At 63.2% G+C, this 115,343-nt stretch carries 103 protein-coding genes and 2 pseudogenes (1 of these 105 only partly in view); 37 read left to right on the top strand and 68 right to left on the bottom strand.

The window, feature by feature from the left end:
* Nucleotides 1-82: the end of an ATP-binding protein gene (locus E1748_RS11030; protein ID WP_166653541.1), read on the top strand. 3,167 nt of this gene lie to the left of the window's left edge; only the last 82 of its 3,249 coding nucleotides appear in the window; its start codon lies off the left edge, out of view; its stop codon occupies nt 80-82.
* 24 nt (nt 83-106) lie between these two features.
* On the opposite strand, the gene E1748_RS11025 is transcribed toward E1748_RS11030, so the two are convergent.
* Nucleotides 107-1,018: a LysR family transcriptional regulator gene (locus tag E1748_RS11025; protein WP_133647114.1), complete on the bottom strand. Its 912-nt coding sequence runs from the start codon at nt 1,016-1,018 to the stop codon at nt 107-109.
* A gap of 117 nt (nt 1,019-1,135) precedes the next feature.
* On the opposite strand from E1748_RS11025, the gene E1748_RS11020 reads away from it, so the two are divergent.
* From E1748_RS11020 to E1748_RS11010, 3 genes are all read left to right on the top strand, one after another.
* A complete protein-coding gene (locus tag E1748_RS11020) occupies nt 1,136-2,302 on the top strand; it encodes a mandelate racemase/muconate lactonizing enzyme family protein (RefSeq protein WP_133647113.1) in 1,167 nt (388 codons plus the stop codon).
* Nucleotides 2,303-2,464: 162 nt separating this feature from the next.
* On the top strand, nt 2,465-3,796 hold the full coding sequence (gene dctA / locus E1748_RS11015) for a C4-dicarboxylate transporter DctA (RefSeq protein WP_133647112.1): 1,332 nt from the start codon (nt 2,465-2,467) through the stop codon (nt 3,794-3,796).
* A 150-nt stretch (nt 3,797-3,946) separates the two neighbouring features.
* Entirely contained in the window at nt 3,947-5,512 is a 1,566-nt protein-coding gene (locus tag E1748_RS11010; RefSeq protein WP_133647111.1) for a methyl-accepting chemotaxis protein, read from the top strand.
* Nucleotides 5,513-5,532: 20 nt separating this feature from the next.
* Here E1748_RS11010 and E1748_RS11005 read toward each other — a convergent pair whose 3' ends face one another.
* From E1748_RS11005 to E1748_RS10935, 15 genes are all read right to left on the bottom strand, one after another.
* The gene (locus E1748_RS11005) at nt 5,533-6,213 is read right to left on the bottom strand and encodes a GntR family transcriptional regulator (RefSeq protein ID WP_133647110.1); all 681 of its coding nucleotides are present in this window, start codon (nt 6,211-6,213) and stop codon (nt 5,533-5,535) included.
* Between the two features lie 101 nt (nt 6,214-6,314).
* On the bottom strand, nt 6,315-7,085 hold the full coding sequence (locus tag E1748_RS11000; protein WP_133647109.1) for a carboxymuconolactone decarboxylase family protein: 771 nt from the start codon (nt 7,083-7,085) through the stop codon (nt 6,315-6,317).
* A gap of 34 nt (nt 7,086-7,119) precedes the next feature.
* Nucleotides 7,120-7,518, bottom strand: a complete 399-nt coding sequence (locus E1748_RS10995; protein WP_133647108.1) for a cupin domain-containing protein — start codon at nt 7,516-7,518, stop codon at nt 7,120-7,122.
* A gap of 25 nt (nt 7,519-7,543) precedes the next feature.
* Nucleotides 7,544-8,467: an NAD(P)-dependent oxidoreductase gene (locus E1748_RS10990; protein WP_276324042.1), complete on the bottom strand. Its 924-nt coding sequence runs from the start codon at nt 8,465-8,467 to the stop codon at nt 7,544-7,546.
* Between the two features lie 7 nt (nt 8,468-8,474).
* A complete protein-coding gene (locus tag E1748_RS10985) occupies nt 8,475-9,821 on the bottom strand; it encodes an MFS transporter (protein WP_133647106.1) in 1,347 nt (448 codons plus the stop codon).
* A gap of 80 nt (nt 9,822-9,901) precedes the next feature.
* Nucleotides 9,902-10,300 (bottom strand): carboxymuconolactone decarboxylase family protein, encoded by a 399-nt coding sequence (locus E1748_RS10980; RefSeq protein ID WP_133647337.1) that lies wholly within the window; start codon nt 10,298-10,300, stop codon nt 9,902-9,904.
* Nucleotides 10,301-10,433: 133 nt separating this feature from the next.
* Nucleotides 10,434-11,864 carry an aldehyde dehydrogenase family protein gene (locus E1748_RS10975; RefSeq protein WP_133647336.1) on the bottom strand — a complete coding sequence of 477 codons (1,431 nt, stop codon included), beginning with the start codon at nt 11,862-11,864 and terminating at the stop codon, nt 10,434-10,436.
* Nucleotides 11,865-11,884: 20 nt separating this feature from the next.
* Nucleotides 11,885-12,778 carry an NAD(P)-dependent oxidoreductase gene (locus E1748_RS10970; protein ID WP_420819299.1) on the bottom strand — a complete coding sequence of 298 codons (894 nt, stop codon included), beginning with the start codon at nt 12,776-12,778 and terminating at the stop codon, nt 11,885-11,887.
* A gap of 28 nt (nt 12,779-12,806) precedes the next feature.
* The gene (locus E1748_RS10965; protein ID WP_133647104.1) at nt 12,807-13,133 is read right to left on the bottom strand and encodes an NIPSNAP family protein; all 327 of its coding nucleotides are present in this window, start codon (nt 13,131-13,133) and stop codon (nt 12,807-12,809) included.
* 61 nt (nt 13,134-13,194) lie between these two features.
* On the bottom strand, nt 13,195-14,094 hold the full coding sequence (locus tag E1748_RS10960) for an NAD(P)-dependent oxidoreductase (protein ID WP_133647103.1): 900 nt from the start codon (nt 14,092-14,094) through the stop codon (nt 13,195-13,197).
* A 17-nt stretch (nt 14,095-14,111) separates the two neighbouring features.
* Complete coding sequence (locus E1748_RS10955; RefSeq protein ID WP_133647102.1) at nt 14,112-15,518, bottom strand: MmgE/PrpD family protein; 1,407 nt, start codon at nt 15,516-15,518, stop codon at nt 14,112-14,114.
* Nucleotides 15,508-16,293 carry an SDR family oxidoreductase gene (locus E1748_RS10950; RefSeq protein WP_133647101.1) on the bottom strand — a complete coding sequence of 262 codons (786 nt, stop codon included), beginning with the start codon at nt 16,291-16,293 and terminating at the stop codon, nt 15,508-15,510. Before E1748_RS10950 ends, E1748_RS10955 begins: the two co-directional genes overlap by 11 nt.
* Nucleotides 16,294-16,306: 13 nt before the next feature.
* Entirely contained in the window at nt 16,307-17,107 is an 801-nt protein-coding gene (locus tag E1748_RS10945) for an N-acyl homoserine lactonase family protein (protein ID WP_133647100.1), read from the bottom strand.
* Between the two features lie 42 nt (nt 17,108-17,149).
* Nucleotides 17,150-18,559: an MFS transporter gene (locus E1748_RS10940; RefSeq protein ID WP_133647099.1), complete on the bottom strand. Its 1,410-nt coding sequence runs from the start codon at nt 18,557-18,559 to the stop codon at nt 17,150-17,152.
* A gap of 132 nt (nt 18,560-18,691) precedes the next feature.
* Entirely contained in the window at nt 18,692-19,630 is a 939-nt protein-coding gene (locus tag E1748_RS10935; RefSeq protein WP_133647098.1) for a LysR family transcriptional regulator, read from the bottom strand.
* A gap of 134 nt (nt 19,631-19,764) precedes the next feature.
* On the opposite strand from E1748_RS10935, the gene E1748_RS10930 reads away from it, so the two are divergent.
* On the top strand, nt 19,765-20,784 hold the full coding sequence (locus tag E1748_RS10930; RefSeq protein ID WP_133647097.1) for a 4-hydroxythreonine-4-phosphate dehydrogenase PdxA: 1,020 nt from the start codon (nt 19,765-19,767) through the stop codon (nt 20,782-20,784).
* 109 nt (nt 20,785-20,893) lie between these two features.
* Complete coding sequence (locus E1748_RS10925; RefSeq protein WP_133647096.1) at nt 20,894-22,204, top strand: cation:dicarboxylate symporter family transporter; 1,311 nt, start codon at nt 20,894-20,896, stop codon at nt 22,202-22,204.
* 192 nt (nt 22,205-22,396) lie between these two features.
* On the opposite strand, the gene E1748_RS10920 is transcribed toward E1748_RS10925, so the two are convergent.
* Complete coding sequence (locus E1748_RS10920; RefSeq protein WP_133647095.1) at nt 22,397-24,355, bottom strand: acid phosphatase; 1,959 nt, start codon at nt 24,353-24,355, stop codon at nt 22,397-22,399.
* Nucleotides 24,356-24,844: 489 nt separating this feature from the next.
* Between E1748_RS10920 and E1748_RS10915 the strand changes: the two genes are divergently transcribed.
* Nucleotides 24,845-25,522 (top strand): DUF2167 domain-containing protein, encoded by a 678-nt coding sequence (locus E1748_RS10915; RefSeq protein ID WP_166653539.1) that lies wholly within the window; start codon nt 24,845-24,847, stop codon nt 25,520-25,522.
* Between the two features lie 83 nt (nt 25,523-25,605).
* Here E1748_RS10915 and E1748_RS10910 read toward each other — a convergent pair whose 3' ends face one another.
* The 4 genes and pseudogenes from E1748_RS10910 to E1748_RS10895 all read right to left on the bottom strand — a co-directional run.
* A complete protein-coding gene (locus tag E1748_RS10910) occupies nt 25,606-26,421 on the bottom strand; it encodes an ATP-binding cassette domain-containing protein (protein ID WP_133647093.1) in 816 nt (271 codons plus the stop codon).
* The gene (locus tag E1748_RS10905) at nt 26,421-27,434 is read right to left on the bottom strand and encodes an ABC transporter permease (RefSeq protein ID WP_133647092.1); all 1,014 of its coding nucleotides are present in this window, start codon (nt 27,432-27,434) and stop codon (nt 26,421-26,423) included. The genes E1748_RS10910 and E1748_RS10905 overlap by 1 nt, the downstream gene beginning before the upstream one ends.
* Nucleotides 27,431-28,540, bottom strand: a complete 1,110-nt coding sequence (locus tag E1748_RS10900) for a sugar ABC transporter substrate-binding protein (protein ID WP_133647091.1) — start codon at nt 28,538-28,540, stop codon at nt 27,431-27,433. Before E1748_RS10900 ends, E1748_RS10905 begins: the two co-directional genes overlap by 4 nt.
* Nucleotides 28,541-28,947: 407 nt before the next feature.
* Nucleotides 28,948-29,086, bottom strand: a pseudogene (locus E1748_RS10895) (porin); the annotation flags it as partial.
* A 151-nt stretch (nt 29,087-29,237) separates the two neighbouring features.
* Here E1748_RS10895 and E1748_RS10890 point away from each other — a divergent pair.
* Both E1748_RS10890 and E1748_RS10885 read left to right on the top strand, forming a co-directional pair.
* Nucleotides 29,238-29,960, top strand: coding sequence for a helix-turn-helix transcriptional regulator (locus E1748_RS10890; RefSeq protein ID WP_133647090.1), 723 nt, complete (start codon nt 29,238-29,240; stop codon nt 29,958-29,960).
* Between the two features lie 33 nt (nt 29,961-29,993).
* Nucleotides 29,994-30,368, top strand: a complete 375-nt coding sequence (locus tag E1748_RS10885) for a VOC family protein (protein ID WP_133647089.1) — start codon at nt 29,994-29,996, stop codon at nt 30,366-30,368.
* 70 nt (nt 30,369-30,438) lie between these two features.
* Here E1748_RS10885 and E1748_RS10880 read toward each other — a convergent pair whose 3' ends face one another.
* Nucleotides 30,439-31,365 (bottom strand): LysR family transcriptional regulator, encoded by a 927-nt coding sequence (locus E1748_RS10880; protein ID WP_133647088.1) that lies wholly within the window; start codon nt 31,363-31,365, stop codon nt 30,439-30,441.
* Nucleotides 31,366-31,508: 143 nt separating this feature from the next.
* Between E1748_RS10880 and E1748_RS10875 the strand changes: the two genes are divergently transcribed.
* The gene (locus E1748_RS10875; protein WP_133647087.1) at nt 31,509-32,903 is read left to right on the top strand and encodes an MFS transporter; all 1,395 of its coding nucleotides are present in this window, start codon (nt 31,509-31,511) and stop codon (nt 32,901-32,903) included.
* Between the two features lie 187 nt (nt 32,904-33,090).
* Here the strand turns inward: E1748_RS10875 and E1748_RS10870 are convergent, their stop codons facing one another.
* The 7 genes from E1748_RS10870 to garD form a co-directional block, all read right to left on the bottom strand.
* Nucleotides 33,091-34,296 carry a porin gene (locus E1748_RS10870; protein ID WP_133647086.1) on the bottom strand — a complete coding sequence of 402 codons (1,206 nt, stop codon included), beginning with the start codon at nt 34,294-34,296 and terminating at the stop codon, nt 33,091-33,093.
* 133 nt (nt 34,297-34,429) lie between these two features.
* Nucleotides 34,430-35,782 (bottom strand): TRAP transporter large permease, encoded by a 1,353-nt coding sequence (locus E1748_RS10865; protein ID WP_133647085.1) that lies wholly within the window; start codon nt 35,780-35,782, stop codon nt 34,430-34,432.
* Between the two features lie 7 nt (nt 35,783-35,789).
* A complete protein-coding gene (locus E1748_RS10860; RefSeq protein WP_133647084.1) occupies nt 35,790-36,269 on the bottom strand; it encodes a TRAP transporter small permease in 480 nt (159 codons plus the stop codon).
* A 104-nt stretch (nt 36,270-36,373) separates the two neighbouring features.
* Complete coding sequence (locus tag E1748_RS10855; RefSeq protein ID WP_133647083.1) at nt 36,374-37,375, bottom strand: TRAP transporter substrate-binding protein; 1,002 nt, start codon at nt 37,373-37,375, stop codon at nt 36,374-36,376.
* A gap of 597 nt (nt 37,376-37,972) precedes the next feature.
* Nucleotides 37,973-38,908, bottom strand: coding sequence for an SMP-30/gluconolactonase/LRE family protein (locus tag E1748_RS10850; protein WP_420819298.1), 936 nt, complete (start codon nt 38,906-38,908; stop codon nt 37,973-37,975).
* The gene (locus tag E1748_RS10845) at nt 38,905-39,756 is read right to left on the bottom strand and encodes an NAD-dependent epimerase/dehydratase family protein (RefSeq protein WP_133647082.1); all 852 of its coding nucleotides are present in this window, start codon (nt 39,754-39,756) and stop codon (nt 38,905-38,907) included. The genes E1748_RS10850 and E1748_RS10845 overlap by 4 nt, the downstream gene beginning before the upstream one ends.
* A 162-nt stretch (nt 39,757-39,918) precedes the next feature.
* On the bottom strand, nt 39,919-41,508 hold the full coding sequence (garD, locus tag E1748_RS10840; RefSeq protein ID WP_133647081.1) for a galactarate dehydratase: 1,590 nt from the start codon (nt 41,506-41,508) through the stop codon (nt 39,919-39,921).
* A 248-nt stretch (nt 41,509-41,756) separates the two neighbouring features.
* Between garD and kdgD the strand changes: the two genes are divergently transcribed.
* The 5 genes from kdgD to E1748_RS10815 all read left to right on the top strand — a co-directional run bounded on the left by kdgD (nt 41,757) and on the right by E1748_RS10815 (nt 47,006).
* A complete protein-coding gene (gene kdgD, locus E1748_RS10835) occupies nt 41,757-42,674 on the top strand; it encodes a 5-dehydro-4-deoxyglucarate dehydratase (protein WP_133647080.1) in 918 nt (305 codons plus the stop codon).
* A 241-nt stretch (nt 42,675-42,915) separates the two neighbouring features.
* A complete protein-coding gene (locus E1748_RS10830; RefSeq protein ID WP_133647079.1) occupies nt 42,916-44,271 on the top strand; it encodes an MFS transporter in 1,356 nt (451 codons plus the stop codon).
* Nucleotides 44,272-44,464: 193 nt separating this feature from the next.
* On the top strand, nt 44,465-45,211 hold the full coding sequence (locus tag E1748_RS10825) for a glucose 1-dehydrogenase (protein ID WP_133647078.1): 747 nt from the start codon (nt 44,465-44,467) through the stop codon (nt 45,209-45,211).
* Between the two features lie 347 nt (nt 45,212-45,558).
* On the top strand, nt 45,559-46,113 hold the full coding sequence (locus tag E1748_RS10820; protein WP_133647077.1) for a carboxymuconolactone decarboxylase family protein: 555 nt from the start codon (nt 45,559-45,561) through the stop codon (nt 46,111-46,113).
* 44 nt (nt 46,114-46,157) lie between these two features.
* Nucleotides 46,158-47,006, top strand: coding sequence for a helix-turn-helix domain-containing protein (locus tag E1748_RS10815; protein ID WP_133647076.1), 849 nt, complete (start codon nt 46,158-46,160; stop codon nt 47,004-47,006).
* Between the two features lie 21 nt (nt 47,007-47,027).
* Here E1748_RS10815 and E1748_RS10810 read toward each other — a convergent pair whose 3' ends face one another.
* A complete protein-coding gene (locus E1748_RS10810; RefSeq protein WP_133647075.1) occupies nt 47,028-47,993 on the bottom strand; it encodes a hypothetical protein in 966 nt (321 codons plus the stop codon).
* Nucleotides 47,994-48,356: 363 nt separating this feature from the next.
* Here E1748_RS10810 and E1748_RS10805 point away from each other — a divergent pair, with 363 nt between their 5' ends.
* The 4 genes from E1748_RS10805 to E1748_RS10790 all read left to right on the top strand — a co-directional run bounded on the left by E1748_RS10805 (nt 48,357) and on the right by E1748_RS10790 (nt 51,316).
* A complete protein-coding gene (locus E1748_RS10805) occupies nt 48,357-48,662 on the top strand; it encodes an ArsR/SmtB family transcription factor (RefSeq protein WP_133647074.1) in 306 nt (101 codons plus the stop codon).
* Between the two features lie 98 nt (nt 48,663-48,760).
* Entirely contained in the window at nt 48,761-49,822 is a 1,062-nt protein-coding gene (locus E1748_RS10800) for an alkene reductase (protein ID WP_133647073.1), read from the top strand.
* A 194-nt stretch (nt 49,823-50,016) separates the two neighbouring features.
* Nucleotides 50,017-50,658 (top strand): VTT domain-containing protein, encoded by a 642-nt coding sequence (locus E1748_RS10795; protein ID WP_133647072.1) that lies wholly within the window; start codon nt 50,017-50,019, stop codon nt 50,656-50,658.
* A gap of 46 nt (nt 50,659-50,704) precedes the next feature.
* The gene (locus tag E1748_RS10790) at nt 50,705-51,316 is read left to right on the top strand and encodes a LysE family translocator (protein WP_133647071.1); all 612 of its coding nucleotides are present in this window, start codon (nt 50,705-50,707) and stop codon (nt 51,314-51,316) included.
* A gap of 2 nt (nt 51,317-51,318) precedes the next feature.
* Here the strand turns inward: E1748_RS10790 and E1748_RS10785 are convergent, their stop codons facing one another.
* A complete protein-coding gene (locus E1748_RS10785) occupies nt 51,319-52,332 on the bottom strand; it encodes an ROK family protein (protein ID WP_133647070.1) in 1,014 nt (337 codons plus the stop codon).
* 42 nt (nt 52,333-52,374) lie between these two features.
* Nucleotides 52,375-53,841 carry an APC family permease gene (locus E1748_RS10780; protein WP_133647069.1) on the bottom strand — a complete coding sequence of 489 codons (1,467 nt, stop codon included), beginning with the start codon at nt 53,839-53,841 and terminating at the stop codon, nt 52,375-52,377.
* Nucleotides 53,842-54,103: 262 nt separating this feature from the next.
* On the opposite strand from E1748_RS10780, the gene E1748_RS10775 reads away from it, so the two are divergent.
* Nucleotides 54,104-55,327 carry an ROK family transcriptional regulator gene (locus E1748_RS10775; RefSeq protein ID WP_133647068.1) on the top strand — a complete coding sequence of 408 codons (1,224 nt, stop codon included), beginning with the start codon at nt 54,104-54,106 and terminating at the stop codon, nt 55,325-55,327.
* Here the strand turns inward: E1748_RS10775 and E1748_RS10770 are convergent.
* From E1748_RS10770 to E1748_RS10705, 14 genes are all read right to left on the bottom strand, one after another.
* The gene (locus E1748_RS10770) at nt 55,321-55,815 is read right to left on the bottom strand and encodes an SRPBCC domain-containing protein (RefSeq protein WP_133647067.1); all 495 of its coding nucleotides are present in this window, start codon (nt 55,813-55,815) and stop codon (nt 55,321-55,323) included. The two genes, E1748_RS10775 and E1748_RS10770, sit on opposite strands and share 7 nt — an antisense overlap.
* Nucleotides 55,812-56,216, bottom strand: coding sequence for an ArsR/SmtB family transcription factor (locus tag E1748_RS10765; protein WP_133647066.1), 405 nt, complete (start codon nt 56,214-56,216; stop codon nt 55,812-55,814). The genes E1748_RS10770 and E1748_RS10765 overlap by 4 nt, the downstream gene beginning before the upstream one ends.
* 3 nt (nt 56,217-56,219) lie before the next feature.
* Nucleotides 56,220-56,681 carry a VOC family protein gene (locus E1748_RS10760; RefSeq protein ID WP_133647065.1) on the bottom strand — a complete coding sequence of 154 codons (462 nt, stop codon included), beginning with the start codon at nt 56,679-56,681 and terminating at the stop codon, nt 56,220-56,222.
* A 128-nt stretch (nt 56,682-56,809) separates the two neighbouring features.
* Entirely contained in the window at nt 56,810-57,931 is a 1,122-nt protein-coding gene (locus E1748_RS10755; protein ID WP_133647064.1) for a YncE family protein, read from the bottom strand.
* 289 nt (nt 57,932-58,220) lie between these two features.
* Nucleotides 58,221-59,045, bottom strand: coding sequence for an ABC transporter permease (locus tag E1748_RS10750; protein WP_133647063.1), 825 nt, complete (start codon nt 59,043-59,045; stop codon nt 58,221-58,223).
* Between the two features lies 1 nt (nt 59,046).
* Nucleotides 59,047-60,381 carry an ABC transporter permease gene (locus tag E1748_RS10745; protein ID WP_133647062.1) on the bottom strand — a complete coding sequence of 445 codons (1,335 nt, stop codon included), beginning with the start codon at nt 60,379-60,381 and terminating at the stop codon, nt 59,047-59,049.
* A 15-nt stretch (nt 60,382-60,396) separates the two neighbouring features.
* Nucleotides 60,397-61,437 carry an ABC transporter substrate-binding protein gene (locus E1748_RS10740; RefSeq protein WP_133647061.1) on the bottom strand — a complete coding sequence of 347 codons (1,041 nt, stop codon included), beginning with the start codon at nt 61,435-61,437 and terminating at the stop codon, nt 60,397-60,399.
* 30 nt (nt 61,438-61,467) lie between these two features.
* Nucleotides 61,468-62,577, bottom strand: coding sequence for an ABC transporter ATP-binding protein (locus E1748_RS10735; protein ID WP_133647060.1), 1,110 nt, complete (start codon nt 62,575-62,577; stop codon nt 61,468-61,470).
* Nucleotides 62,578-62,609: 32 nt separating this feature from the next.
* Nucleotides 62,610-63,674: a 3-isopropylmalate dehydrogenase gene (gene leuB / locus E1748_RS10730; protein ID WP_133647059.1), complete on the bottom strand. Its 1,065-nt coding sequence runs from the start codon at nt 63,672-63,674 to the stop codon at nt 62,610-62,612.
* Nucleotides 63,671-64,312, bottom strand: coding sequence for a 3-isopropylmalate dehydratase small subunit (gene leuD / locus E1748_RS10725; protein ID WP_133647058.1), 642 nt, complete (start codon nt 64,310-64,312; stop codon nt 63,671-63,673). The genes leuB and leuD overlap by 4 nt, the downstream gene beginning before the upstream one ends.
* Nucleotides 64,290-65,729, bottom strand: a complete 1,440-nt coding sequence (gene leuC / locus E1748_RS10720; RefSeq protein ID WP_338119583.1) for a 3-isopropylmalate dehydratase large subunit — start codon at nt 65,727-65,729, stop codon at nt 64,290-64,292. Before leuC ends, leuD begins: the two co-directional genes overlap by 23 nt.
* Nucleotides 65,730-65,898: 169 nt before the next feature.
* Nucleotides 65,899-66,864: a LysR family transcriptional regulator gene (locus E1748_RS10715; protein WP_133647056.1), complete on the bottom strand. Its 966-nt coding sequence runs from the start codon at nt 66,862-66,864 to the stop codon at nt 65,899-65,901.
* Nucleotides 66,865-67,006: 142 nt separating this feature from the next.
* The gene (locus E1748_RS10710) at nt 67,007-67,837 is read right to left on the bottom strand and encodes a class I SAM-dependent methyltransferase (protein WP_133647055.1); all 831 of its coding nucleotides are present in this window, start codon (nt 67,835-67,837) and stop codon (nt 67,007-67,009) included.
* A 35-nt stretch (nt 67,838-67,872) separates the two neighbouring features.
* Nucleotides 67,873-69,081, bottom strand: a complete 1,209-nt coding sequence (locus E1748_RS10705; protein WP_133647054.1) for an MFS transporter — start codon at nt 69,079-69,081, stop codon at nt 67,873-67,875.
* 441 nt (nt 69,082-69,522) lie between these two features.
* Between E1748_RS10705 and E1748_RS10700 the strand changes: the two genes are divergently transcribed.
* Nucleotides 69,523-69,753 (top strand): hypothetical protein, encoded by a 231-nt coding sequence (locus E1748_RS10700; protein ID WP_240766452.1) that lies wholly within the window; start codon nt 69,523-69,525, stop codon nt 69,751-69,753.
* 108 nt (nt 69,754-69,861) lie between these two features.
* Here E1748_RS10700 and E1748_RS10695 read toward each other — a convergent pair whose 3' ends face one another.
* From E1748_RS10695 to E1748_RS10670, 6 genes are all read right to left on the bottom strand, one after another.
* Nucleotides 69,862-70,587, bottom strand: a complete 726-nt coding sequence (locus E1748_RS10695; protein ID WP_133647052.1) for an OmpA family protein — start codon at nt 70,585-70,587, stop codon at nt 69,862-69,864.
* A 69-nt stretch (nt 70,588-70,656) separates the two neighbouring features.
* Nucleotides 70,657-74,946, bottom strand: coding sequence for a YadA-like family protein (locus E1748_RS10690; RefSeq protein ID WP_133647051.1), 4,290 nt, complete (start codon nt 74,944-74,946; stop codon nt 70,657-70,659).
* A 1,263-nt stretch (nt 74,947-76,209) separates the two neighbouring features.
* Nucleotides 76,210-76,854 carry a TetR family transcriptional regulator gene (locus E1748_RS10685; protein ID WP_133647050.1) on the bottom strand — a complete coding sequence of 215 codons (645 nt, stop codon included), beginning with the start codon at nt 76,852-76,854 and terminating at the stop codon, nt 76,210-76,212.
* Between the two features lie 136 nt (nt 76,855-76,990).
* Nucleotides 76,991-80,248, bottom strand: a complete 3,258-nt coding sequence (locus E1748_RS10680; protein WP_133647049.1) for an efflux RND transporter permease subunit — start codon at nt 80,246-80,248, stop codon at nt 76,991-76,993.
* A gap of 12 nt (nt 80,249-80,260) precedes the next feature.
* Nucleotides 80,261-81,490 (bottom strand): efflux RND transporter periplasmic adaptor subunit, encoded by a 1,230-nt coding sequence (locus tag E1748_RS10675; protein WP_133647048.1) that lies wholly within the window; start codon nt 81,488-81,490, stop codon nt 80,261-80,263.
* Between the two features lie 195 nt (nt 81,491-81,685).
* Nucleotides 81,686-83,266: an efflux transporter outer membrane subunit gene (locus E1748_RS10670; protein ID WP_133647047.1), complete on the bottom strand. Its 1,581-nt coding sequence runs from the start codon at nt 83,264-83,266 to the stop codon at nt 81,686-81,688.
* Nucleotides 83,267-83,424: 158 nt separating this feature from the next.
* Between E1748_RS10670 and E1748_RS10665 the strand changes: the two genes are divergently transcribed.
* The gene (locus E1748_RS10665) at nt 83,425-84,045 is read left to right on the top strand and encodes a TetR/AcrR family transcriptional regulator (RefSeq protein ID WP_240766445.1); all 621 of its coding nucleotides are present in this window, start codon (nt 83,425-83,427) and stop codon (nt 84,043-84,045) included.
* Between the two features lie 131 nt (nt 84,046-84,176).
* On the opposite strand, the gene E1748_RS10660 is transcribed toward E1748_RS10665, so the two are convergent.
* Nucleotides 84,177-86,420 (bottom strand): hypothetical protein, encoded by a 2,244-nt coding sequence (locus tag E1748_RS10660; protein ID WP_133647045.1) that lies wholly within the window; start codon nt 86,418-86,420, stop codon nt 84,177-84,179.
* A gap of 432 nt (nt 86,421-86,852) precedes the next feature.
* Here E1748_RS10660 and E1748_RS10655 point away from each other — a divergent pair, with 432 nt between their 5' ends.
* The gene (locus tag E1748_RS10655; RefSeq protein WP_133647044.1) at nt 86,853-87,659 is read left to right on the top strand and encodes an alpha/beta fold hydrolase; all 807 of its coding nucleotides are present in this window, start codon (nt 86,853-86,855) and stop codon (nt 87,657-87,659) included.
* Nucleotides 87,660-87,702: 43 nt separating this feature from the next.
* Here the strand turns inward: E1748_RS10655 and E1748_RS10650 are convergent, their stop codons facing one another.
* The 3 genes from E1748_RS10650 to E1748_RS10640 form a co-directional block, all read right to left on the bottom strand.
* Nucleotides 87,703-88,176, bottom strand: coding sequence for a hypothetical protein (locus tag E1748_RS10650; protein ID WP_133647043.1), 474 nt, complete (start codon nt 88,174-88,176; stop codon nt 87,703-87,705).
* On the bottom strand, nt 88,173-88,574 hold the full coding sequence (locus tag E1748_RS10645; protein WP_205965220.1) for a hypothetical protein: 402 nt from the start codon (nt 88,572-88,574) through the stop codon (nt 88,173-88,175). The genes E1748_RS10650 and E1748_RS10645 overlap by 4 nt, the downstream gene beginning before the upstream one ends.
* 176 nt (nt 88,575-88,750) lie before the next feature.
* Nucleotides 88,751-89,482, bottom strand: a complete 732-nt coding sequence (locus tag E1748_RS10640; protein WP_133647042.1) for a PA3715 family protein — start codon at nt 89,480-89,482, stop codon at nt 88,751-88,753.
* 164 nt (nt 89,483-89,646) lie between these two features.
* On the opposite strand from E1748_RS10640, the gene E1748_RS10635 reads away from it, so the two are divergent.
* Nucleotides 89,647-90,549, top strand: a complete 903-nt coding sequence (locus E1748_RS10635) for a metal-dependent hydrolase (RefSeq protein WP_133647041.1) — start codon at nt 89,647-89,649, stop codon at nt 90,547-90,549.
* Nucleotides 90,550-90,566: 17 nt separating this feature from the next.
* On the opposite strand, the gene E1748_RS10630 is transcribed toward E1748_RS10635, so the two are convergent.
* Nucleotides 90,567-91,043, bottom strand: a complete 477-nt coding sequence (locus E1748_RS10630) for a hypothetical protein (protein WP_133647040.1) — start codon at nt 91,041-91,043, stop codon at nt 90,567-90,569.
* A gap of 786 nt (nt 91,044-91,829) precedes the next feature.
* Here E1748_RS10630 and E1748_RS10625 point away from each other — a divergent pair.
* Together E1748_RS10625 and E1748_RS10620 are read left to right on the top strand one after the other, a co-directional pair.
* A complete protein-coding gene (locus tag E1748_RS10625) occupies nt 91,830-94,292 on the top strand; it encodes a penicillin acylase family protein (protein WP_133647039.1) in 2,463 nt (820 codons plus the stop codon).
* A 173-nt stretch (nt 94,293-94,465) separates the two neighbouring features.
* A complete protein-coding gene (locus E1748_RS10620) occupies nt 94,466-96,148 on the top strand; it encodes an alkaline phosphatase family protein (RefSeq protein WP_133647038.1) in 1,683 nt (560 codons plus the stop codon).
* Between the two features lie 77 nt (nt 96,149-96,225).
* On the opposite strand, the gene E1748_RS10615 is transcribed toward E1748_RS10620, so the two are convergent.
* Entirely contained in the window at nt 96,226-96,477 is a 252-nt protein-coding gene (locus tag E1748_RS10615; RefSeq protein WP_133647037.1) for a hypothetical protein, read from the bottom strand.
* Between the two features lie 111 nt (nt 96,478-96,588).
* Here E1748_RS10615 and E1748_RS10610 point away from each other — a divergent pair, with 111 nt between their 5' ends.
* The gene (locus tag E1748_RS10610; protein WP_133647036.1) at nt 96,589-97,407 is read left to right on the top strand and encodes an AraC family transcriptional regulator; all 819 of its coding nucleotides are present in this window, start codon (nt 96,589-96,591) and stop codon (nt 97,405-97,407) included.
* 72 nt (nt 97,408-97,479) lie between these two features.
* Here the strand turns inward: E1748_RS10610 and E1748_RS10605 are convergent, their stop codons facing one another.
* From E1748_RS10605 to E1748_RS32080, 6 genes and pseudogenes are all read right to left on the bottom strand, one after another.
* Nucleotides 97,480-99,468, bottom strand: a complete 1,989-nt coding sequence (locus E1748_RS10605; protein ID WP_240766443.1) for a family 2A encapsulin nanocompartment cargo protein cysteine desulfurase — start codon at nt 99,466-99,468, stop codon at nt 97,480-97,482.
* Between the two features lie 4 nt (nt 99,469-99,472).
* On the bottom strand, nt 99,473-100,405 hold the full coding sequence (locus E1748_RS10600) for a family 2A encapsulin nanocompartment shell protein (protein ID WP_133647034.1): 933 nt from the start codon (nt 100,403-100,405) through the stop codon (nt 99,473-99,475).
* 96 nt (nt 100,406-100,501) lie between these two features.
* On the bottom strand, nt 100,502-100,822 hold the full coding sequence (locus E1748_RS10595) for a helix-turn-helix domain-containing protein (protein ID WP_166653538.1): 321 nt from the start codon (nt 100,820-100,822) through the stop codon (nt 100,502-100,504).
* Nucleotides 100,819-101,784, bottom strand: coding sequence for a serine O-acetyltransferase EpsC (gene epsC / locus E1748_RS10590; protein WP_133647033.1), 966 nt, complete (start codon nt 101,782-101,784; stop codon nt 100,819-100,821). The genes E1748_RS10595 and epsC overlap by 4 nt, the downstream gene beginning before the upstream one ends.
* 47 nt (nt 101,785-101,831) lie before the next feature.
* Nucleotides 101,832-102,299 (bottom strand): rhodanese-like domain-containing protein, encoded by a 468-nt coding sequence (locus E1748_RS10585; protein ID WP_133647032.1) that lies wholly within the window; start codon nt 102,297-102,299, stop codon nt 101,832-101,834.
* Between the two features lie 196 nt (nt 102,300-102,495).
* Nucleotides 102,496-102,591 (bottom strand): annotated as a pseudogene (locus tag E1748_RS32080) (ABC transporter permease); the annotation flags it as partial.
* On the opposite strand from E1748_RS32080, the gene E1748_RS10580 reads away from it, so the two are divergent.
* Nucleotides 102,563-102,796, top strand: a complete 234-nt coding sequence (locus E1748_RS10580) for a hypothetical protein (protein WP_240766442.1) — start codon at nt 102,563-102,565, stop codon at nt 102,794-102,796. The pseudogene E1748_RS32080 and the gene E1748_RS10580 overlap by 29 nt on opposite strands.
* Before the next feature lie 172 nt (nt 102,797-102,968).
* The gene (locus tag E1748_RS10575) at nt 102,969-103,382 is read left to right on the top strand and encodes a DUF2000 domain-containing protein (protein ID WP_133647031.1); all 414 of its coding nucleotides are present in this window, start codon (nt 102,969-102,971) and stop codon (nt 103,380-103,382) included.
* Between the two features lie 16 nt (nt 103,383-103,398).
* On the opposite strand, the gene E1748_RS10570 is transcribed toward E1748_RS10575, so the two are convergent.
* Nucleotides 103,399-103,953: an Lrp/AsnC family transcriptional regulator gene (locus tag E1748_RS10570; RefSeq protein WP_133647030.1), complete on the bottom strand. Its 555-nt coding sequence runs from the start codon at nt 103,951-103,953 to the stop codon at nt 103,399-103,401.
* 233 nt (nt 103,954-104,186) lie between these two features.
* Here E1748_RS10570 and E1748_RS10565 point away from each other — a divergent pair, with 233 nt between their 5' ends.
* Entirely contained in the window at nt 104,187-105,101 is a 915-nt protein-coding gene (locus E1748_RS10565) for a glutamate/aspartate ABC transporter substrate-binding protein (RefSeq protein WP_133647029.1), read from the top strand.
* A gap of 10 nt (nt 105,102-105,111) precedes the next feature.
* Here E1748_RS10565 and ftrA read toward each other — a convergent pair whose 3' ends face one another.
* A complete protein-coding gene (gene ftrA, locus E1748_RS10560) occupies nt 105,112-106,074 on the bottom strand; it encodes a transcriptional regulator FtrA (RefSeq protein WP_133647028.1) in 963 nt (320 codons plus the stop codon).
* Nucleotides 106,075-106,169: 95 nt separating this feature from the next.
* On the opposite strand from ftrA, the gene E1748_RS10555 reads away from it, so the two are divergent.
* The gene (locus E1748_RS10555) at nt 106,170-106,589 is read left to right on the top strand and encodes a rhodanese-like domain-containing protein (protein WP_133647027.1); all 420 of its coding nucleotides are present in this window, start codon (nt 106,170-106,172) and stop codon (nt 106,587-106,589) included.
* Nucleotides 106,590-106,593: 4 nt separating this feature from the next.
* Here the strand turns inward: E1748_RS10555 and dapA are convergent, their stop codons facing one another.
* Nucleotides 106,594-107,451, bottom strand: a complete 858-nt coding sequence (gene dapA, locus E1748_RS10550; RefSeq protein ID WP_133647026.1) for a 4-hydroxy-tetrahydrodipicolinate synthase — start codon at nt 107,449-107,451, stop codon at nt 106,594-106,596.
* Nucleotides 107,452-107,833: 382 nt separating this feature from the next.
* Between dapA and E1748_RS10545 the strand changes: the two genes are divergently transcribed.
* The gene (locus E1748_RS10545; protein ID WP_133647025.1) at nt 107,834-109,126 is read left to right on the top strand and encodes an aspartate carbamoyltransferase; all 1,293 of its coding nucleotides are present in this window, start codon (nt 107,834-107,836) and stop codon (nt 109,124-109,126) included.
* Nucleotides 109,127-109,138: 12 nt separating this feature from the next.
* Entirely contained in the window at nt 109,139-109,285 is a 147-nt protein-coding gene (locus E1748_RS32075; RefSeq protein ID WP_420819317.1) for an STY0301 family protein, read from the top strand.
* A gap of 112 nt (nt 109,286-109,397) precedes the next feature.
* Here E1748_RS32075 and E1748_RS10540 read toward each other — a convergent pair whose 3' ends face one another.
* The gene (locus E1748_RS10540) at nt 109,398-110,156 is read right to left on the bottom strand and encodes a substrate-binding domain-containing protein (protein ID WP_205965242.1); all 759 of its coding nucleotides are present in this window, start codon (nt 110,154-110,156) and stop codon (nt 109,398-109,400) included.
* A 457-nt stretch (nt 110,157-110,613) separates the two neighbouring features.
* Between E1748_RS10540 and E1748_RS10535 the strand changes: the two genes are divergently transcribed.
* The 4 genes from E1748_RS10535 (at nt 110,614) to E1748_RS10520 (ending at nt 115,338) form a co-directional block, all read left to right on the top strand.
* Nucleotides 110,614-111,351 carry a 2Fe-2S iron-sulfur cluster-binding protein gene (locus tag E1748_RS10535; protein WP_133647024.1) on the top strand — a complete coding sequence of 246 codons (738 nt, stop codon included), beginning with the start codon at nt 110,614-110,616 and terminating at the stop codon, nt 111,349-111,351.
* A gap of 10 nt (nt 111,352-111,361) precedes the next feature.
* Complete coding sequence (locus E1748_RS10530) at nt 111,362-112,363, top strand: FAD binding domain-containing protein (protein WP_133647023.1); 1,002 nt, start codon at nt 111,362-111,364, stop codon at nt 112,361-112,363.
* Nucleotides 112,360-114,588 (top strand): xanthine dehydrogenase family protein molybdopterin-binding subunit, encoded by a 2,229-nt coding sequence (locus E1748_RS10525; RefSeq protein ID WP_133647022.1) that lies wholly within the window; start codon nt 112,360-112,362, stop codon nt 114,586-114,588. The genes E1748_RS10530 and E1748_RS10525 overlap by 4 nt, the downstream gene beginning before the upstream one ends.
* 147 nt (nt 114,589-114,735) lie before the next feature.
* Nucleotides 114,736-115,338 carry a nucleotidyltransferase family protein gene (locus E1748_RS10520; RefSeq protein ID WP_133647021.1) on the top strand — a complete coding sequence of 201 codons (603 nt, stop codon included), beginning with the start codon at nt 114,736-114,738 and terminating at the stop codon, nt 115,336-115,338.
* Nucleotides 115,339-115,343 lie beyond the last annotated feature (5 nt).

Raw genomic sequence — 115,343 nt, 5'->3', positions numbered from 1 at the left:
GCGCGACGATGCACTCTCGGCAACAGAAACGCTCGTCGAAGCAGCAATCGCCCGCTGTACCGCAGGAATCGAAAGCCGCTGACCGCGCATCGCGCGACAGTTGCGTTCAGTTTCGCGCGCTTGTCTGCGGCTCGAAATGCTCGACCAGAAAATCGATAAACGCACGCGTTCGCGCAGGCTGATTCTGCCGCGTCGGATAGTAGACGAACAGATCCGCATCGGGCAGCACGAAATCCGGCAGTACGACCTTCAACCGGCCGCTCTTCAGATACTTCACGAGATCCCACTCCGAGCGAATGAGAATGCCGTGCCCATCGAGCGCCCAGCCGAGCACGATGTCGCCGTCGTTGCTCGACAGATTGCCGTGCACTTTCACGGCCTCGCTGTGCTGGTCCCGCACGAAACGCCAGATGCCGTACGCGTCGTCGTTCTGTCGATGGACGATGCAGCGATGGCTCGCGAGATCGGCGGCATTCGACGGCGTGCCATGACGTTCGAGATACGCCGGCGACGCGCACAGAAAACGCCGGTTCGACATGATGCGGCGCGCGTTGAGCCGCTGGTCCGGTAATTCGCCGAAGCGGATCGCGACGTCGAAGCCGTGCTCGACCAGATCGATCGGCCGGTCCGTCACTTCGAACTGAACCTCCACATCCGGGAAACGCTTCGCGAACTTCGACACGAGCGGCGCGATCGTCGTGCGTCCGAAGCCGAGCGTCGCGTTCACGCGCAGCAGCCCGCGCGGCGACGCGCGACTGCTCGATACCGCGTCCTCCATCTCCCGCACCTGCGCGAGGATACGCGTCGCGTGCTCCAGGTAGGTCTCGCCTTCGGGCGTCAGGCTGACCGTGCGCGTCGTCCGGTTGACGAGCCGCACACCGAGCTTTTCTTCCATCTGCGCGAGCCGGCGCGTCGCGGCGGGCGGCGTCAGATCGAGCGCACGCGCAGCCGCCGACAGACTCTCGTAGCGAGCCAGCAGCACGAAAAAAGCGAAATCGGACGTGACGTCAGTTTTCACAAAAAATGAAATCTCTAGTGAATCCGGCTGAATTCTAACGCGTCCTTCACGACGTAATCTGGTGGCCTCTTATCGTTTTGATGCGCACCCGTCGCGCAGCCGTCCAGAGGAACAGAAATGAAGATTGTCGAAATCCGGGAAAAAACCGTACCGATCAGCTCGTCGATCCGCAACGCGTATATCGACTTCAGCAAGATGACGTTGAGTCTCGTCGCCGTGGTCACCGACGTGATCCGCGACGGCAAGCCGGTGATCGGCTACGGCTTCAACTCGAACGGCCGCTATGGTCAAGGCACGCTGATGCGCGAGCGTTTCATTCCGCGCGTGCTCGCCGCCGATCCCGCATCGCTCGTCGACGACAGCGGCGACAACCTCGATCCGCACAAGATCTGGGCGACGATGTTCAGCAACGAAAAGCCCGGCGGTCACGGCGAGCGTTCGGTCGCGATCGGCACGATCGACATGGCGATCTGGGACGCGGTCGCGAAGATCGCCGGCAAGCCGCTGTTCCAGCTGCTCGCGGATCGTTACGGCAACGGCGTGCCGGACCGCAAGGTGTTCGTCTACGCGGCGGGCGGCTACTACTACCCCGGTCAGGACATGGGCAAGCTGCAGGACGAAATGCGCAGCTATCTGGACCGCGGCTATACGGTCGTGAAGAAGAAGATCGGCGGCGCGTCGCTCGACGACGACCTGCGCCGCATCGACGCGATCATGGAAGTGCTGCAGGACGGCCAGAAACTCGCCGTCGATGCGAACGGCCGCTTCGATCTCGACACCGCGATCCAGTACGCGAAGGCGCTGTCGCAGTACGACCTGTTCTGGTACGAGGAACCGGGCGATCCGCTCGACTTCGAACTGCAGGCCGCGCTGCGCAACTACTACGACAAGCCGATGGCCACCGGCGAGGATCTGTTCTCGATGCAGGACGCGCGCAACCTGATCCGCTACGGCGGCATGCGCCCGGATCGCGACTGGCTGCAATTCGATTGCGCGCTCAGCTACGGGCTCGTCGAATACCTGCGCACGCTCGACATGCTGCATCAGCACGGCTGGTCGCGCACGCGCTGCATTCCGCACGGCGGGCATCAGATGTCGCTGAATATCGCGGCGGGTTTGGGGCTCGGCGGTAATGAGTCGTACCCGGATCTGTTCCAGCCGTTTGGTGGGTTCCCCGATGGCGTCAAGGTCGAGAACGGGACCATCACGATGCCGGATTTGCCGGGTATCGGGTTTGAGGGGAAGAGCGATCTGTATGCGGAGATGCGGAAGATTGCGGAGTGAGAGGTTGATGTAGCGAATGCGCACGCAGGGAGGCTGGGGCCCGGGTAAGAGCTAAAGCGCCGACTGGGGCCGACTGCCGGAGTACGGCGCTGAAGCGCCAACTCCGGCATGGGATCGGAGTAAGCGCTAAAGCGCTAACTCCGATCGACAGGAGACACTCGTATGCAACAGATCAAAAGAACCCTCTCGAAACTCTACGTCCAGGTGCTAATCGGCATCGTCATAGGCGTAATCGTAGGCCACGTAAGCCCGGAATTCGGCGCGCAGATGAAGCCGCTCGGCGACATCTTCATCAAGCTGATCCGGATGCTGCTCGCGCCGATCATCTTCGCGTCGGTGGTGGTCGGCATCGCGCGAATGAACGACATTCACGAGGCCGGCCGCGTCGGCATCAAGGCGCTCTTCTACTTCGAAGTCGTGTCGACGTTCGCGCTCGTGATCGGGCTCCTCGTCGTCAATCTGCTGAAGCCCGGCGCCGGGATGAACATCGATCCCGCGCACATCGACGGCTCCGCGATCGCGAGCTACACGCACATTGCGAAAGAGCACGGGATGCTCGATTTCTTCATGAACATCGTGCCGTCGACGGTGGTCGGCGCGTTCGCGAACGGCAACATGCTCGCGGTGATTTTCTTCTCGGTGCTGTTCGCGATCGCGCTCGCGCAGCTCGGCAAACGCACTGCCCCGCTCGTCGACATGCTCGACATGTTCCTGCAGGGGATGTTCGGTGTCGTGCGGATCGTGATGCACGTCGCGCCGATCGGCGCATTCGGCGGCATTGCGTTCACCGTGGGACGCTACGGCATCGGCACGCTGAAATCGTTCGGCGAATTGATGTTCTGCGTGTACCTGACGTCGATCGTATTCATCGTGATCGTGCTCGGCGCGATCATGAAACTCTGCGGGCTGTCGCTCTGGAAGTTCCTGCGCTACATCAAGGATGAAATCCTGATCACGTTCGGCACCGCGTCGACCGAAGCGGTGTTGCCGCAGATGCTCGTGAAGCTCGAACAGCTCGGCTGCCGGCGCTCGGTCGTCGGCATGGTGCTGCCCACGGGCTACACGTTCAACGCGGACGGCACGTCGATCTACCTGACGATGGCCGCCATCTTCGTCGCGCAGGCGATGAACATTCCGCTGACCATCTGGGACCAGCTGCTCGTGCTCGGTGTGTTGCTGCTGACGTCGAAGGGATCGGCCGGCGTCGCGGGCGCGGGGTTCGTCGCACTGGCCGCGACGCTCGCATCGATGCACCGGATTCCGGTGTCCGGACTCGTGCTGCTGCTCGGCGTCGACCGCTTTCTGAACGAGGCGCGCGCCGTCACCAACCTGATCGGCAACGGCGTCGCGACGCTCGCGGTGGCCCGCTGGGAAGGCGCACTAGACCGCACAACAGCGAAAGCCATCCTGGACGGCACGCTGCAACCGGCGGCGCTCGAACAGGCGAATGTGGGCCACGGCGCACTCGATACCGCACAGGCACATCCGCACTGACGCGGGCGCGTCGGCACACGGAATTTCTTCGTCGAAACACTCAAGTCGGGCAGCTGAAATGCCGTTATCAGCAGGGGCAACCCAGCGGCAAATCACCTGCCCGCACGTTCTCGCGCGGCAGGGTTTTTATCACCACCGACCCGCCCCGACATGTTCTCACGCCTCTCCATTTCTGCCCGCCTGCGCGCCACCATGGTCCTGCTCGGCGCGCTGATCGTCGCAATCGGCCTGCTCGCGCAGTTCGACATGCACAACTCGAGCAACGAGCTCGACTACGCGTATTCCAACCAGCTGTCGTCGTCGATTGCGGTCGGCAAGGCGAACCTGAACCTGACGATCGTACGCACCACGCTCGATCGCGTGCTGCTGCATCCGGAAGCGTCCGGCACACAACAACTGATCGACAAGGCTCAGAGCTACCTCGATATCTCGGACCGCGCGTGGCACGACTACAGCACGCAGCAGCACGAACCCGAAGAACAACCGCTCGCAGACGCCGTCACTGCCGCACGCACCGCACTCGTGCAGCAGGCCATCGTACCGATGATGGACGCGCTGAAACGCGGCGACCACGCCACCGCCGATGACCTCGTGATGAAAAGTGTGCCCGCATTGTCGGTTGCACTCACGAAAAGTTCGGATGCGCTCGCCGCATGGAAGATGGACAGCGGGCAGCACGCGTTCAACGCGGCACAGCAGCGCTTTCACACGCTACGTATCGTCGCGGGCGTGCTGATCGCGATCGGGCTCGCCGCCTGCGTCGCATGCGCGCTCGGACTGCATCGTTCGATCTCGGCACCGCTCGCGAACGTGCTCGATCATCTGCGGCGCATCGCATCTGGCGATCTGACCGGCCAGCTCAACGCGCACGTCGCGCACGATTCGCGCTCGCAGGATGAAATGGGCAAGCTGGTCGATGGACTGAAGACGATGCAGGGCAGCCTCACGCAAACCGTGCGCAACGTGATGCACAGTTCCGAGTCGATCGTCACCGCGACGCGGCAGATCGCCGCCGGCAACGACGACCTGTCGCAACGCACCGAGGAACAGGCCGCATCGTTGCAGCAGACCGCCGCGAGCATGGCGCAACTCACATCGACGGTGAAGCAGAACGCCGATCACGCACGTGAAGCGCAAACGCTGACCGGCAACGCAAACGACATCGCCGTGCGCGGCGCGACGGTGGTCGGCAATGTCGTCGATACGATGGGTGAGATCGATCGCAGCTCGCAGAAGATCGCGGACATCACCGGCGTGATCGAAAGCATTGCATTCCAGACCAACATCCTCGCGCTGAACGCGGCCGTCGAAGCGGCGCGCGCAGGCGATCAGGGGCGCGGCTTCGCGGTCGTCGCGGGCGAGGTGCGTTCGCTCGCGCAACGCGCGGGCGTCGCGGCGCGCGAGATCAAGGAACTGATCGGCGACTCGGTGGAACGGGTCAACACGGGCGCGCGTCTCGTCGGTACCGCAGGCGAAACGATGGAGGAGATCCGTCAGGCGATCTCTCACGTCACCGCGATCATGAACGAGATCGCGGCCGCATCGGACGAACAGCGCGACGGGATCGAGCAGGTCAATCGCGCGGTGTCGCAGATGGATCAGGTGTCGCAGCAGAACGCCGCGCTGGTCGAAGAAGCTGCGGCTGCAGCGGCCGCGCTCGATGGGCAGGCGAATTCGCTGCGGCAGGCGGTGGCGGTGTTCAGGGTGTCGGCGTAACTATCGCAGGAAGATGCAACTTAAGCCGCATCCTCTTCCGACTGATCCAGCATCCGCATCGCCGCCTTCTCCGCATTCGCAACGTGCAGGCTCGCAGCCTCGCGAGCCGCGTCGCTGTCGCGGGCCTTCAATGCCTTGTGCAGCTTGTCGATTTCGCGCAGGCTGGTCGGCAGACGGTCGGGATGCATCAACGATGTCGCGCGCAGCAGGTTCACGCGCGAATAGAGACTGGTCAGCACTTCCTTGACGAGCGAGTTGCCGCAGTTGTCGAGCAGCACGTCGTATAGCTCGGTCTTCGCCTGCAGCACACCGGCCTGATTCTGCGCGGTCGCTTCCGCGCGCAGTTTCTTCGCGGCCTGGCCGAACTGTTCGATCGCCGGCTCGCTCGCGACCCGCGCGAACTCCTGCGCCGCGAACCCTTCCAGCAGTCCGCGCAACGCGTACAGTTCGTGCGCGTCTTCCTTCGACATGATCGCGACCACCGGCCCCTTGTGCGGCACGTTGCGCACAAGCTTCTCCGCCTCCAGGCGACGCAGCGCCTCACGCACCGACGTGCGGCTCACGCCGAGCGATTCGCACAGCTCGCGCTCGACGAGCCGTTCACCCGGCGCGTAGTGCCCGGTCATGATCGCCTGCCGCAACACGTTCTCGACCCGGTGACGCAGCGTCTCAGGTCGCACGAGGCCCAGATCTTCCGACATTATTGTATTCCCGTCAGACAATAGTTCATCCGGATGATACAAGAATCCATCGGCGCTGACGACCGTCGCACCGCCGACACGCGGCCGTGCTAAACGCCATGCTACACACCGCGCATCACCGCCGCGCGATCGAGCGCGGCTTCGACGAGCGGCGCCGCCTCGATTGCACCGTGAATACCGAGCGTGCTGGCGATCTCGAGCACTTCCATGATCTCGCCGGCGGTCGCGCCGTAACGCAGCGCGTTGCGCATGTGCAGCTTCAAACCCGGCACGTACAGATGCGTCGCGGCCGCATCGAACGCGCAGTACATCAGCTCCTTGACCTTCGGCTCGAGCACGCCCTTGCGCCACGGCACCGATGAAAACTCGACGTAACCGTCGAACATATCCGGGTCCAGTTCGAGCAGCCCTTCCCACGACGCATGCCAGTAACCACGGTTCTCGATGAAGCGCTGCTTCGATGCTTCGCGACGCGCATCGAGCGGTTCTGCTTCGTTACGCAACCCTTCTTCCTGCAGCACTTCGAGCAGCACCGGCACACCGACGTTAGCCGCATGGATGCCGACGGTGCTCGCGAGTTCGAGCACCTCGACCAGTTCCTCGCGGGTCGCGCCGAACGACACCGCCGCGCCGAGATGCTGCCGCACGCCAGGCAGATACAGATGTGTGGCCGCCGCGCACACCGTGATCGCGACGAACGCCTTGACCTTGTCGTCCAGATGATTGTGCTTCCACGACACGCCGGAAAACTGCAGGTACGCGTCGACAAACTCCGCGTCGAGCCGCAGCAGACTTTCCCAGCGTGCATCCCACGTTCGATGCGTGCGGATAAACGCGTCCTTCACCTGCTGCTGCCGTTCGCTCAAGCTCATCGTTGCTCCTGCGTTTTCATGCGTAAATGCGAGCTCACTTCACCGCGCCAGTCGAGCGCAGATAAGTTTCCTCAGGCACTTCTTCCGCCCACACCGTTTTGCCGAGCGACGTCGCGGTATGCACCATATAGCTCGACGTCGCGGCGCCGTGCCAGTGCCGTTCGTGCGCGCCGATCCACACCACATCGCCCTGGCGGATCATCTGCGGCTCGCCGCCTTCGACGCAGATCCATCCGCAACCCGACGTCACCTGCAGCACCTGCCCCTGCTCGTGGTGATGCCAGTACGTGCGCGCGCCCGGCGAAAAGAACACGTTGCCGATCGTGACGGTGTCCGTCGTCGGCATGACCGGGTCGGCGTAGACGACGCCGCTGAACGTGGCCGAGCGCTGTTCCGATGCGGCGCCTTCCTGGCGTCCGTGAAATACCTTCATGTCCTGCTCCTTTTCAATGACTGGATCAATGAGTGGATGAGTGAAGCCGCACGCCGCCCGACGCATCGCCGATCGCATCGACGACCCGGTTGCTGATCACATCGCCGTAGCCAAGCGCCGTCGCGAGCCCGAAGCTCGCGAGCGGTCCCGCCGAATTCAGCGATGCGACGCCGAGTTCGCGAACGCGATCGATGTACAGCACGACGTCCTTCGTCATCAGCTTGCTCGTCAGGCCGCCTTCCAGATAATCGCCGTCGACGATCTTCGGAAAGCGGTTCAATGTCGCGAAGTTCACGCCGCTGCTGCTGTTCAGCACGTCGAGCAGTTTGTGCAGATCGAGGCCGGCCTGCTTGCCGGCGACCATCACTTCCGCGGTCGCGGCGAGACTCACCGCGTTCAGGAAGTTGTTCAGCAGCTTGGTCGTGTGACCCGCGCCGCTCTCGCCCATCGTCACGACCTTCGATGCGATCGGCTTGAAGGCCCAGTCGATCGCATCGATCGCGGCCGCGTCGCCGCCGACCATCAGCGTCAGCGTGCCCTTCTCCGCCGCTGCCGCGCCGCCCGAGATGCCGGCGTCGATGTACTGCACGCCCGCTTCCCGCATCCGCGCGTGCAACCGGATCGTCGAACTCGCGGCAGCCGTGCTCAGATCGACGACGGTCTGTCCGCGACGTGCATGTGCAAGCACGCCGCCGTTACCTTCGATCACCGCCTCGACGACCTTGCTGTCCGGCAGCGACAGCAGGATCACGTCGGCGAAGGCGACCACCTCCTCGATCGATGCAGCCGCCCGCGCACCGGCTGCTTCCGCGCGTCCCGCCGTCGCGTCGTAGCCGAGTACGTCGAGCCCAGCATCGACGAGCCGTTTCGTCATCCGGCCGCCCATGTTGCCGAGGCCGATAAAACCAATGCGTTCCCTGTTCATGGTGTTCCCTGTTGCATCACTCAAATTCAAATCAGAAATCGACGTCCTTCGTTTCCGGTCCCATCAACGCGCCGATCATGCCGATCAATCCGCCGATACACAGCAGCACGACCGGCGTCACGCGCAACGGCATCAGCGCGCCGAGCCAGTTCATGTAGAACGCGTAGAACGAAGGGATGATCACGGACAGGCTGAAACCGACGCCGAAGCCGGTTGCGCGCACGTCGGTAACGAAGCGCTCGTTGATGTACGTGACGATCACGCCCCACGGCGACGTGACCAGCACCGCGAGCACGCAGACGAGCGCGATGATCGCGGGCAAGCCGAGGTTATCGGCGGTGGACAGCACGTACATCAGCGCCGCACCGACCGTCGCGATCAGCGGGCCGACGATCACGAAGAACGTGCGTCGGCCGATCCGCTGACCGATCAACCCCGACGCGATATAGCTGAAAAACAGCACGAAGTACGTGATCATCAATGTCAGCGTCATCTCGAAGCCGGTCAGATGCAGCGTATGCAGCAACAGGCCCGTCGGCAGAAAGATCGTGATGATGTTCTGCGTGAGCCAGAAGCCCGTCATCAGCAGCAGCACCTGCACCAGGTTGCGCGCGCTCTTGCCGCGCAGCAGATCGGACAGCGGGAGTTTTTCGACGGCGGGTTTATCGCCCGCTTCGCTCTGCCACACTTCGGATTCCGCGACCTTGTGGATGTAGTAAAACGCCAGAAAACCCGCGAGCACCGCGCCGAGCACGAACGGCACGCGCCAGCCCCACTGCACGTACGGCGAATGCGGGCCGTTCAGCGGCGTGATGACGAACATCAGCATCGCGACGAGATTGATCGTCACGTACGCAGCCGGAAAGCCCGCGATGATGAAGCCGCCGACAAAGCCGCGCTGCGACTTCTTCGAATACTCGATCGCGAGCGGCATCGCGCCCGTATAACCGCCGCCTAGAAAAATCCCGTCGACGAAACGCAGCAGCACGAGCAGCCAGTACGACAGGATGCCGATGCTTTCGTAGCCTGGCAGCAGCGCGATCAGCAACGTGACGACACCGAAGCCGCTCACCGAATAGATCGATGCCTTACGCCGCCCGACCTTGTCCGCGACCATCCCGAACAGCAGCGCGCCGACCGGTCGGCCGAGCAGCGTCGTGATGAACACCAGCGACGCGAGAATCGCCTGCACGCCGCCTGTGAGATGTGGCGGCTGGAAGAAAAACAGCACCGGCGACAGCACGACCACCGGCAGGTAAATGTCGAACATGTCGATGAATTCGGAAAAGAACGCGCCTTTGATTGCGCTGCGTCGTTTCTCGTCGATCGATCTTTCTGCGTCGCTTTGGGTTATTTCGCTTGCCGTCAGTGCCTTCATGTTTCTGTCTCCAAGTATCTATCCCGCGCCGCTATAGTTGCGGCGCGTGGCCCGCCTGCGCGGTTTATATCTACGTCTTCCTAGCCCACCGAACCCACCTCAGCTTCATATGCCTTGATCGCCTCCGTCGCGACGCGAAACGCCGCAAGCGCCAGCGGCGCACCGCAATACACCCCCGCCTGCATCAACACCGCGCGAATCTCGTCACGCGTCACACCATTACGCAGCGCGCCCTTCACGTGCACCGCGAGTTCATGGTGCTGGCTCATCGCGGTCAGCATCCCGAGGTTCAGCATGCTGCGTGTCTTGAACGACAGCGTGCGGTCGCCCCAGATATCGCCCCAGCAGCTCTCGGTGACGAACTTCTGCATCGGCCGGTTGAAATCGTCGGCATTCGCCCACGATTTCTCGACGTGTGCGTCGCCCAGCACTTCCTTGCGGTTTTCGAAGCCGCGTTCGAAACGTTCGTTGTCTTCCATCTGATCGATCTCCATCGTTCGTTCTGCGATCATCGCGTCGCGATGCGGTGCGATGCCTCACCCACTGTCTGCGCGCCCGATTGTCGGACAATCGAAAAGCGCAAAATTTTTTGCGACCCAGCCGCGCACCCAATCAATCGTTGCCGTAACCGACGATCGACTTGTTCTCCAGATACTCGCGCAGTCCCGCTTCGCCCCACTCGCGGCCGTTGCCCGAGCGCTTGTAGCCGCCGAACGGCGCATGAAAATCCGCCGCCGGGTAATTCAGATGCACGCCACCCGCGCGCAGTTGCCGCGCGACGCGCCGTGCGCGTTCGATATCCGCCGACTGCACGTATGCGGCGAGACCGTAGTCGGTGCCGTTGGCGATCTCGATCGCTTGTTCCTCGGTGTCGTACGGCATCATCGACAGCACCGGCCCGAAGATTTCCTCGCGCGCGATGGTCATGTCCGGCGTCACGTCGGCGAACACCGTCGGTCGCACGTACCAGCCGCGCGTGAGGCCTTCCGGACGACCTGGGCCGCCCGTGACGAGCCGCGCACCTTCGTCGATACCCTTGTGAATCAGCGCCTGCACGCGCTCGAACTGATTGCCGTTGACGAGCGGTCCGAGTTGCGTCGAAGCATCGTCCGGTGCGCCGGTGCGGTACGTTTCGGCCGCGCGCTTTGCGATCTGCGCGGCGTCGTTCATCAGATGACGCGGCACGAGCATGCGCGTCGGAATCGAGCACGACTGGCCCGAGTTCGTGAAGCATCCGGCGACGCCGCGCGTCACTGCGTGTTCGAGATCGACGTCGTCGAGCAGAATGTTCGCGGACTTGCCGCCGAGTTCCTGCGCGACGCGCTTGACCGTTTCCGCTGCGAGCTTCGCGACCAGAATGCCGGCGCGCGTCGAGCCGGTGAACGACACCATGTCGATGCCCGGATGCGCGGCAATCGCCGCACCTACTCCAGGGCCATCGCCGTTCACGAGATTGAACACGCCGGGCGGCACGCCTGCTTCGTCGAGCACTTCGGCGAACAGCAGCGCGGACAGCGGCGAATACTCGCTTGGTTTGAGCACCATCGTGCAGCCGGCCGCGAGTGCCGGCGCAATCTTCACGACGATCTGGTTGATCGGCCAGTTCCACGGCGTGATCAAGCCGCACACGCCGACCGGCTCCTGACGCAGTCGCGTCGTGCCCTGCTGCGTGTCAAAGGCGAAACGTTCGAGCACGTCGATCAACGCATTCAGATGCGCCGGTCCGCGTGCGGCCTGACCGGTCCTCGCGAACGCGGCCGGTGCGCCCATCTCGACGCGCATCGCATCGGCGAATGCATCCACACGTGCTTCGTACAGCGCGACGATGCGCTTCAGCAACGCGATGCGGTCCGCGACGCTCCATTCCGCGTAAGCAGGAAACGCGCGCCGCGCAGCGGTCACCGCGCGATCGACATCCGCTTCGTTGCCGAGCGCGAGCCGGCCGATCGGTGCCTCGGTCGCCGGGTCCACCATGTCTAACCAGCGTGGTGCGGCCGGTTCGACCCATTGCCCATCGATGTAGCACTGCGCCGCATGCGCCAGCAGCGCCGGGTTCACTTGCGTCATGACGCCTCTCCGGAAAGTAGCCGGTACATTTCGGTGTGATCGGTCGTGGGTGTCGAATGCTGTGCGGCGCGATCCCACATCGCCGTGCAGGTTTCGCCGAGTTCCATCGGGTAGTCGAGCGATTCGGCCAGCGCACGCGCGATCTTCAGATCCTTGTTCATCAGTTGCAGCGCGAAGCCCGACGCGAACGTGCCGCTCAGCATGAACTGACGCACCTTGTTCTCCGACGTGTTGCTGCGCCCCGTCGATGCGTTGAGTACGTCGGTCATCGTTGCCGGGTCGATGCCGAAGCGACGAGCCACCTGCAACGCTTCGACGGTCGCGACGAGTCCAGCAGCCGATACGTAGTTGTTCAGCGCTTTCGCCGCATGGCCCGCACCTGCTGCGCCGATGTGCAGCACGCTCTTGCCCATCGCATCGAGCACCGGACGCACGCGTTCGAGTACCGCCGCCTCGCCGCCGACGAGAATCGCGAGCGAGCCGTCGGTGGCTTTCTTCACGCCGCCTGACACCGGCGCGTCGAGATAATCGAGGCCCGCGTCGCCGAGCGTCGCGCCGAGTGCACGCGAACGCGCCGGTTCCGACGAACTCATGTCGATGACCGTTGCGCCGCGCTGAAGGCGCGTGCTCCAACTATCGCCTTCGCCGAGCAGCACATGCTCGACGATCGCCGAATTCGGCAGCATCGTGATCAATACGTCGAGCGATGCTGCGTCATCCGCATGCAGCGGTTGGACCCGCTCGCCAACGCTCAAAGCGGCGACGCGTGCTTCGTCGGTATCGGCGACGAACACGTCGAAGCCTGCCTTCGCGAGACACAGCACCATCGGCGTGCCCATCATGCCCAGGCCGATAAAGCCGATGCGCTGCGGTCGAAGTGGTCGAACCATCTGCATGCTCTCCTCGTGAGTCGCGCGGTTAGCGCAGCGCTGAAAACGCGGTCGGCGTCAGCAGCTGGTTTTCGATCCGCTCGACGATCGGCCGTTCGGCCTCGGTCGCCGCGCGCTTCGCGATCCAGTCCGCGTCGGCCTGGAATGCGTTCCACTTCTGCTCGCGCTCGGCGAGGCTTTCCCATTGCAGCAGGTAGGTCAGCGAGTGATTGCTCGGGCCGGCGAGTGTCGTCCAGAAGCCGATCTGCTTGATGCCGTATTTATCGAAGAAGGCGAGCGTGATGTTCGAGAAACGGTCGAGCAACGCCGGCAGACGGGTGGGCGCGCAATGGTAGATTCGCATTTCGACGATCATGGGATCAGGTCTCCAGTTGGATGGTCCGGAATGGACCGATCAAGGGTATCTCAATTGCAGATCAGTCCGCAGGCGCATCGCCGGACGACCACTGCTCGACGTAGCGCACCAGCTCCGTCATGTCGCGCGTACGACCGCCCTGCGCGGCAGCGACGTTCCACATCTGCCGCGCGGTGTTGCCAAGCCACATCGGCACACCGAGCGCCTGGCATTCATCGACAGCAAGCCCGATGTCCTTGCACACGCTCGCGATCGGAAAACCGAAATCGAATGTGCGCGGCAGCACGTGCTTCGGAAACTTGTCGAGCGTCGCGCCGTTCTTGCCGCTGCCCGCGTTGATGACTTCCATCATCACGTCCGGATCGAGCCCGCCCTTCACGCCCGCGACAAACGCTTCCGACGTGATCGCAAGCGCCGTCGACGACAGCATGTTGTTCAACAGCTTCAACAGTTGCGCCTGCCCCGGCTGCTCGCCGACGACGAACAGCTTGCCGAGCACTTCGAACAGCGGACGCACTTCGTCGACCGCTTCGCGCTTGCCCGCAGCCATGATCGCGAGCGTGCCCTTCTGCGCGCCGGCTGCGCCGCCGCTCACCGGTGCGTCGACCGTGTCGATGCCTTTTTCGAGCAGTCCCTTCGCGACTTCCTGTTCCATCCGCGAACCGACCGTCGACAGATCGACCAGCACTTTCAATGCGCTGCCGCCCGAAAGGCCGCCTTCGCCGAGTGCGACGTCGCGGAAAATCGCGGGCGTCGGCAGGCTTGTGAATGCGATCCGTGCGGTGTCCGCGACTTCACGTACGTTCGAAGCGACGCGTGCGCCTTCTGCCTTCAATGCTTCGACAGCGGCCGCATCGCGGTCGTAGACGATCAGCGAATGACCCGCGGCGATCAGGCGATGTGCCATCGGCCGGCCCATCACGCCGACGCCGACAAATCCGATCCATTTTTGCTCTGCCATGTTGGTTCCTTTCTCGTTCAAGTTGAATATCGATTGAGCGTGGGCTGTGCGGCGCGCATCGGTGTCGATGCGTCGTCGGCCGCGTCCAGTGACCACAGCGACGCGAGCAGCGGCTGCGGATCGACCGTCGAGCCACCGTATGCCGCCAGCGTCGCGAGCTTCGCTTCCAGTTCGTGATCCGTGAGCGGCGCGGCGAGACTGCCGCGCGCCGCATCGACCTTGCACGCGAGCGTGCGGCCCGACACGAGATGCAGCACGACCTGTGCGGACTCCACTTCGAATTGCGGGTCGTCGACGAATGCGACGCGTGCGCCGAATGCGCTTAATGCAGGATCGGCTACTGCCGCATCGCTGAATTCGGCGAGCCCTGCGCGGCCGGTTGCAAGCGCCACCGCGACCGCGTGTTGTGCGCTGACCTGCGCTTCGCGTCCGCTTTTCGGATTCGGCCGGTCGGTGCGTGCACGCAGTAACGGATGTCCCGTCAGTTCGACGCGTGCGATCTCGTCGAGCTTTAGCGCTTCGTCGCGGGCCAAAGCGAGGCACGCGTCGATCACCGGGTTCAGCACGACGCCGCATGGGTATGGTTTGTATGCGTTCGACTGCAATGCCCAGTCGTGTCCAAGCTGCGTGGTGATCGCGGAGAAATCGGGTTCGTCGCACGTCACGCGCAGAAAGCCGCGCTCGCCTTCGAGCGGGTGCGCCGGACCGCGCACATCGCGCGCCGCCAGCAGCGCCGACACCACGCCGTTACGCGCGGCATTGCCGACGCTGACACTCTTCGACATGCTGCCCAGCGTCTCGACAAGCCCACCCGCCTGGGCGGACGCGTGCCCCATCGCCCAGCCGATGCGTGTCGCGTCGAGACACATCACGTGCGCAGCGGCAGCGGCAGCGCCGAATACGCCGCACGTCGAGGTGATGTGCCAGCCGCGTCGATAGTGTCCTGGAGACACCGCGTTGCCGATCCGGCACTCCACTTCGACGCCGAGTACGAACGCGGTCAGGAAACGTTCGCCGCTTAACGGCGTGCCTTTGTGCTGCAGATCTTCCGCGAGTGCGAACAGCGCGGCGGCGACGGGTGCGGTCGGATGGATGATCGTCGGCAGATGCGTGTCGTCGAAGTCGTGGACGTTCGCCGTCATCGCATTCAATGCGGCTGCGTTCAGCACGTCGGTTCGTTCCGTGCGGCCGATCAGTCCGATCGTCGCGCTGCTGCTGAAACCGCTGTAAACGTCGACTGCATTGCCGATGTCTACATCGCCGCAACCCGCGAGCGCCACCGCGAAGTAGTTGACGAGCGCGCGTTTCGCTTCATAACGCACCGCATCAGGTATCGCCTGCGATGGCGTGTTCGCGACGAACGCCGACAATGCAGCGGTCGGTCCGGACGCGCGATTCACGTCATGGTCGGGTTCACGCTGCAAGCCAGCCTCCTTCGATCGGCATCATCGCGCCGGTGATCTGGCTCGCCGCGTCGCCGCACAGAAACACCGCCATCGCGCCGACGTGTGCCGCATCGACGAGTTCTCCGGTCGGCTGCTTGCCTTGCAGGAATTCGCGCACTGCGTCGTCGCGGTTCATCCCACGTTCCTGCATCAATGCAGTGATTCGTCCTTCGATGTTCGGCGTCGATACGGAGCCGGGGCAGATCGCGTTGCAGGTGATGCCGGTGCCGACGTTCTCGATTGCAACCGCGCGCGTGAGACCGAGCAACGCGGTTTTAGTCGTCACGTAATCGACGCGATTCGCGACGCCTCGCGCGCCGTACACCGACGTCATGTTGAAAATGCGCCCCCAGCCGCGTGCGCGCATCGCGGGTAGCGTCAACTGGATTGCGCGGAACGCAGCCGTCAGATTCACCGCGAGCGCGGTGTTCCACTGCGCGAGCGGCAACGTCTCGACCGGCGAGAAGTGACGGATCACCGCGTTGTTGATCAGGATGTCGACCGAGCCGACATGTGCGCTCGCCGCTTCGACAAGACGATCGGCACCATCGGGCGCAGCGAGATCGGTCTGCACGTAGTGCGCGTCAACGCCGTAGCGCTGCGTCAGCGTCTGCGCGGCGCGCGTGCCATCGGACACAGGTTCGAGCCCATGCAGCACAACACGACAGCCAGCCTGTGCAAGCGCATCGGCCATCGCAAAGCCGAGCCCACTCGACGAGCCGGTGATCAACGCGCTTTTTCCTTCGAGTGACATGGCGTGCTCCGGATCAGCGCGGCGCGACATCGAGACGCGCGATCCAGCCTTCGGTTTCGCGGTCATGTGCCGCGTAGCGCTGCAGAACCTGCGGGTCATGACCCGGCACGACGTGCGCAGGCGAATCGGCGAGCTGATGCACCGCGCGGAATCCTTCGAGCATGTCGCCGACGTTGTAGACCGCCGGAAACGGCCGCGCCTCGTCCATGTTCGCGTAGAAATGCGACGCGTCGGAGGCGAGCACGACCCAGCCGCGTTCGGTATGCACACGGACGACCTGCAGACCGTCCGTATGTCCGCCGACCCAATGCAGACTCAGACCGGGCGCCAGCTGCGACACGCCGTCGTGAAACTGCACGCGACCGTCGAACACGCGTCCTACCATCGACTTCACGTCCTCCGGTTCGAACGGATGACTGAGCGGGTGGTGACACATGCAGCGTCCGGTGCAGTACGCCATCTCGCGATCCTGCACGTGATAGCGCGCACGCGGGAACATCGAGCGATTGCCCGCATGATCGTAGTGCATGTGAGTGATGATGACGTCCTCGACTTCTTCGGGGCGAATGCCGATCTGCCGCAAACCGCTGTCGACCGGATTCGTGATCGTGCGGCCCCGCTGCTGCGCACCTGTCTGATCGAAACCGCTATCGACGAGAAACACGCGCGATTCGCCGACCACGGCCCAGACGAAGTAATCGAGCGGCATCGACACATCGTGCGGATCGCCGCCGATGAAGTTGTCGCGCGCGGGACGATCGTGAAAAGCGTATTTGACGGCGAAGATGCGGTACTGCTCGATCGGCTGACTCATGTGTGTCTCCATCCTGATGTGCGATTCGGTTGGCAGGCGGTTCTAGCTCTGCGCGGCCCCTGCGCGCGCTTCGCCGCGTCCGGCGGCCATGGCATCCTGCGCTTCGACCGCGATTTCTTCGAGCGAGCGATGCTTCGTCTCGACGCCGAACACGCCGACGATCACCGCCTGCACCAGCAGCGTCCCGACGATCAGCGCAAGCACGCCAGCGATGCCGAGACCCGTGTACGCAGCAGCCACCGCATACGGCACGAGAATGCTGACGCCGCGCCCAACCGTATTCGCGAGGCCCGCGCCGCGCAGCCGCAGCGCAGTCGGGAACAATTCGGGCACATAGCTCGCGACGCTGAACGACGACAGCACGTAGATGCATGCGGTAATCGCGAAGCCCAGTGCGGTGATCGCCGTCGCCGACTGCGCGAACGGATAGGCAACGCCGAACCCCGCGCAGATCAGCGAGAACATCACAGTGCCCCACTTCCGTCCGACGCGCTCCGCGAGTGCAAACGCAATCAGAGAACCGACTGGGCCGCCCGCGAACATAACCGCCGTGAGGCCGAGTGAACTCGACACGCTGTGGCCCTGCTTCACGAGAAAGGTCGGAATCCAGCTGACGAACGCATAGTTCACGATGAACAGCGCGACGAGCACGGTGATCGCGGTGACCGTGCGCGTGAGCATGCCGCGTGCAAAGAGGTCGCGAATGCGTGCGGGCTCCTGCTGTGTTTGCGCGGCGAGTTTCGCCGACAGAGGCGACACCGCCTCGGTCGAAGGTGCGATGCCGCTTGCCGCTTCGATCGATTGCACGATCTCGCGTGCTTCGGCTTCGCGTCCTTTCGATGCGAGCCAGCGCGGCGACTCCGGCATCGTCTTGCGCAGGAACCACACGACAAGCGCGCCGCAACCGGCGATCGCGAACATCCAGCGCCAGCCGAAATGCGGGACGATCAGCCAGCCGAGAAACGTCGACAGGAACAGCGACGTATTGATGATGAGGTTGAGGATCGTGCCGAAACGGCCGCGCCACTTCGGCGGAATGAATTCGCTCAGCGTGCCGTAACCGACGACGATCTCCGCCCCCATCCCGACGCCCATCACGAGACGGAAAAAGATCAGCCAGTAGATAGACGGCGCGAGCGCCGCCGCAATCGACGCGAAGCCGTAGATGCCGAGATTGAACTGGTAACAGAAGCGTCGACCGTAGCGATCGCCGAGCACGCCGGACAGCCACGCGCCGGCCATCATGCCGACGAAGGTCACTGACACGAACGTCGCGTTGAGGCGCAACGTAGATTCGCCGCTGTGGATCATCGCAGCGAGCACCGTGCCGGCGATGTAGATGTCGAACGAATCGAAATACATGCCGGCCGCGATCAGCGCGAGCAACCGCCAGTGGAAGCGGGACAGCGGAACGCTGTCGAGGCGTGCCCCGATACGGGCTTCAGCAAGCATGGCGTGTCTCCATCCATCGTGGTGGCACAACCGGTGTCCGGCTGAGCTCAATGCGAACTGATTATATTCCTGTCATACAATCTGTCAATATTTTAAGTGACCGCCGAATGGGTAGGGGGTGACGCAAACGGGTCAGGCGGGTTTCGCGCGCCCGCGCCTGGGTCGCGCCGTCTGCCAGTTCCGCATTTGCGCGAACCAGTCGGTCAGAAAGTCGATCAGTGCACTGACTCGCGCGGAAAGGTTCGCCCGTTCGCCATACACAGCGTAGACGTCCGCCTGCGGCAACGACCACTCGGGCAAGACCTCGCGGAGCGCGCCCGAATCGAGATGCTGCCGGACATCCCACTCCGAACGCATCAGAATGCCGTGGCCCTTGAGTGCCCAGGCGAGCGCAGTTTCGCCGTCGTTGGTGCTGAGCGGGCCGCGTACCTTGACGGACTCCTCCTTGCGTCTGCGGGCAAGATGCCAGGTGCCATACGTAGCGTCGCTTTCGCGCAGCACGATGCATTGATGGCGCTGCAGATCGTGCGGCGTCGCCGGTGCGCCTGCGCGTTTCAGATAAGCAGGTGCCGCGCACAGGAAACGCCGGTTCGCGGCAATCTTGCGCGCCACCATGCGCGAATCGGGCACGGTGCCAAACCAGATGCCGACATCGAACGCCTGATCCGTCAGATTGACCGCGCGGTCTGTCAGCACGAGCTGCACCTCGACCTCCGAATAGCGCTCGACGAATGCCGAGATGGCCGGCGCAATATGCCGCCGCCCGAAACCAAACGTCGCATTCACGCGCAGCAACCCCTTGGGCTCGGTTCGCCGGCTCGACACCTGCGCGTCGAGCTCGTCGAGTTCGGCAAGCAGGCGCGAACCTTTCTCCAGGTAAAGCTCGCCCTCCTGCGTGACGCTCAGGCGCCGCGTGGTGCGATTCAACAAACGCACACCCAGCCTCTTCTCGAGGATCGACAGTCGCGTGCTGATGGCCGGCGGCGTGACGCCGAGCTCACGCGCCAATGCCGACAGGCTGCCGTGCTTGACCAGACGGACAAAGAACGAAAGATCGGAAACCTGATCCATCGCGTTGCCTCCTTTACTTGTTAATTGAATTTAATAATAGCTTAGTTGAGATTGCATTATCAGAAGCGAGCTGCGTCGTTATACTTTTTTCGCCTGCTACCACTCGAACATCCAAAATCAAGGAAGACAAAACGATGAAACCCACTATCGGACTCATGCTCGGCGACGTGACCGGCATCGGCCCCGAATTGATTGCCAGGCTGTTGGGTTCCCCGGCCACGCGCACGCAGGCGAACGTGCTGGTGATCGGCGACGAGCGCGTGTTTCGGCTCGGCATGCGCGATGCCGGCGTCGAGCTGGCTTATCGCAAGATCGGGAGCGTGCGCGAGGCCGACTTCGACTCAGCAGCCGTACCGCTGATCGACCTCGGCAACATCGATCCGGAGACACTCCCGCGCGGCGTGCTGTCCGCCGAGTCCGGCAGGCTCACAGGCGAAACGCTCAAGTACATGACCGACCTCGCGCTCGCCGGAGAACTGGACGGCATCTGCTTCGCACCCTTGAATAAAGCGGCGCTGCATAAAGGCGGCTGGAACTATCACGACGAACATCAGATGTTCGCGGACTGGACCGGGCACGTCGGGTATTTTGGCGAGGTCAACATCATCAATCTGTTCTCGACGTTTCGCGTGACGTCGCACGTCGCGCTACGCGTAGCCGTCGATATGGTCAAAGCCGAGCGTATCGAGGGCGCGGTGCGCCTCGCCTATGACACGCTGCGAGCAGCAGGCAAGACCTCGCCGCGTATCGGCGTGGCGGCACTCAATCCGCACGGAGGAGAAAACGGCCTGTTCGGCGACGAAGAGATCACCGTGATCCGCCCGGCGCTCGACGCGTTGCGCGAAGCCGGGCTGCCCTGCACGGGTCCGTTGCCGTCCGACACCATCTTCATCAAGGCACGCAACGGCGAATTCGACGGCGTGGTCATCATGTATCACGACCAGGGGCAAATCGCGACCAAGCTGCTGGGCTTTAGCGAAGGCGTCACGATGACCGGCGGCCTCAAGGCCGTCTATACGACCCCGGCGCATGGCGTTGCGTATGACATCGTCGGTACAGGGCGAGCCGACGTCGGCGCGATGACACGAGCCTTCGAAGTCGCCTGCGCGAATGCGCTTGCCCGGCGCACACCGAAGACGGTCGCGCACGTCTGAGGGTTTGACAGCAGGCGGGCAGTCCACGCCGGCTGGCGGGACGCCACGCCGCTGCGTACAAAGCCCCGCCGTCGGCGCCTGCTGCGCGTCGACTATAAAAGGAGGAGACATGATGGGTCTGACCAATGACACGGCGCCCGCGTCGTATGCGGTGCCGCGTAAGCGTGCCCGGCGCGCTTACTGGAGACACCCGAATCTGCTGATCGTGTTCGCCGTCGCATGCGGCGCCCTGGTCGGCTGGATCGATCCGAAGCTTGGCGTCGCATTGCGGCCGCTCGCGGACATGTTTATCGGTCTGATCAAGCTGGTCATCGGGCCGATCGTATTTCTCATCATCACGACCGGTATCGCGCAGGTTGGCGACATGCGCAAAGTCGGCCGCATCGGCATCAAGGCGATCATTTACTTCGAAATCCTCACGACGATCGCGTTGCTCTTCGGCTTTATTATCGGCAACCTCGTGCGGCCCGGAGACGGTGTCACGCCACCCACCGGCGGCATATCCGGGGAAATTGCCCGATATACAGCGGGACAAAGCGTGCCGTCGTTCTCGAGCTTTTTCTTCAAGCTGATCCCGAACAACCTGCTCGCCCCATTCCTGCACGGCGACCTGCTGCAGATTCTCGTGCTGGCCGTGCTGTTCGGGACCGCGCTGGTGCTCTCGCGTGAGAAGGGGCAACCCATCGTCGAGGGACTGGAACGGATGACGACGGTCGTGTTCAAGGTCACGGGCATCGTGATGCTGTTCGCGCCGCTGGGCGTGCTGGGCGCAATCGGCTTTACGGTCGGTGCGTTTGGCATCGCCACGCTGCTTGCCCTGGCGAAACTGGTGTTGACTGCGTATGCGAGCGTCGTGCTGTTCACGGGCATCGTCCTCGCGCTCGTATGCCGTATCGTCGGCCTGCGTCTCATGCCGATCCTGCGCTATATCCGCAGTGAAATCCTGATCGCGCTTGCGACCTCGTCGTCGGAATCGGTGCTGCCTGAACTGGCGGTCAAGCTCGATCGGCTCGGCGTGTCGCGCGCGGTCGTCGGACTCGTGTTGCCGACCAGCTATTCATTCAATCTGACCGGTGTCGCGTTGACGCTGCCGATCAGCGTGTTGTTCATCGAGCAGGTCTATGGACTGCACCTGACGTGGCTTCAGCAGGCGAGCATTTTCGGTTTGATGCTGCTGACGTCGAAAGGCGCAGCGGGCGTCACCGGCGCGGCCTTTGTGACGCTCGCCGCAACGGTGGCCGCGACCGGCGTACTGCCGCTGCAAGGACTGATGTTGCTGCTGGCTGTCGATCGCTTTCTCTCCGAGGCGCGTGCGGTGATCAATATCGTCGGCAACGTGATCGCGACGATCGTGGTCGGCAAGTGGGAAGGCGAATGCGATGCGCAGAAGATGCGGAGTGAGCTGCGGCTGAAGGTGTAGTCGATTTATATTGGCCGGAGCCGATCGTTGAATGCAGCACGGCGCGCGACGGTCGGTCGGGCTTTAAGCGGGACATCTACTTTCGAAGAGGCTACCCGACCACTTCGAATCGCACGAAAGCGGTGATAGACGAGATGAAAACATCTACCAACGTCGCCGGGCAAATACCCGGCGACCCGCAACAAACGTTACCTAGCTCTTCAATTGCACATGCAAACCCGTCGCGTCATAGGTCGGCGTAGCAGTGAATCCATCGACCACGATGGAAGTGAAGCGTCCCGACAGCGCGCCCGTGGAGATCAGATCAAGCGAGTCGCCGGACTTCGGCGTATAGCCGCTCGCAAATTTCACGTGCAGCGTGCCGCCTGCGAGCGTTGCCTGCCCGCCAACGCGCAGTAGACCTTGCCCGTTCGAACCGACGTCGAGTTCGAGCGTCGTGTTCTGAAGCTGGGTGTACTTGCCGGCGACAACGACTGCCTGCGTCGCGCCGATCGCCAGCGTGCCCGAACCCAGGTACACATCGCCGCTACCGAACGCGCTCCCCGATGCGGCGCGCAGCGTTCCGCCCTGCACTTCGGTGCCGCCCGAATACGTGTCGGTGCCGGCGAGCGTCAACGTGCCGCTACCCTGCAGCGTCAGTTTTCCTGCGCCGGAAATCGCATTGCGCCAGGTATCCGCCGCGCTAAAGCCGCCCTTGCTCGCATCCATCGCGATGACTACGCTGCCGTTGAACGCGCCGTAACCGTCCGCAGCGGCGAACAGGTTGAGGCGTCCCCAGCCCTCGGCGTCGTCCATCAGCGGATAGCCAGAAGCCATTTCGGTGGTCTTTAGCACAACGCGGCGCGCGTTGGCGTCGAGATACGGAAAGCGCGTCTCGAGCAGAACTTCTGCTCCCTTCGGTACGATCGGCTCAGCGTTGGTTGCGCCGATCTGCGAGAAGGAGAGCGTCATGCGACGCAGAAAGTTAGCGCGATTGGTGGCGTAGTCGGCAAAGCGATCGGTGCTGATGTCGCCCGAATGCGCAAACGCGTTGAACGTCGTCGCCGATGTCCCCGTCAACGACACCAGCGCCGTGTGGGCCTGCGTGTACGCGTCGGACTTGAGCGTGGCGTTGGTCGGGTCGTACAGATTTGCCGCTGCGCAAGCGATACCCAGCATGCGCCCTCCGATAACGTCGAGCGGCGAATGCATGCCTGCGACGATACGGTTCTCGCCCAGTTCGAGCCCGCGGCTCAGCATTTCCTGGAAGCGCTCGGGGACCACATACGCCATCCCGATCGCGTCACGCACCGCTTCGGCGGTGTGGCCGCTGATGAATCCGCCATCGGTTGCAGGCGTTGTGCTTTCCACCGGAACGAGCGTCGGCACCACGACGACACTCGAACTCCAGCGGAATGGACGCGGATACTTGTAGAAGCGTTTGGCCGGTTCGGTCGACGCGTTGTTGCCGAGTGCATTGACCAGATCGACGACCTTGCCGAACGTGCCGTTCGATGTGCTGCCGACACCCGTGTTGTTGCCGCTGTCGTTGTACGCGACGGACGTCGCATCGGCTGGAATCGACGTGATAGACGTGCTCTGCTGGGCTGCCGTGCGCCAGCTCGCGGTCAGCGGACCCATGCCGTCAGTGACGCTGTAGCCCTTGCCGCGGCGGTCGTCGTAATACGCGGCATCGGCTTGCGCTGACGTGCGACCGGTGGTCGTCGTGACGACGTACTGAATGTTCGCGCCAAGGACCGACGCGTTGAGAATGGTGCCGTTGGGCGTACCGTCCGTCGGTACGCCAGTGGCGGTCGATTGCACCACGGCCGGGAACGAGCCGACGGCCGGCGCGTTGACACCCGCATCCACGATCTCCGTGAGCGGCTTCCAATAGTTGAGATACGGAGCGACGACGCGTACGCCCGCATTGGTGTCGAGCGTCGCGAAGCGCGCATCGCCGCGCTGGTTCGTCGCGACCGTGTCGACGAATGCCGGGACGCCGGCGGGCGCAGCAGCGGAGTCGACAAAAGCCGGTGTAGCTGGAGCAGCCGGCACGGCGATCTGTCCGGGCGCTGCGTTGTCGACGTTGCCGCCGCAGGCGGCGAGCGCAAAAGCAGTGAACGCTGCGGCAACCGATGGTCGCAGCGACTGGAGGTTCTTGTTGTACATGACGCGTTCTTCTCTTGGTGGTGGCGTGGAAGTGAACGCGTGAGGTTAGGTAACATTCATGAATGCTTGATGAAAGCCGCAGAGTCTGGCGTCGCAATGAAGCGTTATTGATCACGCGGAAAACGTGGAGGTATGCGAAAAGATCTCCACGTTGTGCGTGGAAGCAGGCATTGGCGTAAGCTGGGACCGAACAGGTGAGATGGATTGCGGATTTAACGGCAGCGCCAGTTAAATTTTCAACGACAAAACGATCAGGATTCCACGCGAGGAGTTTTCGGCATTCGGGATGCTATAGGTTGGGTAAATCCGGCGGTGCTCAAAGCTATTCAGGAGACACCCTTCACGCAGGATTTCCATGCGACCGTTGCCTGTTTTGAGACCTTAAAGATGAGAACTTCTATTTGGCTCTGTGCACTCCCGCTTCTATTTTTGCTTGCCTCCAGTAGTTCGGCGGAAAATCGAACCACGGAGATATATCTCGATGCGGCTATGGCCGACATCGACCATGCAGCGATTCATGGACCAAGCCGGATCGACCTCGGTGGCGGCGCAGTGTTGGCTTTAGCCCAACATAGGTGCTTTGTCGGCAACGGTCCCACCACACGGTATTTCCACGTCTTAGGCCGAGATACAGACCCCAATCTAACTGCAGGAATGGTCTTCCCATGCGGGCTCTTTAGTGAAGCAGACTGGTTCGTCATGGTAACGATCGGACATGACGGTCACGTGAGCGACAACGCGCGCACCTGGACTGCCGACTACGTCCTGCATATATTGCAGGGAAAGGCGAACGCCCTCAGCACGTCGAACAAGCGGCAAGGACTACCGAGCGTGGAGATCAGTGGTTGGGCGCTTCCTCCGGTCTACGATGCGGCTGCGCACCGCACGGCATGGGCAGCAATCGTCAGAGCCGGATGCCCTTCGGAATGCCCTGCATCAGAGTTCGTGAGCTACGAGACGGTCATTTTGGGGAAAGACGGATATGTGGACGTATTCACACAGCCGTCATTGAAAGACTTCCCAAAACAGAAGCAACTCTCGGACGAGATCAGTGCGCACATCAGTTATCTACCAGCAGCGCAATATTCCGACTTCAAGCCGACACTTGACCACTATGCCTCCTACGATCTGCTCGGCCTGCTAACCGGAGATAGGTCAAATAGATGATCGTCTGCAATCTTTAGCAAGTTGACGCTGAAGGCTCGCTCGGCGGCGGCGCTGCCCGGTCGGACATACTTCCTGAAATGGACTCAATGCACGTCGGGCGCACGCATTGCCCGGTACTCCCGTCTCACGATATCCATCAGTTCGGAAACGGAAGTCAGCGCACTTTCTTGCTCATAGGTCACGCGACCTCGCTGCATCAACATGATGCGATCAGCGATATCGAGCGTCTGCGCGTAGTTGTGCATGATCATGATGATGGACAGGCCGCCCTTCTCCTTCAAGCGCATCAGGAGATCGATGATGAGCCCTGCCTCGCGTGCGCCCATCGCGGCGAGCGGTTCGTCGAGCAAGAGAATCTTCGCGTTGGAGTGCACGGCACGTGCCACGGCGATGGCCTGGCGCTGGCCACCCGACAGTCGCTCCACGGGCAGATCCACCGAAGGCACATGCACGCCGATATCGTCGAGACATTGCGCCGCGCGCTCGCGCATCTGCTTGTGGTCGAGCAGCAGCTTGAACGGTCCGCGCCGCACGATCTCGCGGTTCAAGAACATGTTGTGGTAAATGCTCAGCGAATTCGCGAGCGCGAGATCCTGATACACGCATTCGATACCGAGCGAACGCGCATGATCGACCGAGCGCAATGGTGTCTCCTGCCCGTCGATGTAAAGCGTGCCGGCCGTTTGCTGATGAAAGCCCGTGAGGATCTTGACGAGCGTGGACTTGCCCGCACCGTTGTCGCCGAGTACGCCCAGAATTTCGCCCTTGCCGAGCGTGAGCGAAACGCCGTCGAGCGCGGTCACCGCGCCGAAACGTTTAACGAGGTTCTCGCCGCGCAGCGCAAGCGGCGCCTCGAGCGCGGCAGACACGCCTTGCGACGGGGTTTGCGATTCGTCCATTACCGCCCTGCCTTGCGGCGAATGCGCCCGACGTGGATATTGAAGATCATCGCCGCCAGTATCGCGGTGCCGAGAATAATGTTGAACGTGAACGCGTTGATGCCGATGAGCGTGAAGCCGTCGTTGAGAATACCGAGCACCGCCGCGCCGATGAGACCGCCGACGATCGTGCCCGAGCCGCCCGTGAGCGGTGTGCCGCCGATCACGGCGGCGGCCACGGCAAGAAACATGATCTGATTGCCGCCCGCCTGCGGGTCGATCGAGGTAATGCGAAAGGCTTCGAGGATGCCGGTGAAGCCCGCGAGCACCGCGGCGATGACAAAGTTGCCGAGGCGCAGCCGGTTCACGTGAATGCCGGCCTCGCCCGCGCCGAGTGGATTCGCGCCCGCGGCCTGCGTATGCAGGCCCCAGCGGGTATGCCGCAAAAGCACGTGCATCGCGAAGGCGATCGCCACGGTCCAGATGATCTCGCTGTAGCCCCATGCACCCATGAACCCCGAGAACGTAGACGATCCCGGCGTCGACGCGGGCGTACCGCGCGAGAGGGTGAGCGTAATACCGTTGATGAGAAAGAGCGTGCCGAGCGTGGTGACGAACGAAGGTAGCCGCAGCCACACCGTCACGGCGCCGTTCACGAAGCCGACAATCGCCGCGGCCACGAGCCCTGCGATCAGCGCAAGCCACATGGGCGCGCCCGCATCGTTTGCAAACACCATCATGAATGGCGCGAATGCGAACACCATGCCCGCCGATAGATCAATGTCGCCACCGATCATCAACATGATTTCGCCGAACGCGATGATCGCCACCGGCGCGATGAACTGCGAAAGGTTGACGAGGCTCGCGTCGGTGAGCAGGAAATCGTTGTTCGCGAATTCGAAGTAGGCGGCCAGCAGCACGGCGACGAGCAGGATACGAAGCTCGGGCGCCCAGTGTGACGCAAATGAAACCCCCGCGCGCGCGGGCGCGCGGGCGGCTTCGGTCTTGCTGGTTTCGTTCACGGTGTTCGTCACGACTTGATTGCGCCGCTCATCGGAACGATTTGCGGCTTGGTCGTCTTGCCTTCATAGCGCGTCGAAGTATTGAGGTAAGGCTCGACGGTATCTTTTGTGACGAATTTCAGGCCGGTGTTGATGTCGGCCGGCCCGACCAGTCCGCCCGAGGACAGGAACACGAACGCCTCCATCGCCGTATAGAAACCTTGCACATACGGCTGCTGATCGATGGTGAAGTCGAGGAAGCCTTCGTGGATCAGCTGGATCGTGGTCGGCAGGAGGTCGAAGCCGCCACCATGTATGCCTTTCGCGGGAAGGTTCGATTCCTTCATCAGTTGCGCGACACCCTGCGTGCTGCCCGCATCGACGGCGAACATGCCCTTCAGACCCTGATGGCCCAGATAGAACGACTTGATTTTCGAAAGCTCCTCGTTAACCGTCGCGCCGGTGGCCACAGTCTGGATGTCGATCTTCTTGCCGGACTTCTTGATCGCGTCGCTCGCACCGTCCAGCCGCGGCTGGATGTTGAGCTGTCCCGGCGTCGCAATGAAAAGCGCGACCATGCCGCTGTCGATGAGGCTCACGATGCGCTCGCCCATCTGATAGCCGGAGAGATACAGGTCCTGGCCGATATAGGCGAGGCGCGGATTCTTCTTGCCGCGCGGCGCGTCGGCGTTATAGGAGAACACCGGAATGCCCGCGTCGAGCGCAGCCTGGATCGGCTTGTCGAAGGCAGTCGGATCGACGATCGGCACCGCGATGGCGTCGGCCTTCGCAGCGATCGCGGAGTTCACGGCGCGGACCATTTCGCCCGCGTCGGAAGTCGCCGAGCCGGTCCATTGATAGTCCATGCCGAGCAACGAGCAGGCATCCTGAATGCCGTATTGCGTGGGCACGAAGAATGGGTTGGTGGTGACGTGATTGACGAACACGATCTTCCACTTCTTGTGCGGGGGGAACGCCGCCTCCGCTGCCTGCGCGGTGCCGATCAGCCCGCCCGCACCGCCTGCCATCCCCAGCAGCGAAAGCGCCGCGCCTAATCCCGTGCCCTGCATCAGCCCCCGACGCATCGCGTTGAAGCCGTTAGTACTGTGTTCCTGGTCGTCATCAGGTTTCTGTGCCATCTCTTCCTCCAGTTCTTTTCTTCGTGGGTCGATGTGGCCGACGTTGACCTGATCGCATGCGGATACTGGACGGCACCGGTAGCGCACTGGGTAGCGCGGAACTCGGGCATGGAGATGTACAACCCCGGACTGAAAGCGCTCGATACGCGCTGTGCAGCACAAAAATGTTAGTGCAGCGCGGTTACACCTTCTAGTCCATGTATACCCCGACCGACCCGAATATTGGGATGCACGGATAAGGACCGTCAAACCAGGAAGCGACAAAGCGAGGATGCGGGGGTGATGCATCACGCGGAAGCACAACGATAGACTTTGAAAACCGGTCGGCGTGGAGGCAGACCGGTCCGGCATGCGTCCGCTTACGCGGAGATAACGTAAAGGAAGTTGACGCAGCAGCGTCGATGGTCATCGCCGATGTCGGCCGTCGCGTTGATGATGTAGCCCGCACCGTTCGTGCCGGGCGTCTGGCCGCTTGCGCTGATACGCTTCGAGCGCATACAGGTCCGTCCGCTTCGACAGACTGTCGTACTGCGACAGGTTGAACTGCGAATTCCGGATTCAGCCGGACCCAGACGTTCGACAGAGGCAGCCAAATCATCAACAATGCAATGTCTGTCTCCACGCGATCCATCGCGCTCAACTCGACGTTACCGATAGCGTCGTCGATTGACTTCAATGTCGATGTCAGGGTTCACCTATGTCCCGTTCCGAGCGTCTCCTTCATCTGCTGCAAGTGTTGCATCGCCATCGACGCCCCGTGAGCGGCCAGGCTCTGTCCGAAGAACTCGGCGTGAGTATTCGCACGCTATACCGGGACATCGCCAGCTTGCAGGCGCAAGGCGCAATGATCGAGGGAGAACCGGGCGTCGGCTATGTGATGAAACCGGGTTTCATGCTGCCGCCGATGATGTTTCGCTCGGAAGAACTCGATGCGCTGGTGCTTGGCATGCGTTGGGTAGCCGATCGCGGCGGCAGCACGCTCTCGTCCGCCGCGTTGAGTACGCTTGCGAAGATCGCCGCCGTACTGCCCACTGAACTGCGTCGCGAACTGGACGAGTCTTCGCTGCTGGCCGGCGCGCCGTTAAAACGACTGGCCCACAAAGTCTCACCGGATCTTCTGCGCGCCGCAGTCCGCGAAGAACATAAGCTCGACATCACCTACGTGGACGCGAGCGGCATTCAATCGCAGCGCGTCGTCTGGCCGTTTGCGCTGGTGTATTTCGACCAGGCGCGGGTCCTGATGTGCTGGTGTGAGCTTCGGGGCGATTTCCGGAATTTCCGTTCGGACCGGATCGTGAAGGTCGAGCAACGGGAAGAGCGCTACCCCAAAAGGCGTTCGACACTGCTGCGCGAGTGGCGCAAGCTCAATCAGATCGCCAGTCGCACCATACTGCCAGAATCTGACAGTACGCATCGTTAGACTGAGCTTCCTTTTTCTGGCAAGGAGCTCAAAATGAAGTTTGCATCGGTTCGTGTGGTGACTGGGGATGTCGATCGGCTGGTCGGGTTTTATCAAAGGCTTTCCGGTATCGACGCGGTGCGTCCGGCCGATGGATTTGCCGAAGTGCGATTCGAAGGCGCGACGCTGGCGATTTCATCCGAGCGTCTGATCGCGCTTTTTAATGTCGGCGCTGCCAGTGCCGCTGCCAATCAATCGGCGATTCTGGAGTTCGAAGTGGACGACGTCGACGCGGTGTTCGAGCGGATGAATGCGTTCGGGACGACTATCGTGATGCCGGCGACGGTGATGCCGTGGGGCAATCGCTCTCTCCTGCTGCGCGATCCTGATGGCAATCTCGTCAATGTGTTTTCTCGGCCCAGGTCTTGAGAATACTTGCCGTCGTGAGCGCGCGAACGGCTGCTTCAGGAAGATGCTGAGGTCCGTGGTCGGTTTCCATTCAATCACCCTGATCCGCCGGCACTTCCGCGCCGAAGCGTTCCACGACGAAATCGATGAAGCTACGCAGTTTCGGCGCTGTCTGTCGCTCGCGCAGATAGAGCAGATTCAGTTGCCGCTCGGGCGCAGTGTAGTCCGGCAGCACTTCGATCAACCGCTTCGCCCTCAGGTCGTCGCTCACCAGGATGGCAGGCAGCATCGCGATGCCGAGGCCGCGCAATACTGCGCGCCGTAGCGCTTCGGCGTTGTCGATTTTCAGCCGGCCATCGACGGGTACGCTCACCGGTCCGTCCGGACCATGCAGAACCCACTCGGGCTGAGCCGCGTGCCATTCGGAGCGCGGCGGATACGCGTAAGTCAGGCACTGATGCGTCAGCAGTGTCTGAGGGGTGGACGGTGTGCCGTACGCTTTCAGATACGCACGCGACGCGCACAGCACAAGCCGATACGGCGTGAGCGGCCGCGCGACCAGATCCGGATTGCCCAGCGTGCCGATCCGGATCGCTGCCTCGAAACCATCGTCGATCAGATCCGACAGCGTGTCGGTCGCGACAATGTCGAGTTTCACTTCTGGATAACGCACGTAGTAATCGGCGATCGCTGGAATCAGGCATTCGTTGCTGAACACGACAGGCGCGGTCACGCGCAGTCGTCCGCGCGGCGTTGCGAGATGATCGAGCGCGAGCCGTTCGGAATCGTCGATCAACCCGAGAATCTCGATGCACCGTTCGTAGTACGTCTGACCGAATGCGCTCACTTGCTGCTTGCGCGTCGTGCGATGAATGAGCCGCGTCCCGAGCCGCGTTTCCAGCGCCTGCAGGTGATTGCCGACCATCGTCGGCGACAGATCGCACGCCACAGCTGCCGCCGTCAGGCTACCGGTTTCGACCACACGCACAAACACGGTCATCGATTTGAGAAGGTCCATTCCTCAATAATATTGGATTCTGTTGCAATTTGCCGTGCGTTTATCAAGCGCTGCTTCGGGAATACAGTTCGCTGCATGCGACGGCTCAACGGCCAGTCGGACCCGAATCGGGCCCGAGTCGCGCCAATCAACGCACGGACATCATGCGCAAAACTCTCACTTCGCCAGGCCGGTCATCGCGCCTCGCCCTGCTTGCGACGAGCCTCGGCTTCGTCATCATCTGTCTCGACGTGACCGTCGTGAACGTCGCGCTCGCGCGCATACGCGACAGCCTTGCAATCGATGCAACGGCGCTCGAGTGGGTCGTCAACGCGTACACGCTGGCGTTCGCCTGCCTGCTGCTGACCGCCGGCGCACTCGCGGACCGTTTCGGTGCCCGGCGTGTGTTCGTCGGCGGCTTCGTCGTGTTCACGTGTGCGTCGATCGGCTGCGGTCTCTCGGACGGCGCGGGAATACTCATCGCGTCACGCGTGTTGCAGGGCATGGGCGCAGCACTGTGCGTGCCGTCGTCGCTGGCACTGCTCGGCGCAGCATTCCCGGACTCGAGTGCGCGGGCGAAAGCCGTCAGCATCTGGGCCGGCACCGCGGCGCTTGCGCTCGGTGCGGGGCCGCTGGTCGGCGGCGTGCTGGTTGATCGTTTCGGCTGGCCGTCGATTTTCCTGATCAACGTGCCGATCGGCGTCGCCGGAATCTGGCTAACAATCAGGCATGCACCGGACACTGTTCGTCACGCGACACGCCGGATCGATCTGGCCGGGCAGACGCTCGCTGTCCTCACGTTGGCCGCGCTGGCGTATGCGGTCATCGAAAGCGGCAAAGCCGGATGGACGAGCATGACGGTGATCACATGCCTCGCCGTCACAGTGGCAGCGGGCACGTTATTTATCGCAGTCGAGGCCCGACATACCCAACCGCTGTTGCCACTCACACTGTTCCGTAACGCGACACTGAACGTCAGCTCGATAACCGGCCTTTCCCTGAATTTCGGCTACTACGGCTTGATGTTCGCGATGAGCCTGTTCTTCCAGAGCGTGCGTCACGACACACCGCTCGAAACCGGCATCGCGTTCCTGCCGATGACCGCCGTCGTGACCGTCGCGAATATTGTGTCGGGCCGGCTCACCGCCCGTTTTGGTCATCGGTTGCCAATGGTCTTCGGTCAGGTACTCGCGGCGCTCGGCTATTTCTCGCTGGTGTTCATCCACGCGAACAGCAGCCCACTCGCGGTGGCGTTGCCGTTACTCGCGGTCGGCACGGGCGTCGCGCTCGCGGTCCCGTCGATCAACACCGCCGTGCTGGCGCACGTCGAACCGTCGTCCATCGGCATCGCGTCGGGCGTGCTGAATACGGCGCGGCAGATCGGCGGCGTCCTGGGCGTAGGCGTGTTTGGTTCGCTTATCCAACCTGAGTCTCACGATCTCATCGACGGACTGCATGTCGCCGTGATCCTCGCCTTCGTGATGACGTTGCTGAGTCTCGTGACGATATGGCTGAGCCATGAAAAATCCCGATCGCCGGTTACGACGTGTGCGAGCTGAAGCGTTCGCACAACGGCAGCCGCGCGGCCAGCCGAACAAACCTGTCCTGACGAGCGATCGCGTCCGCCAATAAAAAACGGCCGGCATAAATGCCGGCCGTTCCTTCATACCCCTCGCGTGCGCGAGAACAACATCAAAGCAATGACGCAGCAGCGCCGCAAACCGACGCCGCCACGCCACTACACGACTAGAAGCGGTGGATGATGCCCACGCCCGCCGCGAACTGGCTGCGCGACGTTGCCGGCGTGCCGTTCATGCCGTCGCCGATGTCGGCCGTCGCATTGATGATGTTGCCTGCGCCGTTCGTGCCGAGCGTCTGGCCACTTGCGCGTTGATACGCTTCGAGCGCGTACAGACCCGTCCGCTTCGACAGGCTGTAGTACTGCGACAGGTTGAACTGCTGATAACGGGCCGAGCTGCTGATGCCGTTCGATTCCGTCGCGCGCGTGTAGCTGTAGCCCGCCGCCAGATCCAGCACCGTGACCGGCTTGAAGTGCAGCACTGCGCCGGCGGTGTTGAAGATCGCCGTGTCGTGGAACTTCGAACCCGTGCCCGGAATGTACTGCACGTTCGAGTACGAGAACGACACGTCCCACTGCGAATTGAACGCGTAGCCGCCCGTCACTGCGAAGCGCTGTTGCGCCTGCGCCGTCTGGTAGCCGTTGTTGATGCCCGACACAGCCGGTTCGCCGCCCGCGTTCGATGCGGTCGAATCCGCACCCCACGCGCCGCCGCCGAGCGTCGAGTTGTTGATGCGCTGGAAGCCTGCCGCGATCCCGAGCGGACCGTTCAGGTACTGCACAGCTGCGCTCCACGTCGAGCCCGCGTTCGTCCGCCCCGCGACACCGCCCAGGGAATACGAACCGCTGACCGTCAGACCGTGCATGCTCGGCGACGTATAGACCAGCGAGTTGTTCGCGCGGTACAGCGTATCGAGAGAATCGATATCGCCCGGATGCGCGCCGTAGTAGCCGGTCAGCCACGTGGTCGGGCTATACGGCGACAGCAGCGAGTAGTACGACGTGTACTGGCGGCCTGCGGTGAACGAACCGTACGTCGGGTTCGTCACGCCGACATAAGCCTGACGATTGAACATCAGGCCGGTGGTCGACTGTGCGCCGGTCGCGCTGTTGAAGCCTTCTTCCAACTGGAAGATCGCCTTCGTACCGCCGCCCAGATCCTCGCCGCCCTTCAAACCGAACCGGCTGCCGGCCCAGACGCCGTTGATCATCTTCACCGACGAGTGGCCGCCGGACGTCGCTCCGAGCGTCGACGTCTGGCTGCTCTGGTAGCCGATGCCCGTATCGACGATCCCGTAGAGCGTCACGCTGCTCTGCGCATGTGCGCCAAGGGCGACCAACCCAAGCGCGGAGGTTGCTATGACCTTCTTCATCTGTAGTACTCCTATTTTAGAAAAATATTCTCGTCCTACGACATCCACCTCGCGACATCCAAGCGCGGCGCGTACTGCGCCGCCATTACTGCAACTCCTGTAATTCCTGCTGCCAGCTACTGCAACCCCGTCGTCAAAACACCGGGTGTCCGTTGATGATGCTCGGCAACCACGTCGAGAACATCGGCACGTAGGTCACGATGTTGATCGCGCTGAAAATGGCGAGGTAGTACGGCCAGGCCACTTTCGTCGTCTCGCCGATCGATACATTGCCGATCGCGCAGCCGATGAACTGCACCGAGCCGATCGGCGGATGCACGAGTCCCAGCGCGCAGTTGAGCAGGATCATGATGCCGAACTGCACCGGACCCACGCCGGCATGCATCGCCATCGGCAGGAACAGCGGCGTCGTGATCAGGATGTGCGCGGCCATGTCGACGAACGTGCCGAGGAACACCTGAATGACGTTGATGTACAGCAGCATCAGCCACGGCATCGAGGTCGCGCCGTCGAGCATCTTCTCGATCGCGCCGGGGATCTCCAGATAGGCCATCTGGAAACGCAGCATGTTCGACACGCCGATCAGCAGCAGCACGACACCGGTGGTTTTCGCGGCCTTCGACAGCGCGAGGAACAGCTTCTCCCGGGTCATCGTGCGGTACACGAAGGTGGTCAGGATCAGCGAATACCCGACGGCGATCGCCGCGGCCTCGGTGGCGGTCGCAATCCCCTTCGCGACGCACACCAGGATGATCGCGATCACGGTCAGCCCCGGCACCGCGCCGAGGAACGTGCGCCCCACCGCCAGCCAGCCCGGAAAGCGCTGTAGTTCGGTCGAACCGTCGGGACGGCGCGGATAGCCGTAACGCACCGCCTGCCAGTACGCGGCGAGCAGCACGAAGCCCATCACCCACATCACCGGCAGCAGGCCGGAGAACAGCAGATCGCCGATCGACACACCGCTCATCTGCTGGCCGTGCAGCGTGCCTGCGATACCCTGCGCAGCGAACGCGTAGATGATCATGTTGGTCGACGTCGGCATCAGCGCGCCGGCGAGCGACGAGTGCGTCGTCACGTTCACCGCGTACGCCGCGCTGTAGCCTTCGCGCTTCATCAGCGGAATCACGACACCGCCCATCGCCGACGTATCGGCCGAAGGCGAACCCGACACGCCGCCGAACAACGTGCACGCAACCACGTTGGCCATCCCGAGACCACCGCGGAAATGACCGACCGCGGCCTGCGCAAACCGCAGGATGCGGTCCGCGATCCCGCCGTGCAGCATCAGCTCGCCGGAGAAGATGAAGAACGGCACGGCAAGGAACGAGAATGCGTTCATGCCGGAAATCATCGACTGCATCGCGGTCGCGGCCGGCAGACCTTCATACAGATAGGTCAATACGCACGACAGCCCCAACGCGAACGAAACCGGAACCCCAAGAACGAGGAAGACAAGAAAACTGAGGGCGAGAATGGCAAGTTCCATGTTCTTTCTATTTTTGATGCTTGACGAAGAGCGACAGCAGATGCTCGAGCGAGAACATCGCCATGCAGACACTCGCGATGATCGGAATCAGGTAACGCAATGCTTCGGGCAAACCGAGAATCGGAATGCGGTCGTCGATCGTGGTTTCCGCCATCTCCAGACAGCCGAAGAAAATCGCCACCGCGAGCGTGATCAGGCAGAGGTGCTGGAACCCTTCCGCGAGCACCTGTCCCTTCGGCGGCAGTTTCTTGACGAGCGAATCGAGCCCGATGTGACCGCCCTCGCGCACCTTCAGCGCAGCGCCGAACATCGCGATCGCGATCACCAGCAACAATGCGATCGGCTCGACGAAATCGGGCGCGTCGTTGAATACGTAGCGCATCACGACGCCGTAAATCACGATCAGGCACAACGCGGCCAGACTCAGCGACGCGATGACGACCAGCATCTGAAACAGAAAATCGTTCGGGCGTTTGATGAATTTCATTGACCCCATCCTTGCATGCCGCAGACCTCAGGCCTGCGGAACCCGCGCACGGCAAGGCCGGCAATCGCTGCCGGCCTTGATCGGGCGCTCCGGTTCCCCGGTCCTTATTTGATCGCCTGGATTTCGTCGACGATCTGCTTCATCTGCGGCGTCTTCTCGTACTTGGTCCAGATCGGCTGCATCGCCTTCACGAACGCTGCACGATCGATCTGCGAAGCCGGGATGATCGTCGCGCCGCCCTTCGTCACCGTCTTGCCGGCGTTGTCTTCACGCGCGGTCCACAGCTTCACGTAGTACGGCACGGAATCGACGGCTGCCTTCTTGATGATTTCCTGCTCCTGCGGCGTCAGCGTGTCCCACACCTTCTTCGAGAACACGAGCACTTCCGGCGTCATCGAGTGCTCGGTTTCCGAATAGACGTTCGCGACTTCGTAGTGCTTGGTTTCTTCGTAGGACGGCAGATTGTTTTCGGCGGCATCGACGAGGCCCGTCTTCAGGCCCGTGTAGACCTCGGAGAACGGCATCGGCGTCGGCGTGCCGCCCATCGCCTTGATCTCGTCGACCATCAGGTCGGACGGCTGCACGCGCACCTTGAGGCCCTTCATGTCGGCCGGCGATTTGACCGCCTTCTTCGCGTAGATCGAACGCGCACCGCTTTCATAGAAGGTCAGCGCGATCAAGCCCTTCGCCTTGAACGCGTCGAGAATCTTCTGGCCTTCCGGGCCGTACATCACCTTGCGGAAATGATCGATGTCGCGGAACAGGAACGGCAGCGACGGGATCATCGATTCGGGCACGATCTCGTTGAATGCGGCGCCGTTGCAGCGGGCCATATCGAGCGCGCCGATGCGCACCTGATCGACCGTGTCGTTTTCCGAACCGAGTGCGCTGTTGCCGAAGACCTTGATCGAATCCTTGCCGCCGGTCGCCTTGCTGATTTCGTCTCCCATGTACTTCACGGCCATGTTGGTCGGGAAGGTATCGCCGTGCACGTCGGCCGAGCGGAACACGCGCGCCTGCGCGGCACTCGTGCCGAACGCGAGAACCGCAACGGCAGTTGCGGCGGCGACCAGCGAAATACGGGAAGAGGCGAACTTGTTGTTCATCGTGTCGTTCCTTAAAAGTGGACCATCCGATCGATTGCGGATGCTGCAACAGGGTTGTGAATGCGTCTCCGGCTGCGAGCACGACGTGACTTCGTCGTGCCGCGCTGCCGGACTTCCCCGTACAGCCGCGCGGCGATGCTCGCGGACAACTCGATTTCTTGCTTGCTGCATCGGCGTGAGCCTCGCGCGTGAAGTGCGCCCACGAAGCTGCCGCTATTCGTCCCGACGCCCGTTCAAACCATCCGCTGCATCACGCCGGGTCACTCACCGGCTGCGAAAGTGCGAAAGGGATTTGTTTGGGCTCGTATGTTGTACGACGACATATGAAGTCTATAAAAGCTGCCAAGTGTTGTACAGACGGTATTTACCCGGACCGCATGGTGTCGAATATGATGGTATTGCGATGCGCCGGGCAAGCGCGAAAGGCTTTATTGATATAGGTGTTGGCCGTACGCGACAGATTTTTTGTCTCTGCTGGTCGGCACGTACTAATCGGAGAAAAGCGCATCCGATTGTTGTATGACGAGTGATGAATTAGAGATAACAATACGAGGCGGGCGGACGGGCCATCTGCACCCCGCCCGCCTCGCGTGCCGGCTACAGCCTGCCGGCGTATTCAGGCTCGGCCAGCCCGCGCACGCCTGGGCGCACCGCGAACAGATGACCGTCGTGCTCGGTCGCGCCCGTAGCCGGATGGATCGACGTGATGAACAGCGTATCGAGGTCGCGTCCGCCGAACGCACACATTGCGGGCTTCGCGGCAGGCAGCCCGATCTCGCGATCGAGTTCGCCTTGCGGTGTGAAACGCAGCACGCGCCCCGCGTCGTTCGCACAGATCCAGTAGCAACCGTCGGCATCGACGGCCGCGCCATCCGGTCGTCCCACATGTTGATGCAGATCCACGAACACGCGACGGTTGTGCGGCACACCGTCGTCGACGTCGTAGTCGAAGGTCCACACGAGCCGGCGCAACGGATGCGAATCGGACAGATACATCGTGCGGCCGTCCGGCGACCACGCGAGCCCGTTCTGCACGATCAGCGCGTCGATCACCGGCGCCGACAGCACGCCGCGTTCGTCGAAGCGGTACAGCGAGCCGGCCGGCAGCGCGGCCGACATGTCCTGCACCATCGTGCCTGACCAGAAGCGGCCCTGACGATCGCATCGACCGTCGTTGAAACGCATGTCGGTGGCGGGGAATTCGGGGGCTGCGAGTTTTCTGAACGACACGCTGCCTGGCGCGTCGGCAACGACAGCAGCAACAGGAGATAGCGTCACCGCGAAAAGCCCGCTCTCGCAACCGGCGAGCACGTTGCCGTCGCGATCGAACGCAATGCATGCGACCTTCTCCGGCAACACCCATTCGCTGCGCTCGCCGCGCTCTACCTGCAGCCGCACGATCTTGCGCGCCGGAATGTCGACCCAGTACAACGCGCCCTCTGCGGCACGCCACACCGGACTCTCGCCGACCGCTGCCGGCAGATTCCCCGCCGCTTCGACGCGTTCCGCCTTCAAGCCGGAACCCACGCTCACTGCTTCGGCTCCATCGGGCCAGCCAGCACGAATGCGCCGCCCTGATAGTGCTGCGTCGGATCGTCGAGATCGGCGGTCGGTGCGCCGGCGGGGAACAGATGCTCGAACTGCTCGGAGCTATCCTGCGGCCGGAAGCCGAGGAACGCGGCCTTCGTGTTGTCGACCCACTTCGTGCGGTTATCCGACACGCCGTACACGATCGCGTGACCGACGCGATTCGTGAACAGCGAGCAGCGCACGAGTTCGATGAAGTCGCGATAGCTCAGATACGTAACGAGCATGCGCGCGTTCTTCGGCTGCTCGAACGACGAACCGATCCGCAGACACACCGTCTCGAGACCGAAGCGATCGAAGTAGTAGCGCGACAGCGATTCACCGAAGCACTTGGTCACGCCGTACAGACTATCCGGACGCAGCGGCGCATCGACATCGACGACCGTGGTGGTCGGATGAAAACCCACCGCGTGATTCGAGCTTGCGTAAACGATGCGCCGCACACCATGCTTCTGCGCCGACGAATACAGGTTGTACAGTCCGCGGATATTCGCTTCGATCAGATCTTCGAACGGCGCCTCGACCGAAATGCCGCCGAGATGCACGACCGCGTCGACGCCTTCGAGCAGCGCATGCACCGCATCGCAATCGGCCAGATCGGCGACGACCGCTTCTTCGTGCGCGGCCACGTCGCCGAGCGAAGCGATGTCGCTCACGCGGACCACGTCCGCCCACGCGGCGAGCGCGCCGCGCATTTGCTGGCCCAGGTTGCCGGCCGCGCCGGTCAGCAGGATGCGCCGGAACGGCTTCGATGCGGCGGTGCGCTCAGCGCTGTTGGGATTCGAATCGGTCATGTCTTTTCGTCAGTCGTTCAATGATGATTTCAGGCTGGTGGAGGTCGGGCATCGGAGGTGATGCGATCCGCGATCCGGCCAGCGTCGTTCGTATGTGGTTGCGTCATTGCGATGCATCGCGATCGCATGCTCACCGCGCATTCGACACTGCGGCCTCAGGCCTCAGGTCACCGGCGCGGGATTGAACAGCACCAGCGCGTTGTGCAGCTTGAGCTTCTCCGCGCACGTCTCCTTGCGCCCGCTCGCGATGTCGAGCATCAGACGGAACAGTTCCCAGCCCACGTCCTCGATGCTCGCAGCGCCGGTCGCAATCGTGCCCGCGTCGATGTCCATCAGGTCATGCCAGCGGCGCGCCAGATCGGAACGTGTCGCGACCTTGATGACCGGCACTTCCGCGAGACTATACGGCGTGCCGCGACCGGTCGTGAACACATGCAGGTTGATGCCCGCCGCGAGCTGCAGCGTGCCGCAGATGAAATCGCTCGCGGGCGTCGCCGCGTAGATCAGCCCTTTCTGCCGGACCTTTTCGCCAGGCGACAGCACGCCCGAGATCGCCGAGTTGCCCGACTTGATGATCGAACCCATCGCCTTCTCGACGATGTTCGACAGGCCGCCCTTCTTGTTGCCCGGCGTCGTGTTCGCGCTGCGATCCGCGCCGCCGCGTTTCAGATAATCGTCGTACCACTGCATCTCGCGGATGATCGCCGCTGCGACATCCGCGTTGGCTGCGCGTGCGGTCAACTGATCGACGCCGTCGCGCACCTCGGTGACCTCGGAGAACATCACGGTCGCGCCGGCACGCACGAGCAGATCGGTCGCGAAGCCGACTGCGGGATTCGCGGTCAATCCGGAGAACGCATCGCTGCCGCCGCACTGCACGCCGACGACGAGGTCGGCTGCCGGACAGGTCTCGCGACGGCGATTGTTCAGGCGTTTCAGATGACCGTCGGCGGTCTTCATGATCGATTCGATCATCGACTGGAAGCCGACGTGCGCATCGTCCTGCAACACGACGACGTCGCCGTTGCCGTCCGTTTGCAGCTCACCGACGTCGGCGACTTCGGGGCTGTTCGCGGCCGTCGCGATCGGTATCGTGCCGGGCGGCATCAGACGCTCCGGCTGCAGCTTCTCGCAGCCGAGGCTCACCATCATCACCTCGCCGCCGAAGTTCGGATTCAGGCTGATGTTGCGCACGGTGCGGATCGGCACCATCGCGTCGGGCGCGTCGATCGCCACACCACAGCCATATGTATGGCCCAGACTCACGACATCGTCGACGTTCGGATAGCGCGGCAACAACTCGGCCTTGATGCGCGTGACCGCGTGCTGCACGACGTCGGCCACGCATTGCACGGTGGTCGTGATCGCGAGGATGTTGCGCGAGCCGACCGAGCCGTCCGCGTTGCGATAGCCTTCGAACGTATAACCGTCGAGCGGCGGCATGTCCGGCGCGCGCACGGTGGCGATCGGCAGATCCTCGAGACCGGGCGGGCTCGGCATGCGGATCACGTGCTCGTTGATCCAGCTGCCCTTCGGCAGCGCCTTCAGCGCGTAGCCGATCACGACGTTGTAGCGGACGACCTCGTCGCCTTCGGCGAGATCCGTCAGTGCGACCTTGTGCCCTTGCGGCACGCGCTCGCGCAACGCGAGACCGTCGGGAAATACCGCGCCCTCGCCCAGGCCGCCGTCGTTGACGACGATCGCGACGTTGTCGTTGGGGTGAACGCGAATGTAGAGCGGTGAGTGTTCCATTGCATCGATCCGTCGGTGGCGGCGCAACGGCGCGCGCCGGCGTCTCGCGCCGGTCGCGCGAGACATTCATACGTCATCCTACAACACACGGTGAACCGGACACGTCCCGTATTTACCCTATGGCCGGCATTATGCCGCAAATTAGCGTTGAGTTCGCCCAATCCTTGTTGTACGATGACATATAAGAAATCACCTCTTCTTATCTTTCATTGCCGAGTCTTGTTTCGAGCCACACCAGGATACTTACCATGACGACACCGCAGGAACTGAAGCAGATCGTTTCCGAAGGCCTTCTGTCCTTCCCCGTTACCGACTTCGACGCGCAGGGCGAATTCCGCGCCGACACCTACGCCGGCCGCCTCGAATGGCTCGCGCCGTACGGCGCATCGGCGCTGTTCGTCGCAGGCGGCACGGGTGAATTCTTCTCGCTGACGCACGACGACTACTCGCAGGTCGTGCGCACCGCGAGCGCGGTCTGCAAGGGCAAGGTGCCGATCATCGCCGGTGCGGGCGGCCCGACGCGCGTCGCGATCGCGTATGCGCAGGAAGCGCAACGCCACGGCGCGAACGGCGTCCTGCTGATGCCGCACTACCTGACCGAAGCCAGCCTCGAAGGCATCGCGATCCACGCCGAGGAAGTCTGCAAGTCGGTGCCCGATATGGGCGTGATCATCTACAACCGCGCGAACTCGAAGCTGAACGCGGACACGCTCGAACGTCTCGCGGACCGCTGCCCTAACCTGATCGGCTTCAAGGACGGCGTCGGCGAAATCGAGAACATGGTGTCGATCCGCCGTCGTCTCGGCGACCGCTTCTCGTACCTCGGCGGCCTGCCGACCGCGGAAGTCTACGCAGCCGCGTACAAGGCGCTCGGCGTGCCGGTTTACTCGTCGGCGGTGTTCAACTTCATTCCGAAGACCGCGATGGAGTTCTACCGCGCGATTGCCGCACACGATCACGCAACCACCAACAAGCTGCTCGACGAATTCTTCCTGCCGTACCTCGCGATCCGCAATCGTCGCGCGGGCTACGCGGTCAGCATCGTGAAGGCCGGCGCGAAGCTGGTCGGCCGCGATGCGGGTCCGGTGCGTGCGCCGCTGACCGATCTGACCGAAGAAGAGCTCGGCATGCTCGACGTGCTGATCAAGTCGCTGGGCGCGCAGTAAAGCGGCAATGACGCCGCAGTAACGCTGCGGCGATGTATTCATGCACGCGGCGGCGGATGCGGCCGCGTGCATCGCAATGCGACGCGCGTCCGCGCATCGTCGTCTTGCCGGGTGTTTCGGTGCTTGTGCGGGCCTCGCGAACCGCGTTGTCACCCCGCGCATGAGGCTGCGGATAAATCCGCGGCGCGAAGCCTGAACGTCCGCCCCCCTCGCACACACAAAAAAGCTTCCGGAGACGATCATGGAAATGAGCCGTACGGCGAGTCGCGCGGCGAACGCCGCCACGACACGCACCCGCGTCCGCTACGGGATCCTGCTGCTGGTCTTCCTGATCACGACGCTGAATTACGCGGACCGCGCGACGCTGTCGGTGACCGGCTCCGCGATGCGCGCCGAGTTCGGCTTCGACGCGATCAAGCTCGGCTACATTTTCTCCGCGTTCAGCTGGGCCTACGTGCTGTCGCAATTGCCGGCCGGCTGGCTGCTCGATCGCTTCGGTGCGCGGCGTGTCTACGCCGTGAGTATTTTCCTGTGGTCGCTGTTCACGCTGCTGCAAAGCTCGATCGGTCTGCTCGGCAGTGCGGCAGCCGCGGTGACCGTGCTGTTCGGGTTGCGCTTCGCAATGGGCGCGGCCGAATCGCCGGCGTTCCCTGGGAATGCTAAGGTCGTGGCCGCATGGTTCCCGACCAACGAACGCGGCACCGCGTCGGCGATCTTCAACGCGGCGCAGTACTTCGCGGCCGTCATCTTCACGCCGCTGATGGCGTGGCTCACGCATATGTTCGGCTGGCACTCGGTGTACCTCGTGCTGGGTGCGATCGGTTTCGTGTTCGCAGTAACGTGGTTGAAGGTGATGAAGAATCCCGCCGATCACCCGCGCGTATCGAAAGCCGAACTCGAGTACATCGAACAGGGTGGCGGGCTCGTCAGCGGACAGCGGCAAAGCAGCGAACCCGACACGGCGAAAACCGGTGGCTGGTCGCTGGTGCGTCAGCTGCTGAGCAACCGGATGCTGGTCGGCGTTTATCTCGCGCAGTACTGCATCAACGTGCTGACGTATTTCTTCCTGACGTGGTTTCCGATCTACCTCGTGCAGGCGCGCGGCATGACGATCCTGCACGCAGGCCTCGTCGCGTCGCTGCCGGCGATCTGCGGATTTTCCGGCGGTGTGCTCGGCGGCATTCTGTCCGACTGGCTGATCCGTCGCGGCCATTCGCTGACGCTCGCACGCAAGGTGCCGATCGTCGGCGGGATGTTGTTGTCGACGTGTGTGATCGGCTGCAACTATGTGTCGACGGACTGGATCGTCGTGGCACTGATGTCGCTCGCGTTCTTCGGCAAGGGCATCGGCGCACTCGGTTGGGCCGTGGTCGCGGACACGTCGCCGAAAGAAGCGCTCGGCCTGTCCGGTGCGATCTTCAACATGTTCGGCAACGTCGCAGGCATCGTCACGCCGATCGTGATCGGCTATCTGGTCGCGAAGACCGGTTCGTTCAACGGCGCACTGGTGTTCGTCGGACTGAACGCGCTGCTCACCGTGGTCAGCTACCTCGTGATCGTGAAGGATATCCGGCGGGTCGAGCTGCGCCACGGGTGAAGCGTCTTGAATCCTCTGATCTGATTCGCCTGGTTCGATTGTTCGGCTGATCCCGCAACTCAATTCGTTTCGAGCCGCTTTATCCCCTTCGACGAAATGCCTACATTCGTATCGTCTCCGGTTGCTGCCCAGCGCTGCTTGCGCGGCGGCACCGGTCCCGGTCAATTACGAATCTACATCGAAGGAATGGATCATGAGCAAGCTCACAGGCAAAGTGGCAGTCGTTACAGGCGCATCGAAAGGTATCGGAGCCGGCATCGCGAAGGCACTCGCGGCGGAAGGTGCTTCGGTAGTCGTGAACTACGCGACCAGCAAGGCGGGCGCCGATGCGGTCGTCGCAGCGATTACGGCGGCCGACGGTAAGGCCGTTGCAGTAGCAGGCGATGTGTCGAAGGCCGCCGATGCACAAGGCATCGTCAATACGGCTGTCGAAACGTATGGCCGCCTCGACATCCTCGTCAACAATTCCGGCATCTACGAATTTGCGCCGCTCGAAGAAATCACCGAAGCGCACTATCGCAAACAGTTCGATACGAACGTGCTGGGCGTGCTGCTCACGACACAGGCAGCAGCAAAGCATCTCGGCGAAGGCGCGAGCATCATCAACATCAGCTCGGCGGTAACCCGCGTTACGCCGGCGACGAGCGCTGTCTACACCGGCACGAAAGGCGCCGTCGACGCAATCAGCGGCGTGCTTGCACGCGAACTCGGGCCGCGCAAGATTCGCGTCAACACGATCAACCCCGGCGTCGTGATCACCGAAGGCACGCATACTGCGGGCATCGTCGGTTCGGACATGGAGGCATGGGCGCTTTCGAATACGCCGCTGGGCCGCTCGGGTCAACCGGACGATATCGCATCGATCGCCGTGTTTCTCGCATCCGACGACGCGCGCTGGTTGACCGGCGAACAGCTTGTCGCGAGCGGCGGCATGCGGTAATGACGCAAGCTCTTGCGCATCGCGCAAGACTGGCGGTGCGTACCTGACGAAGAGCAACGGGTGATGTTTCGCCCGTCTTGCCGATCCATGTAGCGCCACGGACGAAACGGGCTCGCAATCCAATGCGAGCCCGTTTTACGCGCGTTACCGAACGCTTCGCCATCAACGACGAAAAACCTCTGCCGACACGGCGTCGCTCGAGCAACGGGATTACCACTCCCGCATCAACCCCGCATTCCCCATCCGCTTCCCGATTACATCGCATGTAATTGGCGCACTGCATCGCCACGCCTACTCTTCGTCCATCGCGTCACCAATCCGGTCGCGTTCACTCTCGAGGAGATACCATGGCAACCTATCCCGTTCATACGCTCACATCCGCACCCGAGCAATCGAAGCCCGTCCTGAAGCAATTGAACGAGGTGTTCGGCATGATTCCGAACATCGCAGGCGCGATGGCTGCGTCGCCGGTGCTGATCAACGGATTCATCGGGCTGTTTCAACGCGTGCATGGCGGCAGTCTGACGGAGCAGCAAATCCAGACGCTGCTGCTGACCAACGCCGTCACGAACGAATGCGAGTGGGCCGTCGCGTTTCACTCTGCGCTCGCGCTGAAGCAGGACGTTCAGCGTGCCGACGTCGATGCGATCCGGCGCGGCAAGCTGCCCGGCGATGCAAAGCTCGCAGCGATGTCGTTGCTGGCGCGCACGTTGATCGAGAAACGCGGCCGCATTTCGGCAGCAGACCAGCAGCGTTTTCTCGACGCGGGGTTCAACGCCGAGCAGGTACTCGAGGTCATCGGTGTGGTCGCCGCATCGACGATCACGAACTATGCAGGCAGCGTGACCCAACCGCCGCTCGAATCGATGTTCGCAGAGTTCGCGTGGCAGGCTCCCGCGTAACGAAGTCACGCGAAGGCACGCGCGAAACACCAGGAGAAAGCCAGATGAACGCCGCACCGTCCCAACAGAAATCTCCAGCCCACGAACTCGGCGAGCTGCTGCGTTACTGGCGGGACGTGCGCGGCGTGAGTCAGCTTGCGCTGTCACTCGACGCAGGCGTCTCGCAACGTCAGATCAGTTTTATCGAAAGCGGACGCAGCGTGCCGGGGCGGCAGACGATCCTCGACATCGCGCAAACGCTCGACGTCCCGCTGCGCGAGCGCAATGCGCTGCTACTCGCTGCGGGTTACGCGCCGCTCTATCCGGACGCGCCGTGGAATGCGCAGGAAATGCAGGGCGTCGTCCGCGCGCTCGAACGCGTGATACGCCAGCACGAGCCCTTTCCGGCGATCGTGCTGGACCGTCACTGGAACGTGCTGATGACGAACGACGCAGCGCCACGCTTTTTCAACTGCTTCATCGATATGGCCGCCCGCACGGGGCCACGCAACATGCTGCATCTGGTCTTCGATCCGCAGGGCTTGCGCCCGTTCGTCGCCGATTGGGACAGCGTGTCGCGCAGCCTGCTGCAACGTGTGTATCGCGAATCGGTGGGCCGGGTGATCGATGCGGGGACGGGTCGTCTGCTCGACGAACTGCTGGCCTACCCCGACGTGCCGCGCGACTGGAAATCGCGCGGCACGTCGTCCTCCAGCGCACCGACGATGCCGGTGGTTCCGCTCGGCTTCGTCAAGGACGGCATCGTGCTCAACTACTTCTCGATGGTGACGAGCGTCGGCACGCCGGAAACGATCGCCGCGCAGGAGTTGCGCATCGAATGCATGTTTCCTGCCGACGATGCGACCGAGGCGCGGCATCTGCAACTGCTTGCCGATCGGGCCACCGCGAAGTAGACAAGCGGTTATCGCGCAGAACTAACGACGATCCCAACGGCCATCGCCGTACCCCCCCGTCAACTGCTCCGACGACCCCGAGCTGTTCGAATAGCCGTCGATACGCGACTTGCGGCCCGACGACGACCCATGCATCTCGTTGAACTCATCCAGTTTCGCCTGCAATTTACCCTTCAGTTTCCCGAACATACTTGTCTTCCCGGACGTCCCGCTGCTGGACGGCTGCGGCTGTGACTGCGCAACGGGCTTGCCCGGCCTGGGTGCGGTATGCGTCGGCCGGCTACTGTGATTCGACGTCGTGCTGGCCAGCGAACTGGTACTGCTGTGGGCAGATTGATTGAGCGAGAGCCTGGAATAGTACGAGCTCTGGCTCGACGCGCTGCTGGCCACCGACGTCGTACTGCCGTGTTGAGACTGCTGATAAAACGACGACTGAGGCCGCGAACTCGCATACGTGTTCGTCGACGCAGGGCTGGCAGGCCGCTCCCAGCGCGGCGGCGGCGGTTGATACGCAGGCGGTCGCTGCTGCGCCTGCGACGGATGGGACATCGCATTTGCCGGGCGTTGCGGCATCGATTGGTACTCGGGCATGCTCGGCATCTGCAGATGCCCTCCAGACGTCGACCCAGAGGGATAGGGCAGCGTCTGCGGCTTCGGTGGCAACGACGGCGGCCGGTTGTTCAAGGCCGGTCCATTGCCCGGCATCGGCCGACCAAACTGGGCGGCCAGTTCCTGCCGCAATTCCAGCGGCTTTTCCGGTACGGGCGGAGGCGCCATGTTCGGCAGCGATGCACTGCGCCTGGGCGAACCCTGGCTCTGCCACCCCGGCGGCTTCGGCGGCACAGGGGGCGCCCCTGCAAACACGCCGGAACGCTGCAATGCAGGCGACGATCGGGAAGCATTGCGACCGCCTTCGGTTTGCGGCGCGTGCTCGGGCAAATGGCCGATGCCGGAATTGCCCGGCGAAAAACTATTGATACGAGACATGCGCGGATCCTTTGGTTGCAGACTGATTACTCCAGACGATCCGATCGTAGTCCTATCGTTGGCGCGGCTTTACGTCGACACGAAGGCGCGTCGGTAAACCCGAAGAGGTACATAACAGTAAACCTGGGCAACCTGACGATAGTTTTCCGTCGCTCTCCTGACGATGAACGGAGCGGATCGAGATCGTCATCAGAAACAAAGCGCACCTCAAACCTTTCATAGGGATAACCCTATCCCCACACCCACAACAGTGCCTTTTCGAATATCGTCAATTTACGATATATGATTCGTCCTGAAGCGATGCAGACATCCGGGCCTCCGGCTACGGATCTGCTCCGCAGTTCATGGGCCCGAGATCCGGCAATGACGAAGATCGACATCGACGCGATTCACAAGGCGCTCGCCAATCCGATGCGCCGCGAGATTCTTGCGTGGTTGCGCGAACCGTTGACGCACTTCCCCGATCAGGAATTTCCGCACGTACACGGCGTATGCGCGGGTCAGATCGACGCGCGTTGCGGTCTGTCGCAGTCCACCGTGTCGGCGCATCTGGCCGCGTTGCAGCGCGCCGAACTGGTCACGTCGAAACGCGTCGGCCAGTGGGTGTTTTTCAAGCGCAACGAGCCGGTCATCGCAGCCTTTCTCGAACACATGAACTCGGATCTTTGACCCGGGTGCCGCGAATCAACGAGCGGCGCTCTTCCCTTACGTTGTTTTGTTGTTTTGATAGCGGCGGACCACCGGTTCGCCAGCATGGGTGAATAGCTATGCCGACACTTTTCGATCCTCTCAAGATTGGCGACCTCACGTTGCCGAACCGCGTCATCATGGCGCCGCTCACGCGTCAACGCGCCGGCGAAGAACGCGTGCCGAACGCATTGATGGCGCGCTACTACGCCGAACGCGCATCGGCGGGTCTGATCATCAGCGAAGCGACGTCCGTGACGCCGCAAGGCGTCGGTTACGCCGAAACGCCGGGCATCTGGTCGCAGGAGCAGGTCGAAGGCTGGAAGCTCGTCACGGAAGCCGTGCATGCCGAAGGCGGCTTGATCTTCCTGCAGCTGTGGCACGTGGGCCGCATCTCCGACCCGCTGTTCCTGAACGGCGAACTGCCGGTCGCACCGAGCGCAATCGCCGCGCACGGCCACGTCAGTCTTGTACGTCCGCAGCGTGAATACGTAACGCCGCGCGCACTCGATCTGTCGGAAATCCCCGGCATCGTCGCGGCGTACCGCAAGGGCGCGGAAAACGCGAAGGCAGCAGGCTTCGACGGCGTCGAAGTGCACGGCGCAAACGGCTATCTGCTCGACCAGTTCCTGCAGGACAGCACGAACCATCGCACAGACGAATACGGCGGTTCGATCGAAAACCGCGCACGTCTGCTGCTCGAAGTCACCGATGCGAGCATCGATGTGTGGGGCGCGGACCGTGTCGGCGTGCATCTGGCACCGCGTCGCGATTCGCACTCGATGGGCGATTCCACTCCGGCTGAAACCTTCGGTTATGTTGCTCGCGAACTCGGCAAGCGCAAGATCGCGTTCATCGCGGCACGCGAACACGTCGCCGACGATCGTCTCGGCCCGTTGCTGAAGCAGGCCTTCGGCGGCCCGTACATCGTGAACGAAAAGTTCACGAAGGAAAGCGCGCAACGCGTGCTCGACGCAGGCGAAGCCGATGCGGTCGCATGGGGCCAGCTGTTCATCGCGAACCCGGATCTGCCGCGACGCTTCGAACTCGATGCGCCGCTGAACGAGCCGAATCCTTCGACGTACTATGCGCGTGGCGAAACGGGCTACGTCGATTACCCGGCGCTCGAAACGACGGACTGATCGAAGGCTGTCTTGCTGTAGCGAACGCGGCGGGCGTCAACGGACAATGTTCCGGTGGCGCCCCCGCGTTTTTGTTTGCACGACTGCCCCGGTGAGCCGCATCGCCCGACGTAGTACACGACCTCTCGACGCCCGCCCGCAATGCCGACTACACTGCGCTCACCACCCCGTCATCCCCCACTGCGGAACCCCTTATGCATCTGCTGAATCTCGTGCTGCACTTCGACCGCAATCTCGGCAGCCTGATCGCGCAATACGGCACGGCCGTGTACGCGATGCTGTTCGCGGTCGTGTTCGTCGAGATCGGCCTGCTGCCACTGTTTTTCCTGCCCGGCGATCCGCTGATCTTCATCTGCGGCGCGTTTGCCGCGACCGGCGCGCTGAACGTATGGATCGTCACGCCGGTGCTGTTTGTGGCGACGGTCGCGGGCAGCATCGTTTGCTATGGAATCGGACGCGCGATCGGCGAAACCGTTTATACGTCGCAGTCCCGCTGGCTCGACCGCAATGCGCTGCGGCGTGCCCATACGTTTTATGAAGCACGCGGTGGACTCACGTTTCTCGCATCGCCGTTTATCGCGGTCGTGCGCACGTTCGCGCCGTTCGTCGCCGGCGTATCGCGGATGACGTTCGCGCGTTTCGTGTCGTACGTCAGCGCCGGCGCGGCACTGTGGATCGGCTCGCTGGTCGCGGCCGGCTATCTGTTTGGCAACGTGCCGCTGGTGCGCGATCATATGAGCTCGATCGTACTGCTGGGCGTGGCACTCGGCGTCGGTTCGCTGGTGGTCAGCGCGTTGTGGCGTGCGGTGCGGCGTACCAGCCGGCCGCGCGCATAACGCAGTCTCGTAACCCACGCAATTTCGTTCGAACACGGAGGCATTCATGGCGTTATCCGGTCTGCTGGTATTCGCACTCGCGCTGATCGTCGCGGCCGGTTCACCGGGGCCGAGCATCGCGGCGCTCGTCGCGCGCGTGCTGACGAACGGTCTGCGCGACGTACTGCCGTTCCTCGCCGCGATGTGGCTCGGCGAAGCACTGTGGCTGACGTGCGCGGTCGCGGGTCTCGCGGTGATCGCACACACGTTCGCGATGGTATTCATCGTCGTGAAGTTCGCGGGTGTCGCGTACCTGCTGTTTCTCGCGTGGAAGATGTGGTTCGCGCCGGCCGACGTCCATGAAAATTCGCTGCCGAGCGGTCAGTCGCCGTGGCGCATGTTCGTCGCCGGTTTGATGGTGACGCTCGGAAATCCAAAAATTATGGTTTTTTATCTCGCACTGCTGCCGACGATCATCGATCTGTCGCGTGTCGGCACGGTCGCGTGGATCGAGCTGACGCTGACGATGCTCGCGGTGCTGATGTTCGTCGATTTCGCTTGGGCGACGCTCGCGTCGCGCGCCCGTACGCTGTTGACGAGCCGTCGCGCGGTGAAGATCGCCAACCGGACCAGCGCGACGATGATGGCCGGCGCAGCGGCTGCGATCGCGACGCGCTGAGTTCAGGCCACCGCGGCCGTCCGCTTCGAACGCGCCGCCGCATACGCATCGACCGCGCACAACACCGCACCCTGCAGCGCCGCGCCATGCTCGAACGCCGCGGGCACAACTTCAGGCGGATACGGCACCGCGCGCGCGAGCATCGCTTCGATGCCCGTGAGAATGCGTGGCACTCGCGCCATCCCGCCGCCCACCGCGATCCGCGAAGGATCGAACATCAGCGCAACGTTCGCGATCTGCACTGCAAGCACGCGCAATGCGTCGTCGATCAATGCAGCCACGCGTGCATCGTCGTCGGCGATCACGAACGCTTCGCGTGCACTCACGGGACGTCCGAGCAACGCGCTCGTACGCGCCGACAGCGCACTGCCGGACACGAACTCCTCGAGCGGCGAACCGCCTTCGGCGAACGGCGTTTCGTCCGGGACGCCACGCAGCTGATAACCGATTTCACCGGCCGCGCCATGAGCGCCGCGCAGCACCTTGCCGTCGATCACCGCAGCCGCTGCGAGCCCCGTCCCGAGATTCAGATACAACGCGCACTCGACGCCCTTCAGCGCACCGCATCGCGCCTCTGCGAGCGCGGCGGCCTTCACGTCGGTTTCGACGGCGATATCGACATCACCGAATCCATCGCGCAGCGTGCGCACCAACGGCAACGTGTCCCACCCCGGATTGTTCGGCGCGAGCTTGATGCCGTCCGCCTCGACGATGCCGGGCGTGACGAACGCGACCGTGCGTAGCGTGCCTCCATGCCGCGCGGCCGTTTGTGCGATCAGCGCGTGCGCCGCATCGAACATCCGCGACATCACGCGTGCGGCGCCCTGTTGCGCATGCGTCGGCAGTTCGGTTTCGATGAGCCGCGTCCCCTGCCCGGTCGCGGTGGCTAGCGCGATCTTCGTGCCGCCGATGTCGACTGCAAGCACGAAGTCCGCGCCGCTTTCCACACTGGCCTGCACCCCGCTCCCTGCCGCTTCGCCCACGATCCCACTTTCGTCGTTGTCGTTGTATCGCATGCCTGTCTTATCCGCTCACTGCATCGTTCAAAGTGTTCGCGTTCACTGCCCGCGCGCCGCCGCATCGTCCTGCTCCTGGCGCTCGACAAACACTTCGCGCACTTCCTTCGGACCGAACGGCCAGACCCGTGCCACCCGCGCCCAGACCAGGAACGCGATCACCCCAACGACGATCCATCCAGTAGACAACCATTGCGACTGCCGGTCGGTTGCGTAGTACACGTACAGCCAGCCGACCAGCGCGATAAGACTCGGCACCGGATAGAGCCACTGCCGGTAAGGCCGGCGCAGCTCCGGCTGACGACGACGCAGCACGGTCAGCGCGGCGATCTGCGCAACCGACTGCAACAGTACCGACACCGCGACGAGCATGTTGATCACTGTCGTCAGATCGAAGAAGCTGCCGGCGGCGGTAATCACGCCCATCACCAGCAGCGCGACGTGCGGGAAGTTGTGCTTCGGGTGCAGCTTGCCGAATGCCGACAGGAACACGCCGTCGCGGGCCGCGTGAAACGGCACGCGCGAGCCGCCGAGCAGCCCCGCGAACACCGACGCGAACGCCGCAATCAAAATCAGGATCGTCACGATCGCTGCGGCCGTATGCCCCCAGTTACGCGACACCACGAGCGAAGCCACCGAGCTCGACTTCGCCACGTCCTGCCACGGCACCGTGCCGATCACGCCGACGTTCATCGCGAGGTAGAACACCATCATCGCGATGATCGACACGATGATCGAACGCGGCATCACGCGGCCCGGGTTCTTCAGTTCGTCGCCCATGTACGCGGTCGTGTTGTAGCCCGCGTAGTCGTAGATCGCGATGATCAGACCCGCGCCGAGTCCCGTCATGAACTTGCCGATATCGCCTGCGCCCTGCGGCAGCGACATCGCGAGATTCAGATGGAAATCGGAGTACGCAGCAGCCGTCGTGAGGCCGACGGCCAGCACCATGATGATCCACAGCACGGCGCTCAGCGAACGGATCGACTCGATGCGCCGGTACAGCGCGAACACGACGAGCGCGGTGACGACGAGGCCGATCGCATGACTTTGCCACGGCAGCAGGTTCGGCAGGAAGAAGCCGAGGTACTGGACGAAACCGATGATCCCCGTGCTCATGATCAGCGGGATCGACAGCATCGCGGTCCAGATGAAGAGGAACGGCATCAGGCGTCCGGTGCGGTACTGGAACGCTTCGCGCACGTACAGGTACGTGCCGCCCGCGCCCGGCATCGCGGCACCGAGTTCGGCCCACACGAGACCGTCGGCCATCGCGAGCAACGCGCCCACGATCCAGCCGACCACCGCAAGCGGGCCGTTCATCACCGCGACGATCGCGGGAATCGTGATGAACGGTCCGATCCCGCAGATCTGGATCATGTTCACCGCGATCGCCGGGAACAGTCCGACCGAACGCTGGAAATGCGGTGTCTGTGATGTATCGGCCGGCGCGGATGCGGCGGCGTTCGCGGAACGGCCGTCGGTCCAGGTCGAGGGGGAATCGCTCATCGGTTGTCTCCATGCGGCAGCGCCGCGCTTGTCGTCGAAAGAAGCTGCTGTGCCTGCGTGCTTCGTCGCTTTGTTTTTTTCCGGGTGATGCAGACCATCTGCCGACCACCGCATGCTTCTCGAGGTCGATGGCCGGATGATAGGAAAGTTTCTTTACGAATGCAAATGCGCCAAAATTCCCCCCAGCGCACAGAGGCTTGCTCCGATCCGACCCGGTTGTTAGCATCGCGCGTCATCCCGTACGACCCGCTACGAATCCACCATGAATCTGCCCAGCCGCAAGCGCACCCGACCAAAGCCCCCCGTCACGCGAGGGCCCGCCTTCGTCCGCCAGGGCAACGAATGGGCGATCTACCAGCATCTGCTGGACCTTGCGCCCGCGTCGAGTCCGCAGCTTGCGGAGACGATCGGGTTGTCGAAGGTCACGATCTCGGCGGCGTTGAACAACCTGGAGCGGCTCGGTCTCGTCGAGCAGAGCGGCGTGCGCGCGGGCAACGCGGGACGCGCACCGCGCCTCTACGCGCCGCGTGCGGACGCCGGCTTCGTCGTCGCGATTGACGTCGGGGCCGAATGGATTCGCGGCGCGCTCGCGGACCTGACCGGCCGTGTGGTCGCGCGCCTCGACAAGCGGACGCCCGCGCGCGTCGCGCGGCTCGTCGCACAGATTGTCGAACTGGTCGCGACGATGCTCGGCGAGCGCGGCATCAAAAGCGACGACGTGCTCGCGACGGTGCTCGGATCGCCCGGCGTGTTCGATGCGGAGAAAGGTCGTCTGAGGCTCGCGGCGAATCTGCCGGGCTGGGAACGGACGGATCTGATCTCGTCGCTGCGCGACGCGCTCGGCTCGGACATCGTGATCGAGAACGACATCAACCTCGCCGCGCTTGGCGAGCAGAAGCACGGTATCGGCCGTGGCGTCGACAATTTCGTGCTGATGTCGGTCGGCACCGGCATCGGTCTCGGCATCGTCACCGACGGCAAGCTGCATCGCGGCGCACAGGGATTCGCCGGCGAAATCGCGATGCTGCCGCCCGCTCCTTCCGGCGCGGACACGCCCGGCGTGGACACGCTACCGGCGACCCGCCATCGAGGACTCTTCGAAGCGCAGGCCGCGGCGAAAGCGATCGTCACGCACGCGAACCGGCTCGGCCTGCATGCGGCCAGCGCGGAGGATGTGTTCGCAGCCGCGCATGCGGGCGACCGCCGCGCGCTCGAATGCGTCGCTGACGAAGCACAACACCTTGCATGGGCACTCGCGTCGATCGTGCCGATTCTCGACCCGACCCTCGTCGTCCTCGCAGGCGGGATCGGCCGCAACGGCGCGCTGCTGCTGCCGAGGATTCGCGACTATCTGGCCGAGCGTCTGCTGATGCCGGTGCCCGACTTCGCGATCTCGACGACAGGCACCGATGGCGTGCTGCTCGGCGCGATCGAACATGGGCTCGATCATGCGCGGCTGCGTGCGTTCGAACGGCTGGGTTACTGAGGACCCTTATCGTCCGGCGTACGCGTCTGGTACGACGCGAGCAACGCCTGCCACCACTCCGCGTGACGCAGCAGGAAAACGCGATCGGGAAAATGATGGCGCGCGACATGTTCCTGCGGCACGGAATCCCAGCCGCGATGCTCGACCGTCACGCGCGTTTCGTCGCCGATCGCTTCGAAACGCACTTCGACGTGCGTCAGTTGATCCGCAGCAAAACTCGCCTGACGCCATTCGAATGCGAGCCGTTCGCCCGGCTCCCATGCGGTGATGCGACCGATCTCGAACACGCTGCCGTCGCGTTGCGTTTCGATCAGACACCCTTCGCGACGCGACGCGTCATACTCGAACGACAGCACACCTGCAGCTTGCGGTGTGAACTGGAACAATTCGTTCGGCCGCCACCACGCACCGATCTCCTGCGTGAAAACGTCGAACGCGTGCTGCGGCGAAACCGCGACGCGCAACGACACTAGCACGCGCGAACTCACGAGCGACGCTCCACGTGTGCCTTGAACGCCAGCAGTTGAGTCGACCAGAGCTGTTCCATCTGTTCGAGCCATGCGCGCAGTTCGCTCATCGGCGCGGACCGCAGCATGTAGACGCGCACGCGCGCATCGAAACCGTCATGTCCATTGCCATCGCGAGACTCCTCGATCAGTTCGCTCGCGCGCAGCACCCGCAGATGACGACTCATCGCCTGCGGACTCAGCCCCGTCGCCTGCGCAAGTTCGCCCGCGCGCATCGGTCGCGCGCACAGCAGATCGACGACCTGCCGGCGATTCGGATCGGCAAGCGCGGCCAGCGTCCGGTTGAGCGAATCGGGATCGAGATCGAGATCGGGCGCAGCCGGTTTGCGTGGAGCGGATTTGATCGCAGCGGCACGTCCCATGCGCTACACCCACCCGTCGATTTTCAGGCCGCTCGCCTGCTCCATTTCCTCGCGCGACACCTGCCGTACCGTCTGACCGAAACTCCATACGTGCCCCTCGGGATCGCGCGCCGCGTAGACGCGATCGCCGTAGAACTGGTCCGCCGGTTCGCGCGTGATGACCGCACCGGCCGCGCGTGCCCGCGCGCAATGGCCATCGAGATCGGCTTGCAACTGCACGTGGACCGTCTGCGTGTTCTTGCCGTTCAGTCCAGCGGGGCTCACCATGTCCGCAGTGTATTCGCTGCCGATCATCAGCAGGCCGTCGCCGAATTTCATCTCGGAGTGCTCGACGCGCCCTTCGCTGTTGGTGACCACCATTGAGCGCTCGAAGCCGAATGCTTTCTCGAGCCAGTCGAGCGCGGCGAGCGGATCGCGGTAGAACAGCGCGGCGGTTAGCGTGGGACGGCGGAACGGGTCGGACATGACTGCCTCCTTTCTCTTTGATTAACCATCGAGTTGATATTTAACATCGTAGTTAAACAAATCGAAAAGTGCAAGGATAGCGGCAGCAATCGGGTTCGCCCCGTCGGACCGTGCCCACATCGGAGAGACTAACGCGCCGAGAACACCGAGATTCCCCCGTTAGGAAATCCTGCCGCGCCGGCTTGAAACGGCACATACACCTGCTCGAGCGTGCTGTCGATCGCAACCGAATGCGCCCCCGTGCCTACCGGAATCTTAAAGAGCAGTTGCCGCGAAGCGCCATCGATCACGCCCATCTGCGGACTGAACCCCGACGCTGCAGCGATACCGGTCGTGACGTAATGCCGGGCCGGCAAGAAATAGCGATTGGAAACCGGATCGTAGTCGACTTGATCCACGCCGCCAAACGGCAGGCTGGCTTGAATCGCTCCGCTTGTCCGATCGAGGATCAGCGTGATGAGCGGGTCGCCGGCCGGCGGATCGCATCCGATGAGCACGTCATTATTCGGGCCGAGCACGATCCCCGCCGGTGCGCACTTCCCTAGTGGAAACGCCTTGCTCACCGAAGGACTGCCCGCTACCGCAGAGCTCGCGGTGATGACATCGAGTTCGCCATCGGGATTCGCAGCGGTCCCGTCGTTGTTGATCAGAAAGCTCTTCGACGCATGGTCGTAGGTGCACGCTTCGAGCCCGGACGAGCCGTTGAACGGAAGCTTTGCGACCGGCTGCTGCGTCAGCGTGGAAATCAACGTGACGAACGGCGGCGTGTCGCCGGGGCTGGCGAACATCACCAGATGATCGTCGGGATCGTAGCAACCCTCATCGACGCGCGACCCGGAATTGCTGATGACGATCGTGTTGACCGTCTTCTGCGCAGCGGTATCGATCACTTTAACGGAGTCGACATCGCCGACGTAGATCGTATTCGTGCCGGTGACGCCGACGATTCCATCGGGACCGGACTCGTCCGTCGTCGCGCCTGCACCGATGAACGGTCCCGGGATTTGCGCGGTCAGCGTGTTCGATTTAGTGTCCACGACATCGACCGCCTTGTTGTTGCGGTCGGCGAGAAAGTACTTGCCGGCCTCCACATAGCTGATGTCGAAACTGAATGGCGGGCTCGATGCATTGGGGACGGCGATGTTCGTCAGCAGCTTTGGCGGTGTCGGTCCGCTGACGTTGTCTCCTCCTCCGCAGCCGGCCATTGCAGCCGCTGCGAGCAGCATCAAGGTCATTGCACGCTTGTCCATCAAGTTGTCTCCTTTCCGTTTATTGGCCTGACCGTCGACTCATGAACAACGACGATCGACGCGAGATTCCTTAAGGAATCTTAAGAAATCGCCATCTGAATAGATGACTGTCCCGGTCACACAATGGCGGCGTGACAGGGAATCGGAAAGTAAAACTTATTTATGGTCAGCATTACGTGGACGCAATACGTGTAATGAGTCTGAAGCCTCCATGGACGTGGCAGCAGCGCTGCCGATAGTAGTTTCGCAACTGCAGATTTCAACTGCTCGCACCGGGCTGTTTGCGATATCAGGCAGAATGACCACGCGCCCTCAACCGCTCGACAACCAGTAGCAGCGACGTCGAAAACACAATGAGAATGGTCGCGAGCGCGACGATGGTCGGTGTGATGCTGTCGCGGATGCCGCTGAACATCTGACGCGGCACCGTGACTTGATCCGGTCCCGCGAGAAACAGCGTGATGACGACTTCGTCGAACGACGTCGCGAACGCGAACAATGCGCCCGACAGCACGCCGGGCAGGATCAGCGGCAACGTCACGCGCCAGAATGTTTCGACGGCACCTGCTCCAAGACTACGGCTCGCATTCACGAGCGTGCCGTCGAAGCGCTTCATCGTCGCGCCCACCGTCGTCACCACAAACGGCGCACCCAGCAGCGAATGCGCGATGATCAGACCGCTGAACGTGCCGGCCAGGTGCAGCTTCATATAGAACAGATACAGGCCGACCGCGACCACGACGAGCGGCGCGACCAGCGGCGTGAGAATCAGCGCGGTAAGCAGCCGCTTGCCCGGAAACTCCGCGCGATCCAGACCGAGTGCGCACAACGTACCGAGCACGGTCGCGATCACCGTCGCGCACGGCGCGACGATAAAGCTGTTGCGCACCGCAAGCCACCACGTGTGCGAACCGAACAGCACGTGATACCAGTGCAGCGAAAAATGCCGGATCGGATAGACGAGAAACGAATCGCGCGTGAACGACAGCGGCATCAGCGCGACAATCGGCGCGACGAGATACGCGAGCACGCCGTAGCACAGCGCGCGTTGCGCGACGTACCAGCATTTTTCCGGCCAGCGCGCGAACGGTTCGAATTGAGGAGCGAGTCGCATGTCAGGCACCGGACGTCGTCGGCCGCCACGTCAGCAGCAAACGATAGACGTTGAACAGCAGCACGGTGGCGACGATCAGCAGCAGACTCAGCGCAGCGGCGAGTCCCCAGTTGATCGACGTATTCGTGAAGTACGCGATGTAGTAGCTGAGCATCTGATCGCCCGCGCCGCCCAGCAGTGCCGGCGCGATGTAGTAGCCGAGCGCGCTGATAAAAACCAGCATCACGCCGGCCGCGATACCCGGCACGGTCTGCGGCACATACACGCGCCAGAACGCGCCGAACGGATGACTGCCGAGCGACACGGCCGCCATCTGGAACGTGCGCGGAATACCGCGCATGACGGCGAACAGCGGCAGCACCATCACCGGAATCAGGATATGCACCATCGAAATGATCACGCCCGTGCGGTTGTACAGCAGATCGACCGGCGACTCGATCAGATGCAGCGACAGTGCAATCTTGTTGACCAGGCCCTCGCGCGGCAGCACGACCATCCATGCGGCGATCCGCACGAGAATCGACGTCCAGAACGGAATCAGGATCGCCATCATCACGTATTGCTGCCGACGTCGCGGCAATCCGGCAAGCCAGTACGTCAGCGGATAGCCCAGCAGCAGCACGAGAACGGCAACGGTCGCGCTGATCGAGAACGTACGGCCGAGAATCGGCAGATAGACCCCGGTTCCGTCCGGCATCGGTAGCACGCGACCATCCGGTGTGCGGCGATGATCGAGTGCGCGGAGTAGATAGGCGTCGGTCGTGGGTCGGATTGCGCGTGCGAGCACGCGCCATGTTTGCGGATCGGCCCAGCGGGCATCGAGCGTGACGAGGTCGTGCTGTTGTGCAACTGCTGATGTTTTCTGCGGCGCGGTCTGTGCAGGCGACGCGTTGCCATCGTCCCCCGACGCCTCGTCGAGATGACGACGCGTGCTCATCAACAACGCGCGCATGCCGGGCAGATCGTCGTTGAGCCGCGACGCCGCATCGCCAAGCGTGCCCGCGTTGTCTGCCGCGACGATGTCGGCGGCAAGCGCGGCATACACCGGCGCGGGCGGTGGCGCACCCGCAGCGGTATCGTGAAGCGCAGCGGCCGTCGCTGGAAACGCCGTCGCGACCGCCGGATCCCAAACACTACGCATCATCAGATTGACGATCGGCGCGACGAAGAACACGGCCATAAACACGGCAAGCGGTGCAATCAGCAGCAACGCACCGCGCAGATCGCCGCGCACGCGCCGCGTCCTGACCGCACGCACCCGGCTCTTCGGCGCATCGGATGCTGCCGCGCGTGCGTGACCGGTCAGCGCGCCCGTCGTGTCTGAAGTTGTCGTCATTGCTGATGTCCGGCGTTAGCGCGCCGCCCAGGCCGCGAAGCGCTGGTCGAGATCGTCGCCGTGCTCGTCCCAGAACTCGCGATCGTTCACAAGCCCTTCTTTCGCGTGCTCGGGCGTGTTCGGCAGATTGCTCAACTGCTCCGGCGACATCTTCGCGAGCGCCGCGCGATTCACCGGACCGCCCGGCTGCAGCGCGAGATAAGCGGCCTGCGCGTCGGGCGTGATCGTGAAGTTGATAAATTTGATCGCGGCGTCTTTCATCGGCGAGCCCTTCGGGATCACCCAGTAGTCGTAGTCCGAGATCGCACCGTTCCAGACCAGGTTGAGCGGCTGCCCCGTTTTCTGCGCGGTGATGATCCGTCCGCTGAACACAGTCGACATCGCCACGTCGCCGGACACAAGGAATTGCGCCGGCTGCGCGCCCGCGTCCCACCACTGGATCTCGGGCCGCAGTTCATCGAGCTTTTTGAACGCACGATCGACACCGGCAGGCGTCGCGAGCAGCTTGTACACGTCGGCCGGTTTGACGCCGTCGGCCATCAACGCGAATTCGAGGTTGCCGCGCGCCGTCTTGCGCATGCCGCGCTTGCCGGGAAATTTTTTCGTGTTCCAGAAGTCGGCCCAGCTCGTCGGTGCCGTCTTCGTCAGCTTCGAGTTGTATGCGAACGTATTGGCCCACGCGAACAGGCCCACGCCGCAGCGCGCCTTAGCGGCCTTCGTCAGTTGATCTCGCGCGGGAATCTGCGACCAGTCGATCCGTTCGTACAGTCCCGAATCGCAACCGCGACCGACATCGGTCGATTCGACTTCGACGACGTCCCAGCTGACCTGCTGTCCGTCGACCATCGCTTTCACTTTCGCCTGCTCGCCCGAATACGACGATGCGAGCGTGTCGATGCCGGTCGATTGCTGGAACGGTTTGATGAAAGCGCTCTGCTGTGCGTCCGCAAGCGTGCCGCCGTAATTGACGACCGAGAGCGGACGGGCAAGTGCGAGCTGCGGAATCTGAGCGATGCTCAACGCAACGAGTGCGGACAGAAAGTACCGGATACGCATGATGGACCCCGATGGGTATGTGGTTGGGTACTACACAAAAATACGCAGATAGCGCGCGGGAAACGCGAGCACGAGTTCGCTTCGCGCGGTATCGGGTGCAAGTGGCTCATTGCCGAGCGGCACCTTGACGAAGCCGGTTTCCTGATCGTGCAGCGTGTAACGCACGCGCACGTGATCGCCGAAATACAGCGTTCCTGCGGTGTGTGCTCGGATCACGTTCAGCGCGGGTTCATTCTTCGCAGCGATAGCAGAGGGATCAATCATCGACATCCGTTCAGGCCGCACGCACGCGCGCACCGTATCGCCTACACGCGGCGCGCCCGCCACGCTGCCGATGAGAATCTCGCCCGACGGCAAGCCGATTTCGCCGCGCTCGCCATCGAGTGTGAGCAGGCGTCCCACGAACACGTTGTTATCGCCGACGAAGTTCGCGACGATGTCGTTGGCCGGCGACTCATACAAACGATCCACACGATCGATCTGCTGGATCCGGCCGGCATCGAACACGGCGACGCGATCGGACATCGTCAGCGCTTCGCTCTGATCGTGCGTGACGTAGACGAAGGTCACGCCGAGCGTCTTGTGCAGTTCCTTCAGCTCAATCTGCATGTGTTCGCGCAGACGTTTGTCGAGTGCGCCGAGCGGTTCGTCCATCAGCACGAGACGCGGATTGAACACCAGCGCGCGGGCCAGCGCGACGCGCTGCTGCTGACCACCCGACAGACTCGCGGGCATCCGGTGCGCGAAGTCCTGCATGCGGACCATCTCGAGCGCGCGCTGCACCGCAGCCGCTTTTTCGTTCGCGGGCATGCGCCGCACCGTCAGCGGATAGTCGACGTTCCGCGCGACGCTCATGTGCGGAAACAGCGCGTAGTTCTGGAACACCATGCCGATGCCGCGTTTGTGCGGTGGCATCGTATTGAGCAGCATGTCGCCGAGCCAGATCTCGCCGCGCGTCGGCGACTCGAAGCCGGCCAGCATCATCAGGCACGTGGTCTTGCCCGAACCGGACGGCCCGAGCAGCGACAGGAATTCGCCTTCGAGAATGTCGAGGTCGAGTCCTTCGACAACATTCGTTACGCCGTCGTAGCTTTTGCCGACGTCCCGAAAGCGCACCAGCGGATGATCCAAAGCGCTCATGATGTCTCCGTGTCCGTTCGCGTCGCGTCGTGTCACGACAGCGCGGCGACGACGAGATCGCCCATCTGCGCGGTGCCGACGCGTCGCGTGCCCGGCTCCGCGATATCGGCCGTTCGATAACCCGACGCGAGCACGCGTCGCACCGCGCGTTCGATCCGCAGCGCCGCTTCGTCGTTGCCGAAACTCATGCGCAGCATCATCGCGGCCGACAGGATCGACGCCAGCGGGTTCGCGATGTCCTGCCCTGCAATGTCCGGCGCGCAGCCGTGCACGGGCTCGTAGAGCCCTTTGGTGCCCGCACCGAGCGATGCCGACGGCAACATGCCGATCGAGCCGGTCAGCATCGACGCTTCGTCGGACAGAATGTCGCCGAACAGATTGCCGGTCACGATGACGTCGAACTGACGCGGCGCGCGCAACAGGCTCATCGCTGCGGCATCGACGTACAGGTGATCGAGTTCGACGTCCGGATACGCGCGCCCGACATCGGTCACCACCTCGCGCCACAGCTCCATCGATTCGAGCACGTTGGCCTTGTCGACCGAACACACGCGACGCCGCCGTTTCCTCGCGGTGTCGAACGCGACGATCGCGATACGGCGAATTTCGTTCTCGTCGTAGCGCATCGTGTTAATGCCGACCCGCACGCCCGCTTCTTCATGCACGCCGCGCGGTTCGCCGAAATAGATATCGCCGGTCAGTTCGCGCAGGATCAGCAGATCGAGTCCGTCGATATGCGATGCCTTCAGCGGCGATGCACCCGCGAGCTCGGGATAGCTGACCACCGGCCGGAAGTTCGCGAACAACTGCAGTTCGCGGCGCACGGTCAACAGTGCGTCGCCGGGCCGCAAGCCGCGCGGCAGCGTCTCGTACTGGAAGCCCCCTTCTGCGCCGAACAGGATCGCATCCGCTTCGCGCGCAAGCGCGAGGGTCGCGTCAGGCAGCGGATGGCCACCCGCGTCGTACGCGCAACCGCCGATCAATGCGTGTTCGAATTCGAGCGGCATCCCTTCGCTCGCGAATACCGCGAGGACTTTCATCGCCTGCGCTGTCACTTCGGGGCCGATGCCGTCGCCCGGCAAGACTGCAACCTTCATGGGTTTTCCTTTTGATGCGTCGTGAAGCGTGACGATGTGACCGGTGTGCGGATCGCGTGCGCCTGCTCATAGGCGTCGATCCGCGCGTCCAGTTGCAACGTCACGTCGATTTCGTCGAGACCCGCGAGCAGCGCTTCCTTGTGGAAGGCGTCGATGGCGAAGTGATCCGCGTGACCGTCGGGCGCGACGACCCGTTGCGCCGGAAGATCGATCTGCACCTGTGCGCCCGGTGCATGTGCGACCGCGTCGAACAGCCGCGCGACGAACGCATCGCTCATGCAGATCGGCAGCACGCCGTTCTTCAGACAGTTGTTGAAAAAGATATCGCCGAACGTGGTGCCGATCAGCGCGCGAATGCCGAAGTCGGCAAGCGTGTGAACCGCCTGTTCGCGCGACGATCCGCAACCGAAATTAGGCCCTGCGATCACGATCTGCGCCGCGCTAAACGGCGCGCGGTTCAGCGGAAAATCGTCGCGCCGTGCGCCGGTCGCGATGTCGAAACGCAGGTCGTGAAAACAGTAGCGGCCATAGTCGTCGCGCGGCACGTGCATGAAGCGCGCGGGCAGGATCTGGTCGGTGTCGATGTCGGCGGCCGGCAACGCGACCGCGACACCGTCAATGCGCGAAAGCGGTGTCATCGCGAAGCAGCTCCCGGTAGTCGGTCAGGCAACCCGCGACGGCGGCCGCAGCCGCCATCCCAGGGCTCATCAGATGCGTGCGGACGCCGCGTCCCTGGCGGCCGACGAAGTTGCGATTGGTCGTCGATGCGATTCGCTCGCCCGGCCGCCCTTCGTCGCCGTTGATCGCGAGACACATCGAGCAGCCCGGTTCGCGCCACTCGGCGCCGGCTTCGACGAACACGCGATCGAGTCCTTCGGCAATTGCCGCTGTCTGGACAGTGCGTGAACCGGGCACGATCAGCGTCGGCACGCGTACGCGGCGACCTACGAGCATCGCTGCCGCAGCACGTAGGTCTTCGATGCGGCCGTTGGTGCAGGAACCGATAAAGACACGATCGACGGAGAGACCCGCCATCTGCTGCCCCGGCGTCACACCCATATAGTTCATCGCCGCAGCGAAGCGAGCGCGTTGTGCGGCGTCCTGCGCTTCGTCGATCGACGAAACGTGACCGTCGATGCCCGCCGATTGCGCCGGATTCGTGCCCCACGTCACCATCGGCGCGACACGCGATGCGTCGAGCGCGACACGGCGTGCGAAGTGTGCACCGTCGTCGCTGCGCAGTTCGCGCCAGCGCAACAGCGCGTCGTCCCACGCTGTGCCCTGCGGTGCATACGGACGACCATGCAGATAAGCGAACGTACGCTCGTCGGGTGCGATCAGACCAGCGCGCGCGCCCGCTTCGATCGACATGTTGCACAACGTCATGCGTGCTTCGACGCTGAGCGCATCGATTGCACTGCCGACGTATTCGATCACGTGTCCCGCGCCGCCGGCCACGCCGATCTGCGCGATCAGCGCAAGGATTAAATCTTTTGCGGTAACGCCGAGCGGCAACGTGCCAGTGAGTTGCGCCTGCATCGCAAGCGGCCGCTTTTGCCACAGCGTCTGCGTGGCGAGCACATGGCTCGCTTCGGATGAACCGATGCCGAATGCGAACGCACCGAGCGCGCCATGCGTCGACGTGTGGCTGTCGCCGCACACGACGGTCATGCCCGGCAGCGTCAGACCCAGCTCGGGGCCCGTAACATGGATGATGCCGTGACGCGGGTCATCGAGCGGGAACAGCGATACGTGTTGATCGCGCGTGAAATGCACCAGCCGCTGGACCATCTCGCGCCGTGCATCGTCGACGACATCGGCCACCGAGCGGCCATACGTCGACGCGTAATGATCGGCCATCGCGAACGTCGCGTCGGGGCGGCGCACGCGCAGACCTTTGCGCGCCAGCACGTCGAACGTATCGCGCGGCAGGTCGTCGCCGACGTAATGCCGGTCGATATAGAGCAGCGTGTGGCCGTCGTCGCGTTCGACCACGACGTGCGATTCCCACAGCTTGTCCAGCAAGGTGCGGCGCGCACTCGATGGATGAATCACAGGCACTCCATGCGGATCGCTGCCGGCATGGAGTGGCCGTGCCGGTTAGCGACGATTGATCGATGGAGTGCAGTCTGCGCACGTCAAAATCGTTGCAGAAGACGTATTTCGGAATGCTGGCTGCGTGGTTCGCGATGGCTGGATTGCGTGGGGCAGGAATCAGACGAAATCAGCGGGAGAGAAATTCGACCAGCAGGCGCGTCGCCACCGACATCTCATCGCGCTCGCGCACGCAGATTTTGTGCAGACGATTCGACCAGGCTTCGTCGAGCGGCACTTCGGCGATATGCATCGCGGCCGCGCGGTCGGTCACGAAGTAGTCCGGCACGATGCCGATGCCGAGTCCCGCCTGCGCCATCCGGCACACCGCATCGAAGCCGGCCACGCGAATCCGCGACTTGAGCGTGCGGCCCGCCTCGGCGGCGAGACGCTCGGTGAGGTTCTGGATCGAGCTGTACGGTTCCTGCAGGATCAGCGCGTGATCGAGCAGGTCGACGAAGGTCACGTTACGCCGCCCTACCAGTGCATGTCCCTGCGGCACCACCACGACGAGACGATCGACGTAACACGGCACCACCGTCAGCCCATCGACCGGCTGATCGCCCCAGAAAATACCGAACTCGGCGGCGCCTTCGCGAACCGCGAGCACGGCACCGGTACTCGTGTCCGGTTGCAGATCGACGGTGATGTTCGGGAAATCCCGCATGAAGCGGCTCAGCGCATCGGGGAAAAAACCGAATAGCGCGGACTCGTTCGCGCGTGCGCGCACATGGCCGCGCGCGCCTTGCGTCGTCGACGAAAACTCGCCGATCTCGCTCTCCAGCTGTTCGAGGTCACGCAGAATGCGGCGCGAATGCCGCAGCAGCGCATGACCGGCCGGTGTCAGCGATACGCCGCGCCGATGCCGCTCGAGCAGCGGCACGCGCATCATGTGTTCGAGGTCCGCCAGCCGTTTGCTGACCGCCGACGGCGCCATATGCTCGCGATCCGCTGCACGCGCAATGCTGGTTTCCTCGACGACCGCGATGAAGAGCCGCAGCGTGACCATGTCGATGCGCGACAGCAGATGACTGCGCGTATCGCCGCCTTGCAGCGCAACGGGAAGTTCAGGGGGAGGAAAGCTGGACGCTGACATGAACGGGCGGGAATCTCACGCGAAACGATAGTCTTGATCGGTCGATGGAACGATCGATCAAGGTTATCACAGCAAAAATTCGCGTCATGCCCGGGTCATGCCTAACTCATGCCTGGTGATCAAGCGAGGTGTGTTCGAAGCGTCAAGCCTTGCGCAGAATCGCCTGGACCAGCCCCGCCCGTCCCTCGACGAGATTGCGCGCAAGATTCCCGGCCATCTCGCGAAAGCCGGGACCCATCACGACATGAAGACCCAGCGCGGGCACAGCCTGTTGTTGTGCGCGTTTCCGCTGCACCTCCGCGAACCATTCAATACCAGCAGCGGTGGAGTCGGTCCACGACTCGACGCTAAAGCCTTGCTCGAGCAGCACAGCGCGCATCTGGTCGGCGGTCACGAGAAAGCTCGTGTCGGGCGTGGATGCCCAGGGCACCGGATAATGCAGCGGTTCATCCGATACGGACACGACGTCGAAAATCGCAAACCGACCGCCTCGACGCAATACGCGAAATGCTTCGCCGTAAAGCGCCGAACGATCGGCGATGTTCATCGCGACGTGCTGGGTCCATGCAACGTCGAACGCTTCCGCTTCGAATGGAAGCGCGAGTGCGTTCGCGCATTGATAGGTGACCTGATCGGCGAGTCCGGTTTTCTCCGCGAGAAATGTCGCCGCGTCGACAAAGGACGGACTGAGATCAATACCGCGCACTGTGCTGCCATAGTGCGATGCCAGGTAGCGTGACGGTCCGCCCAGTCCCGAGCCGATGTCGAGAACCTGCGTCGCCTTGTCGAGGTGAAGTGCCTGCGCAAGCTCGATCGTCGCATCGAGACCGCGAGAGTGAAACTGATCCAGCGGCTCCAGATCTTCGGGACGTGGCGCTCTTGCATCGAAACCTGCTGCTATCAGTGCGGCTTTAAGTCGCTCGACGAGACTGCCGCGCTCGTAGTGCGGGTCGACTTGTGCTTCGTTACTCATGCTCTTCTCCGTTGAAATGATGCTTCAGATTCTGTCTATGCCCGTTCCGACGATGCGGCAACGCCAGTTGCGGCATGCTGGGCCGCGACACCGGCACGATGGACCGCTGCAATCTTCCGGCCCGCCAGTTCCGTGGTGACAAGCGCTGCGGCAATAAAGATCGCGGCCACGTACCCGAGGCTATGCGCGCCGACCATCTGAAGCCCTACAGCACCCATGATGCCTGCGGCCGTCGCGCCCAGGAAAGTCGCGGAGTTGTTCAGACCCAGCAGGATCGGAGCCACAGCAGGCGCGATCGTGATGATGCGATGTTGCTGAGGTACGAGAATGGCCCAGCCGCAACCGCCCCACAGGATGACCACCGGAATGGTTGTCCAGAGACTGGCGCCCGCCCACCGCACCAGAAAGAAGTCCACAAGCACAATGGCCAGCAACGCGCCAAGTACCCTGCGCGTACCGATCCGGTCGATCAACCGGCCCACGATGATGTTGGTCACGACACCCGACAGCCCCCACAGAACCAGCGCCGCACTCAGCAGCGCCGGATTGCCGCCAATCGCGCGATCGAACACGACAGCGAAATACGTGTAGACCGTGAAGACCCCCGTGAAGAACAGCAACGTCGACGCGAGCGTGAGTCCCACGCGTGCATCCGCGAGCGGTGCGAGTCGCTTTGCGAGCGGGATCGGCGGGAGCTTGGGGATCTCCGACAGCAACGCGGCCACACCGATGAAGGACAACGCCGCGAGTGCCGCCACGTAGATCATCGTCCAGTGCCAGTTGCCGAGGCCGCCGATGATCGTGCCGATCGGTGCGCCCGTGGCCGTCGAAACGGTCAACCCGGTCAGCACGACTGCGAGCGCAATGCCCCTGCGTTCCGGCGGCACGATCATCGGCGCAGCACCCATTGCCGTCGGAGAAAACATCGCGGCACCAAGGCCCGCGATAGCCCGTGTCGCGAGCGCGATGCCGAAGGTCGGCGCGAACGCCGTGCCGACGTTCGCAATCACGAAGAGCGCAAGCGCTAACAGCAACAGACGTTTGCGCGGAACGCCGGCGGCCAGCGTCGCGAGGACGGGTGACAATATCGCGTACGTGATGGAGTAAACCGTCGTCATCTGCCCTGCCGCGCCGATGCTCACATCGAAACTGCGCGCGATCTCGGGCAGGACGCCCGCCATCACGAAGCTGTCGGTGCCGAGCGCAAACATGCCCAGCGCTAAAACCAGTAATCGTCGATCCATTGGAAATCCTGTTGACGTCAATTCGATGCGAGGTTTTTATCGGTGCGGATAAGGCGAACGGGAGCGGCCTTCTCATTCCGCTTTCGGGGCGTGGGTGACCAACACGACATGACGTGCGTCTTTTCGCGCTGTGGCGCGCGCTTCGTCAATGCCCCTGTGACCGATGCTTGTTGCGATATGCAACAGCGTTGAGTGTAGTGATGCGCACGTCCAGTCGCTATCGTCACAAACGACAACGTTGTGGGCGTTTACGCCAGACGCATCGCCTCAATTCGATGGCGTAAACACCACCAAAATTGGCGTCAAGGACGATAGTCGTTTTTCAGCGCACTGGCTAAAGTCAATTCCCCGAATCGACGTTTTCCAAAGGAGCGCTACATGAAAGTCCTGGCTGTCGGATCTATCGTTAAGCCGGTTTCAGATGAACAACGGAAGGAGATCATGCCGAAGGAGGTACCCGCGACGCTTAAGCACTATCTCGACGGCACGATCGAGCAGTTCTGGTACCGGCAGGATGCACCCGGCGTGATTTTTCTGATGAATGTCGCGTCGGTCGACGAAGCGAAGAGAGAACTCGATACGCTGCCACTCGTGACAGGTGGTTTTGCGAAGTACGATCTGATTCCGGTGGGCCCGCTGGCGCCGTTGGGTTTGCTGATTCAGGGCAAGTAAGCGTGACAAACGCGGCGGCGAATCGTCGCGAGATTCAAATCAACGCACGTGCAGCCCGACGCCGGTTTAAGCCCTCGAACCTCGTCGACGCCGGGCCGCACACTCACATCACTTCCGCCCTTGCACCGTGATCGACACATACCGATCCGGTTGCAGACACGCGATCAACTCGCGCGACTCGCCACCTTCCGGACAGTTCGATCGCGGTTCGCTGGAGCCCACACCCGTCGCATGAATCACATTGCCGTCGAGCCCGCGATCGATCAGATACCCACGCACCGTGTTGGCCCGCGCTACCGACAACGGTCCATTGATCGATGCCGGCCCGAGTCTGTCGGTATGGCCGACGACATCGATACCCGTCACGCCGTCGTGCTGACGGATGCGTTTCGCAATCCGGTCGAGTTCGGTTTTTCCGGCGGGCAGCATCGACTCTGTGCTCGATTTATCGAACGGAAACAGCGCATCGCTTTGCAGCGTGAAGCTCTCGACGGTCTTGTCCGCATGCTCCGGTTTCTCGACCGGCGGGGTGCTGACCGCACTCGCGCCGCACGCGAACAACATGCTGCGAGGATCGCGACGGTTGTCATCGGCAGCGCGCACGCGGTCGGTTTTTTCAATCGACCGCACGGCTTTGTCGCCGCAGATGCGTTCAGCGACCTTCATGCAGGTCGCCGCGCTTTCGAGCAGCCCTCCGCACTCGACCTTGTAGATCTGAACACCGTTGACCATATCGACCGAATAGGCGTTGTAGGTCGGCCCGGACGACGTCGAACAGCCGGTAACGGCCAGCACCGCTCCCGAAAACAGGCTTGCAAAAATAACTCGTTTCATTCTGTGCTCCAAAGAATTTGTTGACGACGCGAGATGCGCGGCGAACCAGCGTCGCGCTATCCACGCGATTTACCATTGCATCGCCGCACCGACACCGACCGTGGTGCCTCCAGGGCTCATGCCGACACCGGCCTTCATCTTGATGTTCTCGGTCAACCGCGCGGTGCCGCCGAGTGCGACCGCCTGATAGCCTCTGAACCCGGCGGTGCCGATGCCGAACGACACCGTCTTGTCCTTGTCGACTTCCGGAATCATCGTCAGTGCCGTCGCGGCGGCGACGCCCGAGTACGCGTTGCGTGCAGTCGAATTGATGCCGTCCTGCAACTGGTTCACGCGTGCATCGGTGTACGCGTTCGCCTGCGAGAGCGCGTTGTTCAGTTGCTGGACGTTGACTGCATCGGTCGGGGCCGTGCCGGCCTGCACGTTGATGATCTGCCGCGCCGAATCGCTCGACCCCACCGACACGACGTTGCTGCGTCCCGCATCGCTGCTGCCCGCGCCGAGCGCCACCGAGTTGTTGCCGCTCGACGAAGACCCCGCACCGATCGCAGTCGACCCGTTACCCGACGCCGTCGAACCGTTGCCCACGGCCGAGCTGCTGGAGCCGGATGCAACAGCACCGAGCCCGCCCGCCGACGAATTCGATCCAGTGGACGACGGTGACGTCGTGGTTCCCGGAGTGGACGTAAAACCGCCACCGGCGTTGTTCTGGTTGATCAACGTGAGCAGTTGCTGATTCACCGCATCGAGCTGCGACACGTTCACCGCATCGGTGCCCGCCTTGCCCGCCGCGACGCCGGTAATCTGCCGGTTGCCGATGTTGACTTCGCCCGCGGACGATTGCGGACTGCTCAACCCGTACGCGATGTAGTTGCTCAACGCGCCGACCGTCGTCACCGATCCCGCACCGAGTGCCACGCTGTTCGCCATCGAGGCGGTCGCGCCGGCGCCGAGCGCCATGCCGTCGATCGCGCTGCTGCGCGAACCCGAACCGATCGCGATGCCGCCCGCGTTCGCCGCGCTCGCGTTTGCGCCCTGGGCGATCGACTGCGCACCGCTTGCTGTCGAACCGCTGCCGAGCGCAATCGCATCCGCCTGCGCCGCGCTCGAGCTTTCGCCGATCGCGACGCCACCAGGTGCCGTCGCATCGACGACCGCGCCGTTGCCGATACCCACACCGTTATCGCCGTTGACGACCGTCGTCGGTCCGACGGCGATCGATTGAGAACCGACCGCAAGCGAATCCGCCGCCGTCGAGTTCGCATGGAAATACAGCTGACCGGTGACGGCGAACGACGACAGCGCACCCGCGAGCTGCCGGATGGTGACCGCATCGTGTGCCTGTGTGCCGTCGGCGACGTTCGTCAACTGGCGATACGTGTTGCCGGTCGCGCTGCCGAGCGACACGGCGCCGAGCAAGGTTTCATCCGACGTGTTGAACGGAATCGAGTGGGTACCGTTCGCGATCGAGCCGACACCGGAGAGCACCGCGCGGTCCGACACCGAGCCCGAGCCGAGCGCGACGCCGCCGGCCACCGACACGTTCGCCTGAGCGCCGATTGCGAGTGCGTTGTCCGCCGCCGCCGTTGCCGCGTTGCCGCCCGCGTAGCTGCTCACGCCGCTCGCCGTCGCACCCACGCCTGCCGCGAGCGAGTTGACGCCGGTCGCGCCGTTGTTGTTGAAGTTGCCGCCCTGCGTGCCGCCGTCGTTGACGCTGTAGTAGTGCGTCGCGCTGGCCGTCACGGTGGACGCGAGATTGTTGATCGCCTGATCGGTTGCGAACAGTTGCGAACCGTTCACCGCATCGGTGCTGGTCCCACTGATCTGGCCAGCCGATACGTTCGTGATCTGGCGCGTCGCGGTCGCCGTGCCGACGCTGACGACGCCGGCAGGCGTACCGCCTGCGTAGTTGAACGTCGCGCCGTTGACCGTGCCGGTCAGCGTCGGAACCGCGGCAGCGGCCACCGTCGCCCCCTGACCCAACGCCACGTTGGAACCCGTCACGCCGGCCGCGATACTCGCGCCCTGACCGAGCACCGTCGAGTTCGCGACGCCGTTGTCCGTCGACTGATTGCCAAGCACCACCGAAGCCGCACCCGTGGCCGTTGCACCGAAACCGCCGGCAGCGGCATTCGCACCCGACGAAACCGGCTGCACCGCCGTCACTGAGTTGTTCGAAACAAACGGACCGACAGTGCCGGTCGTCAGATTGCCGACGGCCTGGTTCGTCGCATACAGTTCGCTGCCGTTCACCGCATCCGTGCTGGTTGCGTTCACGCGGCCCGCGGCGAGGTTGGTGAGCGTGCGTTCGTTGCCGGGCGAGCCGATGCTCACGGTACTGGCCGGCGTCGTGCCCTGCACCGGACTCGTGACACCGCCCACCGTAACCGTGGGCGTAGGCACGGCCGCCGCCGTCGTGCTGCCCGTGCCCAACGCGACCGCGCCGGCGTTGCTGGCCGACGCGCCCGCGCCTAGCGCGATTGCATCCGCCTGGTTCGCCACCGCCGTATCGCCGAATGCAAGCGCGCTCGCACCGGTGGCGTTGCTCGCATTGCCCAGCGCGACCGCACCCTGACCGTTCGCGGTGTTGCCGTTGCCTTGCGCAATCGCGCCCTGGCCGGTCGCCGTGTTGTCCGCCCCCACCGCGATCGCACCGTTACCGTTCGCGCTATTCGGATCGCCGAGCGCGACCGCGCCGTTGCCGGTCGCGGTCTGAGCCTGACCCAACGCGACGGCTCCCGTCCCGCCGAGTACCTTCGAGTTTTGTCCGCCCGCAATCGAACCCGCGCCGGCAGCGGCGGCGACAGAGCTTGTGTCGCCGATCGCAACCGTCGATGCCGCGAGCGCATTCGCGCCATTGCCCACCGCGACCGCGTTGGTGGCATTCGCGACTGCCGTGGTGCCCATCGCGAAGGCATTGACGCCGTTCGCGATGGAGTTGACGCCGAACGCAATCGACGACGCCCCCACGGCATTGGCCGCCCCACCCATCGCGATCGCATTCAGATCGGTCGCACTCGCCGAGAAACCGACAGCCATCGCATGCGTGCCGTTAGCGACCGCCACATCGCCGATCGCAACTGAAGCGTTGCCCGTCGCCGTCGACGAAGCACCCAACGCCGTGGCCAGCAGACTGTTCGCTGTGCTCAGGTTACCCAGCGCGACGGCGCTGTCGTTCGTCGCCTGAGACTGCCCGCCGACAGCGATCGCGTTGTTACCCGATGCAACGGCGCCGGCCGTGCCGTTGCCACCCAACGCGACAGCGCCTACGCCGGAGGCCTGCACCGCTGTCGCGACGGTGGTGCCACCCATACCCAATGCTGTCGAATTGACACCCGTGGCCTGCGCCAGCATACCGATGGCCGTGGATTGCGCGCCCGATGCCTTGGCCCTCGATCCCACGGCCGTACTCCAGACTCCCGTGCCGATGGCTGCATTGCCGATCGCCACGCTTTGCATGCCAGCGGCAGTCGTACCGTTACCCAGTGCAACGGCTTCGAATGTCGTCGCCGTCGTGCCGTCCGGAAGGACGGCGCCCGACGCGCCGACTGCCTGGGCATTCGCGCCGATGGCGATCGGTGAACCGCCTGCGCCTGTGACGACGGCCTTGGCTCCACCGCCGAGCGCGACGGCGGGCCCATCGACCGTGCTGGCCGTCGCGTTAACGCCGATTGCTGTTGTGTTCTGCCCCAGCGCCTGCGCCCCTATGCCTGCGGCGAACGCGTTCGCTCCGTTGCCAACGGAGTTGGTACCAAACGCAATCGACGCAGAGGTCAATGCCTGGGCGGCCTGGCCGAGCGCAAACGCGTTCGTGCCGGTCGCTCTCGCGTCGTAGCCGATCGCCATCGCATTCAGGCCATTGGTGGCGCTGATATAACCGATCGCGATCGATGCATCGCCCGACGCGACATTGGAAATGCCCAGCGCAATCGAATCCTTGCCGTTCGACACGGCGCCGTTCCCGACAGCCACAGCCGCCGCGCCCACCGACGTCGCGCCGACACCCACTGCAGTGGAGTCACCTCCCGATGCGGTTGCACTCCCACCCAGCGCAGTGTCGCCGGCATTGCCGGCGGTGGACTGAAAGCCCACGCATGACGAACTACCGTTGTAGGCGTTGAACGGCGACCCGGCGCAGCTCACCTGCGCCTGCGCCTGGGCGCCCCATCCACCCATGCCGGCCAGCAACAACGCAGCCAGAACGCGCGGACGGGAACCATGCAGCGATGCAGCGCTGCGTCCGTCGCAGACGGCGGCGCTCGCTCCCGACCTGCCCTTGCCGCACGATCGGTCGAGTTCCGACGCTGCGACAAACGCGCCCAATGCCTTGTTCCAGATAGTCCGATATGCCTTGTTCATTTCATGTCCTCAGAAAGTAAATGGATTGATGCGAGTTACATAGAGACGAGCGCAGTCACTCGACCTTTATTTAGGATCACTACATGTAGTGAACAAAGGTTCGAGTTGCGGGTGCTACTGCTTTCAGCGCCGGAATTTGCACGTCCGCGTCCGGCCTCGATGACGGATCTTTAGCGCGAGCGAATCCCGTCCCCCTGGCAGGAGGAAGAATTCACGCGGGCAAACGACCCGTGAACGCGGCTAGACGGCTTGCGTTTTCATACGACCTGACCGCACAGACGGTGTGCGGGCCGGCGTTTCAGGAAGGTCCGAAGAGATGCCGTAGAAAGACGGGAACAGTGTGACGAGGCACAGACAGCTCGCCTGGATGAGACCTTTCTTGTACCGGGCTTGCGCCCAGCGCTTTTATATCTGGAATGCTCATGGTTACCGAACCCCCTCAGTAAACTGCCGCTTCCTCGCATACGGCCGGGTAAATGATCGATGCGACGCGGTCCGCGCCGCATTTCACTCGACAGCGTATTCGAGCACTATTTGGGACGACGACCATTAGAGTAATTCCGTTGGCCCGCATTTCTTGTCATCGTTCAATGTAACGAATAGTAATTTCAGTGCTCGGCGCAACTTTCTCATATGAATTTTTATTTGTCCACTTAGAGTTATTTTTAATAATGTGGCATTGCCAAATTTAACAATTCGACCATTGATGCGTGCACAGGATATTCCACGGCGGGAGCCTCGCGTTTCATCTAGCAGTGCTTCTCATTCCACACGGTGGAAGTGTCTATTCGCTCAGACTCAGGCTACATGCGGCTTTCAAGGCGGTGTCGGTACCGCGGAAAATTCCCGTTCGCGATGGCCGGTAAAGGCCTTCGATCGAAAGCCGTCAGACGGAAATGTCACGATTGCAAAGCCCGTTCACCTTGAAATGACATGGGAATTCATATGAGTGTCATTGACCGGGCGAGAAGAAATTATGAATTCCTATAAGGATTTTTTTATTCAATAACGGCATGCTGACAGATACTTTCTTGCATTGCGCACACAGATATCCAGCAGACCGAGACTGTTATTTCTGCCCGATTTCGGTGCAAACGGCTATTTCCCATTGCATTAAAAGCGGGGCGAACATCGGTAATGAAAGGCTTGGGGAAGGCGCGGCTGGCGCTGGGAATGCGTTCGGATCTGATTGCCGCATGGCCGATTGCGAGCGGCCATGCGCACCGCTCCACCACGAGCAGACACTACGCCGTAATCGCAGGATTAATTGCGGCGCAAAGGATGCGACTCACCCAGCGGCCCCAACCCAATGCCCTGAATGATCGAGAAAACGACCCGCAGCGCCTCGACATCCGGCTGCAAAGGAAGCGGTTCGCGCAGGCTTCTGAGGAAGAAGCCGGTGAGACCTGAGTGAATGATTGCCGCGGCACGCTGCGCATCCAGATCGGGACGCAACTGGTTGCGCGACATCGCCGCACGCAGCGCGTGTTCTATCTGCGTTTCGGCGTGACGTCGGCTGCTGTCCATCCTGTGCCAGAACACCTCGGTCTCGACCGACAGTTCGCAGCGCGACAGCAGGATCGTATAGAGGCGTCGCGCGGAGCCGGTGGACAACACCTGCGTGAGTAGTGCAACGAGGTTTCGCTGAAGTTGCCCGAGCGGATCGTCGCCCCATCCGCCGCTCTCGACGATAAACGGATCCACCGGCAACGACGCGTCGCTGAACAGCGCCTCGAATACCGCCAGCTTGTTTCTGAAGTGTCCGTACACGGCACCGCGGGTAACACCCGCTGCGTCAGCGACATCCGACAGCGATGCACGCGACAGACCATGCTGGATAAAGACGTGTTCGGCGGCGTCCAAAATGTGCGCTCGCGTATCGAGCGCATGTTTTCTGGTTCGTTTCATGCCCGGAGCCCTGCCGAACAGTAGTGCGCGCCGGGATGGCGCTGAAACAGGTTGAGCGGCGCATTCGTCGCGCGATGGAACCGATGGTCCGGCTCATACGCTCGCGAACGCGCCGCTACCGGCGCAGCGAACTTCGTCAGGCGTTGCTCTCGCCTTCGTGCCCTTCTGCAAGACGCAGCTTGTGCGTGACTTCGTCGAGCTTGTCGCCGAGCATCCGGCGCACCGACACATAGAACACCGGAATCAGCAGCAAGCCGAACACGGTTGCGAACAACATGCCGCCGATCACGCCCGTGCCGATCTCATGCCGCGACGATGCACCCGCACCCGACGAGATCACCAGCGGGAACACGCCGAGAATAAACGCCATCGACGTCATCAGAATCGGGCGCAACCGCAGCTTCGCGGCGTTCAGCGTGGCCTCGTACAGCGTCATCCCGTGAGCCTGCCCGTCCACCGCAAACTCGACGATCAGAATCGCGTTCTTCGCCGCCAGCCCGATCACCGTCACCATCCCGATCTTGAAGTAGATGTCGTTCGGAACGTTGAACAGCAGACAGAACGTCAGCATGCCCAGCAAGCCCAGCGGCACCACCAGCAGCACGGCAACCGGAATCGACCAGCTTTCGTACAGCGCGGCAAGACACAGGAACACGATCACGATCGACAGAACCGTCAGCAGCGTCGCCGAATTCCCGGCCAGGATTTCCTGATACGACTGTCCTGTCCAGTCCGCTGCAAAACCCGGCGGCAACGACTTGTTGACCATGTTCTGGATCGTGTCCATCGCCTGGCCCGTCGAGTAACCGGGCGCCGCATTGCCGACGATCTCGATTGCCGAATAGCCGTTGTAACGCGGTAGTGCCTGCGGACCCACGCTCCAGTTCGTCCTCACGACGCTCGACAGCGGCACCATGTTGTACGGACTGATCGCGCTGTTGCTGACCGACGGATTGCCCGGCGTCTGATAGCCGCTCGCGTTGGTTGCGGTGACCGTGCTGCTCGAACTGGTCGTCGACGACGTGCCCGTCACACCGGTCGGCGTGAACGTGTGCTGCAGCGCGTCGAGTCCCATCCGGAACGGTGCATCGGCTTCCACATACACGCGCTTCACCCGGCCGCCGTACGTGAACTGGTCGATGTAGTTCGGCGCGAGCTGCATCTGGATCGCGGCATATACGTCGCTCAGCGACAGGCCCATCGACTGCGCCTGCACGCGATCGACGGTCAGCTGCAACTGCGGTGCCTCAGGCAACGAGTTCGGCCGGATCCCGTAAAGCACGGGGCTCTTGCTCGCGAGACCCAGCAACATGCCGGTCGCCTTGCCCAGTTCTTCCCGCGATTGCCCGGAACGCGCCTGCAGGTACATGTCGACGCCGCCGAACTGGCTCAAGCCCTGAATGGTCGGCAGATTCACGACGAAGATCTGCGCATCGGTAATGCCGTGCAGGATCCCATTGGCCTGCGGGATCAGCTGCATCGCCGTTTTCGAGCGTGCCTTCCAGTCAGTCAGCTTGATAAAGACCATGCCGACGTTTTCGCTGTTACCGACGAAGCTGAAACCCTTGACGTTGAAGATCCCCGCAATGTCCTTGCCGATGTCGCTATTCTTCAGCTTGTCGTTGATCTCGGTCATCACCTTGTCGTTGCGCTCGAGCGTCGCACCGGTCGGCAAGCTGACGAGCGCCAGCATGAAGCCCTGATCTTCGTCCGGAACGAAAGCGGTCGGCAGCCGGGTAAACAGGAACCCGGTCAGTACCGCGACCAGCGCGAACAGGATCATCCAGCGCGGCGCGTGGCGAACCGCGCGGCCGACCTGGCCGAAATACGACGTGCTCAGCCGGTCGAACGCCTTGTTGAACCAGCGGTAGATGGCATTCGATTTCTGATCATGTGTCGGCTTCAGCAGCGCGGCACACAGCGACGGCGTGAACGACATCGCGAGGAATGCCGAGAAGCCCATCGAGATCGCGATGGTCAACGCAAACTGCGCGTAGATGATGCCGATCGCACCCGGTTGAAACGCGGACGGCACGAACACCGCAATCAGCACCACGGTAATCGCGACGATGGCGCCGGTGATCTGACCCATCGCCTTGCGCGTCGCCGGTTTTGGATCGAGCTTCTCGTCGGTCATTATTCGCTCGACGTTCTCGATCACGACGATCGCATCGTCGACGATAATCCCGATCGCGAGCACCATACCGAACAACGTCAGCTGATTGAGCGAGAAATTCAACGCCTTCAACCCGATGAACGTCCCCAGCAGCGCAACCGGAATGACCAGTGTCGGAATGATCGTCGCGCGGAGGTTCTGCAGGAAGATCAGCATCACGAAGAACACCAGCACAATCGCTTCGACCAGCGTGCGGACCACGTCGGAGATCGATGCCGTGATGAACGGGGTCGTGTCGTAAGGCACGTCCCACGTCACGCCGGCCGGCAGATCCTTCGCGAGGACCGCCATTTCGGCCTTGACCGCCTTCGCGACCGACAGTGCGTTCGAACCGGGCAGCAGGTACAGACCCATACCACCCGCCGCCTTGCCGTTAAACGTCGCGGACGAACCGTACGACTGCGCGCCGAACGTGATGCGCGCGACGTCGCTCAGGCGCACCACCGTACCGGTGTTGGTCGTCACCAGAATGATGTTCTTGAACTGATCGAGCGACGAGAACAGCTTGTCGCCGGACACGGTTGCCGTGAACACCTGCCCCTTCACAGCCGGGTCCGCGCCGAGCGCGCCGGTCGCGAACTGCGCATTCTGCGACGTGACCGCGTTGAGCACCTGGGTCGTCGACAGCCCGTAGCCTTGCAGCTTGTCCGGATCGATCCAGATCCGCACCGCGTATTCCGAACCCAGCTGGAACGTATTGCCGATCCCGTTGACCCGCGCGATCACCGGCTGGATCTGCGAAGCGACGATGTCGCTCAGGCGCGATGCGTCGATGTTCGGATTGCTGGACTGCAAGCTGATGAACATCAGAATGTCCGGGCTCGCCTTCGCCACCACCACGCCTTGCTGCGTCACTTCGGTCGGCAGCAGCGGCTGCGCGAGCTGGACCTTGTTCTGCACCTGAACTTCGGCGATGTCGGGGTTCGTGCCGGTCGCGAAGCTCAGCGTGATCGTCGCTGTGCCGTTACTGCCGGACGTCGAGTTGAAGTACAGCAGGTTGTCGATGCCGGTCAGCTGCTGCTCGATCACCTGCGTCACCGTCGATTCCATCGTGGCCGCATTCGCGCCCGGATAGGTCGCGGTGATCGTCACTTCGGGCGGCGCGATGTCGGGGTACGACGCAATCCCCATGCGCGTCAGCGAAATGACGCCTAGCAGACAGATCAGAATAGGGATCACCCACGCAAAGACCGGGCGATCGATAAAGAAACGTGGCATGAGTCAAACTCCTTACGACTTGTTGCCAGCGGGTTGAGCGCCCGACGCGGGTGCGGCGCCGGCCTGCGCCGAACTCGCGCCAGCCGGTGCGCCGGCCGCCGGTGCCTGCACGGGGCTGGCCTTCACAGGCGTCCCTTCGCGCGCGCCCAGCAACCCTGTCACGATCACCTGATCGCCTTCCGCGATGCCGCCCGTGACGATCCAGTCGTGCTGATAGCTTTCCGACGTGACGACGTCCTTGCGCACGGCCTTGCCGTCCGCGCCGACGGTCATCACATACGCGCCGACGGTATCGCGCTGCACGGCTTCCTGCGGAATCAGGAACACCTTGTTCTGCTGACCGAGTGCGACCTTCAGCGATACGTACATGCCGGGCAGCAGCTGATGTTGCGGATTCGGCAGCTTCGCGCGCAGATTGACCGCACCGGTGGTCGAATTCACTTCGACGTCGGAGAAGTCGAGCGTGCCCGTCTGATCGTACGGACGACCGTTAGGCAGCACCACCTGCACGGCGATGTCGTTCTGCGCGTTGAGCGCGACGTTGCCTGTGCTTTGCGCCTGACGCAGCGTGATCAGATCGGCGGCGCTGATCGTGGTGTTCACGTACAGCGGGTCGATCTGCTGCACGGTCGTGAGCAGCGTGCCGCTCGAACCGCTGTCGGTCGTGCCGGAGCCGACCACCGCGCCGACCGTGACCTGCTGCTGTCCTGCGATGCCGCTGATCGGCGACGTGACCTTGGTGTAACTGAGGTTCACGCGCGCACCGTCGACCGCCGCCTGGTCCGCCTTGACCTTCGCCGCGGCGCTGCGTTCGGCGGCGTCCGCATCGTCGACGCTTTGTTGCGAGACCGAACCGATCGGCAGCAGCTTGTGCAGACGCTGCGCGGTGACGCGGTTGTTGACGTAGGTCGCCTGATCCTGCGCGAGCGTGGCGAGGTCGCTGTTCAGCACCGACTGGTAGAAGGTCGGATCGATTTCGAACAGCACCTGCCCCGCTTTCACAGTGGAGCCTTCCGTATAGGCGCGCTTGACCAGCACGCCTGATACGCGCGCCGTCACGTTGGCGCTGTAATAGGCCGACAGCCGACCGACAAGATCGCGGTTCAGCGGCACCGTCTTCAGCTCGGCCTTCATCACGCCGACCTGCGGCGGCGGCGGCGCCGGTGGAGTGCCCTTGCTGCAGGCAACCAGAGCGAGAAAACTAAAGGACAGTAGCGACGCGCGCACAGGCAGTAACGTCATAGGACACCATGCTTGCATGATCGTGGAAATGGAAAGGACCGGGAGTCGATGCGAAACGATCCGTCATGGACCGTCCCCGAACTCCGGTCTGAGTAGACCGCTTGTGATGCGCAATACAACGCGTGACCGGAACGTCGCAGCTGAACCGGACATGGCGAATCAAACAGGAAACCTGCGGCGACGAGTCTGCGCATCCTACTGCGCCGGAGCGGCCGATGTGGACGCCGCCGCCGACGTGGGCGCCGACACCTGCCCGGACGATGCGACGGTATCGGCTGCCCGCTCCTTCGCGTCATCCCACTGCCAGCCGCCACCGAGGTTCTTCACCAGCGCAACGCTGCTCTGCGTCAGCAACGCCTGCGTATCGACCAGATTTTGCTGGGCGAGCAACAGCGTGAGTTGCTGGTTCAGCAGGCTCAGCTCGCTGATCGTGCCCACCTCGAACTGCGTGTGCACGTTGCCGAACAGCTGCTGGTTGCGCTTGTAGATGTTCGTGAAGGCATCGGCCTGCTGCTGCAGATGGTTCCACGACGACAGGTTGTCCTCGACGTTCTGGAATGCAGTCAGTACCGCCTGCCGGTACGCGGCGGCATTTTCGTCATAGGTCGCACGCGCTTCGCGTACTGCTGCCGTACGTGCACCGCCGTCGAAAATCGTCGCGGCCAGATCAGGGCCGAGAGTCCAGAAGCGGTTCGGCAGCGAGAACAGATGCGCGAGCGTGTTGTGCTGGTAGCCGCCTTGTGCGGACAACGTCAGCGTCGGGAAAAAGGCCGCTTCCGCTGCGCCGATCTTCGCGTTCGCCGCTGCTGCGTTGCGCTCCGCACTCACGACGTCGTAGCGACGTTCGAGCAGTTGCGACGGCAACGCGAGCGGCACAGCCGGCGTGACGAATGCGTACTGACGTTCGGGTTCGATCGAGAAGCCGCCGGGCGGTACGCCGATCAGCACCGCAATCGCATGCTCGTATTGCTCGCGGGCAATCTGCGTGGTCTGCAGATCGGCGATGATGAGTTCGAGCGTGTCCTGTGCGGTCAGCACGTCGTCGCTCGACGAATTGCCGAACTTGAAGCTTGCCTGCGTCATGTCGAGGATGCGCTGGTCGATCTGTTGCTGCTGCTTCAGCAGATCGATGTCGACGTCGGCCTGGCGTAACTGGAAGTAATTGGTCGCGACGCTCGCAGCAATCGACAGACGCTCGCCGGCAAGCTGTGCATCGCTCGCCTGTGCGCTCGCTCTCGCCGATTCGACTTCGCGCCGCAGTTCGCCCCACAGATCGATTTCCCAGCTGGCCGCGAGGTTGACGTTGGCCGAATTGCGCACGCCCGGTATCGATGCGCTCGACGAACTCGTTCCCGCTGCGGCGGCGCCCGCCCCGGTGCCCGAGCGCGAACCCGATGCGCCGGCAGTGATAGTCGGGAACAGTGTCGACGTATTCGCGAGCACGGTAGCCTGCGCGAGCCGGTAAGCGGCTTCCGCCTGAGCGATCGACTGATTCGCCTTAAGCGACTGCTCGACCAGTTGTGTCAGCTTGTCGTCGTGATAGTCGAGCCACCATGTACTGGACAGCGAGGCCTGCGGATTGGCCTGGGCCCGTTGCCAGTCGACGCCTTCCTTAAAACTCGCGGGAATCTCGACCACCGGTTTGCGATAGTCAGGTCCGAGCGCACAACCCGCAGCAATGAACATCGCAGCGGCCATACAACCGTACTGCAGCACGCGCTTGCCTGCGCGCGCCACGGGCAACTTTCGGATACCAAAGCTGGGAGATGCGTTCATTCACGACCCTGCGGATGGGGATTGACCCTGGAACAATTTGGTCCAAGCGTAAGGTATTCTAATCAACGAATCAATTAATATAAAATTACAAAGCTTTCAAACCTTAGTAGATATTAATGAAAAAGTTAAGACAGCCCGAGGGACGCACGACTCCGAACGTGAGAGACGCTCGCGAGTACATGCTCGACACCGCGACCCGGCTGTTCGCCGAGCAGGGCGTAGGCTCTACTACGATTGCACAGATTGCGGCCGCCGCTGGAGTCACGTCGGCGATGGTGCATTACTATTTCACGAATCGCGACATCTTGCTTGACGCAATTGTCGACGAGCGTCTTGCGCCTACGATTCAGTTCGTGTGGGGACCAGTAGGCGAAGCGGCAGATGCTGATCCTTTCGCAATGGTCGAAGCACATATCGGCAGACTGTTCGCTCTCGCCGAACAAATGCCGTGGTTACCGTCGCTATGGATGCAGGACAATCTGTGCGACGGCGGCCTGCTGCATAAAAGAATGATGAAGCATCTGCCGCACGAACAGAGTGCGCTTTTTATCAGTTTGATCAAGCGCGCGCAGCGCAAAGGTCTCGTCAACCGGACGATCGAAGCCCCGCTACTGATCAATTCACTGTTTACGCTGGTGATGACGCCGCTCGCGACGTCGAAGCTCGCGAGCAAATTCCCCGGGATGCCCGAGGTCACGCGCGCGATGCTCGAAAAGCATGTGAAGGCACTGGTGATCGGCGGCATGCGGCCGCTTGCTGCACGCCCGCGCCGAGGCTGACTGATGGTCTTGGTCTTTCTTCGTTTCGTCAGGCCCGCGACATCCACGCGAAACGCATGAAGCGTATGAAGCGCGTGACCGGCTGCACGCTTGCAGCCGGAGTTGTCACAGCAGCGACTTACCTGAATACCTTAATGAACCAGGCTCTGGAAATTGCCGCTCGGGTATGCGCTATTCATCCAGGTCGCAAAGCGGTTCAACTGCGTGCCGTCGACACCTTCGGTGCGCATCAGCGGAATGCGGTTGAACGCCCACGTCGGAAAATTCTCGACGGTCGGCGTGTCGCCGCGCAGCGTGCCCGGCACGTAGTCGCTCCAGCATAGCGAACGGATACTCCAGCCGCACCACGTCGATTCGCCGGACGCCGGGTTCGTGCCCAGACGCTGCCACGTCGACACGTCGAAGCTGGTTGTGCGATCGAGCCACGTCTCGAGGAACGCGTTGACCACCGACTGCTCCGTCGCCGGCGCGACGCCCTTCCAGATACCGCTCTGGCCGAAGTCCCACACGTCCATCGGACTCGTGTCGCGCGTGGTCCAACCGCGATTCACATCGGTGACGCCGACGCCGTTGTCCATCTCCTGCGCGCCCTTCACGACGAACAGCAGTTTGCGCGCCGGTTCGGTCCGTCCGCTCGCCGACGAAAGATCGTCGAACAGTCCATACGCGTATTGCCAGTCCAGCGGCAGATGCACAAGATGCGCGCCGTTGCCCGGATTAAGCAGAAGCTGCATTTCATACCACTGGTTCGCCTTCATGATGTCGGCGACCGGGCTGCCGAACATGCTCGCGTTCACAGGGAAGCCGAGGATGTGCGGCGACACGTTGAACACGAAGCGCCAGTAACCGCACCAGCCGCGCGCTTCGATCTTCGGCGCGTTGTGCGCGCCCCACGCCGCCGGACACTGCGACTCGAGGTTGAAGTCCTGCGCCAGTTCCCACGATTTGAGCAACTGCCATTGCGCGGTGCCGTACAGGTTTTTCTGTTGCGCGATCGTGTACGAACCCGACGTGCCTTCGTTCGGCGGCGTGAAGTGATCGCCGAGTTGATCGCCCCAGTAATAGAGATCGTTGAAGATGTCGCCGGAGCGACCCGTCGCATACGCTGCGCCGCCCGCTGCGAGTTGCGCGCGCATGTTGTACGTCGAGTTGCCCGTACCTTCACCCGCGTACATCTTGTTCAGATTCGAGTTCGTGAAGTAGTCGCCCCACGCGTCCTTCGGATGAATACGCGGCACCCAGTGATTCCAGTCCGGCAATTGCAGACTGATCGGAATTTCACGCGCGTTCAGATGGCCGCCGGTTGCAATCGCACTCTTGTTGATACCGCTCGGGAAGATCGCGTTCAACGTGTCGAGGTCGCTGTCGGACACCGCTTCGAGACCCGCGCCGCAGGTCCAGTTGCGCACGTCGCCGGCATCGAGACCGGGCCCCGGCTGATACGGCGGATTCCACGGACGGCAATGCGGACCCGGCACGCCGAGCGTGCTGTTCAGACTGCGGATGTAGCTCGCGATCTGCGCGCCCTGATCGCTCGTCAGTCCATGGAACTGCGCGCGCACGGCAATCGAATAGTTCGAGTAGTTGAAGCGCTGCAGATCCGAGCCGTTGGCCGCATGGCAATCCATGCAATGCGCCTGCAATTGATGCCCGGGATTGATCGGCGACTCGAACAGCGTCGCGGACTTCCACAGTTGCGCGCCCGCCGCGATGTCGGCGGCCGTGTTGCGCGGCGGGGTCCACTGCGTCGGATCGTCCTGCGTGAAGTTGCTGCTGTCGACGAGATTGTTGCCCGACGCGTCGCGCAGATTCAGTGCGAGCACCCGATAACCCGACGACACGCCGTCGGTCTGATTGAACCGGAAGCTGACGAGATTCGTGCCGTTCACGGCGCCGCTCACCGCGACGCTCATCTTCAGCGTATCGAAGCCGCCGCCGATCCCGCCGTACGCACTCCCCGCTCCTTCGATCGTCACGTTGGCGTTCGTCAGATCGACCCACGGGCCGTCGTTCACCTTCACCGAACCCTTCGCGTCATACGACAGGTTGTTCGCCTGCAGCCATACCCGCTTCGCGGTGCTGCCATTCGGCACGTTCAGCTTCACCGTGACGACCGAGCCGGCGATGCCCATCACTTCGAGCGGCATCACGGCCGCGCCCGTCTGCGTCGACGTGGGATTGCTCGGACCGGATGCGAGGCCCGTCGGATTGCTGGTCGGAACCTGAGTCGTTCCGCCGGGGTTCGGATTGGCCGCGTTCGACGTCGCGTCGCTAGAGCCGCCGCCTCCGCCGCCACATCCGGACAGACCCAATATCGATGTCGCGACTGCGGCCAGCGATAGAATTCGCAAAGCGCGGATTATATTGTTTGTCATTTAAAATGGCATCCCGGTCCAATGAGAGGCCGAATCTTATACGTTATTTAATAAATTTCACCCCTTTTTACCGGTCACTTTCATTCCGTTACATTTCCACATACGGCTACGAACAAGCCCTTCGGGGAACGAGCACACGGAACCCATATACCCTTTAAAAACAGACACTTTTAGCTGTTTACATGGCCCGGAGAAGTGTGGTCTCGACCACATTGAATACGCGCGACGCGAAGTAAAACTGACTTTTGTCTGAATGAATCGATCGAATAACTCCATTTACTCGAATTGCGAATTTACGCAAATCGCGGATTAATCGCTGCAACGCAAAATGGTGGATTTTCACAAGAAATAATAAAATCGAAAGGAACGACGGTGGGTCGAAAAGGCTATCCTGCGAGCACAACGAACGCCGAACGAGAGACGAGACTCGCGATGCCCGCACACGACGACGACCTGAAAATCTTCGAAGCCCACGGCGCTCCCGCGCTACCGCCCAACGGCAACGCACATCACATCGAACACGACGGCGCGCGCATCTGGTACGCCGCCTGCGGCAGCGGTGCGCCGGTGATCCTGCTGCACGGCGGTCTCGGGCACAGCGGTAACTGGGGTTATCAGGTGCCTGCACTGCTCGATGCGGGATATCGCGCGATCGTCGTCGACAGCCGCGGCCACGGTCGCAGCACACGCGACGCAGAACCGTTCCGCTACGAGCGAATGGCAGGCGATGTGCTCGCCGTGATGGAGGCGTTGAGTCTGCCGCGTGCTGCACTGGTCGGCTGGAGCGATGGCGCGTGCGTCGCGATGATGCTCGCGATGCACGCAGCGGCGCGTGTCGCGGGCGTGTTCTTCTTCGGCTGCAACATGGACCCGAGCGGCACGAAGGAAATCGAATGGCCGAACCCGTTGCTCGAACGGTGTCTCGCGCGACACTCTGCCGATTACGCGCACCTGTCCGCGACGCCCGACCAGTTCGACGCATTCGCCGCAGCCGTCACGCAGATGATGCAGACGCAGCCCAATTGCACTGCAGCCGAGCTCGCGCGAATAGATGTGCCGGTGGAAATCGTACAGAGCGAACACGACGAGTTCATCAAGCCGGAACACGCCGCGTATCTCGCGCGCAGCATCCCCGGCGCGACGCTGACTGTGTTGCCGGGTGTCAGTCACTTCGCGCCGCTGCAACGGCCTGATGAATTCAATCGGGCGATGCTGGCGTTTGCGAAGCGGGTGATGTAACTGCGAAGCCGGCCGCGCACAAACGCGCGACCCGACCTCGCTATCACTGCTGCGGCGTACAGTCGGTACCCAGCTTGACCGTGTTCTTGTCCATCCGCAGCTGGTTACCCGTGAGCTTCACCTTGCCCGAGAAGCGCTCGCTTTCCCACATCACCTTGCAGTCCTTCGCGTCGATCGCGTAGACGATCTGCTCGCTGCCGGAATAGGTCGAGACGAGCACGTGCTGACCGTCGGTGTAGATCGGGCGCTCGATGATGCTGACGTTCGGATCCACCGAGCACGACTCGCCGCCTTCGCGAGCGAGCGTCATCGGGCCGATCCATGCGGTCGGTTTGTCGGTGCCGTCGCTCTGGCCGAGATCGATCGACAGTTGCCGCGTCGTGACCTTGCCGGAACCGGGATTCACTTCCGAGTAGCGGCACGTCTGCGCGACCGCAGCGACTGAGAGCGCAGCCTGGCCGGCGAGCAGCACGCCGGCCGCCACGAGAACCGTGTTCCTGATGAATGTCGAATTCATGGGCGGATAGCGAAGTATTGAACGTTGGCGAGGTCGGCATGCGTCCACGAGAAATTGATCGCGGTATTTTTACGCCCGGTGCCGCCAAATCGGCCCCAGTAACCCAGCGGATAAGGTTTCGACTGGCCCGGCATGATAATCACGACATGCCCGTGATGCGTCGCTTTCAATCCGGCGACGACGAGATAACCCATGCCGGCGTAATTGACTGCCTTGTCGGAGTCGCTGCCCACCTGAATCCACGCACCCTGACTCATCGAATCGATGATCGCATTCGCGTCGCCGGACAACGTCACGCCGAGATCGCCGGCGACGGCTTTCAGGAATCCGCTGCAGTCGTGCTTCCACTTATCCCATTCGGTTTCACACAGGGTTTTGATATCTTTCTGTTCGGCCATTATCGTGATCCATTATCAGGAGACGAGATCCGATACTCGTCGGGATGGAACGGGACAACCTGTTACAGCTCGGACGATAAATCCGCCCATGCGATGCCGGAAACATCCGGATTATAACGGCCGGCACGCAGGATTGAATGACCGGATGATTAAAAGAAAACCCGGCAATCAGACAGTCAATCGCTCAGCCCGGAAGGCACGCCGTAACGCGTGCCGTTGTAATCCAGCGTGAAGTTCGCGTGCGCCTTTTCGACGTCGCTGCGGTCGCAATCGTTGCCCTTCACTTTCGCGTGTTCCTGCTGCGTCGTTTCGCTGATCTTCAACGACGCGTAACTGCCGCTTCGCGCAGGCACGACCGACATCGTTCGCGTGGTGTTCGAAAAGTCGCCCGCGCAGTTGCCGTCCCATTCGCCGCTGCCCTTCGTCATCACGAGGTTGTCGAGCACCGGCCGGATGCGCGTGCCGTCGATCACATACAGACTCAGCACCTCCGACTCGTACGGATCGACCCGCGACGAACCGCGATACCCGATGCGCACGCCGAACGCGCGCACGCCCTGCGACAGCTGATAGCGCGCGGTATCGAGCGTGAGACTCGCGAACTGGATCGCATCCGAGGTGATCATCGCCTTGCGGTTCAGATGCGCGAGGATCTTGCCGCTCGCGCTGTCGGCGGCCAGCACTTCGAGGTCGTAGACGGTCTCGCCGTCCTTGCCCGGCTGCTGCGCGAACGGCAGCACCGCCAGCGTCACCGATTCGTCGGCCGGCCACACCTTGCACGCAGCCCGCTCCTGGTCCAGCGTGCGCCCCGGCTGCAACGCCGCGGCCCATGCGGGCAACTGCGCGTCGCATGCGGCATGCGCGACCACCGGGGCCACCAGCAAAAGACCGGCGAGGAATTTCAGCATCGTCGTTTTCCTTGTTTTGACGTCAGCGCGAGCCCGTCTGGACAAACAGGCCTGTTGGTGTACCATCCAACAATTACATCAACCAATGTCACATTTAAAGATGGGATGAAATCCGCCGTCGCGAATGCACTGGCGCGGTCTCCATTCCCATCGCGGAGACTGTCATGTCCGAGGCGCCTGCCGCGCACCCGATCAAGGCCCGCCACGTCCGGTTCGACTGGCGCGACACGCCGATCCAGTGGATTCCCGGCGACCCGTCGAGCACGCACGTGATCAACGTGCTGAACCTGCTGTTCCCTGCCGGCGAGCTGTGGTTCTGCCGCGTGTACAACAAGACGCTGCCGCTGATCACGGACCCGCAACTGCGCGAGGATGCCGAAGGTTTCCTGCGCCAGGAAGCGGTACATTCCCGCTCGCACGGCGGCGTGCTCACGCACTACTACAAGGTGCACGGGATCGACACGCAGCCGTTCACGAAGAAGCTCGACTGGATGTTCGGCAAGCTGCTCGGCGAACAGCCGCTCGGGTTGAAGATCGGCGGGACGCGTTTCTGGCTGCGTCAGCAGCTGGGCATCATCGCGGCGCTCGAGCACTTCTTCGGCTATCTCGGCAACTGGGTGCTCAACGCGAAAGGGCTCGACGCGGCCGGCGCCGATCCGACGATGCTCGATCTGCTGCGCTGGCACGGTGCGGAGGAAGTCGAGCACCGCACAGTCGCGTTCGACATCTTCCGGCACATGGGCGGCACCTACGTCGAGCGCTGCTTCCATATGTTCACGACGATCGTGATCCTGCTGTATTTCATGACGGGCGGCGCGCGCTTCATGCATCGGCGCGACCCGGATGCGGGCCACTATCGCGGCTTCGCGCTTGCCTGGCGAGCCGGCGCGCGACACGGCTGCCTGCCGTCGTTCTGGAAGATGATCGCCGCCGCGCTGCGTTACTTCAAACCCAGCTATACGCCGCATCAAGAAGGCTCGACCGAACAGGCGCTCGCCTATCTCGCGACGTCGCCGGCCGCGCAGGTCGCGGCGCACGGCGGCGCGTGGGTGCGCGAAGCGCGCTAACGCGCGGTGCGTCGCGATCACGCCGGCCTCGGCTGCCAGGGGAAACGCCATTCGCCGTTCGCGAGTCGCAGCAGACGTTTGCGCGCGCCGTCCATCACGTACATCGGCGCCGCGGCGAACTGCTGGTCGTACACGCTGATGAGCGCAGCGAGCGCGGCGCCGTCGTGCTCGTCGACGGCCCATGTGTCGGCGCTCGCACAGCACGCGACGCAGTGTTCGAGCACACGCTGCACGTCGTGATAGAGCGTGTCCGGCGCGGCAAAGAAACCCGCGTCGCGCAGAAAATAACTGAGGCAGGCGACCGCGAACAATTCGCGCAGCAGCGCGCGGCTGCCGGCGCCGCTACTGCACGCAGCGACGACCATGTGATTGCGCAGCGATAGCTCGCGCGCGGACTCGGGCGTGGGCGGCAGCAGCATCGCCTTCGTCAGCACCTTGCGCGGCGCCTGGCGCGAAGCCGGCTTGCGCGCGCGCCGGCTAATCATCGGATTCACCCGCGGATTCACCCGCGCCGTGGTGTCCGCGGCTCCGGCTCGATGCCGGTTGTACCGCCTCGCATACGATCCCGGCACGCGTACCGGCTGGCCGCTGAATACCCTTTGAGCTGTTCATCGATTTTCATTCCACCGGTTGCCTTTTAACGGAATCAACGCATTCGACCTGCGCCGCTTCGTGTTTCCGTTCCTCGAATATCCAACAACGGCCACCGGATTATTCAAAAATGTTAAATCGGCTTGCGCTTATGTCGAGACCTGATCCCGAATGGGTCAACCTGATAATGGACGGCCAGAAGCCCGATGCACTGGACCTCAGCATCTCATCTTACGTCCTGTAATTTGAATCGATTCGCGGATTCGACCGCACGGCATGATTACCCGTACCCGTGAACCGACGTAATTATATCGAGCGTCTGCTCGCGAAATTCATTATTCGAGAAAATTTCACAAATAACCCGTGTCATTTCACCGTTGAACGCATCGCCGCCAGTCGATAAACGATATCCACAAAGACTTTATTAAATCCCGCTGAACATTTTTATGAAATGAGACGCCGCACTTGTTACCGGATACGCATCTTCGGCGTCATTTTTACTTAATAGCGAGGGCGAATTCCATCCGTCGTTATTGGGCGAGGGCGATTCGACGTGCTTCGCTCAATCTCAATACGGCAATCACCGCGCGGGAATGCGATCTGCATGCGGCGACACGCACCGCCGCACGACGCGCCCGGCCGTCATCGTTTCAAGGTAATTTATCGCCACCCTGCCCCTTCGAAACGTCATGAACCGCCCGAACGCCACGCCCTCAAAACGCCGCTTCCGCTGGTCGATCGTTGTCCCCTGTGTGTTCCTGTTCCTGCTCGTATTGATCGTCGCCATCGTGGCCGGCGGCTGGGCGACGTTGCGCGCGAGCCTGCCGCAACTCGACGGCACGCACGTCGCGTCGACCTTGTCCGCGCCGGTGTCGATCGAACGCGATGCGCTGGGCGTGCCGACGCTACGCGGCAGCAACCGCGAGGACGTCGCATTCGCCACCGGCTTCGTCGAAGCGCAGGATCGCTTCTTCCAGATGGACCTGCTGCGTCGCGTGGCCGCCGGCGAAGTGTCCGCGCTGATCGGGCCGGCCGCGCTGAAGCTCGATCGCAGCAATCGCGTGCATCGCTTTCGCGAACGCGCGCATGCGCTGATCGAGGCGATGCCGCCCGCGCAACGTCGACTGCTCGATCGCTATACGGCCGGCGTCAACGACGGTCTCGCGTCGCTGACCTCGCGTCCGTTCGAATACTGGGCGCTGCGCACGCAGCCGGTCGCATGGCGCCCCGAGGACACCTTCCTCGTCGTGTACGCGATGTATCTCGATCTGCAGTGGGAAGAGGCGAACCGCATCCTGTCGCGCGGTGCGTTGCGCGACCGCGTGCCCGCCGATCTGCTCGCGTTCCTGCTGCCGACCACCAGCCACTGGGACGCCCCGCTCGATGTCGCGACGCCCACACTGGAAACTCTCCCGGCGCCGCCCACGACGCGCCCCGACTGGTTGCGCGGACCGCAGGCAACGGGCGTCGTCGCGCAGGACGCCGGCTCCCTACTCGACGATGCATCGATCGCGCACTCGATGACCGGCAGCAACGGCTGGGCCGTCGACGGCGCGCACAGTGCGCACGGCGGCGCGCTCCTCGCGGCCGACATGCACCTCGGCCTGTCGCTGCCGAACATCTGGTACCGGCTGTCGCTGCAATGGCCCGGCGCCGACGGACAACCGCGTCGCGTGACCGGTGTCGGTCTGCCCGGCACGCCGTTCGTGATCGCGGGCAGCAACGGACACATCGCGTGGGGCTTCACGAACAGCTACGGCCGCTTCATCGATCTGATCGAGCTGCAGCACAATCCCGCCGACCCGTTGCAATACCGCGTCGCAGGCGGCGGTTGGGAACACGCGACCGTTCATCACGAACGCATCGACGTGAACGGCGGCGCGCCGGTCGATCTGCCGGTCGTCGACACGCGCTGGGGACCGCAGATCGATGCGGGCTCGCACACGTATGCGGTGCACTGGGTCGCGCACGAACAGTCCGCGGTGAACGCGAACCTGCAGCAACTCGAAACCACCGACAACGTCGCGGACGCGCTGCACGTCGCGCAGACCAGCGGCATCCCGACGCAGAACTTCATGGTCGCCGATGCGCAGGGCAAGATCGGCTGGACGCTCGCCGGCGTGCTGCCGCGACGCGATCTATCGACGGACCCGCAAACCGGACTACTCAGCGATCAGCCCTACGATCCTTTGACGTATCGCGGCTGGCAAGGCTATTTGTCGCCGGACGAACACCCATCGCGAATCGATCCGCCGCTCGGACGCGTGTGGACCGCGAACAACCGCACGCTGCCGCTCGCCGAAGCGGCCATCGCGGGCGACTCCGGCTGGGACCTCGGCGCACGCGCGTCGCAGATCCGCGACGACCTGCTCGCATTGCCGCGCGCGACCGAGCGCGACATGCTCGCCATCCAGACCGATGACCGCGCGTTGTGGATCGCAAGCTGGCGCGGCATCGCGCTTGCCGCACTCGATGCCGATGCATTGCAGGGCCATCCGCGCCGCGCTGCGTTCAAGCATGTACTCGAAACGTGGAACGGCCGCGCGGATGCCGATGCGAGCGGTTATCGGCTGCTGCGTGCGTTTTACTTCTCGCTGTACGACGCGTGGTTCGGCAAACTCGATGCGAGTCTCGCGAGCGTCGCGCCGCGCCTCGGCTATCGCGCCGCTAGTCCGCGCTCCGACATCGCGATGGAAGCGCTCGCCGCGCATCATGCATGGGTGCCCGACGGTTTCGACGACTGGAATGCGTTCATGCTCGACCGCATCGATCATGTGATCGCGCAGCTCCCCCCGCACACGACCGTCGAAACCGCGACGTGGGGCGCGCGCAACCGTGCGGCGATCGCGCATCCGTTCGCGCAGATGCTGCCGTCGTGGGCGCGCGGCTGGCTCAGCGCACCGCGCGATCCTCTTCCGGGCGACTTCAACATGCCGCGCGTGCAGATGCCCGGCTTCGGTGCGTCTGAACGGATCGCCGTGTCGCCGGGACGCGAGCAGGACGGCATCCTCGAAATGCCGGGCGGTCAATCGGGGCATCCGCTGTCACCGTACTTTCTCGCGGGACACGAAGCGTGGGTGCACGGCGAACCGACGCCGTTCCTGCCAGGCGCAACCGTTCATCGACTCGAACTGGTCAAGAACGCACAGTGAAACAGCGTGCGACGCAACCTTAAGGAACCCTTAAGCGTTGCACGCTGTTACACGAAAACACGATATTCCGATTAGTTAGTAAACCGAAAGTACTTCTTCATCCCGACGACTTGATCCGCCTGCACATTCGGGTCGCTTACCAGATGTTTCGCGACCACTTGAAGAGGACAGGAATGAAAACGATCAGGAAATCGAGGCGTGTACGGACGGCAATCGGCGCGGGCAGCGTCGCACTCGCGGCACTCGCCGCACTGCATTCGACGGGCGCGGCGGCGCACGACGATCATGACGGGCACGAGCGTGCAAAGATCAAGCATGTGCTGTTGATCAGTTTCGACGGATTGCACGAGCAGGACGTCGCACGCTGCATCGCGTCGAACGCGTGTCCGAACCTCGCGCTGCTCGCGAAGGCGGGGCTCACGTACACGAACGCGCACACGCCGGGCCTGTCGGATTCGTTCCCGGGTCTCGCGGCACTCGTCACCGGCGGCTCGCCGAAATCAGCGGGCCTGTTCTACGACGTGTCCTATGACCGCACGCTGTATGCACCGTCCGACACGCACTGCACGGGCAAGCAAGGCTGGAACGTCGTGTTCGACGAAACCACCGGCATCGATGGTGAAAACGGCGGCGCGCTGATTCACCTGAACGGCGGCGGCGCATTCAATCCGCAGGCCATTCCGCACGCGCTGAAAAACGGTGTCTGCACGCCCGTCTATCCGCACAACTACGTGAAGACCAACACGGTCTTCGAAGTGGTCAAGCAGAACATTCACGGCGCGCGTACCGCGTGGGCCGACAAGCACGCGTGGGGCTACGACTGGTTGAACGGTCCGTCGGGCACCGGCGTCGACGATCTCGCGCGCACCGAGATCAACTCGATCGATCCGGCCACGCAGACCAACTACATCGACGTCTACACGCACACGGAACAGTTCGACAACTTCCACGTGCAGGAACTGATCAACGAAATCGACGGCAAGGATTCGACGGGGCAATCGCGCGCCGACGTGCCGACGTTGTTCGGCGCCAACTTCCAGACGCTCAGCGTCGCGCAGAAAGCGACGGTGGCGACCGGCGGCGGCTATCTGGATGCGTCGTTCACGCCGGGTCCGCAGGTCACGGCCGCGATCGCGTATGTGGATGAATCGCTTGGTCGCATCGTGTCCGAACTCAAGCAGCGCAACCTGTATGGGTCGACGGCGATCATCGTCACCGCGAAGCACGGCCAGTCGCCGAGCGATCACACGAAGCTCGTGAAAAACGGCGACACGCTGACGAAGCTGCTCGAAGCAAACAACTACCTCGACCCGAACGGCAACTTCGGCCAGAACAGCACGAAGAGCGGCAACCTGAACGACGGCACGGGTCTCGTCGATACCGGCATGGTTCAGACCGACGACGTCGGCCTGATCTGGCTGCGCGATCAAAGCCAGGCCGCCGCGGTCGTGAAGACGCTGAAGGACAACCTGAGCTGCAACGCGCCCGGCATCTGCGCGGACGGTGCTCAGGCGTACATCCTGTCCGGCCGGCAGGTCGCGCAGCGGTTCGGCGATCCCGCGCAAGGCCGCACGCCCGACATCATCGTGCAGCCGAACCCGGGTGTGATCTACACGTCGAGCAAGACGAAGGATGAAGAGCACGGCGGCAACGCGCCCGACGACAGTCACCTGGGTCTCGTGGTCTACCTCCCCGGCGAAGGCCATGCGGGAAGCACGATCGACGATCGCGTGACGACCACCCAGGTCGCACCGACCATCCTGCACGCACTCGGTCTGCAACCCGATCTGCTGCATGCGGTCGAGGCTGAAGAAACGCGGACGCTGCCGGACACGAGCAGCCACGGGCGCTTCTAGTCGAACCACGTGCCGCCGCGTCGCGATCCGACGCGGCGGCACGTGTTCTGGCCATTCCCATGCGGTATGACAGCGCGTCAGTGCGTCTCGACGAACGCCCGCAACGTGGCATCGCGAATCTCGAGCACGTCGAACAATCCGAGCGCGCGTAACGCAGGCAACGCATCGGCGATATCGCGCTGCGCATCGGCACGTGCAGCCTCGGACGCGGCAGCATCCTGCAACACACGCGCATTCGCGAGAAACGCGCCGACGGTGCCCTTGCGAACGGCAACACCGTCGATGTCGGTTTGATTCAGATGATCGGGAAGCAGGTCTTCGGCACGCATCGCGTACTCCTTCTGTGGTGAACGATGGCCCCACTGTAGATTGGCGTGGGTGGATCGGCTGCGGTATAAAGGCCAATCGATACGCTTTCCACGCCATCACGCCATCGCGTCATGCCCACGCCTCTGCTTCCGCTAGCGAAACTTCACGCAGCCGACGGTCCGCTTCTGCACGCCGTCGAGCTGACCAGCGACGACACGCGCGTAACCGACGCACATCGCCATGCGCGCGGCCAGCTGTTCGGCACGGTGACGGGGCTGCTGTCGGTCGGCACCAAACACAGTCAATGGGTCGTGCCCGCCACGCACGCAGTGTGGATTCCGCCCGACGCATCGCACTCGGTCCGCTCGCATGGTCCGTTCTCCGGATGGAGCGTGTACGTCGCCACTGACGCATGCGCGACGTTGCCTGACGAGCCATGCACGCTCGCGATGTCCGCGTTGCTGCGCACGGCGATCGCACGCGCGGCTACCTGGCACGATGCACCGCTCGACGACGCACAGCAACGCATCGCCGGCGTGATCGTCGACGAGATCCGTGCGTTGCCGCGCGAACCGTTCGGCTTGCCGCTGCCACGCGATGCACGCCTGCTGCGCATCGCGCAGGCATTGGCCGATGATCTCGCGGACAATCGTCGCCTCGAAGCATGGGCCGACTGGGCCGCGATTGCACCGCGCACGCTGTCGCGGCGCTTCGTCGTCGAGACGGGTTTCAGTTTCACCGAGTGGCGGCAACGCGCGCGTCTGATGCGCGCGCTAGAAATGCTCGCGGCCGACACACCGGTTACGCGTATCGCGATCGATCTCGGCTACGACAACGTCAGTGCGTTCATCGCGATGTTTCGCCGTATGTTCGGCGTGACGCCGACGCGGTATTTTGCGGCTCATGCGTCGGATGAAACGCAAGACGTCACGCACGAAACGGCTCAATAAGAAACGCCGTACAGACCGACCTCGATCAGTCTGTACGGCGCATGTTGCGCAACGCTCGCTACAAACGCGGTATCAAACCCGCCGCGACGCCAGCCGCTTGACAACCGCCACCATCCGGTCCACTTCGTCGCACGTGTTGTAGAACGCAAGCGACGGCCGCACGGTTGCCTCGACGCCGAAGCGTCGCAAGATCGGTTGTGCGCAGTGATGACCCGAGCGCACCGCAATGCCCTCTTCGTTCAACGCACGTCCGACCTCTTCGGTCTCGTAGCCCTTCAGCACGAACGACAGCACGCTCGCCTTGTCCCGCGCGGTGCCGATCAGCCGCACGCCGGGCACCGGTTGCAGCACGCCCGTCGCGTACGCGAGCAGGTCGTGTTCGTAGCGCGCGATGTTCTCGATGCCCACGCGCGTCACGTAGTCGATTGCCGCGCCGAGTCCCACCGCGTCCGCGATGTTGCCGGTGCCCGCTTCGAAACGCGCCGGCGCCGGCTGGAACACGGTGCGCTCGAAGGTCACGTCGGCGATCATGTTGCCGCCGCCCTGCCACGGCGGCATGTCGTCGAGCAGCGCGCGCTTGCCGTACACGACGCCGATGCCGGTCGGCCCGAACACCTTGTGACCCGAGAACACGAAGAAGTCCGCATCGAGCGCCTGCACATCGACGCGCATGTGCGACACCGACTGCGCACCGTCGACCAGCGCCTTCGCACCCGCGCGATGCGCGAGTTCGACGATTTCCTTCACCGGCACGACGGTGCCGAGCGCATTCGATACCTGCGTAACCGACACGATCTTCGTGCGGTCGTTAAGCAACCGACGGTATTCGTCGAGCCGCACCTGGCCCGTATCGTCGACGGGAATCACGCGCAGCGTCGCGCCGGTTTGCGCGGCGAGCTGCTGCCACGGCACGATGTTCGCGTGATGCTCGAGATGCGACACGACGATCTCATCGCCCACGCCGACGTTCTTCACGCCCCACGTCTTCGCGATCAGGTTGATCGCCTCGGTGGTGCCGCGCACGAACACGATCTCATCAGGCGACGATGCACCGATAAAGCGCTGCACCTTGCTGCGCGCCGCCTCGTACGCATCGGTCGCGCGACCGGCGAGCGCGTGCGCCGCGCGGTGAATGTTCGAGTTCTCGTGTGCGTAGAAATACGCGAGCCGGTCGATCACCGATTGTGGCTTGTGCGTCGTCGCGGCGTTGTCGAACCACACCAGCTGACGTCCGTTGACGCGCTCCTGCAGGATCGGAAAATCGCGGCGAATCGCGTTGACGTCGAATGGCGGATGGCCCGACGTACCCGCTAACGGCACTTCGTCGCCTGCGTTCGCAGCGTCGTCGATGAAGTAGCGCGAAGCGTCGCCGCTCGTCGATGCACCCGCAGCCGGCGCATCGTACGGAAAACGCGATGCGGACAACGGTTCGTCGACGCCCGGCAAACCGAACGACTGCGCAGTCACTTCGGTCCACCCCGGCACGACAATGTCCGGTGCCGCACCGGTAACGGACTGGCGACCGGCTGCACCATCGAGAAAGTAATACGGCGACGACACAGCGGCACCGCGCGCAGACTCACCCGGACCTTGAGAACCTTGAGGCACACCCAGCGCCGCCCCGCCAAAACGCGGATCGAGCGCAGGCGCAACCGTCACAACGTTATCGGGCAAACCATTCTGCGCAACCGCATGCGGAGCAAGCGACGGGGCGCGAGGGGCGAGCGACAAAACATGAGTCGGCGCCGACGGCAGCAGATTGGCACCCGCCACCTGGCCCTGCGGAAGCGCGGCACCGGGCACACCGGTGCCCGTGCCGCCCGGACCCGCGAGCGGTGAACCGGCGGGCGCCGGATTGCCCGCTTCTGCGAGCACCGGTGCCGCGAACGGCAACGCGCCTGCAGTATCCGGCACGCCCGTCGCGGCACCGCTACGTGCGACCGGCGCCGCTTCGCCCTGCACAGCGGCGAAAAATGCATTCGCCAACTGCGCAAGCAACGCAGGATCGGGCAAACCCGGCGGCGGCCCGGCAGGGACGTCCAGAGGCAGAGCGCGGTCCATGGGCTTACTTGTAGGTGTCTGGGTAGTCATGGTACTTGCCGATCTCCACGTCATCGAGAACCGCGAGCGCGTCCGGCGAATGCACGGCGAGCGAGCAGTACAACGAGATCAGATACGACGCGATCGCATGATTGTTGATGCCCATGAAGCGCACCGACAGACCCGGCCCCTGCTCGCCGGCAACACCCGGCTGGAACAAACCGACGACACCCTGACGCTTGTCGCCGACACGCAGCAACAGGATCTTCGTCTTGCCATCCGCGACCGGCACCTTGTCCGACGGGATCAGCGGAATGCCGCGCCACGTGAGGAACTGCGAACCGAACAGGCTGGTCGTCGGCGGCGGCACGCCACGGCGCGTGCATTCGCGGCCGAACGCGGCGATCGCGAGCGGATGCGTGAGGAAGAACGCCGGCTCTTTCCAGACCTTCGTGAGCAGTTCGTCGAGATCGTCCGGTGTCGGCGCGCCCGTCAGCGGAAACACGCGCTGCTCTTCGGCGACGTTCGCGAGCAGACCGTAGTCGGGGTTGTTGATCAACTGGCTTTCCTGCAGCTCTTTGATCGTTTCGATCGTGAGACGCAACTGTTCCTTGATCTGGTCGTGCGGGCTGCTGTACAGATCGGAGATGCGCGTGTGCACGTCGAGCACCGTGCTCACTGCATTCAGAAAATATTCGCGCGGCTCTTCTTCGTACGGCACGAACGTGCGCGGCAACAGGCTTTCGTCTTCGCGCGCGGTGCAGGCCGCGACGACGGCTTCCGGATTCTTCACCTGGTTCAGACGATAGATGCCCGCTTCGACCGGCAGCCATTGCAGCAGATGCGTGAGCCAGCGCGGCGTGATCGTCGAAAGCTGGGGAACGGTTTTGGTGGCATTGGCTAGTTGCCGTGCTGCGGTATCGCCGAGCGCCGTCAGGCCGCCCACTGTCGCTGTCATGTGTCGCTCCGGGTGTCGATAGAAGAAAAACGGGAAAGCTTATTCGCGAGCGTCATTATCGAAACGGCATGGCAGCCGCTCAACATGCTATAGACGTCAAGCCGGTACGTTTTGTGTTGTCGCGATGGCGGGTGCGGACGAAGCCGCTGCTTCGACGGAGAGCGGCGACGCTGCGGCAGCGATCGTGTCGTCCGAAGCAACCGAGGGCGCAGTACACAGCAGCGCGGCGATGCTCGCGTCGAGTGCGCGTGCCAGTTTCTCGACGGTCACGACGGATGCGATGACCGAACCCCGCTCGATCTCGCCGACATACGAGCGGTTCAACGCCGCATGCTCGGCGAGCTGTTCTTGCGACCAGCCGCGCGCCTCGCGCAGACGCCGCACGGTGACGCCGAGGTCGCGCACGATCATCGTCACGATGCGACTCCGGCTATCGCTGCATCGACAGCCGGGCTTGTAGCGTGCGCTGCGCCAGCCCCCGTCGCTTCGTTACGCGACACGGCCTGCGTCACGTGCGAACCCGGCGCGACGTCCTGCGTAAGCCACACGTTCCCACCGATCACCGACCCGCGCCCCAGCGTCACGCGACCGAGAATCGTCGCGCCCGCGTAGATCACGACGTCGTCCTCGACGATCGGATGGCGCGGCAAACCTTTTTCGAGGTGTCCCTGCGCGTCGCGCGGAAAGCGTTTTGCCCCGAGCGTCACTGCCTGATAAACGCGCACCCGCTGCCCGATCACCGACGTCTCGCCGATCACCACGCCGGTCCCGTGATCGATGAAGAAGCTCGCGCCGATCTGCGCACCCGGATGAATGTCGATGCCGGTTTCCGCGTGCGCCTGCTCCGCGACGATGCGCGCGAGCAGCGGCAGGCCGAGTCGATACAGCTCGTGGGCGAAACGATGGTGGATCATCGCGAGTACGCCGGGATAGCACAGCAGCACTTCATCGACGCTGCCCGCCGCGGGGTCGCCGTGGAAAGCAGCGAGCACATCGCTGTCGAGCAGCGCGCGGATCTCCGGCAGCTTCGCGGCGAACGCGCGCACTGCCGAACCGGATTGAGCTTCGATGTCGTCGGTGGAGCGCGGCTGATGACGCGTCCGGTAATGCAGTTCGAGCCGCGCCTGCGCGAGCAGCGCATGCAACGCGGAATCGAGCGCATGCCCGACGTAGAAATTTTCGCTTTCCTGGCGCAGATCGGCCGGCCCGAGCCGCATCGGAAACAGCACGCCCTTCAGCGTATCGACGATGTCTGCAAGCGCCTCGCGCGCCGGCAATTCGCGGCCGCCCGGTTCGAGCGAGCGGCGCTGTACTTCGCGCCATCGCTGGCGAGCCGTCTGCAGTGCTTCCACGATGTCGTCGATATCGAAAACTGCCACAGCGGCCCCCGGCTAAAAGTGTGTGATGCGCGACAGCGCGGTATCCGTCAGTCCTGCACCCACGGCAACCCGTGAAAGCGCCAGCCGTTATTCGTCCCGCGTCGCTGCGCGGCATCGAGATCGCCCTCGAAGCCTTCGAGTACGTTGAAGACCTGCGTGAAGCCCGCTTTCGTCGCAGCCTCGGCAGCCTGCGCCGAGCGGTTGCCGCTACGGCACAGCAGCAGCACGACTGCGTCCTTGCCGGTCTTCGCTTCGAGTTCGCGGACGAAGCGCGGATTGCGCGTCAGGCTCGTGCCCGTCGCCCACGCGACATGCAGACTGTCCGGCACCTGGCCGACGAACTTGCGTTCCTCTGCGGTGCGCACGTCGACCAGCAGCGCGTCTCCCGCCGATACCAGCGCCCACGCATCGCGTGGCGCGATCCCGCCCGCGTAGGGCAACCCTGCCTGCACCGCAGCCGATCGCACCGATTCGAGCAGCGTGTGCGCGGGCCGTTCTTCGAGTTCAACCGTCATGACGTCTCCTTGCCGAGTGACCGCGCGCTTGCAATGAGGAAGCGCAGCGGATGCTGGCGAGGCGGACAAAACCGCCTATAGCCATCACGACACACTATGAAAGAGCGCGAACGGAAGGCGAACCAATAAATTGTGCTTTCTAAAGAAGCATCGGTTTGGTTGCTGGACCGGCGTCGGTTGGGCGAATTTCGCGATGAACCCCGACCTGTAAAACGAACGCGGTATTCGACGTCTGCAGCGCGGCGACAATCACGTCGGTGCACATGCTCGCGAAAACCGAGCTGTTTCCCGTGCGGATCCGTGCGCTCGCGGTCGGCCTGCCCTATGCGCTGACGACAGCAATCCTTGGTGGCACGACCGAGTTCGTCGCGCTGCGTATGAAAGCGGATCGACACCGGTCGTGGTTCTGCTGGCACGTGACGATCTGGGCAGCAGTGTCGTTACTCGTCTATATCGGCATGCCGGAGACGCGGTTTCGTGTGGAACGCGGGGTTTGAATGCGTTGTGTCGTTCGGGGGTTAACACGATTCACCGCAATGGCCTGCGTGAGGCCCTAAAGTACCCGCCGTGCTGAATGCGGTTCGTTTCTCGCGTACGTGGTCGCGCAAACGGTCGAGGGCTGCTTATGATGGGCGTGCATCATTTCTCGCAGCCCTCTCGTCACCGCTCATGGAATTCGATACCAAAGTCGTCATCGTCGTTCTCGACGATCTCCCCGTCTGGCAAAAACTCAACGTCACCGCTTTTCTCGCAACCGGCATCGTCGATCTCGCGCCCGAAGCGATGGGCGAAGAACGCTACGAAGATGCGCAAGGCCGGCCGTACGCACGCCTGCTCGCGCAGCCGATGATCATCTACGCCGCCGATCCCGAAGGTCTGCTGCGCGCGTGGCGCAAAGGCATCGAACGCGAACTCGCGCGCGCCGCGTACGTGCGTGCGATGTTCTCAAGTGGCCACGATGCAGCGAACCGCGCGGTGTTCCGCGCCGAACCCGCCGACGCCCCCGACCTCGTCGGCCTTGCGTTACGCGGTCCGCGCAACGCGATCGACAAGACCGTCAAAGGGCTCGCGCTGCATTCGTGATGCGCGGTCGTCTGCATCATTCCTCCGGGCTCGGCCCGCGCTCCAGATACGTCGACAGCGCGATATAGCTGCGCGTGCCGGTGAATCCTTCGATCGAATGAATCCGCTCGAGCAGGTCTTCGAGCGTCTGTGTATCGCGCGTGCGTACCTTCAGCAGCATCGCGCTGTCGCCGGTGACGGTGTGAATCTCCTCGACGTCAGGCAACTCCTTCAACGCCAGTAGATGCCGCGTGACGGCCCAGCTCGTCGTGTCGACGTGCACGAACGCGAGCAGCGGTCGCCCCAGCTTGCCGCCGTCGAGCGCCGCGACCGTGCCGCGAATCACACCGTCGCGCTTGAGCCGCTTCACGCGCTCGTGCACTGCGGGCGGCGACAGATGCAGCGCCTGCCCGAGATCGGCATAGCTACGCGTCGCGTCCTCCGACAACAACGCAAGCAGACGCCGATCCGTATCGTCGAGCTTCGCAGCCGGCGACGCCGGGTTGCGCAGCGTGCGGGCGGGCGTCTGCACGACCGGGTCGACCGCAACGCTGGGAGAGGCTTTTGCCGGGGATTTAGCGGGAGTTTTCATCGAACGTCGAGGTGCGTGAGAGGTAGGCACGGCAGGGGCAGCGATAAAAATTACCACAGCGCGCACGTTCAGGGCGCAATCCGCCTCCCTTCACGCACCGCTCATTGCGGGCAACCCCTGGTAGTTAACATATGTTGCAGATATTTTTGTCATGGCAACATATGTATAAACCGGTTGTCTCCGACCGGTCGGCCTTTTCCATTGCTCACAGCCCATTGCCTCCAGGACGCCCGATGAAACGCTTCGCTCCGCCCGCCCTCGTGTTCTGCGCCGCGCTCGCGTGCGCCGCGTTGTCACTGTCGCAGTCCGCTGTCGCCGACGATCTCGGCCCGACGCTCACGAAAATCCAGTCGAGCAATCTGATCGCAATCGGTCACCGCGAAACGTCGACGCCGTTTTCGTACATGGACGCGAACAACAAGGTCGTTGGGTTCTCGCAGGATCTGTGCGACCGCGTCATCGATGCGGTGAAAGCCCGCACCGGCCGGCCCACGCTGCAGGTGCGCTTCATCCCGGTGACGTCGCAGAACCGCATCTCGCTCGTGCAGAACGGCACGGTCGATCTCGAATGCGGCGTGACGACCAACCTGACGTCGCGGCAGAATCAGGTCGCGTTTTCCGACACGTTCTTCGTCGCGACGACGCGTCTGCTGACGCGCAAGGACTCCGGCATCAAGGACTTTCCGGACCTCGCGGGCAAGACGGTCGTGACGAATCAGGGCACGACGTCCGAGCGCATCATCAGAAAGATGAACGAAGAGAAGAAGATGAACATGCAGATCATCAGCGCGAAGGATTACGGCGAAGGCCGGCTCACGCTCGAAACCGGACGCGCGGTGGCCTACATGATGGACGACGTGCTGCTCGCGGGCACGCGCTCGCTGACCGCGAAGCCGTCGGACTGGGCGATCGTCGGTACGCCGCAGTCGTCGGAAGCGTATGGCTTCATGATGCGCAAGGACGATCCAGCGTTCAAGCGGCTCGTCGACGATGCAATGACGCACACGATGAAAAGCGCCAGCTTCACCGCGCTGTACGACAAGTGGTTCATAAAGCCGGTGCCGCCGAAGAACCTGAGCTTCGATTTTCCGATGAGCGATTCGCTGCGCGCGCTGTACGCGAATCCGAACGACAGGGCATTCGAGTAATCCGCCGCACTCAGGTCGGCGCGCTGCCGAACTTGCGCCGGTACGCGCCGGGGCTCGTCAACGCGATGCGCCGGAAGTGCCGGCGAAACGATTCCTCCGAACCGAAACCGGCGCGCTCCGCGATGCGCGCCATCGGCATCCGCGTGTGCGTCTCGAGCAGTTCGCGCGCAATCGCCACCCGTTCGCGCAACAGCCACTCGTACGGCGCCATCCCGGTTGCGTCGCGAAACTGGCGTTGCAACGTGCGCGGGCTCATCGCCGCACGCTGCGCGAGCGAATCGAGCGTGTGGGGTGCAGCGGGATGCGCGCGCACCCAGTCCATCAGTTTCGCGAGACGCCCGCTGTCGTCCGGCGGCAGCGGACGCGGCACGAACTGCGTCTGACCGCCTTCACGATGCGGCGGTACGACGAGCCGCTGCGCAACGCGATTCGCGATCGCGCGGCCGTGATCGCGGCGCACGAGATGCAGCAGCATGTCGATCCCCGCCGCCGATCCCGCCGACGTGATGATCTGCCCTTCGTCGACATATAGCGCATCGGGCTGCACCTGCAGTTGCGGATAGCGCTTCTGCAATCGATCCGCGTAGCGCCAGTGCGTCGTGACCGTCTTGCCGTCGAGCACGCCGGCCGCCGCGAGCACGAACACGCCCGAACAGATCGAGCACAGTCGAGCGCCGCGCCGGTACGCTGCGCGGATCTTGCGCAGCAGCGGCTCCGGTGGCGTTTCGTCGGGATCGCGCCAGCCAGGCACGACGATCGTCGATGCGCGGTCGAGCATCCGCAGCGTGTACGGTGCTGCCAGCGTAATGCCGCCCGCCGCGCGAATCGGCCCCGGCTCGCCCGCACACACCGCGAAGCGGTACCAGTCGACGTCGAGTTCCGGCCGATCGAGCGCGAACAGTTCGGTCACGCAGCCGAATTCGAAGGTGCAGAGCCGGTCGTAGACCAGCGCGACGACGAGATGATCATTCATGGCGCGATGTTACCGGATATTGTCGATTGCGCCACTGCCGCTCGATGCATGCACGCATGACAATGCGTCATCCCAGCGCTCAACGGAGACCTCACATGACTGCTACTGCCCTCGCCCACGCACAGGACAACCCCGTCACCGCCATTGCCGCTGCCGACAGCGACGCCGCGCTCGCGCATTTCCAGCGCTCATTGCAATTCGAAACCGATTGCTCCGATGTGGCCGCAGCACTCGCCACGCCGTCGCCAGGTTTCGTACTGCTCGACGTGCGCGGCCCCGCGCTCTTCGCGCAGGGACACGTGCCGGGCGCGGTGAATCTGCCGCACGGCAAGATCGTCGCGTCGAAGCTCGCCGCGTATCCCGCCGACACGCTGTTCGTCACCTATTGCGCCGGGCCGCACTGCAACGGCGCGACGCGCGGCGCGATCCGCCTCGCGCAGCTTGGGCGGCCGGTGAAGATCATGATCGGCGGAATCACGGGGTGGATCGACGAGGGCCTGACGTTGGCAACGTAACCGGTCACACCGCGACAAGCTGTGCGAGCCGCCTTCGCAGATCGTCGGTCACCGACGTCATCGGCGCGCGCAACTCGTCGCGCAGCAAACCCTGCGCGGCCAGCGCTGCCTTCACCGGGCCGGGATTTGGCTCCTCCGTCAGCGCGTGGATCAACGGCACGAGCGCGTGATAGATCGCGCGTGCGTCGTCCAACCGCCCTTCTGCAACCGCACGATGCAGCGCGACGAACCGCTCGGGCCGCAGATGCGCGGACGCCGAGATCGCACCGCTGCCGCCGAGACACAGCGTCGGAAAGATGTCCATATCGTCGCCGGCCAGCACCTTCAGCCGACCGTCGAGAATCAGCGCGAGCCGCGTATCGAGCGAACCCGAACAGTCCTTGATCGCCTCGATGCGCGGATGCGCGGCGAGCGTCAACAGCGTGTCGGTGTCGAGCCGCACGCCGGTCCGCGCCGGAATGTCGTACAGCACGACGGGCTTCGTGCTCAGATCGGCGAGCCCCGTGAAGTAATCGACCAACCCGCGCTGCGCGGGCCGGATGTAGTACGGCGCGGACACCAGCACACCGGCCACCGGCTGCTCGTTCAGTTGACGGATGCGCTCGCGCACACTCGCGTCGCGGTTGCCGGACACGCCCGCCAGCACCGGCAGCGAACCGGCCGCGTCGAGCACGGTCGCGAGCACCGCATCCTGTTCGCGCGCGTCGAGCGCGGCCGGCTCGCCGGTCGTGCCGAGCGCGACCAGCCCCGACACGCCTGCGTCCGCATACACGCCGATCAGCTGCCGCAACGCGGCGTGATCGACGGCGCCGTCGGCGAACGGCGTGACGATGGGAATCCAGATACCCGAAAAAATAGACATGACTAAACCTCGAACGCGACCGTATCGATTCCGTTCAGCAGTGCGGGGGATGACGAGGCAGGAGAGAAAACGCGGGCCCGGCGAGTCGTTCCGTCGCACATCTGACGACGGAACAGCGGGCTCCGGTCAGATGAGCGGCTGTTTTTTGGCTTTGGCCCGAGCGGCTTCGCACGCGCATACGCTACCCGCCGTGAAGGCGGCGAGCGAAAGGCGGAGGAAGTCGTGGGCGGCTGGCATGTCGGGCAGTGTAACCGGACTTCTTGCGAACTTGCACGCAAAACGAGCAAAGCGCAGCGCAAAAAGCTTGACTTCCCGTCGCAGCGAACTAATATACGCACCGCGTATAGATTGATCGTTACAACCACCGACCTGAGGTGCCCGCATGAATGTCCCGCAGCAAGCCTTTCTCCGCGACGCGATGCGTCGCATGAACATGACCCGCGAGGCGTTCGCCAGCCGTATCGGCGTGTCGCGACGGGCGCTCGACACCTGGCTGCTGCCGGACGATTCGCAGGAATCGCGGGCGATGCCGGAGATCGTCGAGCGGTTTGTGTCGGAGATCGTCGTGCAGGGCGAGCCGGGCGAAAAGCATACGCAAAGCGTAGATTCGCAGTCGCTGGCGAGCCAGATGCTGTTCGAAGGCAAGCCGCAACTGCTGTCGGTCGACCAGTTCTCGCGCGACTCGGTGGAGGCGCTGTTTCGCGTCGCCGACATCATGCAGCCCATCGCGCGACGCCGGAAAATCTCCCGGGTGCTCGAAGGCGCGGTGCTCGGCAACCTGTTCTTCGAAGCGAGCACGCGTACGCGCGTGAGTTTCGGCGCGGCGTTCTGCCGGCTCGGCGGCTCGGTGTGCGATACGACCGGCTTCACGTTCTCGTCGATGGCGAAGGGCGAATCGATCTACGACACGAGCCGCGTGATGAGCGGCTATGTCGACGCGCTGGTGATCCGCCATCCGGAGCAAGGCTCGGTCGCCGAATTCGCGCGCGCGACCAACGTGCCCGTGATCAACGGCGGCGACGGCCCCGGCGAACACCCGAGCCAGGCGCTGCTCGACCTGTACACGATCCAGCGCGAATTCTCGCGGCTCGGCAAGATCGTCGACGGCGCGCATATCGCGCTCGTCGGCGACCTCAAATACGGGCGCACCGTGCATTCGCTCGTGAAGCTGCTCGCGCTGTATCGCGGCATCAAGTTCACGCTGGTGTCACCGCCGATGCTCGAGATGCCGACGTACATCGTCGAGCAGATTTCGCGTAACGGTCATGTGATCGAACAGACGCACGATCTCACGGCAGGGCTACGCGGCGCCGACGTCGTGTACGCGACGCGCATCCAGAAAGAGCGCTTCACCGACGAATCGTTCGAAGGTTATACGCCCGACTTCCAGATCAACCAGGCTTTAGTCGACGGCGTGTGCGGTGCGGACACCCTGATCATGCATCCGCTGCCGCGCGACAGCCGGCCCGGCGCGAACGATCTGAGCGTCGACCTGAATCACGACTCGCGACTCGCGATCTTCCGTCAGACCGACAACGGCATCCCGGTGCGGATGGCGATCTTCGCGGTGCTGCTAGGCGTCGAGAAACTGGTCCAACATTCGATGCGCGATGCGGCGTGGCGTCCGCCGGCTTATCTGGGCCCGGACGATGCGGTTTTTCATGGGATCGATTGAGGGGTGCGCTAACTGACGGTTGATCGATGGGACTTGAAGGGAATCGATCCGTATCTGGTTTGCCGGTTTGAGCACACGTCGAAGACGGTCACGCTTCATGCAGCGTCATCGAAAAGCTGTGTTGCCGGGCATAAGCCGTTTGCTGCGTACTGTGAGTGAGCGAGTGAATGATTGAGCGGAGTGGCGAACCTGCATGACAAAAGCCCCGCATTTGCGGGGCTTTTCTTTTGGCGCGTGAGGATGACCTCCGCTCACTCACAGCATCGCACCTTCACTGCGCCAGCGGCTCCAACCCCGTCTTCCGAATCACCGACGCCGCTTCCGGCGACGCAAGAAAACGAATCAACGCAGCCGCACCCGCCGGATCTTTCGACCCCGCAGCAACACCAGCCGAATACATCGTGTATTGCTGCACGTCGTCGGGCAGTTTGCCGACAACCGTCACGCCCTTCACCGGCAGCAGTTCGCTGACCTGCTGAAACCCGATCTCCGCTTCGCCGCGCGCGACGACGTTGCCGACCGGCTCGGCGGGAATCATCCGGCTCTTGCCCTTCACCTGATCTTCGATGCCGAGTTTCTTGAACAACTCGTTGCCGATATAGACGCCGCTAGCACTGTCCGAATACGCGATCGATTTCGCGTCGAGCAACGCGCGGCGCAATGCATCGTCGGAATGGATGTCGGGTTTCGGCGCGCCGTCGCGCACTGCGATGCCGATCGGCGAGCGCGCGAAATCCACCTTGCTGCCGGGCACGACCTTGCCGGCCTTCACCAGATCGTCGAGCGCATAGCCGACCATGATCAATACGTCGGCGGGTTCGCCGCGCGCGAGGCGCACGGGTATCGCATTCTGCGTCGTGCCCATCGACGGCCCCCATGCGGTAGCGAGCGTATCGCCGCTCTCGTGCTCGAACTGCGGACCCAGCTCACGATACGCCGCCGCGAAACCACCGGAGATCATCACCTTCACTTCGTCCGCGTGCGCCGCAGCCATCGTGCCGAACCATGCGCATCCCAACACGCACAACATCAGTGCGCGCCGGCCGGTGTGTGTCGTCTTTTCCTTGAGGTTCACTGCCGTTGTCTCCTTTGTTGTCGTACCCACGAATGGGGTCATCATATCGTCGATCCCGACGATGTTAACCGACACTGCCCACACCTCGTGCGCAACTCGGCAACGTGTAATCAAAACCCATTCACCGCCTCTTTACTTTGCTCTGTTTTAAGCGCAACGTGCAACGCGTCACGCGCGCGCTTCGCATCGCCGCTGCCCCACCCGACTTGCGACTCGCGTTCTTTCACGCGCCTTGCGTGCGCCTCGCAGATGTCTTGCATGCATGTCGCGCATGCATCCCGCACGCACTCCAGCGGCATCGAAATTGCTGCTGCTAACGATTGTCCTGCGATGCATCGCTTCGCTCATGATCTTGATGACACTGCGATGACGCGCAGCCCTGCATGATCTTTCACGGAGCAAGCAGAACATCATGTCCCGTCATTCCAAACATCAGGGTCCGGTCGACGACACCGACCCCTCGCCCACGTCTTCGTCGCCTCAACCTGTTCAACCGTCCCGCCGACGTTTTCTGCAATCGGCAGCGGCAGCGGCCACGGTCGGCGCAGTGCCGTACGCACATGCGCAGACAACAGCCGCACCCGTACGCCAACCGGCATCGCAACCCATCACGCATCCGCCGGTGCCCGAGCGCACCGTCACGCTCAACGTGAACGGCCGCGACTATGCGTTGCAACTCGAACCGCGCGTGACGGTGCTCGATGCGTTGCGCGAATATATTGGCCTCACGGGCACGAAGAAAGGCTGCGACCGTGGTCAGTGCGGCGCATGCACGGTACTCGCCGGCGGCCGTCGCATCAACTCGTGTCTGACGCTCGCGGTGATGCATGAAGGCGAAGCGATCACGACCGTCGAAGGGCTCGCGCACAACGACGTGCTGAGTCCGATCCAGCGCGCGTTCATCGCACATGATGCATTCCAGTGCGGCTACTGTACGCCGGGGCAACTGTGCTCCGCGACCGCGCTGCTGCATGAGTTCGATGCGGGCGCCGCGAGCACGGTCACCGCCGATGTGCGGCGTCGTCCGCCGCAACTCAGCGACGACGAAATCCGCGAACGGATGAGCGGCAACCTCTGTCGCTGCGGTGCGTATCCGAACATCGTCGCGGCGGTGCGCACAGTACACGCCGGCAAAACCGGCGCAGCATAGGGAGACCATCATGGATGCAATCTCCTACGAACGCGCCGGCGACGTCGCCGCTGCGCTGCGTGCCGCACAACAGCCGGGCACGATGTTTATCGGAGGCGGCACGAATCTGCTCGATCTGATGAAGGGCGGCGTCGAACGGCCTGCGAAGCTCGTCGACATCACGCGCATTCCCGGGCTCGACACGATCTCGACGCTGCCCGACGGCGGCCTGCGCATAGGCGCGCTGGTGCGCAACAGTGACATGGCGAATCACGCATGGGTGCGCGAGCGTTACCCGCTGCTGTCGCAGGCGCTGCTCGCCGGTGCATCCGCGCAGTTGCGCAACATGGCGACGGTCGGCGGCAATCTGATGCAGCGCACGCGTTGCCCGTACTTCTACGACACCGCGTTCGCTCAATGCAACAAGCGCGAGCCCGGCAGCGGCTGCGCGGCGATCGGCGGCCACAACCGCATGCACGCGATCCTCGGTGCGAGCGCGCAATGCATCGCGGTCAATCCGTCCGACATGAGCGTCGCACTCGTGGCACTCGATGCGCTCGTGCGCGTCAGCAGTCCCAGCGGCGAACGCGTGGTGCCGTTCGCGAACTTCCATCGTCTGCCGGGCGATCGTCCTGAATTCGACACGACGTTACAGCCCGGCGAACTGATCACCGCCGTCGATCTGCCGCCGCCGCTCTTCAGCGAGCACACGCACTATCTGAAGGTGCGTGATCGCGCGAGCTATGCGTTCGCGCTGGTGTCGGTCGCAGCGGCGCTGCAACTCGACGGCAATACCGTGCGCAGCGCACGCATCGCGCTCGGCGGTGTCGCACATAAACCGTGGCGTGCGAGCGCGGCGGAAGCGCGGCTCGCGAACCAGCCGCTCACCGACGCAACGCTGCGCGATGCCGCTGCCGCCGCATTGCAGGACGCACGCGCGCAACGCGACAACGGTTTCAAGATCGCGCTCGCGCAGCGCGCGATCGTCCGTGCATTGAATCAGGCCGCGGGGCGGCAAGGAGGTGTCGCATGACGACCGCCGCTCCGTTCATCGGACAGCCGCTCGACCGTACCGATGGCGTGCTGAAGGTCACCGGCGAAGCCCGCTACGCAGCCGAATTTCCCGAAGCACGGCTCGCACATGCAGTGCTGGTGACGAGCACGATCGCACGCGGAACGATCGAGTCGATCGATACCGCACGTGCCCAGTCGCTGCCCGGCGTGCTGCTCGTGATGACGTACGCGAATGCACCACGTCTGCCGAACAACGGCCGGCCCGCGCTCTCGCCGCCCGCCGGACGCAGACTGTCGCTGCTGCAGGACAACGAGGTGCACTACAGCAACGAGCCGGTAGCGGTCGTCGTCGCCGACACGCTCGAACACGCGACCGACGCCGCGCGTCAGCTGCGCATCACATACCGCAGCGTCCCCGCGACGGTCGATTTCACGCAGGCCCGCGCGCACGCGTATGCACCCGTCAAACCGCAAGGCCGGCAGACCGACACGCAGCGCGGCGATCTCGCGGCCGGCCTGCGCGATGCCAACGTACGCATCGACGCGACGTACACAACACCGATGGAACACCACAACCCGATGGAGCCGCACGCGACGATGGCCGTGTGGGACGGCCCTCATCTGACGCTGTACGACTCGACGCAAGGCGTGAGCGGCGCGAAGACCGCGGTCGCGGCGACGCTCGGCCTCGCCCCTGACGACGTGCACGTGATCTCGCCGTTCGTCGGCGGCGGCTTTGGTTGCAAGGGCTCGTCGTGGTCGCACGTATCGCTGTGCGCGATGGCCGCGAAGCAGACCAGTCGTCCGGTGCGTCTCGTGCTGGAACGTCCGCAGATGTTTGGCCCTGTAGGCGGCCGGCCGTTTACCGAGCAGCGTTTCACGCTCGGCGCGCGCCGCGACGGCACGCTCACCGCGATGCGGCACGACAGCTTCTCGAACACGTCGATGATCGAGGACTGGACCGAGACCTGCTGCATGGTCACGCGAATGTCGTACGCGGTGCCGAACCAGGTGACCACACACCGTCTCGTGCAGTTGAACGTCGGCACGCCGACTTTCATGCGCGCGCCCGGCGAAACGACCGGTTCGTTCGCGCTCGAATCGGCGATGGACGAACTCGCGTGGGCGCTGAAAATGGACCCGCTCGCGCTGCGTCTGAAGAACTACGCCGACATCGAGCCGCAGGACAACAAGCCGTGGTCGAGCAAGTCGTTGCGCGAATGCTATGAGCGCGGCGCGGAGAAATTCGGCTGGTCGCGGCGCACGCCCGAACCGCGCTCGATGCGCGCGGGCAATACGCTGATCGGGCTCGGCATGGCGACCGCGACGTACCCGGCGAACCGCAGCGAAGCATCGGCGCTCGCACGCATCCTGCCGGACGGCACCGCGATGGTCGCGTCGGGCACGCAGGACATCGGCACCGGCACGTACACCGTGATGACCCAGGTCGCCGCCGATGCACTCGGCTTCGCCCCCGCGAACATCAGCTTCGCGCTCGGCGATTCGTCGCTGCCGCGCGCGCCGGTGTCGGGCGGCTCGCAGTCGGTCGCGAGCGTATCGCCGGCCGTGCACGACGCGGCCACCCAGGTGCGCAACCAGTTGATCGCGCTCGCACTCGCGGATCCCGCTTCGCCGGTGTACGGCGCAACCGCCGACGACATCACCGTCGACAACGGCTGGGTCACGCGTCGCTCGGACCCGTCGCGGCGCGATCCGGCCGCAGCGATTCTCGCGCGTGCAGGCGGCCGGCCGATCGAAGCGCGCGTGACCGTCAAGCCCGGCGAAGAAAAGGCGCGCTACGCGTTCCACTCGTTCGGCTCCGTGTTCGCCGAAGTGCACGTCGACGCGGACCTCGGAACGATCCGCGTGGCACGCGTAGTCGGCACGTACGGCGTCGGGCGGCTGCTCAACGACAAAACCGCGCACAGCCAGTTGATGGGCGGCATCGTGTGGGGCATCGGTGCGGCACTAGAAGAAGCGACGTCGCTCGATCTGCGTTACGGACGCTTCGTCAACGCGAACCTCGCCGAGTACCACGTGCCGGTCAACGCGGACATCGGCGCGATCGACGTCGCGTTCATCGACGAGGTGGACCCGCATATCAACTCGCTCGGCACGAAGGGGATCGGCGAGATCGGTATCACGGGGGTGTCGGCGGCGATCGCGAATGCGGTGTTTCATGCGACCGGCGTGCGCGTGCGGGATCTGCCGGTGACGCTCGACAAGGTGCTCGTACAAGCTTGATGGATTCACATGCACGGCGGTCATGCGAATGACCGCCGTGCATGCGACAGATGTGCATCGACGCTTGCCTCGTCCGCGCTTGCGCCGCACAATCGCGCCATACCGCCCGTCACTCCCGCACCCGCAGTTCTTCTCTCAAGGCGCGTCATGACCTACGCTTCGCTCGCCACCGGCGTGCTGCTCGCAGCCGGCTACGGGTCGCGCTTCGATCCCGACGGCATCCACAACAAGCTGCTCGCGCGTCTGCCCGAAGGAATGTCGGTCGCACACGAGTCGGCGCACCGGCTGCTGCGCGTCGTGTCGAAAGTCATCGCGGTCGTGCGGCCCGGCTCCGATGCACTCGCCCGCGAACTGAACGACGCGGGCTGCGTCGTGGTGTTCTCGGCGGCGGCGGAGCGCGGCATGGGCGCGAGTCTCGCGGCGGGCGTCGAAGCCAGCGACGACGCGGACGGCTGGGTCGTCGCGCTCGCCGACATGCCGCGCATCGCGCAGGCCACGATCGAAGCGGTGGCGAAAGCGCTGGGCGCAGGCGCACCGCTCGTCGCACCGTTCTATCGCAACCAGCGCGGGCATCCGGCAGGCTTCGGCAACGCGCATCGCGCGGCGCTGCTCGCACTCGACGGCGATGCCGGCGCCCGCGCACTGTTCGCGTCGCAGGCGGTCACGCGCGTCGACGTCGACGACCCGGGCATCCTGCGCGACATCGATACGCCCGCCGATCTGCAGGCGCTCGACGACGGGCGCAGCTGACGCGG

Origin of the sequence: Paraburkholderia flava (genome assembly GCF_004359985.1) — a bacterium.
In the GTDB taxonomy this organism is placed as follows: domain Bacteria; phylum Pseudomonadota; class Gammaproteobacteria; order Burkholderiales; family Burkholderiaceae; genus Paraburkholderia; species Paraburkholderia flava.
Note: the sequence above shows the minus strand (reverse complement) of the source record. Positions and strands in the feature narration are given on the sequence as shown.

Coding starts and splice junctions, on each gene's coding strand:
- E1748_RS11020 (WP_133647113.1), top strand. CDS start 1,136: ATGAAGATTGTCGAAATCCGGGAAAAAACCGTACCGATCAGCTCGTCG.
- dctA (WP_133647112.1), top strand. CDS start 2,465: ATGCAACAGATCAAAAGAACCCTCTCGAAACTCTACGTCCAGGTGCTA.
- E1748_RS11010 (WP_133647111.1), top strand. CDS start 3,947: ATGTTCTCACGCCTCTCCATTTCTGCCCGCCTGCGCGCCACCATGGTC.
- E1748_RS11005 (WP_133647110.1), bottom strand. CDS start 6,213: ATGTCGGAAGATCTGGGCCTCGTGCGACCTGAGACGCTGCGTCACCGG.
- E1748_RS11000 (WP_133647109.1), bottom strand. CDS start 7,085: ATGAGCTTGAGCGAACGGCAGCAGCAGGTGAAGGACGCGTTTATCCGC.
- E1748_RS10995 (WP_133647108.1), bottom strand. CDS start 7,518: ATGAAGGTATTTCACGGACGCCAGGAAGGCGCCGCATCGGAACAGCGC.
- E1748_RS10985 (WP_133647106.1), bottom strand. CDS start 9,821: ATGAAGGCACTGACGGCAAGCGAAATAACCCAAAGCGACGCAGAAAGA.
- E1748_RS10980 (WP_133647337.1), bottom strand. CDS start 10,300: ATGGAAGACAACGAACGTTTCGAACGCGGCTTCGAAAACCGCAAGGAA.
- E1748_RS10970 (WP_420819299.1), bottom strand. CDS start 12,778: ATGGTTCGACCACTTCGACCGCAGCGCATCGGCTTTATCGGCCTGGGC.
- E1748_RS10965 (WP_133647104.1), bottom strand. CDS start 13,133: ATGATCGTCGAAATGCGAATCTACCATTGCGCGCCCACCCGTCTGCCG.
- E1748_RS10960 (WP_133647103.1), bottom strand. CDS start 14,094: ATGGCAGAGCAAAAATGGATCGGATTTGTCGGCGTCGGCGTGATGGGC.
- E1748_RS10950 (WP_133647101.1), bottom strand. CDS start 16,293: ATGTCACTCGAAGGAAAAAGCGCGTTGATCACCGGCTCGTCGAGTGGG.
- E1748_RS10945 (WP_133647100.1), bottom strand. CDS start 17,107: ATGAGTCAGCCGATCGAGCAGTACCGCATCTTCGCCGTCAAATACGCT.
- E1748_RS10940 (WP_133647099.1), bottom strand. CDS start 18,559: ATGCTTGCTGAAGCCCGTATCGGGGCACGCCTCGACAGCGTTCCGCTG.
- E1748_RS10935 (WP_133647098.1), bottom strand. CDS start 19,630: ATGGATCAGGTTTCCGATCTTTCGTTCTTTGTCCGTCTGGTCAAGCAC.
- E1748_RS10930 (WP_133647097.1), top strand. CDS start 19,765: ATGAAACCCACTATCGGACTCATGCTCGGCGACGTGACCGGCATCGGC.
- E1748_RS10925 (WP_133647096.1), top strand. CDS start 20,894: ATGATGGGTCTGACCAATGACACGGCGCCCGCGTCGTATGCGGTGCCG.
- E1748_RS10920 (WP_133647095.1), bottom strand. CDS start 24,355: ATGTACAACAAGAACCTCCAGTCGCTGCGACCATCGGTTGCCGCAGCG.
- E1748_RS10915 (WP_166653539.1), top strand. CDS start 24,845: ATGGCCGACATCGACCATGCAGCGATTCATGGACCAAGCCGGATCGAC.
- E1748_RS10910 (WP_133647093.1), bottom strand. CDS start 26,421: ATGGACGAATCGCAAACCCCGTCGCAAGGCGTGTCTGCCGCGCTCGAG.
- E1748_RS10900 (WP_133647091.1), bottom strand. CDS start 28,540: ATGGCACAGAAACCTGATGACGACCAGGAACACAGTACTAACGGCTTC.
- E1748_RS10890 (WP_133647090.1), top strand. CDS start 29,238: ATGTCCCGTTCCGAGCGTCTCCTTCATCTGCTGCAAGTGTTGCATCGC.
- E1748_RS10885 (WP_133647089.1), top strand. CDS start 29,994: ATGAAGTTTGCATCGGTTCGTGTGGTGACTGGGGATGTCGATCGGCTG.
- E1748_RS10880 (WP_133647088.1), bottom strand. CDS start 31,365: ATGGACCTTCTCAAATCGATGACCGTGTTTGTGCGTGTGGTCGAAACC.
- E1748_RS10875 (WP_133647087.1), top strand. CDS start 31,509: ATGCGCAAAACTCTCACTTCGCCAGGCCGGTCATCGCGCCTCGCCCTG.
- E1748_RS10870 (WP_133647086.1), bottom strand. CDS start 34,296: ATGAAGAAGGTCATAGCAACCTCCGCGCTTGGGTTGGTCGCCCTTGGC.
- E1748_RS10865 (WP_133647085.1), bottom strand. CDS start 35,782: ATGGAACTTGCCATTCTCGCCCTCAGTTTTCTTGTCTTCCTCGTTCTT.
- E1748_RS10860 (WP_133647084.1), bottom strand. CDS start 36,269: ATGAAATTCATCAAACGCCCGAACGATTTTCTGTTTCAGATGCTGGTC.
- E1748_RS10855 (WP_133647083.1), bottom strand. CDS start 37,375: ATGAACAACAAGTTCGCCTCTTCCCGTATTTCGCTGGTCGCCGCCGCA.
- E1748_RS10845 (WP_133647082.1), bottom strand. CDS start 39,756: ATGACCGATTCGAATCCCAACAGCGCTGAGCGCACCGCCGCATCGAAG.
- garD (WP_133647081.1), bottom strand. CDS start 41,508: ATGGAACACTCACCGCTCTACATTCGCGTTCACCCCAACGACAACGTC.
- kdgD (WP_133647080.1), top strand. CDS start 41,757: ATGACGACACCGCAGGAACTGAAGCAGATCGTTTCCGAAGGCCTTCTG.
- E1748_RS10830 (WP_133647079.1), top strand. CDS start 42,916: ATGGAAATGAGCCGTACGGCGAGTCGCGCGGCGAACGCCGCCACGACA.
- E1748_RS10825 (WP_133647078.1), top strand. CDS start 44,465: ATGAGCAAGCTCACAGGCAAAGTGGCAGTCGTTACAGGCGCATCGAAA.
- E1748_RS10820 (WP_133647077.1), top strand. CDS start 45,559: ATGGCAACCTATCCCGTTCATACGCTCACATCCGCACCCGAGCAATCG.
- E1748_RS10815 (WP_133647076.1), top strand. CDS start 46,158: ATGAACGCCGCACCGTCCCAACAGAAATCTCCAGCCCACGAACTCGGC.
- E1748_RS10810 (WP_133647075.1), bottom strand. CDS start 47,993: ATGTCTCGTATCAATAGTTTTTCGCCGGGCAATTCCGGCATCGGCCAT.
- E1748_RS10805 (WP_133647074.1), top strand. CDS start 48,357: ATGACGAAGATCGACATCGACGCGATTCACAAGGCGCTCGCCAATCCG.
- E1748_RS10800 (WP_133647073.1), top strand. CDS start 48,761: ATGCCGACACTTTTCGATCCTCTCAAGATTGGCGACCTCACGTTGCCG.
- E1748_RS10795 (WP_133647072.1), top strand. CDS start 50,017: ATGCATCTGCTGAATCTCGTGCTGCACTTCGACCGCAATCTCGGCAGC.
- E1748_RS10790 (WP_133647071.1), top strand. CDS start 50,705: ATGGCGTTATCCGGTCTGCTGGTATTCGCACTCGCGCTGATCGTCGCG.
- E1748_RS10785 (WP_133647070.1), bottom strand. CDS start 52,332: ATGCGATACAACGACAACGACGAAAGTGGGATCGTGGGCGAAGCGGCA.
- E1748_RS10780 (WP_133647069.1), bottom strand. CDS start 53,841: ATGAGCGATTCCCCCTCGACCTGGACCGACGGCCGTTCCGCGAACGCC.
- E1748_RS10775 (WP_133647068.1), top strand. CDS start 54,104: ATGAATCTGCCCAGCCGCAAGCGCACCCGACCAAAGCCCCCCGTCACG.
- E1748_RS10765 (WP_133647066.1), bottom strand. CDS start 56,216: ATGGGACGTGCCGCTGCGATCAAATCCGCTCCACGCAAACCGGCTGCG.
- E1748_RS10760 (WP_133647065.1), bottom strand. CDS start 56,681: ATGTCCGACCCGTTCCGCCGTCCCACGCTAACCGCCGCGCTGTTCTAC.
- E1748_RS10755 (WP_133647064.1), bottom strand. CDS start 57,931: ATGGACAAGCGTGCAATGACCTTGATGCTGCTCGCAGCGGCTGCAATG.
- E1748_RS10750 (WP_133647063.1), bottom strand. CDS start 59,045: ATGCGACTCGCTCCTCAATTCGAACCGTTCGCGCGCTGGCCGGAAAAA.
- E1748_RS10745 (WP_133647062.1), bottom strand. CDS start 60,381: ATGACGACAACTTCAGACACGACGGGCGCGCTGACCGGTCACGCACGC.
- E1748_RS10740 (WP_133647061.1), bottom strand. CDS start 61,437: ATGCGTATCCGGTACTTTCTGTCCGCACTCGTTGCGTTGAGCATCGCT.
- E1748_RS10735 (WP_133647060.1), bottom strand. CDS start 62,577: ATGAGCGCTTTGGATCATCCGCTGGTGCGCTTTCGGGACGTCGGCAAA.
- leuB (WP_133647059.1), bottom strand. CDS start 63,674: ATGAAGGTTGCAGTCTTGCCGGGCGACGGCATCGGCCCCGAAGTGACA.
- leuD (WP_133647058.1), bottom strand. CDS start 64,312: ATGACACCGCTTTCGCGCATTGACGGTGTCGCGGTCGCGTTGCCGGCC.
- E1748_RS10715 (WP_133647056.1), bottom strand. CDS start 66,864: ATGTCAGCGTCCAGCTTTCCTCCCCCTGAACTTCCCGTTGCGCTGCAA.
- E1748_RS10710 (WP_133647055.1), bottom strand. CDS start 67,837: ATGAGTAACGAAGCACAAGTCGACCCGCACTACGAGCGCGGCAGTCTC.
- E1748_RS10705 (WP_133647054.1), bottom strand. CDS start 69,081: ATGGATCGACGATTACTGGTTTTAGCGCTGGGCATGTTTGCGCTCGGC.
- E1748_RS10700 (WP_240766452.1), top strand. CDS start 69,523: ATGCCGAAGGAGGTACCCGCGACGCTTAAGCACTATCTCGACGGCACG.
- E1748_RS10695 (WP_133647052.1), bottom strand. CDS start 70,587: ATGAAACGAGTTATTTTTGCAAGCCTGTTTTCGGGAGCGGTGCTGGCC.
- E1748_RS10690 (WP_133647051.1), bottom strand. CDS start 74,946: ATGAACAAGGCATATCGGACTATCTGGAACAAGGCATTGGGCGCGTTT.
- E1748_RS10685 (WP_133647050.1), bottom strand. CDS start 76,854: ATGAAACGAACCAGAAAACATGCGCTCGATACGCGAGCGCACATTTTG.
- E1748_RS10680 (WP_133647049.1), bottom strand. CDS start 80,248: ATGCCACGTTTCTTTATCGATCGCCCGGTCTTTGCGTGGGTGATCCCT.
- E1748_RS10675 (WP_133647048.1), bottom strand. CDS start 81,490: ATGACGTTACTGCCTGTGCGCGCGTCGCTACTGTCCTTTAGTTTTCTC.
- E1748_RS10670 (WP_133647047.1), bottom strand. CDS start 83,266: ATGAACGCATCTCCCAGCTTTGGTATCCGAAAGTTGCCCGTGGCGCGC.
- E1748_RS10660 (WP_133647045.1), bottom strand. CDS start 86,420: ATGACAAACAATATAATCCGCGCTTTGCGAATTCTATCGCTGGCCGCA.
- E1748_RS10655 (WP_133647044.1), top strand. CDS start 86,853: ATGCCCGCACACGACGACGACCTGAAAATCTTCGAAGCCCACGGCGCT.
- E1748_RS10650 (WP_133647043.1), bottom strand. CDS start 88,176: ATGAATTCGACATTCATCAGGAACACGGTTCTCGTGGCGGCCGGCGTG.
- E1748_RS10645 (WP_205965220.1), bottom strand. CDS start 88,574: ATGGCCGAACAGAAAGATATCAAAACCCTGTGTGAAACCGAATGGGAT.
- E1748_RS10640 (WP_133647042.1), bottom strand. CDS start 89,482: ATGCTGAAATTCCTCGCCGGTCTTTTGCTGGTGGCCCCGGTGGTCGCG.
- E1748_RS10635 (WP_133647041.1), top strand. CDS start 89,647: ATGTCCGAGGCGCCTGCCGCGCACCCGATCAAGGCCCGCCACGTCCGG.
- E1748_RS10625 (WP_133647039.1), top strand. CDS start 91,830: ATGAACCGCCCGAACGCCACGCCCTCAAAACGCCGCTTCCGCTGGTCG.
- E1748_RS10620 (WP_133647038.1), top strand. CDS start 94,466: ATGAAAACGATCAGGAAATCGAGGCGTGTACGGACGGCAATCGGCGCG.
- E1748_RS10615 (WP_133647037.1), bottom strand. CDS start 96,477: ATGCGTGCCGAAGACCTGCTTCCCGATCATCTGAATCAAACCGACATC.
- E1748_RS10610 (WP_133647036.1), top strand. CDS start 96,589: ATGCCCACGCCTCTGCTTCCGCTAGCGAAACTTCACGCAGCCGACGGT.
- E1748_RS10605 (WP_240766443.1), bottom strand. CDS start 99,468: ATGGACCGCGCTCTGCCTCTGGACGTCCCTGCCGGGCCGCCGCCGGGT.
- E1748_RS10600 (WP_133647034.1), bottom strand. CDS start 100,405: ATGACAGCGACAGTGGGCGGCCTGACGGCGCTCGGCGATACCGCAGCA.
- E1748_RS10585 (WP_133647032.1), bottom strand. CDS start 102,299: ATGACGGTTGAACTCGAAGAACGGCCCGCGCACACGCTGCTCGAATCG.
- E1748_RS10580 (WP_240766442.1), top strand. CDS start 102,563: ATGCTCGCGAAAACCGAGCTGTTTCCCGTGCGGATCCGTGCGCTCGCG.
- E1748_RS10575 (WP_133647031.1), top strand. CDS start 102,969: ATGGAATTCGATACCAAAGTCGTCATCGTCGTTCTCGACGATCTCCCC.
- E1748_RS10570 (WP_133647030.1), bottom strand. CDS start 103,953: ATGAAAACTCCCGCTAAATCCCCGGCAAAAGCCTCTCCCAGCGTTGCG.
- E1748_RS10565 (WP_133647029.1), top strand. CDS start 104,187: ATGAAACGCTTCGCTCCGCCCGCCCTCGTGTTCTGCGCCGCGCTCGCG.
- ftrA (WP_133647028.1), bottom strand. CDS start 106,074: ATGAATGATCATCTCGTCGTCGCGCTGGTCTACGACCGGCTCTGCACC.
- E1748_RS10555 (WP_133647027.1), top strand. CDS start 106,170: ATGACTGCTACTGCCCTCGCCCACGCACAGGACAACCCCGTCACCGCC.
- dapA (WP_133647026.1), bottom strand. CDS start 107,451: ATGTCTATTTTTTCGGGTATCTGGATTCCCATCGTCACGCCGTTCGCC.
- E1748_RS10545 (WP_133647025.1), top strand. CDS start 107,834: ATGAATGTCCCGCAGCAAGCCTTTCTCCGCGACGCGATGCGTCGCATG.
- E1748_RS10540 (WP_205965242.1), bottom strand. CDS start 110,156: ATGTTGTGCGTGTTGGGATGCGCATGGTTCGGCACGATGGCTGCGGCG.
- E1748_RS10535 (WP_133647024.1), top strand. CDS start 110,614: ATGTCCCGTCATTCCAAACATCAGGGTCCGGTCGACGACACCGACCCC.
- E1748_RS10530 (WP_133647023.1), top strand. CDS start 111,362: ATGGATGCAATCTCCTACGAACGCGCCGGCGACGTCGCCGCTGCGCTG.
- E1748_RS10525 (WP_133647022.1), top strand. CDS start 112,360: ATGACGACCGCCGCTCCGTTCATCGGACAGCCGCTCGACCGTACCGAT.
- E1748_RS10520 (WP_133647021.1), top strand. CDS start 114,736: ATGACCTACGCTTCGCTCGCCACCGGCGTGCTGCTCGCAGCCGGCTAC.